The following is an 82,435-nucleotide window of genomic DNA, read 5'->3' as shown; positions in this document are numbered from 1 at the left end:
GCCCGCACGCCCACGGCGTGCGGCGTGCGGGCCGAACCGGTTGGCGGTGGTGGTCAGTTGGGGTTGACCACCACCTGATAGACCACATGGCCGCCCTCGAACTGGGGCACATACCAATTGGGCCCGCAGTTCTGATAGACGATGCCGTTGACGATCACCTGCGAGCAGGTGGCCGGCAGCGAATAGACATACGAGCCGATGGCTGCCGCGGTGATGGCCGCGCCGACCGCCGCGCCCGCCACTGCAGCGCTGCCCCAGCCGCCGGGATAATAGGGGCCGGGCCAATAGCCGGGGTGATAGGGCGGATAGGGGCCGGGGCCTGGCGGATACGGGCGCGGGCCAGGCGGATAGGGGCCGGGACCTGGCGGATACGGGTGCGGGCCGGGCGGATAGGGGCCGGGTCCCGGCGGATACGGGTGCGGTCCCGGCGGATAGGGGCCGGGGCCGGGCGGGTGCGGGCCGGGACCGGGCGGGATCGGATGAGGGCCAGGACCCGGCGGGTAGGGATGCGGACCCGGCGGCGGTATGAAGGCATGACCGGGCGGGATCGGGTGGTTGAAGGCCGGATTGGCGTTGAAATGCGGCGCCGCGTTGAAGCGCGGCCCGGCCATGGCGAAGCCGCCGTGGGCGAAGCCGCCGCCCATGCCGCCATGGAAGCCGACACCGGCGGCGATCGCCGCCGGCTGCATCATCAGGGTTGCCAGAGCGAAGGCGCCGGCGGCCGACACGCGCCGCAGAGTGCGCGGGGCGCGGGGCGCGCGGGAGTTCGACATCGCGCGGCTCATCACTTGCCTCCCTTCGGCGCGTCGGCGGGCGTGCCGGGGGCCGGCTTTTCGGCCGGCTTGGCGAAGGAAATGCGCGCCACGTCCTTGCTGGGGGTGAAGGTGAATATGTCGTCGGGAATGGTGGCGGCGGGCACCCAGGCAAGTTGCGCCGTGAAGCGGGGGCTGCCCGGCGCGCGCCGGTCCACCAGGGCCATCTTCAGGGGCAGGGGGACGTCGCCCTGTTGAATCCAGACCTCAAGATCGAGATCCTTGCCGATGAGGGCGTAATGCTCGGTGGCGGTGCCCTCGATCTTGGCGGTGCCCACATAGAAGCCGCGGTCGAACTGCTTCAGCGGCGTCGTGTCCGTGCCCCAGGCGAACAGGTCGGCCAGCGGCACTTCGATGTTCAGGGTCTGGGCGGCGTAGGCCAGGGTATCGCCGACGGAGCCCTTGGCCTCGGTCTGGGCGAAATAGCCGTTGAGCGGCGCGACCACGGTCAGGGTTTTGCCGTCGAAGAAATACTGGCGCGACACCATGTCGGTCTCGCTGTCGATGCGCACATGGTCGGGCCGTTTCACCCAATAGTGCACAAGGCCGCCGATCTCCACCTGGTGCCCCTCTTTCAGGGCCACCTCGATGGTGGTCTTGGCGGTGAGCTCGAAGCTCTTGAGGCCGGCAATATAGTCGCCCATGCGGGTCAAGGCGGCGGCGGCGCCGGGGTCCATGGTGGCGGCCGCCTTGTCTTCCATCTGGTCGGGGGGCGCCGCCGCGGCAAGCGGAACACCGATGCCCGAGACAAGGCTCGCGACGGCGAATGCCGCTGCGGCTTTCATCAGGCCTTTGGGATGCAGCATGAGCATGCCTTTCCTGCTGGGAGGGGCTGGATCATTTTCCGCGCGCAAACACCCGGCGGCAAGTGGTCCAGCGTGTTGCGCCGACACGTTTTCTTTACGCGATCCGATGGCGGATGCGCTTGAAGACGCCCCCGGAAGACGGGTGCCGATTGCTCCGCCGCTGCGATGGCGTCGCGCGACCCCATCGTGCAACCGGTATGTCCATCGGACATCACGACGCCTCTTCAAATACCACACGATGACACACCGCGTCTCCAGGCTCCGCGGCCGGCAAGCGCGCAGCCTGTGGTTCGCATGATCGATTCGCGCAATCCGTCGATGCCACATTACGCTAGAGGAAATCTCTCCCCTGAATAGTCGGTATATTCCCCGCGCGCCCGCCGGCGCTCAGTCGATGTCGAAAACCACGCCCTGGGCCAGCGGCAGGGCATGGCCGAAGTTGATGGTGTTGGTGGCGCGGCGCATATAGGCCTTCCAGGCGTCGGAACCGGCCTCACGGCCGCCGCCGGTTTCCTTCTCGCCACCGAACGCGCCGCCGATTTCGGCGCCGGACGGCCCGATGTTCACGTTGGCGATGCCGCAGTCGGAGCCGGATAGGAAGCGCTCCGCCTCCCGCAGGTCGCAGGTGAAGATGGACGAGGAGAGGCCCTGGCTGACCCCGTTGTTGAGGGCGATGGCGGCATCGAGGTCGCGGTAGCTGAGCACATAGAGGACAGGGGCGAAGGTTTCGGCCGCCACCGTGTCGGTCTGCTCCGGCATCTCCACCAGGGCCGGGCGCACATAGAAGGCGTCGGGCAGCGCGGTGCCGTCGAGCCGGGCGCCGCCGGTGATGGCGCCTCCGGCGTCGCGCGCGGCCTCCAGCGCCACCTGCATGGTGTCGAAGGCGGCGCCGTCGATCAGTGGTCCGACCAGGGTGTCCGCCGCCAGCGGATCGCCCACCCGCACCGAGCCGAATGCGCGCTTCAGCCGCGCCACCAGCTCCGCCTGGATGTCCGCATGGACGATCAGGCGGCGCAGGCTGGTGCAGCGCTGGCCGGCGGTGCCCATGGCGGCGAACGCCACCGCCCGCACCGTCAGGTCGAGATCGGCGGAGGGGCAGACAATGGCGGCGTTGTTGCCGCCGAGTTCCAGGATACCCCGCGCGAAACGCTGGGCGAGCCGCGGGGCCACGGCCCGGCCCATGGCGGTGGAGCCGGTGGCGGAGACGAGGGGCAGGCGTGGGTCGTCCACCAGTGCCTCGCCCAGCTCCCGCCCACCGGGAACGACGCTCAGCAGGCCGTCGGGCGCATCGCCGAAGCGGGCTGCCGCGCGGGCGAACACGGCTTCCACCGCCAGCGCGGTGAGCGGGGTCTTCTCCGAGGGCTTCCACACCACCGGGTTGCCGCACACCAGCGCCAGCGCCGCATTCCAGGCCCACACCGCCACTGGGAAATTGAAGGCCGAGATGACCCCCACCGGACCCAGGGGATGCCATGTTTCCATCATGCGGTGGTCGGGGCGCTCGGTGGCGATGGTGAGGCCGTGGAGCTGGCGCGACAGGCCGGTGGCGAAGTCGCAGATGTCGATCATCTCCTGAACTTCGCCCGCGCCTTCCGACAGGATCTTGCCGGCCTCGATGGTGACGAGCCGGGCCAGGTCGGCTTTGGCGGCGCGCAATTCCTCGCCGAACAGGCGCACCAGTTCGCCCCGGCGCGGCGCCGGCACGGCGCGCCAGACTTTGAAGGCGGCGTCGGCTCGGGCGAGTGCGTCTTCCATCTGGCTGGGGCCGGCGGCGGACACATCGGCCAGGATCTCGCCGGTCAGAGGCGTGCGCGCGGCCATCGCGCCGTAAAGGCGCGTGGCGGGCACCCCCAGCCGCGCGAGGAGGTCGCGCGCTGCGCGCGGAAGCGTGTTCAGGGGAGGAAGGTGGGCCGCCGACACTGACCGTCTCCTTGTGCCTTTGCCTTCCCATAGCGCCGGACCGACGACGAGGGAATGGCGCCGCGCATCCAGTCGGGAACCGGCGTCCGCGACCGTCGTTATCAGGCCGTGGAGGCTCGCCCGGCCGCGGCGCCGCGTGCGACGGCGGGTCCCTCACATGGAGGATCCCATGAGCAATGCTGCCGAAACCGCAGGAAACAGCGCCCGCTCGGTCCCTGGAATCGATGGATTGTCGCTGACCGAGCGTGACCAGATCCGCCGCCGCGCCCGCGCCATCTGGCGCGAGGAAGGTTGCCCGAATGGGCGGGATCGCGAGCACTGGGCGCTGGCGGAACTGCAAGTGCTGAAATCCGCCTTGCGGCCCTGATCGTCCGTCGGCCCGCTCAATTGATACCATCGGCCTCGGTCTTTGACCGGTGCCAAGTGGGTTCGCTCAGGGGCCGCGCGGGTTTGACCAAAGCCTCGTGAGTCGAGCTCACAGGCCTTTGGTAAGAGAGCCCGCAAGGTCGAGGACGCGGGCGCATGCAGCCTCCTGGCTGCGCGCGCCTGCGTGTTCTCCGTTCACTCCGGCACATATGACCTGTCCCAGGGGGCGCCTGAATGCCATGCGGGTCACAACCAAATACCGCAATTTTTGAGACGCTCCATCCGCCCCGTTATCTTCAAGGCTGAGATGCCATCGCTGCTCAGAATACCACCCGACCGTTGATGAAGTAGTTGCGCCCTGCCTGCGGATAGAGCCACTCGGTCTCATATTCGGTATCGAAGATGTTCTGTACCCCCGCCGAGAAGGTGGTCTGGGGGTTGAACTGGTATTCGGCCGAGAGATTGGCCAGCGCATAGCCGTCGGTGCGCACATAATTGAGGGGTCCGACGGACGGATTGGTCCAGCGCGAGGAAGAGAAGGTGGCGCTGGGAATGAGGGTGATGTTGTCCCAGGCCTTCCACTTGGCATAGATGAAGGCGTATTGCTCGGGCGTGCCGGTAGCCTCGATACCCTCGATGGGCGAGCTCAGGTCGATGTGGATGTAGGTGTAGTTGCCGCCGAGCAGGAGAGTGTCCGTGGTCTGCCACTCGGCTTTCAGGATGAAGCCGGTGTTGTTGGAGGTCCCGACATTCTGGTTCTGGGTGATCCAGGTGTCGTTGCTCACGCTCCATTCATCGGTATCGACGCTCTGGATGAGGTTTGTGACCTGGTTGAAGAAGATCGAAGCGCCCAGCGCCAGAGTCTTGTTGAAGGTGTCGCGCCAAGCCAGCTCGTAATTGGTGGCGCGCTCGGCCTGGAGGTCGGGGTTGGCGATGGCGGAGCCGAAGCGGGAGCTGAAGCGCTCGAACAAGGTGGGAAAGCGCGTGCGGCTCGACACCGAGGCATTGATCTGCCCCTTGTCGCTGTAGCGATAGATGCCGGCGAACTGCCAGTCGATGGTGTCGTCGGTGGTCAATGGGTGGCTGTAGAGCACATCACCATTGCCGTTGACACTGCCATAGTCCTCGGCGAGCAGAAGATCACGATAATTGTAGCTGACGCCCGCGACGAAGTCGAAATTCTTCGTGAAATGGACGGTGTTTTCAACGCCAAACGAGAGCACGGCTTCCGACTGCTTGATGGTCGGGTCCCAAACCGTGGTGCCCAAGCCGGGGTTGTTCTCGTCCTGGGAGGCGTGGCTGTCGCGCCGGTAGGTGAAGACGCCCTTGATGGTGTCCTGGGAATTGATCTCGTGCACCAGCTCCAGGTCGGTGCCGAAGCTCTGGTCGTTGTAGAAAGAGTTGAATCCGCGAATATATTGGGTGTCGAATGCGGTGTTGTCGTAGGCGGCAAGGGTGTTGTCGAACCAGGTGTAATAGAAGCGCGTGTTGAGATAGGTGTCGGTGCCGATGGCGGTCTTGGAGAGGAAATAGGCGGTCTGCCAGTTCCACTCCGGCCAAGTCCAGTTGCGGGTCTGGTTGGCGTCAGCCCAGCCTTTCCAGCCGTCCGGCGTGCGCACATTGTGCCAGATGTCGTAGGGCGTGCCCTTCTCGCCCTGCTGCACCGTGTAGTTCAGGGTGTATTCGTCGGTGTCGTTGGGGGTGAAGCCGACCTTCAGATTGACGCGCCAGTCCTGGGATTCGGAGTGGTCGCGGCGACCGCCGTCCTCGGCCCAGGGGTTGAGCGGCGTGAAGCCGGAGGGCAGGAAGAAGCCGTCGGAATCATTGAAGGCGCCGCTGGCCTGAACATAATACCCCTCCTGCTTGGAGCCGAGGGCGAAGGTGCTGTTGAAGTCGGTATAGGCGCCGGTGTTGCCGAGGCCCACGCCGGCCCGCACCTCGCCTTCCACCGCGCGGGTGGGCTTGCGGGTGACGAGGTTGATGGCGCCGCCCATGCCGCCCGGGCCGTTCAGGATGGAGACGTAGCCTTCCTGCACCTGCACTTCCGACAGGTCGGGCGTGACGAAGCGGCTGATGTCGAGGCGGTTGTCGTAAGGCAGGTAGACGCGCACACCGTCGATCGAGACCGGGACTTGCCACAGGTTAAACCCGCGAACGGAGACCGTGGGCTCGTTGCGCGCGCCGCCTGATGAGACCGCGACGCCCGGCGCCAGCGTCAAGGCATCGTCGAGCCGGTTGCGGTTGAAGGTGAACATCTCCTGATTGCTGATGTTGGTTTCGGAGATGGCCGCGCCTGAGGAGTCCCAATACTCGCTCGCCGCCGGGCTCACCACATTGATCTGTCCCAGCTCGAACACGCCGGCCGCGGTGTCCACCGCCACCGGCGCCGTGGCATCCGACGTGGTGGCCTGTTGAGCCTGTGCGGCGACGACGGCCGTCATCAGCGCGAACGACGACGCCGTCGCGCGAAGTGCAATCTTGCGCATGGAAATCCCGCATCTGAAAGGCCGGGGCCGAGCATGGCGGCCCCGTGGTTCTGGAAGGCAATCGACGGCGAACCCCCTCGAAAGGGTGGCGGAACACGGCACTCAGGTCCGGCACATCGCTATATTTAACCGTATATAACCGGAAGCCGTTCCAGGGCAATCACCTTGCGGCAATAATTGTGTCGGAAATTAATAACTAATTATAAAATAACGATAAAATTTTGTCGAAGTCGTGGTCGCGGTGTCATGGTGACGACTTTTCTCTTTGAATGCGCGCGAATCCAGAGCATCTTCTTGTTGTGCACGGCATATAGCGACCGGCGACGGGCGCGCGGGGGAGGGGAGCGTGGCAGCACGATTTCGGCATGTCGGCGCGGTCCTGCTGGTGCTGCTTCTGGCGGCGTGCGGCTGGCCAGGAGGCTCGAGCTTCGGCTGGCCGGGCTCTGCGGCTCGCGCCGCCGAGGTGCGGGATGCCGCCGGCCGCACGGTCGTGGTGCCGGCCCATGTGGAGCGGGTGTTTCCGGCTGGGCCACCGGCCGGGCTGGTGCTGTTCTCGCTGGTGCCGGAGCGCCTCCTGGGCTGGACTATGAAGCCCTCGGCGCCAGCGCTCGCTTATCTTGGCCCCGGCGCCGACAAACCCGCTCTCGGCTGGGTGGCGGGGCGCGGCGGGGATGCCAATCTTGAGGCGGTGTTGCGGGCGAAGCCCGACCTGATCGTTGATATCGGCATGACGAGCGGCACTTATGTGTCCCTCGCCGAGCGGGTGCAGCAGGCGACCGGCATTCCGGTGCTGCTGCTTGACGGGCGGCTGGTCGCCCTGCCGGCCACCTATCGCGCCCTGGGCCGGGCGCTGGGTGTCGCGGCCGAGGGCGACGAGCGGGCGGCGTGGATCGAGACCCATCTGAGAACCGTCGCGCAGCGCCTCGAAACGGTTCCGGACGCGGACCGACCCAAGGTCTATCTCGCGCGCGGCACCACCGGCCTGGAGAGCGCGCGGGCGGGCGCCATCAATGTGGAGGCGGTGGACGCCGCCGGCGGGCGCAATGTGGTGGGCGAGGCGCTGGGGGCCGGCAGCCTCGTGACGGTGTCCATGGAGCAATTGCTCGCCTTCGATCCGGACGTGATCGTTGCGCTCGACCCCGGCTTTTTCGCCCGCATGAAGGCCGATCCCCTGTGGCGGCAGCTACGGGCGGTGAAGACGGGCAAGGCGGTGCTGGCGCCGCAGCTCCCGTTCCCCTGGGTGGATTATCCGCCATCGGTCAACCGGGTCATCGGCGTGGTCTGGCTGGCGCAACTGCTGCACCCGGCGGTGATGCGGATCAACGTGCGGGCGGCGGCCAAGGACTTCTATCGGCTCTTCTATCACCACGACCTCACCGATGCGCAGCTCGACAGCCTCCTGACGGACGCGTCCTTTCCATGAGCTGGGGCGCGGGGAGGCTCGCCCTGGTCCGCCGGATGCCGCTCGTGGCGGGAACCGTCGGTCTGCTGCTGCTGGCGGCGGGCGCGTTCGCGGTGGGCGCCTATCCGGTGGGGGTGAGCGAACTGTGGGCCTGGGCGGCGTGGCGGCTTGGCTTGGGGGAGGCGCCGCCGCCGGTGGTGGCGGCGGTGATCGAGAACATCCGCGGCCCGCGCATCCTGGCCGCCATGGGGGTGGGCGCGGCGCTCGCGACCGCCGGCGCGGCCTATCAGAGCCTGTTCCGCAACCCTTTGGTCTCGCCCGATATCCTGGGTGTCTCGTCAGGCGCCGCGCTGGGCGCGGTCATCGGCATCTTCCTGTCCCTGCCGATGGCGGGGGTGGAAGCCGCCTCCTTCGTCGGCGGGCTCGCGGCGGTGGCGACGGTGTACGGGGTGGCGCATGTGGTGCGCGGGCACGAGCCGTTGCTGGTGCTGGTGCTGGCGGGCATCGTCATCGGCACCCTGTTTTCGGCCGGCATTTCCATCCTCAAGGTGTTGGCGGACCCTTACAACCAGTTGCCGGCCATCACCTTCTGGCTGCTCGGCTCGCTCGCCGGCGCGGGCCGCAAGGAGCTGGTGCTGCTGGCGCCGGCGCTGGTGGTGGGGCTCACGCCCTTGCTGCTGCTGCGCTGGCGCATCGACATCATGACCTTGGGCGAGGAGGAGGCGCGGGCGCTGGGGGTGGAGGCCGGGCGGGTGCGCTTCATCGTGATCGTGGCGGCCACCCTGCTCACCGCCACCGCCGTGTCGGTGGCCGGCATCATCGGCTGGGTGGGGCTGGTGGTGCCGCATCTGGCGCGCCTCCTGGTGGGGCCGGCCTTTGCCCGCGCGGCGCCGGTGGCGGCGCTGGGGGGCGGCGCGTTCCTGCTGGCGGTGGACACCCTGGCCCGCGGCGTGAGCATGGTGGAAATACCGCTCGGCGTTTTGACCGCAGTGGTGGGCACGCCGGTGTTCCTGTGGCTCCTGTCCACCTCGCGCAAGGGATGGGGCTGAGCGATGGCCCTGCTCGCCGCGCGTGACCTTGCTTTCGGTCATCATGGACGCCGGGTCGGGCAGGGGGTGAGCCTTGCTCTGGAGGCGGGCGAGGTGCTGTGCCTGCTCGGTCCCAATGGCGGCGGCAAGACGACCCTGCTCAAGACGCTGGTGGGCCTCAAGCCGGCGTTGGGGGGCATGGTGGCGCTGGAGGGGGAGCCGCTGGCGGGCGTGAGCGCGGCGCGGCGGGCGCGCCGGATCGGCTTCGTGCCGCAGAGTGCCCCGTCGAGCTTCGCCTTCACGGTACGCGAGATGGTGCTGATGGGGCGGGCCGCCCGTCGTGGCCTGTTCGCCCAGCCCACGACGGCGGACGGGGGGGCGGCCGACGCGGCGCTGGAGCGGGTGGGCGCCGGCTTCCTGGCGGCGCGCGCCTTCACCGCCATCAGCGGCGGCGAGCGGCAGATGGTGCTGATCGCCCGCGCCCTGGCCCAGCAGCCGCGCCTGCTGGTGCTGGATGAGCCCACGGCGAGCCTCGATTTCGCCAATCAGGACAAGGTTTTGATCCTGCTCGCGGAGCTGGCTGCGGAGGGGTTGGCGGTGCTGTTCTCCACCCACCATCCCGACCAGGCGTTCGCCGTGGGCACCCACGTGGCGATGCTGCGCGACGGCACGCTGATGCGTCACGGGCCGGTGGCCGACACGCTCACCGCCGAGAATCTGACCGAGCTCTACGGCCGGGCGGTGGTGGTGGGCGAAGTGGATGGCCGCAAGGTCTGCTTCACGCGCGATGTGGCGGGGGTGGGGCTTTCCGGCTGAACGGCGTGGGGCGCGGTTGCACACCCGGTGGTCCCATTGCGCGTGGCGCCCGGTATGCTGGGCCGATCGCGGGGGCCGTCTTCAGGGGTGTCAGGATGGATCGGGTGGAGTGCATCGTCGTCGGCGCGGGCGTGGTGGGGCTCGCGGTGGCCCGCGCCTTGGCGGATGCCGGCCGTGAGGTGATCGTGCTGGAGGCGGAGGAGGCCATCGGCACCGTCACCAGCGCCCGCAATTCCGAGGTGATCCACGCCGGCATCTATTATGCCCCCGGCAGCCTCAAGGCGCGGCTGTGCGTCGCCGGGCGGCGGGCGCTCTACGCCTATTGCGCGGCCCACGGGGTGGGCGCCGCGCGGCTCGGCAAGCTGATCGTGGCGGGCCATCCGGACGAGGTGGCCTATCTCGAACATCTGAAGGCGACCGGCGAGGCCAATGGCGTCGAGGAGCTGCGGCTGCTGAATGCGGCCGAGGCGCGGGCGCTGGAGCCGGCGCTGTCGGTTCATGCGGCGCTGCTCTCGCCGGTCACCGGCATCGTGGATTCCCATGGCTTCATGCTGGCCCTCAAGGACGACCTGGAAGCGGCGGGCGGCATGGTGGCGCTCGGCGCGCCGCTGGCGCGGGCGGAGGTCACGCCGCAGGGTTTCACGGTGACGGCGGGGGGCGACCATCCGCTCACCCTGGGATGCCGGCTGCTGGTGAACAGCGCCGGCCTCGACGCCACCGTGGTGGCGGCGCGGATCACGGGCCTCGACGCGCGGTTCGTGCCCAAGCCGAAGTTCGCCAAGGGCAATTATTTCACCTCGACCCGCAAGGTGCCGTTTCGCCATCTCATCTATCCAGTGCCGGTGCCGGGCGGCCTCGGCACCCATCTGACCCTGGATCTTGGCGGGCAGGCGCGCTTTGGGCCGGATGTGGAATGGGTGGAAAGTCGTGACTATGCGGTTGATCCGGCGCGGAAGGCGCCATTCCTCGCCTCTATCCGGCGCTATTGGCCGGACGTGCGGGACGACGACCTCGTCCCCGGCTATGCCGGCATCCGCCCCAAGCTCGATGGACCGGCGGGCGTGACACCGGATTTCGTGGTGCAGGGGGCGAAGGATCACGGGGTGCCGGGGCTGGTGAACCTGTTCGGCATCGAATCGCCGGGCCTCACCAGCGCCCTCGCCCTGGGCGACATGGTGGCGGGGCTGCTGAAGGACTGAAGGCCGCGCGCGTCGCCTTCAGCGCAGGGGCGGCGGCCAGTTCAGGCCGGAACGGGCGGCGGGATCCTCCGGGGCGATGGCCTTGTCCATGTCCGCTTCCGGGAAGCCCAGCGCCGTCAGGATGGCCCGCGTCTGGTCGGTCTCGTCGAGCGGGTGGGCGACCGCCGGCGTGCGCGACAGGCGGGGCACGGCTGGCACGCGATGAGGCCCCGCCTCCGGATGCCGGGCGGCGATGTGGGGCTCGTCCCACACTTCGTGCGGCTCCAGCACCGGGGCGACGCAGGCATCCGTTCCCGCGAACAGGGCGGCCCAGGCATCGCGCGGGCGGGCGCGGAAGGTGTCGGTCAAGGTCCGCTCGATCGTCGGCCAGTTGGCGGCGGCCATGTGGTCCGGCGCCTCCCCGAGGTCGAGCGTGCGCCACAGGGTCTCGAAGAAGCCGCGCTCCAGGGCGCCGACGGCGATGAAGCGGCCATCGGCGCAGGCATAGGTGCGATAGAAGGGCTTGTCCCCCGCCAGCAACCCTTCGCCGCGCGCCGGCCAGTGGGGCGTGTGCCACAGGGGCAGGTGCATGGCCATGAGGGAGAGCGCGCCATCCACCATGGCGGCGTCGATCTTCTGGCCCCGGCCGGAGGCACGGGCTTCAAGCACGGCGGCGAGGATGCCGATGGCGGCCATGAGGCTGCCGCCGGCGAAATCGGCCACGAGGTTCAGGGGCGGGACGGGCGGCGCCGCCTTCGGACCGAGGCCGCCGAGCACGCCCGAGAGGGCGAGATAGGTGATGTCGTGGCCCGCCTCCAGGGCGCGCGGCCCATCCTGGCCGAAGCCCGTGACGGAGCAATAGACCAGCTTCGGGTTGAGCGCGGCGAGTTCGTCGTAGCCGGCGCCGATGCGGTCGGCGACGCCGGGGCGGAAGCCTTCCACCAGCACATCGGCGGTCCTCACCAGCGCATGGAGGGCGGCGCGGCCTTCCGGTGCCTTCAGGTCGAGACTGACGAAGCGCTTGCCGCGCGAGAGCTCGGGAATGGGCACGCCGGCGCGCCCGCCGCCCACCACGATCACCTCGGCGCCGAGGTCGGCCAGCAGCATGGTGCAATAAGGGCCGGGCGCCAGGCGGGACAGATCAACGATGCGCAGGCCTTTGAGCGGGCCTTTCGGGGTGTCGGTGGATGGGATTTCGGTCATCTGGCGTTTCCTCGGGGGTCTGTTCGCGGCCCATTGTGGTCCGGGCATTGCGCGAGGGATGATGGCGACGCCACCCCTTCCCGCCGGCTCTGCCCGAGGCCATCTTCCCGTCGGCCGAGCGCGGCGGCGGGCGGTCCTACAGGCTGCGGGCGATGACGATGCGCTGCACGTCGCTGGTGCCCTCATAGATCTGGCACACCCGCACGTCGCGATAGATGCGCTCCACCGGAAAATCGGCGAGATAGCCGTAGCCGCCGTGAATCTGGATCGCGGCCGAGCACACCTGCTCCGCCGTCTCGGAGGCGAACAGCTTGGCCATGGAGGCCTCGGTGAGGCAGGGCCTGCCGGCCTCCCGCAGGCTGGCGGCGTGGAGCACCATCTGCCGGGCCCCCTCGATGCGGGTCGCCATGTCGGCCAAGCGGAAGGCGACCGCCTGATGCTCGAAGATGGGCTTGCCGAAGGTGATGCGTTCCTTGGCATAGGCGCGCGCCGCCTCGAACGCGGCCCGCGCCATGCCCACCGATTGCGCGGCGATGCCGATGCGCCCGCCTTCCAGATTGGCGAGGGCGATCTTCAGCCCCTCGCCCTCGGCGCCGAGCCGCAGGCTTTCGGGGATGCGCATGTCGTTGAAGGCGAGGGCGCAGGTGTCGGAAGCGTGCTGGCCCAGCTTGTCCTCCACCCGAACCACCTCGTAGCCGGGGGTGTCGGTGGGCACGATGAAGGCGGAAATGCCCTTCTTGCCCGCGTCCGGGTCGGTGACAGCGAACACGATGACGACATGGCCGTTCTGGCCCGAGGTGATGAACTGCTTGGCGCCGTTGAGCACATAAGAGTCGCCGTCGCGCCGGGCGCGGGTGCGGATGGCGGCGGCGTCCGAGCCGGTGTGCGGCTCGGTGAGGGCGAAGCCGCCGATCCAGGCGCCGGACGCGAGCTTGGGCAGGAAGCGTTGCTTCTGCTCGGCGGTGCCGAATTTCACGATGGGCCCGCAGCCGACCGACGAATGCACCGAGACGATGGTGGACGAGGCGCCATCCGCCGCCGCGATCTCCTCCAGGGCCAAGGCATAGGAGACAAGGTCAAGGGCGGTGCCGCCATACTCTTCCGGCACCAGCATGCCGAGGAAGCCGAGCGCCCCCATCTCGGCAAGCTCGGCGCGGGGAAAGGCGTGCGCGCGGTCGCGCGCGGCGGCGCCGGGCGCAAGGCGCGCCGCCGCGAAGGCGCGGACCGCGTCGCGGATGTCGGTCTGGGTCTCGGAGAGGATCATAGGCGCTATTCCCGAGCGGCAGGTTCATCTGTTCTTGGTGTTTGGCGTCTTCGACGGGGTGATCCCCCCTCCCAACCCTCCCCCGCGGGCGGGAGAGGGCTTTGCGTTGCTGAAGGCGGCTGGGGGGAGGGCCGCGCCCGTCGCGTCTCAGTTCAGCCGTTCGATGGCGACCGCGGTGGCTTCGCCGCCGCCGATGCACAGGGAGGCGATGCCACGCTTGAGGCCATATTTCTGAAGGGCGGCCAGGAGCGTCACCATCACCCGCGCGCCGGAGGCGCCGATGGGGTGACCCAGCGCGCAGGCGCCGCCGTGCACGTTCACCTTGTCTTCGGGCAGGCCGAGATCCTTGATGGCCACCATGGGCACCACCGCGAACGCCTCGTTGATCTCGTACAGATCCACGTCCTTCAGATCCCACCCGGTCTTCTGCGCCAGCTTCCCGATGGCGCCCACCGGCGCGGTGGTGAACAGGTTCGGTGCCTGGGCGTGGGTGGAATGGCCGACGATGGCGGCGAGCGGGGTCAGCCCGCGCCTTTCCGCCTCCGAGCGGCGCATCAGCACCAGGGCCGCCGCGCCATCGGAGATGGAGGAGGAGTTGGCGGCCGTCACCGTACCGCCGTCGCGGAAGGCGGCCTTGAGGGTGGGGATCTTGTCGAGCTTGGCCTTGGGGGGCTGCTCGTCGCTCGCCACCACCCGCTCGGTCTTGCCGGCCTTCACGGTCACCGGCACCACCTCGGCCGCGAAGGAGCCGTCGGTGATGGCCTTCTGCGCCTTGGTGAGGGAGGCGATGGCGAACGCGTCCTGCGCCTCGCGGGTGAATTGGTAGGCCTGCGCGCAATCCTCCGCGAAGGTGCCCATCAGGCGGCCCTTGTCGTAGGCGTCCTCCAGCCCGTCGAGGAACATGTGGTCCAGCACCCGGCCGTGGCCCATGCGATAGCCGCCGCGGGCGCGGTCGAGCAAATAGGGGGCGTTGGTCATGCTCTCCATGCCGCCGGCCACGGCGACGCTGGCCGAGTCCGCGCGCAGAAGATCGTGGGCGAACATGGCGGCCTTCATGCCCGAGCCGCACATCTTGTTCACCGTGGTCGCGCCCGCCGAGAGCGGCAGGCCGGCGCCAAGGCCCGCCTGCCGGGCCGGGGCCTGGCCCTGGCCGGCGGGCAGCACGCAGCCGAACACGATCTCCTCCACCTGGTCGGGGGCGAGGCCCGCCCGCTCCAGGGCGGCACGGATGGCGGCGGCGCCGAGCGCGGCGGCGGTCACGTCCTTGAAGTCGCCCTGGAAGCCGGCCATGGGGGTGCGGGCGGCGCCGACGATGACGATGGGATCAGAAGCGGTCATGGGTGTCCTCCCGTTTGTGTTCAGCGCGGCGGCATGCGCAGCGCGCCGTCGAGGCGGATGACCTCGCCGTTCAGCATGGTGTTTTCCAGAATGTGCTTGACCAGCGCCGCATATTCCGGCGGGCGGCCGAGCCGGGAGGGGAAGGGCACGCTCTTGCCTAAAGCGTCCTGCACCTCCTGCGGCATGCCGGCCATCATGGGCGTCTCGAAGATGCCGGGCGCGATGGTCACCACCCGCACCCCGAACCGCGCCAGCTCGCGCGCCGCCGGCAAAGTGAGGGCCGCGACCCCGCCCTTGGAGGCGGCATAGGCGCATTGGCCGATCTGCCCGTCGAAGGCGGCGATGGAGGCGGTGTTGATGATGACGCCGCGCTCGCCGTCCGCGCCCGGCTCTTCCTTCACGATGGCATCGGCCGCAAGCCGCAGCATGTTGAAGGTGCCGACAAGATTGATGGCGACGGCGCGGGCGAAGCTCTCCAGCCGGTGCGGGCCGTCGCGGCCCACCACCTTCTCACCCGGAGCGACGCCGGCGCAATTGACGAGGCCATGGACATGGCCGAACGCCTCCTTCGCCAGCGCGATGGCGGCAAGGCCATCCTGTTCGCTGGTCACGTCCGCCTTCTGGAAGCGGAAGGCGTCGCCGAGGTCGGCGGCGATGATTTCCCCCGCCGCCCCGTTGATGTCGAGCCCCACCACCTTGGCGCCTTCGCCCACCAGCAGGCGGGAAACGGCGGCGCCGAGGCCGGAGCCGGCGCCGGTGACGAGAAACACGCGGTCCTTGATCTGCATGGGTCTTCCCCCCGTTTCTTGTGGCGCCGGCGATCAGGCGGCGCCGTCCTTGATCTTGTTGGCTTCCTGGTTGCGCAGCATGAAGCGCTGCAGCTTGCCGCTGGGCGTTTTCGGCAGCTCGGCCATGAATTCGATCTCGCGCGGATAGGCGTGGGCCGAGAGCCGGTGCTTCACATATTGCCGCAGCTCTTCCGCCAGCGCCTCCGAGGGCTCGACCCCCGCGCGCAGGATCACGAACGCCTTCACCAGCTCGGTGCGCTCTGGATCGGGCTTGCCGATCACCGCCGCCTCGATCACCGCCGGATGCTCGATGAGGGCGCTTTCCACATCGAACGGGCCGATGCGGTAGCCCGACGAGGTGATGACATCGTCCGCCCGGCCGACGAAGCTGATGCGCCCGTCTTCCTCGAGCTCGACCGTGTCGCCGGTGCGATAATAGCCGCCGGCCATGGATGGGGTGTCCTGCCGCCAATAGCCGGTGAACCACAGCAGCGGCGAGCGGGCCAGGGCCACGGCGAGCACGCCCGGCACGTTGGGCGGCAGCTCCTCGCCGTCTTCGTTCAGCACCGCCACCCGGTAGCCGGGCATGGCGAAGCCGGCGGAACCGGGATGCACCTCATGCTTCAGCCGGTGATGGTTGTTCACCACCATGCCAAGCTCGGTCTGGCCGTAATGGTCGTGGATGGGGGCGTTCAGATGCGCGTCGAACCAGCGGATGACCTCCGGGTTCAGCGGCTCGCCGGCGCTGGAGACCACGCGCAGCTGACCCTTCACGCTTGAAGCCATCTCCGGGCCGGCGGCGATCAGCAGCCGGTAGGCGGTGGGCGCCCCGGCGAGGTTGGTGATGGCGTGGCGCTTGATGACGTCATAGGTGCCCGCCGCGGTGAACGGGCCGTCGTAGAAGGTGGTGGCGTGGCCGAGCAGAAGCGGGCCGGTGACCGCGTAATAGAGGCCATAGGCCCAGCCGGGATCGGCGATGTTCCAGAATTTGTCCTCGGGCCGCAGATCGACCGCGTCGCGCATGTAGATGATGAAGGCGAGCAGAGCCTTGAGCGGCACCGGCACGCCCTTGGGCAGGCCGGTGGTGCCGGAGGTGGACATCATCAGGAACAGGTCGGAGCCCTTGCGCAGCACCGGCTCGAAGGTGGCGCTCTGCCGCGCGAGCTCGGCGTGGAAGTCGAGGTCGTCCAGGCGTGGCGCCGGCTCGCCGGGGCGGGTGACGAGGGCGACCTTGGGCGCCTTTTCCACCTCGTCGAGCTTGGGGCGATTGTGGGTGTCGGTCACCACCAGTTTCGCGCCCGAGGTCTTCAGCCGGTGCTCGATGGCCTTGGGGCCGAAGGCGGTGAACAGGGGCTGGTAGACCGCGCCCGCCCGCCATGTGCCGAGGATGGTGACGAGCAACTCCGGCGTGCGCGGCAGCAGGCCCGCCACCACATCGCCGGGCTTGATGCCCTGGGCGGTCAGCAGGTTGGCGAACCGGGCCGACAGCTCCTTCATCTGGGCGAAGGTGTAGCTGGCGCGGCGGCCGTCGGCGCTTTCCCAATCAAGGGCTGTGCCGCCCGAGGCCACATGGCGATCGCAGCACTCAATGCAGGCGTTGAGGCCCGTCTCCAGATCGCCGTCGAGGAGGGCGGCGACATCCTGAAGCCGGAAGTCGCGGATGGCGTCCGCATGGGTGGGCGCGGGTTTGGGGGCGTCGGCCATTGTGCTCCTCCATCGGTCCCCGGCTTCGCAATGGGCGGGGACGCATTTTCGATTGGGTCGATCTAGCGACGGATGGAGGTGGCAAGCGATGACCAAAAACGACTAATTTAATGATCGGTTTTGCAAGGTCGGGGCACAGGTGGCGGCATGGAACGGAGCATGATCTCACCCGGCTTCGTGGATGACGCGCTGCAATGCCTGCGGCGGCGGGGCCTCGACGAGACGGTGCTGCTGGCCACGGCCGGGCTGCCGGAAAAGGTGACGGAGCCGGTCTCGGCCGAGCGCTACGGCGCCTTGTGGCTCGCCATCGCGGCGGCCATCGACGACGAATTCTTCGGCGAGGGTGCGCGGCCCATGCGGGCGGGCAGCTTCACCCTGCTGTGCCATGCCATCCGCTCCGCCGCGACCCTGGAGCAGGCCTTGAAGCGCGCCCTGCGTTTCCTGCGGCTCGTCATGGACGATCCCCATGGGGAGCTGGTGGTGGCGGAGGGGCTCGCTCAGATCGTGCTGAAGGACGACGGCGCGCCCCGCTCGGCGTTCGCTTACCGGACCTTCTGGATCGTGGTGCACGGCATCACCTGCTGGCTGGTGGGCCGGCGCATTCCCCTGCGACGGGTGGATTTCCGCTGTGGTCCGCCGGCCCATGGGGCGGATTACCGGCTGTTCTTCGGGGCGCCGGTGCGTTTCGGCCAGCCGGAAAGCGTGCTCGCCTTCGATGCCGCCTTCCTCACCCTGCCGGCCATCCGCGATGAGCGGGCGCTGCGGGAGTTTCTGCGCCGGGCACCGGCCAATATCCTGGTACGCTACCGGCACGACGCGGGTCTGGTCGCGAAGGTGCGCGCCCGCCTGCGCGCCAGTGCCCCGGCCCGGTGGCCGAGCTTCGAGGATCTGGCCGCGCAACTGCGCCTGCCCGAACCCACCCTGCGGCGGCGGCTCCGGCTGGAGGGGCAGACCTATCGCGAGATCAAGGACGAGCTGAGGCGCGCGCTCGCCGTGGCGGCGCTGACCGAGGGGGGCAAGGATGTGGCGGCGATTGCCGCGGATCTGGGCTTTTCAGAGCCCAGCGCCTTCCATCGCGCGTTCCGCAAATGGACCGGCAGGAGTCCCGGCGCCTATCGCAGCGAGGCGGCGCGGGAGGCTTGAGCGGGGAGCAACCCAGGCTCCGCGGCGGGACGGGGAGACGTGGGCGCCCGGCCGGTGTCCGGGCGCCGAAATGGCCTCAACGCGGCAGGGTGGTGGCGCCCATCAGCGCCTTGTCGATGGCGTGCGCGGCCTGGCGACCCTCGCGGATGGCCCACACTACCAGGGATTGGCCGCGCCGCATGTCGCCCGCCGCATAGAGCTTGGGCACCGAGGTTGTATATTCCGCGTCATCGGCGCTGACGTTGCCGCGCTTGTCGAGGGCGACGCCGGTATCGGCCAGCATGCCTTCATGCACCGCATGGGCAAAACCAATGGCCAGGAACACGAGGTCCGCGCGCAGCACGAACTCGGTGCCGGCGATGGGCTGGCGCTTGGCGTCCACGCGCGCGCACTTCACGCCGGTGACGCGGCCGTTGCGACCCTCGATCCCGAGCGTCGCGCATGCGAACTCGCGTTCGGCGCCCTCGGCCTGGGAGGAGGAGGTGCGGAACTTGGTGGGCCAATAGGGCCACACCGACAGCTTGTCCTCCTTCATGGGAGGAACCGGGCGAATGTCGAGCTGGGTCACGGAGAGCGCGCCCTGGCGGAAGGCGGTGCCCACGCAGTCGGAGGCGGTGTCGCCGCCGCCTACCACCACCACATGCTTGCCGGCGGCGAGGATCGGCAGCTCGCGGATCTCCTCCCCGCCCTCGCGGCGGTTGGACTGCACGAGGTAGGGCATGGCGAAATGCACGCCTTCGAATTCCTGGCCCGGCAGCTGCGGATCGCGCGGGGCTTCGGAGCCGCCGGCGAGCAGCACCGCGTCGTGGCGGTCAAGCAACGCGCGAAGCGGGGTGGTGACGCCAACGTTGACGCCGTAATGGAAGGTGACGCCCTCGGCCTCCATCTGCGCCACGCGGCGGTCGATGTGCTTCTTTTCCATCTTGAAGTCGGGGATGCCATAGCGCAGCAGGCCGCCGGCCTTGGGCTCGCGCTCATAGACATGCACGTCATGGCCGGCGCGGGCGAGCTGCTGGGCGGCGGCGAGGCCCGCCGGGCCGGAGCCGATGACGGCCACGGTCTTGCCGGTCTTCACGGCCGCCGGCTCGGGCCGGATCCAGCCCTTCTTCCAGCCCATGTCGGCGATGGACTGCTCCACCGTCTTGATGGTGACGGGCACGTCTTCCAGGTTCAGGGTGCAGGCTTCCTCGCACGGAGCGGGGCAGACGCGGCCGGTGAACTCGGGGAAATTGTTGGTGGAGTGGAGGTTGCGGACCGCCTCTTCCCACTCGCCGCGATAGACGAGGTCGTTCCAGTCCGGGATCTGGTTGTGCACCGGACAGCCGTTGGGGCCGTGGCAGAAGGGCACGCCGCAATCCATGCAGCGCGAGGCCTGGTTCACCACCTCGGATTCGGGCAGCGGCAGAGTGAATTCGCGGAAATGGCGAATGCGGTCGGATGCGGGCTGGTACTTCTGCTCGCGCCGATCAATCTCCAGGAAACCGGTGACCTTGCCCATTGGAACCTCGTTGCGGGAGCTACCGCGCGCGCCGCGTCTGCGCACCGTGCTCCATTACAAGAATTAGAACAGCTTGAGGACTCGGAATTCGCGCGCGCCATCCCGTGGGTGTCGCCACCACGCGGCCGTGTGCCGGTGGGGCAGGCCCGGCCTCGTAAGGGCAGGCTGAAGAGAGGTTGGCACATGCGCCGAGAAAGCGCAGAGCGGGCGCCCGCACAGCGGGGCGGACGCCGCCGGCCCTCCCGCGCGGGGAGGGCCGTGATGCGGCTTACTCCGCCGCCACGAGGCCGCGCCGTTTTTCCATTTCGCGCAAGGCGCGGCGGTATTCCACCGGCATCACCTTCACGAACTTGGAGCGGTAGTCGGCCCAATTGTCGAGGATGGCCTGTGCCCGCGCCGAGCCCGTGTAGTGCAGGTGCTTGGCGATGAGCTGGTGCAGGCGCTCCTCGTCGTGGCGCGACATGTCGGAGTGGACGTCGATGCGGCCCTTGAACTCCAGGTCGCCGCCGTGGTGGTGGAGGCGCTCCAGCAGGTCCTCTTCCTCCTCGACCGGTTCGAGATCGACCATGGAGAGGTTGCAGCGCTTGGCGAAGCTCTTGTCTTCGTCGAGCACATAGGCGACGCCGCCGGACATGCCGGCCGCGAAATTGCGCCCGGTGGGGCCGATCACCACCACCACGCCGCCGGTCATGTACTCGCAGCCGTGGTCGCCGGTGCCTTCCACCACGGCGATGGCGCCGGAGTTGCGCACCGCGAAGCGCTCGCCGGCCACTCCGTGGAAATAGCACTCGCCCTCGGTGGCGCCGTACATCACCGTGTTGCCGACGATGATGGAGTGCTCCGGCACGATGGCCGAATGGGCCGGGGGACGCACGATGATGCGCCCACCCGAAAGACCCTTGCCCACATAGTCGTTGGCTTCGCCGACCAGATCGAAGGTCACGCCCGCGGCCAGGAAGGCGGCGAAGGCCTGGCCCGCGGTGCCGGTGAGCGTCACGTGGATGGTGTCGTCCGGCAGGCCGGCATGGCCGTAGCGCTTGGCCACCGCGCCCGAGAGCATGGCGCCGGCGGACCGGTCCACCGAGCGGATCGGGGTCTCGATTTCCACCCGCTCGCCCTTTTCCAGCGCCTGCGCCGCCTTCGCGATGAGGGTGCGGTCAAGCACCTTCTCGATGGGGTGATGCTGGCGCTCGGTGTGGCGGATGCCCGTGGCGCGCTCCTCCGGCGGCAGCTCGGCCTGGGCGAACAGCTTGGAGAAGTCGAGGCCGTTGGCCTTCCAGTGGTCGATGGCCTTCTGCTGGTCGAGCACGTCGGAGCGGCCCACCATGTCCTCGACCTTGCGGAACCCGAGCTGCGCCATGTACTCGCGCACTTCCTCCGCGACGAAGAAGAAGTAATTGATGACGTGCTCGGGCGTGCCCTTGAAGCGCTTGCGCAGCACCGGGTCCTGGGTGGCGACCCCGACCGGGCAGGTGTTCAGGTGGCACTTGCGCATCATGATGCAGCCGGCGGCGATCAGGGGCGCCGTGGAGAAGGCGAACTCGTCCGCCCCCAGCAGCGCGCCGATGACCACGTCGCGGCCGGTGCGGAAGCCGCCGTCCACCTGTAGCGCGACCCGCGAGCGCAGGCGGTTGGCCACCAGCGTCTGTTGGGTTTCGGCAAGGCCCATCTCCCACGGCGAGCCCGCGTGCTTGATCGAGGTGAGCGGGCTCGCGCCGGTTCCGCCCTCGAAGCCGGAGATGGTGATGTGGTCCGCGCGCGCCTTGGCGACGCCCGCCGCCACCGTGCCCACGCCAACCTCGGACACGAGCTTCACGGACACATCCGCGTCGGGATTCACGTTCTTGAGGTCGTAGATGAGCTGCGCGAGGTCTTCGATGGAATAGATATCGTGGTGCGGGGGCGGGGAGATGAGGCCCACGCCCGGAGTGGAATGGCGCACCTTGGCGATCACCGCGTCCACCTTGTGGCCGGGCAATTGGCCGCCCTCGCCGGGCTTGGCACCCTGCGCGACCTTGATCTGTATCACGTCGGCATTGACCAGATATTCGGCGGTCACGCCGAACCGGCCCGAGGCCACCTGCTTGATGGCCGAGCGCATGCTGTCGCCATTGGGCAGGGGCTTGAAGCGCTCCGGCTCCTCGCCGCCCTCGCCGGTGTTCGACTTGCCGCCGATCCGGTTCATGGCGATGGCGAGGGTGGTATGCGCCTCCCGCGAAATGGAGCCGAACGACATGGCCCCGGTCACGAACCGCTTCACGATCTCGGACGCGGGCTCGACCGCGCTGATGTCCACCGGCTCATGGCCGATTTCCGACGCCTCGCGGATGCGGAACAGCGCCCGCACGGTCAGCAGCTTCTCGTTGTTCGCGTTCACCATGCTGGAGAAGGCGCGGTATTGGTCCTGTGCATTGCCACGCACGGCATGCTGGAGCGTCGCTACCGTCTCCGGCGTCCAGGCATGATCCTCGCCGCGCATGCGGAAGGCATATTCGCCGCCCACGTCGAGGGCGAGGCGGTAGACCGGGGCGTCGGAGAAGGCGAGCTGGTGGCGGCGCACCGTCTCTTCCGCGATCTCGGCCAGGCCCACCCCCTCGATGGTGGTGGCGGTGCCGAAGAAGTACTTGTTGATGAGCTCGGAGTTGAGGCCCACCGCGTCGAAGATCTGCGCGCCGCAATAGGATTGGTAGGTGGAGATGCCCATCTTGGACATCACCTTCAGCAGGCCCTTGTCGATGGACTTGATGAAGCGCTTCACGATTTCCTTGTCGTCCACCTCCTCCGGAATCTCGTCCTTCATGGCGAGCAGGGTCTCGAAGGCGAGATAGGGGTTGATGGCTTCCGCGCCATAGCCGGCGAGGCACGCGAAATGGTGCACCTCGCGGGCTTCGCCGGTCTCGACCACAAGGCCCACCGACGTGCGCAGCCCCTTGCGGATGAGGTGGTGATGCACCGCCGCCGTGGCCAGCAGGGCCGGGATCGGGATGCGATCCGCGCCGGTCATGCGATCCGACAGGATGATGATGTTGTAGCCGCCGTGCACCGCCGCCTCGGCGCGGTCGCACAGGTGCTCCAGCGCGCCTTCCAGGCCCGCCGCGCCCTTGTCGGCGGCATAGGTGATGTCCAGCGTCCGGGTGTCGAACCGCTCCTCCATGAAGCCGATGGAGCGGATCTTCTCCAGATCCTCATTGGTCAGGATGGGCTGGCGCACTTCCAGGCGCTTGCGGCGGGCGTTGCCCTCCAGGTCGAAGATGTTCGGCCGCGGCCCGATGAAGGAGACGAGGCTCATCACCAGCTCCTCGCGGATCGGGTCGATGGGCGGGTTCGTCACCTGGGCGAAGTTCTGCTGGAAGTAGGAGAACAGCGACTTCGACTTGTTGGAGAGCACCGAGATGGGGGTGTCGGTGCCCATGGAGCCCACCGCCTCCTGGCCGGTGATGGCCATGGGCGCCATCAGCAGCTTCAGCTCTTCCTGGGTGTAGCCGAAGGCCTGCTGGCGATCGAGCAGCGACACGTCGGTGCGCACCTCGCGCGCTTCCACCGGGCGCAGGTCTTCGAGCACGAGCTGGGTGTGCTTCAGCCACTCCTTGTAGGGGTGGGCCTTTGCCAGCTCGGACTTGATCTCCTCGTCCGGGACGAGGCGTCCTTCCTCCAGGTCCACCAACAGCATCTTGCCGGGCTGGAGCCGCCACTTGGTGATGATCTTCTCTTCCGGGAGCGTGAGAACCCCCATTTCGGAAGCCAATACGATGGTGTCGTCGGTGGTCACCATGTAGCGGGCGGGGCGCAGGCCGTTGCGGTCCAGGGTCGCGACGATCTGCCGGCCGTCGGTGGCGACAATGGCGGCGGGGCCGTCCCACGGCTCCATAAGCGAGGCGTGGTACTCGTAGAAGGCGCGGCGCTCTTCGTCCATGAGCGGGTTGCCGGCCCAGGCTTCCGGCACCAGCATCATGGCCGCGTGGGGCAGCGCATAGCCACCCTGCACCAGGAATTCGAGCGCATTGTCGAAGCAGGCGGTGTCCGACTGGCCTTCGTAGCTGATGGGCCAGAGTTTGGAGATGTCGGCGCCGAACAGCTCGGAATCCACCGACGCCTGCCGCGCCGCCATCCAGTTGACGTTGCCGCGCAGGGTGTTGATCTCGCCGTTATGGGCCACCATGCGATAGGGGTGGGCCAGTGGCCAGGCCGGGAAGGTGTTGGTGGAAAAGCGCTGGTGCACCAATGCGAGCGCGCTCTCAAAGTCCGGGTCGTGCAGGTCCGGATAATAGGCGCCGAGCTGGTCGGCCAGGAACATGCCCTTGTAGACCAGGGTGCGGCACGACAGCGACACCGAATAATAGCCTGCCGTGCGCGGGTCGCGGGCGTCGTATACGCAGTTGGAGATCACCTTGCGCAGGATGTAGAGACGGCGCTCGAAGGTGTCTTCGTCCGCGATGTCGTCGCCATGGCCGATGAAGACCTGCACATGCTTCGGCTCGGTGGGCAGGACGCTGACGCCGAGCGAGGAATTGTCGGTGGGCACGTCGCGCCAGCCGAGGAGCGCCAGGCCTTCCCCCGGGACCGCGCGCTCGTAGGCCGCGCGCACAATCTCCTGGCCTTCCGCGTCGCGGGGCATGAAGATGTGGCCGACCGCGTACTTGCCGGGTTCGGGCAGGGTGAAGCCGAGGCGGTCCGCCTCCTTGGCAAAGAACTTGTGCGGGATCTGCACCAGCATGCCGGCGCCGTCGCCGGCGCGCGGGTCGGCACCGACCGCGCCGCGGTGCTCGAGGTTCAGCACGATCTTGATGCCGTCCTCGACGATCTTGTGAGACTTGCGCCCCTTGATGTCGGCGATGAAGCCCACGCCGCAGGCGTCCCGCTCCTGGGCCGGATCGAACAGGCCGAAAGGCGCCGGACGACCGACGATCGCCGTGTCTTTCACGGCGGCGGCACGAGACGCCACGCTTCCGCTCAAGCCATCCTTGCGATCAGACCCTGCCATTTTGTCGTCCCTTTTCGTTTGTCGGATCGGAAGACGCTGTGCTTCCGGCCCGGCTGCTCCCATTCCGCAGCGGCGGCGTCGCATGGCCGATCGCGGTGCGATCCGCCATGCGCGGTCAACCGTGCGCGGTTCGCCCCAAACTGCCGTGCCACCGCGCACCGCGCAATGGTCTATCTCTCTCGCCGTGCACTGCAACTTCCACGCCACCGGCTCGAACGCGCCACCGCGCATGCGCGTGCGCTGCGCGGAGTGAACCTTGTGATGTGGGGGATAGGGCAGCACGGTTGCCCTATCCATCGGACGATGCCAGAAAACGGATCATTCCACAAGCGCCCGGAGGGTCTGTGTGCCGGCTTTATGACCAAAAATTGCGCATGGCTCCTCTGCCGCGAAAGAAGGGTGCGGCGCGGCCGTCACAGACGCAACGGCCTTTCGGGCCCGCACCGGCCTTTGGGCCTTTCGGGCGCGGCGCGAAAGCGGACGCGATCCAGTCCCAACGCCGCCGCAATGCGTGGGTCTACTCGGGGCAACCTTTTCATGGCCGTGTCAGGTGACGTCAGATCATGTGTCTTTCCGCCTCCCTTGGGGGTGCCCGCGGTTCGTTCGGCGCCCCCCGCACTTTCAACCGGAATTTTTTGACGCGGGTGCGGGCATCGGTGTTCGGGGCCTGCGGCATGGCCGTGATTGCGATCGCGAGCCCGGTGGCGCCGGCCGCCGCCCAGGATCTGATCTATGAGCGGCCGCCCGCGGCCCTGCGTCCGCCGGTCTATGTGCCGCGGCCGCGGGGGCCTCTGCATTATGTGATGCTGCCCCCGGCGGAAGTGCGTCGCCGCCTGCAGTCCATGGGCTATTGGCAGATCTCCCGCCCCGAATTGAGCGGGCGCGTCTATTCGCTCACCGCCGTGGATGACGAGGGGCCGGTGAACCTGCATATCGACGCCTATTCCGGGGAGGTGCTGGGCGCCCGGCCCCTGGTGGCTCTCCCGCCCGGCGCCGGGCGTCCGCCGCTGGTGCCGCCGGCACCGGTGACCGCGGCGCCGCCTCGGCCCGTGGTGCCGCGCGCGCCCTTGCCACCGGCCCGGCCGGTGGAAGCCGATGTGGCGGTGTCCGCGCCCGTGCCGCCGCCCGCTTCCGCCCCGGCGGCCGCCGGTGTCGTGCCTTCGGGCGTGTCTCCTGGGGCGCCCGCTGGGGCGCTCCCCGCGGTGTCATCGACGCCGGCGGGCGTCGCGCAGCCCTTGTCCACCAGCGGCACGCAGAGTCCGGCGGCGCCGTCCGCCGTGGCGCAGACCGGTGCCTCAGACGCCACGGCTGCTCCGGTCCAGCCGGTCGCCGCCCCGACGAGCTCCGGCGGCGCGACCACCGCCGGCAGCGCGACGCCCGGCGGAAGCTCGGCGGGCTCGGCGTCCGTTCTTTCCAGTCCCTCGGGCACCGACTGACGGGCGCCCCCGAGGGCTCAGATCAGGTAGGCGGCGGCCACGAGGCCGAGCACCACGACCGCCAGCAGGCCGAGGGTGACGAGGCCGAGCCGCTTCTCGATGAACTCCCGCGCCGCCGGTCCGAAATAATGCAGCAGCGCCGCCAGGATGTAGAAGCGGGCGCCGCGGGTGATGATCGACAGCACGATGAACCAGCCGAGATTGTATTCGGCGAAGCCGGACGTGATCGTCACCAGCTTGTAGGGGATGGGCGTCAGTCCCTTTAACAGAATCACCCAATGGCCATAATGGGCGTAGGCGGCACGGAAGGCGTCCACCTTGTTACCGTAGCCGTAGAGGTTGATCAGGAACTTGCCGACGCTTTCATAGAGCAGGGCGCCGATCGCGTATCCCAGGAGCCCGCCCAGCACCGAGGCGATGGTGGCAATCAGCGCGTAGCGCCATGCCCGATCCGGCCGCGCCAGGCTCATGGGCACCAGCAGCACATCGGGCGGGATGGGGAAGATCGAGCTTTCGGCGAACGAAACGAAGGCAAGAGCCCAGGGGGCGGAGGGCTTCGCCGAATAGGCGATCACCCAATCATACATTTTGCGGAGCATCAGGGGGGCAGTTCCTTGCCGAAGGTGGCCTCCGCTTAAGGGGCTGTCGCGGCGGAGTAAAGGCAATGTGCACCTTTGGGCCGCCGGCGCGCGCGCCGTGGGCGTATCATGGAACCGGCTTGCGGGACCGGGCTGCCTCTCCTTTGCCCTGCTCTTGGGCGATTGGCGGTTTGGGCGAAAAAATATGCGCCGGGGCCGGCGTGAAACTTGCCCTTCGGAAATCTTGATGGTTTCATTCCACCGGCTACGCTCTTCCGGTCGTAAGAATGACCGCCATGCCGTTGGGGTATCCCATCCGGTAGATGTGCATTTGCCGGTTCTTTTGGCATGAAACAAGAATGGCGGCAGCGCCCGCGCGGCGGGTGCGCGACGCGACCGGAAGCCGGCACTCCAGGTCGGGCTTCCGGGCCGCGGCTGTAGCCGGGAGCGGGAGAACGGCCTGGGTACGGATCTCGGACGATGAGCGCGGAGGCGGCCGATGGCACGGTTGCTTGAAAGTGTTTTACGTCGCGTGGTTGTGATTGGCGGTCTGGAGGTCATCATGGCCTCGGGCCGGAGGGTGACCATCGGCCAGCCGCGGCCCGATCAGCCCCCGCTGGCGGTGCGTTTCACGACGCCGGCGGCCGAGCGGGGCATTCTGCTCGACCCGGAGCTCAAGCTCGGCCAAGCTTACATGGACGGCACGCTGGTGATGGAGGAGGGGTCGGTCACAGACCTGCTCGCCTTGCTCATGGCGCAGCCGGCGGCCTGCACGTCCACCACCACGGTCTCCGCCAAGCTTCTCTTCTGGGGGCGGAAGCTGCTGCGGCGGATCGACCAGTTCAATCCGCGCGGCCGTTCCCAGCGCAATGTCGCGCACCATTACGACATCGACGGCCGGCTTTATTCCCTCTTCCTCGACGCCGACCGGCAATATTCCTGTGCCTATTTTGAGCATCCGGGCCAGAGCCTGGACGATGCCCAGCTTGCCAAGAAGCGCCACATCGCCGCCAAGCTGATGCTGGAGCGCGAAGATCTCGCGGTGCTCGACATCGGTGCCGGCTGGGGCGGGCTCGGCCTTTATCTCGCGCAGATGGCGAAAGCCAAGGTAACGGGCGTCACCTTGTCCAAGGAGCAGCTGGCGCTCGCCCGCCAGCGGGCCGAGGACGGCGGGCTTGCCGACCGGGTGGCGTTCCGCCTGCAGGATTACCGCGACATTCCCGAGACCTTCGACCGCATCGTGTCGGTGGGCATGTTCGAGCATGTGGGGGTCGATCATTATGGCGAGTTCTTCCGCAAGGTCCGCGCCTTGCTGAAGGAGGACGGGGTGATGGTGTTGCACGCCATCGGCCGTTCGGACCCGCCCGGCGTCACCAACCCCTTCATTGCCAAGTACATCTTCCCCGGCGGCTATATTCCCGCTTTGTCCGAGGTGCTGCCGCATATCGAGCGGGCCGGGCTCGTGGTCACCGACATTGAGCTGCTGCGCCTGCATTATGCGGAAACGCTGAAGGCGTGGCGCGAGCGCTTCCGCGCCCGCTGGGACGAGGCGGTGCGCCTGACCGACGAGCGCTTCTGCCGCATGTGGGAATTTTATCTCGCCGGCAGCGAGATGGGCTTTCGCCACCAGGGCCTGAACGTGTTCCACATCCAGATCGCCCGCAAGCAGGAAGCGGTGCCGCTCACCCGCGGCTATATCGAGGAGGAGGAGGCGCGCCTGCGCCGGGTGGAAGCGCGCCAGAGCTTGCCGCTGCGTCTCGCCGGGGAGTGAGACCGAAGGCCGGCACCGCGTCTCGGCAGAGGCAAGCGCCGGCGCGAATCACCCGGGTCCGATGTGCCTGGCTCCCGTCCCGGTCGCGCCGGGCAGATGGCGTGGTCGCGGCGGGCGGTGCCTCACAGGAAATACAGCACCGTGAGCAGCGCGAAGCAGGGCAGCAGGAAGGTGAGCGACCAGCCCATGTAGCCGAAGAAGCTCGGCATCTTCACCCCCCGATGGCGGGCGATGGAGAGCACCATGAAGTTGGGCGCGTTGCCGATATAGGTCATGGCGCCCATGAACACGGCGCCGGCCGAGATGGCTTCCAGCGTCACCGCCAGCGGCCCCATGAGCTGGTGCGGATTGCCGCCGGCGAGGTTGAAGAACACCAGATAGGTGGGGGCGTTGTCCAGGAAGGCGGAGAGCGCGCCGGTGAGCCAGAAATACCAGACGTTCACCGGCTGGCCGTTGGGGTCCGTCACCAGCTGTACCAGCGGCGCAAAGGCGCCGTCGAGGCCGGCCTTGAGGATGGCGATCACCGGGATGATGGTGAGGAAGATGGCGGCGAACAGCTTCGCCACCTCCAGGATGGGTTCCCAGTCGAAGCCGTTGCGCTCGCGGATGATCTTCGGGGTGATGGACAGGGAAATGAGGGCGACGAGCACGAGCAGCACGTCGCGCACCATCCATTGCAGCTCCACATGGGTGCCATAGACGTCGAAGGTGATGCCGGGCTTCCATAAGGCGGACAGAAGGATGGCGCCGATCACGCCGCCGAGCAGCGGGATGTTCTGCGCGCCGCGCAGGCCGAGGCTTTCGGTGTCGGGGGTGGGGTCCACCTTCAGCTTCCGTCCGCCCTCCTTGGCGTAGAAATAGCGGTCGAGCAGGTAGAAGGCGCCCAGCAGCAGCACCGCGACCACCGCCGTGTCGTGCAGCAGGTGGGTGGCGGTCCAGAAGAAGTTGACCCCCTTCAGGAAGCCCAGGAACAGGGGCGGATCGCCGAGCGGGGTGAGCGAGCCGCCGATGTTCGACACCAGGAAGATGAAGAACACTATCGTGTGCACATTGTAGCGGCGATTGTCGTTGGCGCGCAGCAGCGGGCGGATGAGCACCATGGAGGCGCCGGTGGTGCCGATGAGGCTCGCGATCAGCGTGCCGAAGGCGAGAATGGCGGTGTTCACCGCCGGGCTGCCGTGCAGATTGCCGGTGATGAGGATGCCGCCCGACACCGTGAACAGCGCATACAGAAGGATGATGAAGGGGATGTATTCCAGCAGCGCGGTGTGCACCACTTCATGGGCGGTCAATGCCGGGCCGTACACGGCGGCGAACGGCACGGCGAAGGCGGCCGCCCAGAACAGCGCCACCTTGCCATAGTGGTGATGCCAGAAATGCCCGGCCAGCAGCGGGAACAGGGCGATGGAGAGCAGCATGCCCGCGAATGGAACCGCCCACAGCGGTGAGACCTGGGCCCCGTTCAGCGACGCGGCGCCATCGGCTGCGACGGCGGCGCTCGATGTCGCGAGGATTGCGAGGGTCGCAAGGGTCGCAGTTGCAAGCTGCGGCCGCGTTCCACGGGGCACAAATCCCATCGCCATCCCCTTTTTCCTAGGCCTTTGCTTGATGGACGAACGCGGCGGTTGAGGCAAGTCAAACCGGTCCGGCGGGCGCCACCGGCGGCGGCGTGCGGGCCGCTATGCGATGCGGTGGTTGACCGGCGCGCCGGTTTCTGTCCTAGTCCCGCGGCTTTCGAGATCCCAGTTGCCGATGATGCATGGGCTTGGCTCATGGACCATTGGTTGTGCCCGCGCGGCACCTGAGCGAAACCCTCCCGGCGCCGGTCACCGACCGGAGCCGTTGGCATGAACGGCACGATGACCCAAGATCGCACTCCGGAGCGCGGCTCCGACCGCTACAACGCCCGTGAGGCCGAGCCCCGGTGGCAGAAGACCTGGGCCGAGCGCGGCATTTTCCGCACCCGCAACGATGACCCGCGGCCCAAATTCTATGTGATGGAGATGTTCCCCTATCCGTCGGGGCGCATCCACATCGGCCACGGCCGCAACTATGTCATGGGCGACGTACTGGCCCGCTACAAGCGCATGCAGGGCTTCAACGTGCTGCATCCCATGGGTTGGGATGCGTTCGGCCTGCCGGCGGAGAATGCCGCCATCGAGCGCGGCATCCACCCCAAGAGCTGGACCTACGACAACATCGCCGCCATGCGCGAGCAGCTCCAGTTGCTCGGCCTCTCCCTCGACTGGAGCCGCGAGATCGCCACCTGCGATCCGAGCTATTATGTCGAGCAGCAGCGCATCTTCCTCGATTTCCTGGACAACGGCCTTGCCTACCGCAAGGAGAGCGAAGTCAATTGGGATCCGGTGGATCACACCGTGCTCGCCAACGAGCAGGTGATCGACGGGCGCGGCTGGCGCTCGGGCGCCATCGTGGAGCGGCGCAAGCTGTCCCAATGGTTCCTGCGCATCACCGATTTCGCACAGGAACTGCTGGACGCCATCGATACCCTCGACCGCTGGCCCGAGAAGGTGCGCCTGATGCAGCGCAACTGGATCGGCCGCTCGGAGGGGCTTGAAGTCCTGTTCGAGTTCGCCAAGGGATTTGGGCCTGAAGCGCAGAAGGCGGTGAAGGTCTACACCACCCGGCCCGATACCCTGTTCGGCGCCGCGTTCGTGGCGCTCTCGCCCGACCATCCCCTGACCCAGGCGCTGGCCGCCAAGAGCCCCGCGCTCTCCGCCTTCGTGGCCGAGTGCAAGCGCGGCGGCACCTCCGCCGAGGCCATCGAGACCCAGGAGAAGAAGGGTTTCGACACCGGCCTCAAGGTGGTGCATCCGCTTGATTCCAGCCGCACCGTGCCGGTCTATGTGGCGAACTTCGTGCTCATGGATTACGGCACCGGCGCCATCTTCGGCTGCCCGGCCCACGACCAGCGCGATCTTGACTTCGCCCGCAAGTACCATCTGCCGGTGGTGCCGGTGGTGCTGCCGCCCGACACCGATCCCGGCGCCTTCCGGGTCGAGGAGATCGCCTATGACGGCGAGGGCACGCTGTTCAATTCCGGCTTCCTCGACGGCCTGACCATCGACAAGGCCAAGGAAACGGTGGCTCGCCAGCTCGAACGCTTCCGCGTGGGCGACGTGCCCCAGGGCGTGCGCAAGGTGAACTTCCGCCTGCGCGACTGGGGCATCTCCCGCCAGCGCTATTGGGGCTGCCCGATCCCCATCATCCATTGCGACGCGTGCGGCCCGGTGGGCGTGCCGCGCGAGCAATTGCCGGTGCGGCTACCCGACGACGTGAGCTTCGACAAGCCGGGCAATCCGCTGGATCGCGCCACGGCGTGGCGCGATGTGCCGTGCCCCAAGTGCGGCAAGCCGGCCCGGCGCGAGACCGACACCATGGACACCTTCGTGGATTCGTCCTGGTATTACCTGCGCTATGCCTCCGACAACGTGGACAGGCCGCTGGACAAGGCGGCGGTCGCCCATTGGCTGCCGGTGGACCAATATATCGGCGGCATCGAGCATGCGATCCTGCATCTGCTCTATTCCCGCTTCTTCACCCGCGCCCTGAAGGCCTGCGGCCGGGTGGACGTGAGTGAGCCGTTCGCCGGCCTGTTCACCCAGGGCATGATCGTCCATGAGACCTACAAGGACCAGGACGGCAAGTGGCTGTACCCCGAGGAGGTGAAGCTCCTGGGACCCGGCAAGGCGGAAAAGCTCTCCGACGGCACGCCGGTGACGGTTTCCCCGCCCGAGAAGATGTCCAAGTCGAAGCGCAACGTGGTGGCGCCGGAAGTGGTGGCGGACACCTATGGCGTGGATTGCGCCCGCTGGTTCATGCTCTCCGACACCCCGCCCGAGCGCGACAGCGAGTGGACCCAGGCCGGCATCGAGGGCGCGTGGCGCTTCGTGCAGCGGGTATGGCGCCTGGTGGGCGAGGCCATCGAGCTTGGCGCCGGCCCCGGCGCCGCCAAGCCCGAGACCTTCGGCGCGGTGGCGCTGGGCCTGCGCCGGGCCTCCCATGGCCTCGTGGCCGCGGTGGCGGAAGACATCGAGCGCCTGCGCTTCAACGTGGGCGTCGCCCATGTGCACGAATTCGCCAATGCCTTCGGCAGCGCCGTCGCGGCGGCCCGTGCGATGAAGGACGGCGTGCCGGCGGACCTGGCCTATGCCCTCACCGAGGCGGCCGACATGCTGGTGCCCGTGGTGGCCCCCATGACGCCGCATCTGGCCGAGGAGTGCTGGGCGGCGCTGGGTCATGACGGGCTCGTGGCCGAGGCGCCGTGGCCCGCCACCGAACCGGACCTGTTGAAGCAGGACACCGTCACCCTGCCGATTCAGATCAATGGCAAGAAGCGGGATGACATCGTGGTGCCCCGTGCCGCCACCCCGGCCGAGGTGGAAGCCGCGGTGCTGGCTCTCGAAAGCGTGCAGCGGGCTCTCGACGGCCGCGCGCCGAAGCGTATCATCGTGGTGCCGCAGAGGATCGTGAATGTCGTTGCCTGACACTCCTTCGGCCGGAGCCGCGATGGCGCCCGGCGCTTCCACCCGCCCCCGCGCGCGCCTTCTGGCGCGGCTTGCGGTGGTCGGCCTGCTGTCCGGCGCGCTCGCCGGCTGCTTCCAGCCGCTCTATGCGGACAACGCCACCGTCGGCGGGCCCGGCCTTCAGGAGAAGCTGGCGGACGTGGAGGTCATGCAGATCCAGGGGCGGCTCGGCAACGACCTGCGCAACGAGCTGATCTATCTGCTCGCCGGCGGCGCCGGGAACCCCAAGGGCGCGCCGCTGCAACTCTACATCGCGGTGGACACGACCGCTTCCACGGCCCTGGTGAACTCCTCCTCGGGCCTGCCGGAGAACATGATCATCCGCGTCAGCGCCAATTGGCGGATCGTGCGCTCCGACGACGACAAGAAGAAGCCGGTGGGCGGCGGCACCGCGGTGGGCACCGCCTCCATCGACGTGAGCGACCAGCGCTTCGCCAATTACAGCGCCAAGAACGACGCTGAGACCCGCGCCTCGCGCGAGGTGGCGGAACAGATCAAGGCGCAGCTCGCGGCTTATTTCATCCGCCTCGGCAAGGAGCCGCCGAAGCCGGAGACCACCAAGGCTTCCGGTAGCTGAGCCATGGTGGCCGTTCGCCCCGGCGACGCCGAGGCGGCTCTCGCGCGGCGTGATCCCAAGCGCCATGTGGTGCTCATCTTCGGCCCGGACGTGGGGCTGGTGCGCGAGCGCGCCGAAGGCTTGGTGCGCCGGTCGATTCCCGATGCCCACGACCCCTTCGCCCTGGTGCGGCTCGAGGGGGATGATCTGGCCTCCGACCCCCGGCGCCTGATCGACGAAACATCCACCATCGGCCTGTTCGGCGGCGAGCGGGTGGTGTGGGTGCGGGCCGGCAGCCGCAACATCGTGCCGGCGCTGCAACCGGTGCTGGACCATCCGTCGGGCACGCTGGTGGTGGTGGAGGCGGGCGACCTGAAGCGGGGCGCACCGCTGCGGGCCTTGTGCGAATCCTCTCCCAACGCCCTGGCGGTCGCCTGCTATGCGGACACCGAGCGCGATCTCGCGCGTCTCGTGGACACGATGATGGGGGAAGCAGGCCTCAGCATCGAGCGTGACGCCCGCGAGCTCCTGGTGTCGCTCATCGGCGGCGACCGGCTGGCCTCGCGGGGCGAGATCGCCAAGCTCGCGCTTTATGCCCAGGGGCAGGGGCGGGTGAGCCTGGAGGATGTGCGCCTTATCGTCGGCGACGCGTCGGCCCTCGCCCTCGACGATGTGGTGGATGCCGCCCTGTCGGGCGCTTCCGGGGAGGCGGTCATGGCCCTGTCGAAGGCGTTCGGCGCGGCGACCCGGCCGGATGCGGTGCTGGGCGCCCTGCTGCGCGCGCTGTTGGGCCTGCACCAGATGACGCTGCATGTGGCCGCGGGCCAGAGCCCCGAGCGGGTGATCGAAAGTGCGCGGCCAGCCGTGCACTTCTCGCGCAAGCCCAAGCTGGAACGGGCCTTGCGCGGCTTCGACCCGGCGCGGTGCTTGAAGGCGCTGCTGGCGGTGGATGAAGCGGTGCTGGCCGCGCGCCGCAACGCGGCGCTCGCGCCGGCCATCTGCGAACGCACGGTGCTCCAGGTGGCCCAGCTCGCGGGGCGGCGGCGGGGCGGGTGAGGCGCCAGGATCGCGTCCGCTCTTGCGTTTCCGGCAAAAGCTGATATACGCGCCGCTTCCGTCGCACCCGGCCGGGGGCTGAACGGACGGTCCTTCTTTGCATTCATCAAGCATGCGTGGAAGGGCAGGGCCTGAGCCCGTCGTCCCGTGTCCCCGCCTTCCGTACTTCGCGCCTTTCGGAAAAGGCGAGAAGGGCTCGGCGCCGGTGGACGGAGGAAACGAAAGGCGAAAAGAGCACATGCCGCTTTACGAGCACGTGTTCCTCGCGCGCCAGGATGTGACGGCGCAGCAGGTCGAGGAACTCACCACCCGCTTCAAGGGTGTCATCGAGGCGAACGGCGGCTCGGTCGGAAAGACCGAGTATTGGGGCGTGAAGTCCCTGACCTATCGCATCAACAAGAACCGCAAGGCGCATTTCACGCTCCTCAACATCACCGCCCCGGCGGCGGCGATCCAGGAGCTGGAGCGTCAGCAGCGCATTGATGAGGACGTTCTGCGCATCCTCACCCTGCGCGTCGAGGAGCATGAGGAGGGTCCCTCCGCCATGCTTCAGAAGCGCGACCGCGAGGATCGCGGCGAGCGTGGTGACCGGGGCGAGCGTGGCTTCGGCGGTCGTGAGGACCGTCCGCGTCGTCCGCGTCCGACCGAAGAGACCCAGACCGAGGAGGAGAACTGATGGCTTTCGCTCAGGCCGGTGGTGCCGGCGGCGGCCAGCGCCGTCCCTTCTTCCGTCGTCGCAAGACCTGCCCCTTCTCCGGCCCGAATGCGCCGAAGATCGATTACAAGGACGTGCGGCTGCTTCAGCGCTACATTTCCGAGCGCGGCAAGATCGTGCCCTCGCGCATCACGGCGGTGTCCGCCAAGAAGCAGCGTGAGCTCGCCGCCGCCATCAAGCGCGCCCGTTTCCTGGGCCTGCTCCCGTTCGTGATCCGCTGATCGCGCACGCTGTGTGAGGGGCCGCTCCGGCGGCCCTTCCATTTCCGACACGTCGCGGGGAATGAGCCCCGGGGCGCTGGCTGGGGCCGCTTCGTGCCGCCTCTAACCGCGCGATGCGGGACAGCTCGTCACCATGGGACCGATCCTTCTTATCGCCATCGCCGCGGCTGCGGCGTCCGCCCTTCTTGCCGCCGGTGTCGCGGCGGGATCGGTGCTGGCTGTCCCATTGTTCTATCTCGCGCCCCTGCCGGTGATGATCGCCGGCATCGCCTTTTCCCCCATCGCTGCGGGCTTGGCTGTGGTGCTGGCGGGTGCCGGCCTCGGATTGATGTTTGGCGGCGCCTTCCTACTGGCCTATGTGCTGGGCATCGGCGCGCCGGCCTTCGCTCTTGCCTATGCCGCCATGCTGGCCCGGCCGAATGAGGCCCAGCCGGATGAGCTCGTCTGGTATCCGGTGGGCCATCTGGTGCTGCTAGCCGCCGGGTTCGCGACGCTCAGCGTCGGGGTGGCGGTGTTCAGCATGGCCGGGGACTACGAGACCTATCGGGCCGCGGTCACAGCCACTTTCGACGCCATGCTCGGACCGGCCACCGCCGGTCCTGATGCGGAGGCGGGGCGGGCGTTCATGGCCCATGTGCTGCCCCCCATGGCGGGGCTCCTCACCATGGTGTCGCAGCTGATCTGCCTGTATCTCGCGGGGCGGGCGGCGCGGATCTCGGACCGCATGGGCCGCCCGTGGCCCCAGCTCTCGATGATGCGCCTGCCGCGGATGGCACCCTTCGTCCTGGGCGCCGCGCTGGTGGTGACGATGCTGCCTGGCCTGTTGGGCCTTGTGGGCTCGGTGGCCGCGGCCACCGTCATGCTGGCCTTCTCCCTCGTCGGCTTTGCGGTGGTGCACGCCATCACCATCGGCTACGGCGGCCGCGCCATGATTCTCGCCGCCCTGTGGCTGACCACCGTGGTGCTGGGCTGGCCGGTGCTGGCCATGGCGGTGCTCGGTTTCACCGATGCCCTCTTTGACTTCCGGGCGCGCCTTGCGGGCCGCCCTCTCCCGCCGGCGAAGGATCGCTGACGGGACCTCTTCCGAACACTGAAATAGGACATTCCAGGAGACCAACATGGACGTCATTCTTCTTGAGCGCGTTGCCAAGCTCGGCCAGATGGGCGAAGTGGTGAAGGTGCGCGACGGCTTCGCGCGCAACTTCCTGCTGCCGAACGGCAAGGCGCTGCGCGCCACCAAGGCCAACCGCGACCGCTTCGAGCACATGAAGGTCGAGCTTGAGGCCCGCAACCTTGAGCGTCGCAAGGACGCCGAGGTGGTGGCCGAGAAGCTCAACGGCCAGATCATCCTGACCATCCGTCAGGCGGGCGAGAGCGGCCAGCTCTACGGCTCCGTGTCCACCCGCGACATCGCCGATGGCCTCACCGCCGCCGGCTTCACCGTGGATCGCAGCCAGATCATCCTGAATCACCCGATCAAGACCCTGGGCCTGCATGTGGTCCCGGTGAGCCTGCATCCCGAGGTGCAGGTGACGGTGAGCGTCAACGTCGCGCGCAACGCCGAGGAGGCCGAGCGCCAGGCCCGTGGCGAGGACGTGCGCACCGCCCGCGATGAGGATGCCGAGATCGAGGCGGAACTCGCGGTGGCCCGTGCCGAGGTGGCGGCCGAGCTCGCCGCCGAGGAAGGCGTCGAGGAGTAAGATGAGATCCGGGCGGCCGCGCCTCGGCGGCCGCCCGCTTCCAGGCCGTTCCGGGCCGTCTGCTGCGGCGTCTGTGTCGTTTCTGCAACAGGGTGCCGTGCTTATGGTGCGCCGCGCAGATTTCTGTGCGGCGTTCATCGTCCGTTTGGTTTCGCGGATCTAGAACATGGACCGCGCCGGGATTCGTCGTCGGGGGTCGAGGGGTCAGGCGCGACGTTCTGGGTCGGGGTAGAAGCGATGTTCAAGCGAATTGCGGTGTTCGCCGCTCTGGTGCTCGGCTACGCGCTCACTGGCATGGCGCTGAATGCCAGCCAGACGAGCCGTGCGGGTTCACAGGTCGCGGTTGACGCAAGCATGGTGGAATAAGGGGGCGCCTTCCCGCCGGAAGGGCCGTTTGGGTCAGACTGTTCATTCGCCCGCCGGGACCCCTCGGCGGGCGAATGTCGTTCAGGCGCCAGAGCGCGCGCGGGGTCGAGCGGCGCGGCGTGCACCCCTGAAGCCGGGCGGGCTCCTGGAAAGACCACGTGATATTGAATTGCGATGGTTAAGGAAGTGGAACCAACGGCCGGGCATCGGACGGCATAGGGTCGTGCAGGGCAGGTCCAGAATGGTCTTCCCGGCAGGCATGGTGGCGGCTGCCGCAATCATTCGAAGTGGCGGCCTGTTCACGCGGAATCCGCCCATCTGGCGCGGTTCGCGTGCGCTCATCGGTCCAGGGCCCTGCGGTCAGGCTGCCGACGCTCGGTCCGGCGTCTGATCGCGTGCGTGACGATGGCTGGAGCATGTCCCGTTCGCACCGGCTCGCGTCATCCGCTCCAGGTTATGGCGTTGACGTATTTTCTTCACGCGAACCGGACGCCGCTTCGCGAGAAGCCGCTTCAGGACGACCAGTCGCAGGCGATGCGGCCCGGTTCTCCGTAAGGGATTTCGGCCGAATAGCCGTCCCCCCGGCGCCCGGCGTTCTGGCCGCGGTCGTCGCCGCTTTCCACCGCCTCGCCGAACTCCGACACCACGTCGGCGCGGCTGGCGTTGAAGACGATCATGAAGGCCTTGATGCCGTTCTTGTTGCCGAACCGGAATGTCATCTGGGTGACGGGCAGCCCGCCGAATGTTCCGTTCAGGGGAACGGTCACCTGGGTGTATTCGCCGAAGTTGCTGGGGGTCGGTGAGCCGAAGGCGTCGGCGATATCCGGCGGCAGGTCGAGGGAAATGTCGGTCCGGTCGGCGGCATAGCCCCGGGGATTGCCGGGCTTATTGGCGTAGCGCTGGACCAGGGAATGCACGAAGACCCCGAGCGGGCTGGCGGGCCGGGGCAGGGCGCATTCGTCCACGCCTTCCAGGAAGGCGTCCAGCTCCACGGCCTGGCTCGGCGTGGTGCCAAGCGCGAGGGTGGCGGCAAGGACGGCGCTCAAGAGCGCGGCGCGGCCGATGGAGGCCGACGCCACCGCCGCCAATAGAGAAAAGGCAGCGCCAGCCAAAGCCGGTGCTGCCTGTCGGGCGGTGATCTGACGGGTCGAGATCATCGTCATTCCAGTTCCTCCGCGCTGCCGATGCGAGCACTGTCGTGTCGGCAGGCGCATGGGGCAAGGTCGCGCGGAGATCCGCGCGACAGAAGGTTCAGGCCTTGCGGTGGGCGAGGGCGGCCTGGGCCGCCGCCAGGCGCGCGATCGGCACCCGGAACGGCGAGCAGGATACATAGTCGAGCCCGATGCTGTCGCAGAACTTCACCGAGGCCGGATCGCCGCCGTGCTCGCCGCAGATGCCGAGCTTGAGGTTGGGCCGGGTGGCGCGACCGCGCTCGGCACCGAGCTTCACCAATTGGCCCACGCCGTCCACGTCGATGGAGACGAACGGGTCGGTCTCCACGATGCCCTTCTGCACATAGGTGCCGAGGAAGGTGCCGGCATCGTCACGGGACACGCCGAACGTGGTCTGGGTGAGGTCGTTGGTGCCGAAGGAGAAGAATTCGGCGCTCTCGGCGATCTTGTCCGCCTGGAGGGCGGCGCGCGGCAGCTCGATCATGGTGCCCACCTGGAAGGTGAGCTTGGCGCCGGTCTCCTCCTCGACCGCCGCGGCGGCCTTGCGGATCACGGCGCCGACGATGTCGAGCTCGGCCTTGGTGGCGATCAGCGGGACCATGATCTCGGGAACGACCGTCTCGCCCGTCGTCTTGGCGGCGATGACGGCCGCCTCGAAGATGGCGCGGGCCTGCATCTCGGCGATCTCGGGGAAGGCGATGGCGATGCGGCAGCCGCGGAACCCGAGCATCGGGTTCATCTCGTGCAGCTCCTTGTTGCGCCGCTCGATGCGCTCCACGTCGACGCCCAGGCTCTTGGCCACCTCCAGGGTCTCCGCCTCGGTGTGGGGCAGGAACTCGTGCAGCGGCGGGTCGAGCAGGCGGATGGTGACCGGCAGGCCCTTCATGATCTCGAACAGCTCGACAAAGTCGTCGCGCTGCATGGGCAGCAGCTTGGCCAGCGCGGCGCGGCGGCCGGCCTCGTCGTCGGCGAGGATCATCTCGCGCACGGCGAGGATGCGGCCGGCATCGAAGAACATGTGCTCGGTGCGGCACAGGCCGATGCCCTCGGCGCCGAACGAGCGGGCCATGCGGGCGTCGGCCGGGGTCTCGGCATTGGCGCGCACCTTCAGGCGGCGCACCTTGTCGGCCCAGCCCATGAGGGTGGCGAACTCGCCGGACAGCTCGGGCTGCTGCATCGGCACTTCGCCCTTCAGCACCTGGCCGGTGCCGCCGTCGATGGTGATGAGGTCGCCCTTCTTGAAGGTCTCGCCGGAGACGGTCATGGTCTGGGCGGCATAATCGATGCGCAGGGCGCCCGCCCCGGAGACGCAGGGCTTGCCCATGCCGCGCGCGACCACCGCCGCGTGGGAGGTCATGCCGCCGCGCGAGGTGAGAATGCCCTCGGCCGCGTGCATGCCGTTGATGTCTTCCGGCGAGGTTTCGGCGCGCACCAGGATGACCTTGCGGCCCTTGTCCTTCCAGGCCTCGGCCTCGTCGGCGGAGAACACGATGGCGCCCGAGGCGGCGCCGGGCGAGGCCGGCAGGCCGGTGGTCAGCACCGTGCGCTCGGCCTTGGGGTCGATGGCCGGATGCAGGAGCTGGTCGAGCGAGCCGGGTTCGACGCGGCCGACCGCCTCCTCCTCGGTGATGAGCCCCTCGTTGGCCAGCTCGACGGCGATGCGCAGGGCGGCCTTGCCGGTGCGCTTGCCGGAGCGGGTCTGGAGCATCCAGAGCTTGCCCTTCTCCACCGTGAATTCCATGTCCTGCATGTCACGGTAGTGATTTTCGAGGATGTGCGAGATGCGCTCGAACGCCTTGAAGGCCTCCGGCAGCGCGGCCTCCATGGAGGGCTTGGTGGAGCCGGCGTGGATGCGGGCTCGCTCGGTGAGGTCCTGGGGGGTGCGGATGCCCGCCACCACGTCCTCGCCCTGGGCGTTCACCAGGAACTCGCCATAGAGCGCGTTCTCGCCGGTGGAGGGATTGCGGGTGAAGGCGACGCCGGTGGCCGAGGTCTCGCCCATGTTGCCGAACACCATGGACTGCACGTTCACCGCCGTGCCCCAGCTCTCCGGGATGGCGTGCAGGCGACGGTAGGTGATGGCGCGGTTGTTCATCCAGGAGCCGAACACGGCGCCGATGGCGCCCCAGAGCTGCTCGTGGGGGTCCTGCGGGAACGGCTTGCCCAGCTCGGCCTGATACTTGGCCTTGTACTTGGTGATGAGGAAGGCCCAGTCGTCCGCCGACAGCTCGGTGTCGAGGATGTAGCCCTTCTCGACCTTGTAGTGCTCGAGGATCTCTTCGTAATGGTGGTGCGCGACGCCCATCACCACGTCGGAATACATGGTGATGAAGCGGCGGTAGCTGTCATAGGCGAAGCGGCGGTCGCCGGCGAGCTTGGCCACGGCGTCCACGGTCTCGTCGTTGAGGCCGAGGTTGAGCACCGTGTCCATCATGCCGGGCATGGAGGCGCGGGCGCCGGAGCGCACCGAGACCAGCAGCGGGTTCGCGGCGTCGCCGAACGACTTGCCGGTCAGCTCGCCGACCTGGGCCAGCGCCTTTTCCACATCGCCCTTCAGCTCGGCCGGATAGGTCTCGCCGTGGGCATAATAATAGGTGCACACTTCGGTGGTGATGGTGAAGCCGGGCGGGACGGGCAGGCCGAGGTTGGACATCTCGGCGAGGTTGGCGCCCTTGCCACCGAGCAGGTTCTTCATGTCGGCTTTGCCCTCGGCTTTGCCGTCGCCGAAGGTGTAGACCCATTTCGTCATCTAGAGAGATCCCTTGTGGAGGGGCGCGGGACATGCGGGATGGCGGATGCTTTAGCTTGCACTGCACAAGGCATCAACCGCACCGGCAGGTTCTCAGGCGCTCCTTTCGTCCTTATTTGCACGAAATCTTTAGTGGCCCAGCAGACCCGTGAGCCCGACGATGATCAGGTAGAGCGCCACCAGCACATTGAGCAGGCGCGGAAAAGCGAGGATCAGAACGCCTGCGATCAACGCCACCGCCGGCTGAATGATGACCATGTTGAAATGCATCGTGAACGCTCCAACCCCGGGCGCGCAACGTTCTGCACCTTGGCGCAGGATTTCTCAAGGTGAGATGCGATGCCGGCTCCTGGATTTTCGCATTGCGGCAGACGCGCGCCGGCTCGATCTGGCGCTGCATTGCGCAGGGGACGGCGATGCTGAAGATCAGGGCTTGCCTGTTTCTTGATCTTTCAGGCGCGGCGGCCTTTCCCGAGCGGTAAGCAAGTGATGCTTCCGCCCGGTCTGGCGCCGGTCATTCAGCGCGTCGCGCCGGCGGAGGCTGCTCGCGGGGGACGGCGTGGGCTCAGTGCTTGCTGCTGGACAGCTTGTCGCTCCAGGCCAGCAGCAGGCTCGATCCCACGAACACCACATGGATGATGACGAGCCAGGTCAGGGTGTCCTGGCTGTAGCCCTTGGGCAGGTCCATGAACGCTTTCAGCAGCTGGATGGCCGAGATGGCGACGATGGAGGCGAGCAGCTTCTGCTTGAGGCCGGTGAAGTCCACCCGCGTCATCCAGTCCGGCCAGTCGGGATGGCCGGCGGGATCGATCTTGGAGACGAAGTTCTCATAGCCCGAGAAGATGACGATGAGCACCAGATTGCCGGTGAGGGTGAGGTCCACCAGGGCCAGGATGCCGAGGATGGTGTCGCTCTCCGAGGCGCCCAGGGCATGGGTGACGAAATGCACCACCTCGGAGCCGAACTTGAACAGCAGCACAAATAGCGCGATCACAAGGCCGAGATAGAACGGCGCCATGATCCAGCGGCTGCGAAACAGTATGGACTCGATCACCCGCTCGATCATCACCCGCCCTCTCGACTCGTCTGCATCCTGTCGTTCCGGCGCCGGCGCGAACCCCTGCCGCGGCGGCCAACCGGACCCGTGAACGCAACCGGTGCCATGGCGCGTGTCGCGCGGCAAGCGGGCAAAGCTTCGCAGGGGGGAGATCGCGCGCCTTTTCTGCGATGGGGCCGGGTGGCGGCCCGGTGGCTGTGCGTTAAAGCCTTCGGCAAGTAGTGAAATCGGTTCAATGGCGGTGCTTGAGGTGGGGCGGCGGCGGGCCTACACAGGAGCCCTCTTCATAACCGCGAGCCCGCGCGCATGACCGATCCCGCCAGCCCACGCCCGAGCGTCCTCGTCACCGGACCGGTGCTGGAAGCCGTGGTGGAACGCCAGCTCGGCCCGCGCTTCGCCGTGGTGGCGCTCGCCGATCTCGCCCGCACCGACCCGCGCGCGGTGCGGGCGATCGCCACCCGCGGCGCGGCGCGGGTGGACGCGGCCTTGATGGATCGCCTGCCGGCGCTGGAGGTCATCGCCAATTTCGGCGTCGGCTACGACACGGTGGATGCCGCCGCTGCCGCAGCCCGCGGCGTGGTGGTCACGCACACGCCGGACGTGCTCGACGATGAGGTGGCGGATCTGACCCTCGGCCTGCTGCTGGCGACCGTGCGGCGGCTGCCGGAGGCGGATCGCTTCGTGCGCGCCGGACGCTGGCGCGCGGGCGCCTTCCCCCTGACCGCGACCCTGCGCGGGCGCACCGTGGGCATGGTGGGCATGGGCCGCATCGGCCGCGCCATCGCGCGGCGGCTGGATGCGTTCGGCGTGGGCCTCGTCTACCACAGTCGGCGCAAGGTGGCCGACCTTGGCTATGACCATGTTCCGGACCTGCTGGCCATGGCGCGGGCGGTGGATACGCTGGTGGTGATCGTGCCCGGCGGTCCGGCCACCCGCCACATGGTGAATGCCGAGGTGCTGGCCGCCCTGGGGCCGGATGGCGTGCTGGTGAACGTGGCGCGCGGCTCGGTGGTGGATGAGCCGGCGCTTCTCGCGGCGCTACAGGCGGGTACCATCCTCGCCGCCGGCCTCGACGTGTTCGAGGACGAGCCGCGCGTGCCCGAGGCCTTCTTCAGCCTCGACAATGTGGTGCTGCTGCCCCATGTGGGGTCCGCCACGACCCGCACCCGCACGGCCATGGGGCAATTGGTGGTGGACAATCTGTTCTCCTGGTTCGATGGCAAGGGGCCGTTGACGCCGGTGCCGGAAACTCCCTGGCCGCGCCGCTGAGGCCGGGCCCGCTGGGGTGGGGCCGGCGCTGCGTTTCCGCGCACGCCGTCGCGCCTCGATTTTCACGCGCGCGATGGCGTGCGCTAGAGTGCGGGATCGACGCTTCAGGCGTGCAGGAGGGGGCGATGCCCGTTCGGTCCAGGATTTTCCCGCTGGCGGTGCCGGTTCTGCTGGTGCTTGGAGGCGCCGCTGTGGCCCAGACGGCGCCGGCGGCCTCTCGCGCGGCGGCCGTGTCCGCCCGGCCCGACGAGGCCACCCGGCAGGCCGCCGAGCGGCTGGCGGGCGCTTTCCGCCTCTCCAGCGCCGATGGTGAGCGCCGCTGCGACGTGACGCTCGCGGCCCAGCCGTCCGGTGGCGGGTTCGCGGTGGCGTTCGATGCGGCGACGTGCGCGGCCATCTCCTTCGCCGCCCAGGTGAGCGCCTGGGTGCCCGATGTCTCCGGCTCCATCCGTTTGCTGAACGCGCAGGGGCGCACCGTGGCCGAGTTCACGGAAGCCACCGGCGGCAGCTTCGAGGCGTTGAAGGAGGGCGACGGCGTCTATTTCCTGGGGCCGCCCTCGGCCGCCGACGGTCCGCCCGCGACCCCTGAGGAGGTCATGGGCGAATGGCTGCTGGCTCGCCAGCCGGGGGTCACCGTGTGTCGCTGGACCTTGACCGACACCCCCGGCCCGCGGGGTAGCTACCGGGTGCAGGTGGCGCCGGGTTGCGACGAGCTTTTGACTCGCTTCGGCCCCAACGCGTGGGAGCTGTCGGGGGGCAACATCCTGGTGCGAGGTGTGGCCGATGGGTCGACGATTCGCTTCGCGCGCCAGGAAGACGGTACCTGGACACGCATTCCGGAGCGCAATCGACCCCTCATCATGACACGCCCGTGACGCCTCGAAGGCTTCTTTTGGCGTGGGTTTTCCTCCGAGGAAGATCCTTCAATTCCACTTCCGTTCCGAGCGTTGCGCAAATGCAACATGAAAATCCAGCATTCATGCGGGTTTGCCTAAACACGCGGCAGGCCCTGCCTCAATTTTCGCGTTGGACTTCACTGCCGGATTGATTTTTATCTCCTTAAATCTCTGCGGGGGTAACACATATGAAAAAGATTGCACTGGTCGCCGCTTCCATGCTCATCGCCGGCTCGGCCTCGGCGGCCGATCTGACCATGCCGGTCAAGGCGGCCCCTGCTCCCGAGCCCACCCCCGTGTGGGATCTGGCCTTCGGCGCGAAGCTCACCAGCGACTACATCTTCCGCGGCATGACCCAGACCAATGGCGATCCGGCCATCCAGGGCTATGCCGAGCTGCGCCTGTTCGACTGGGTCTATGGCGGCCTGTTCATGTCGAGCGTGAACTTCCCGTCGGTCATCAATAATTACCAGGTCACCGGCCTGACCGATCCGTCCGCCGAGATGGATATCTATGGCGGCCTGCGTCATACCTGGAGTGGCCTGACCCTCGACGTCGGCTACGTCTACTATTACTATCCCGGTCAGCTCTCCGAGAACTCCTACACGCTTGGTGTTCCCGCCGCGAACATGAACTACTGGGAAGTGTACTTCAAGCCGACCTATGCCATCAACGACATGTTCACCGTTGGCGGCAACCTGTACTATTCCAGCGATTACGTCGGCACGGGCTCGGACGACACCTACCTGTCCGGTACCTTGAAGGTCGATTTCTCGAAGTACAGCGTGGTCAAGGACGTCGGCTTCTACGTGTCGGGTGAGTTCGGCTACCAGTGGCTCGGCTGGACCAACTACGGCAACATCTACGCGGTCAATTACGAGCTGCCCTCCTACGCCAGCTGGAACGTCGGTGTCGCCTTCACCTACAAGGCTGCCACCCTCGATCTGCGTTACTACGGCTCGGAGCTCTCGGAAGGCTACCTGCCCAACGGCACCTTCAACACCTGCGGCCAGGTGTCCGGTCTCTCGAACGCCTGCGGCGATCGCTTCGTGGCGAGCCTCTCGTTCGACACCAGCCTGAACGCGCTGAAGTGATCTCTTCCGTCGCTTGACGGATGAGGAGGGCGTCGCGCACCAGCGCGGCGCCCTTTTTCTTTGCGTCAGTGCTGCCCTGACCATTGGCGATGATGGCGCCGTTCAGGCCTCAACCCGCGCGGCCGGCCCCGGTTCTTGGGAGAAGCCGGCGCCCGCTTGGACCAAGCCCATCCGGCAGACACGCGAACCCGCCTTGCCCCCCCCCCCGGCGCCGGTCAAGGACAGGGCCGAGTCTCCCAAGGCGGGGCGCCGGGGGCGTGCGCTCTGATGCCTACGGCAGCGGCTCCAGCGCGATCCGGGCCATACGTTTCGACCCCCCGGCCGTCCGGCGCGGCGATCGGGTCCGCGGATGGCGCGACGCCTCTGCCGCCCCATGGGCCCTCGGGTGCGCGGGCGCGGATGGAGAGGCGGGGCCGATGTGTGGATGCGGTGTTCCGGGTCGAGCCCTCGGCTGCTGGCCCTCACGCCCCGGCACTTCCGGCGACGCGTGGAGCCGGGGGTATCGGAGCCGGGAGACGAACGGCGTTTCTGCTGATGGCTCAACTGGCGCCCAGGCGTGAGCGCGGGTTTGGGGAGGGCTTCGCGAGCCCCTTCAGCCGCGCCCCCTTCAGGCGCGCCTTTGTCTGGCGCCGGTCGAAGCCGGGCCTGATGCGATAAGATCAGATCAGGCGCAGGCCCTTGAGGCTGGCGTGGCCGTCCTTGCCGACGATGATGTGGTCGTGGACCTCGATGCCGAGCGGCTTGGCCACATCGATGATCTTGCGCGTCATGTCGATGTCGGCGCGCGAGGGCGTGGGGTCGCCCGAGGGGTGGTTGTGGCAGAGGATGAGGGCGGAGGCGGAGACCTCCAGCGCCCGTTTCACCACCTCGCGCGGATAGACCGGCGCATGGTCCACGGTACCGGTCTGGAGCACTTCGTCGGTGATGAGCTGGTTGCGCTTGTCGAGGAACAACACGCGCACCTGCTCGCGCTCGGCATAGGCCATGGCGGTGCGGCAATAGTCGAGCACCGCGCTCCAGGAGGAGAGGGCGGGCCGGCGCTTCACCTGGCCCTTGGCAAGACGCTGGGCGGCGGCCTCGGCGAGCTTCAGCTCGGTGACTATCGCGTCCTTCACGCCCGGCACTTCGGCCAGCAGCGCGGGCGGCGCGGTGATGACCTCCGCGAACGAGCCGAAGCGTTCCACCAGGGCCTTCGCCAGCGGCTTCACATCGCGCCGGGGAATGGCGCGGAACAAGATCAGTTCCAGCAGCTCGTAATCGGCGAGAGCCTGCGCGCCGGCCTCCCGGAAGCGGGCGCGGAGACGGTCGCGATGACCATGGAAGTGCGGGGCCTCGTTCAGGCCGCCATCGGGCTCTTCCGCCATGGTCCCTCTCCCCGTCACTCCAGACATGCGGACGGATCGAATCGATCCGCCCGCATGGTGCTCATTTTCCGGCCCGCGGGCTATGCCGCTTGCGGGCCTTGCCCGTGGTGTCGTCAGGCGACGGCATAGGGCGGCTTGTCATAGCCCTTCGGGCTCAGGGTGAAGATCTCGACGCCGGTCTCGGTGACCCCCACCGCATGTTCGAACTGGGCGGACAGCGAGCGGTCGCGGGTCACGGCGGTCCAGCCGTCGGAGAGCACCTTCACATGGGGCCGGCCGAGATTGATCATCGGCTCGACGGTGAAGATCATGCCCGGCACCAGTTCCGGCCCTTCGCCGCGCCGGCCCACATGCACGATGTTCGGCTCGTCGTGGAACACGCGGCCGACGCCGTGGCCGCAGAAGTCCCGCACCACGCTCATGTGCTGGGGCTCGACGAAGTCCTGGATCGCCGCGCCGATGTCGCCCACATGACCGCCGGGCTTGATGGCGGCGATGCCGAGCATCATGGAGTCATAGGTCACCTCGAGCAGCCGCTCGGCCCGGCGCGGGATGGGGCCGATGGCATACATGCGGCTTGAATCCCCATACCAGCCGTCGAGCACGATGGTCACGTCCACATTGACGATGTCGCCTTCGCGCAGCGGGCGGGAATTGGGCATGCCGTGGCAGACCACATGGTTGATGGAGGTGCACACCGAGTAGCGGTAGCCGCGATACATCAGTGTGGCCGGGTAGGCGCCGTGAGCGACGGCATAGTCATAGACCAGGGTGTCGACGGCGGCGGTGGTGACGCCGGGGCCGATCATCTCGGCGATGGCGTCGAGAATCTCGGCGGCCAGGCGACCGGCCTTGCGCATGCCCTCGAAGCCGTCCGGGCCGTAGAGCTTGATGTGTCCCGTCTTTCTGAGCGGCGCGTCCGCCGCTTCCACATAGGTCATGATGTCGCCTTCTCGCCGGGCGCCGCAGGGGCGCGGACGGAACTCTTCTGATCGGATGCCGTGCCCCAAGATTTATGCCAACACGCCGCCAAAGCAAGCGTTGGCGCACAAATCGTGCGCGCGCGGCCGTCTGCGGCGGGGGTAGCCGGTCACGCTCAAGCTGCCTCGGCGGGGTCAGCCGATCATGGGAATGGCGTCGGTCACGGCAATGCCCTCAAGGCTGATGCGGCAGGTGAGGGCGAACGCCTCCACTCCGGCGGCGCGGGCGGCATCGAAGGCGGCGCCGTAGCCGGGGTCGAGATCGCGGGCGAGGCCGATGGAGCGGGCCGAGCCGATCTGGCTGAGGTAGACCATCACCGCGCGGCGGCCCTCGCGCGCCTGGGCGGCCAGCTCCACCAGATGCTTGGCGCCGCGGGCGGTCACGCAATCGGGAAACTCGGCGGCGCCGGGGACGCGCATCAGGTGCACATTCTTCACCTCCACCAGGCAGGCGGGGCGGTCGTCATCCTCCAGAAGGATGTCGATGCGGCTGTTGACGCCATATTTCACCTCCCGCCGCATGCGGGCATAGCCGGCAAGGCCGGGCACCTGTCCGCCGGCGATGGCGGCCGCCACCAAGGCGTTGGGATGCATCGTGTTGACGCCCACCAGCTCGGGGCCAGCGCCGAAGTCGGCTTCCACCAGTTCCCAGCTCAGGGGCAGCTTGCGCGCCGGGTTGGCGCTGCGCGAGAGCCAGACCCGGCTGTCCGGCGCGTCGAGACCCATCATGGCGCCGGAATTGGCCACATGGGCGGTGGTCTCAGTGCCGTCCGCCAGCACCACATCGGCCAGGAAGCGCTTGTAGCGGCGAATCAGGCGGGCCGGGATCAGGGGCTCGGAAAAGCGCATCAGGCGGCCGCCGGAACGGGCGCGGGAATAGGCGCGGGGGGCGCGAATGAGAGCGTTGCCGTGGGGGACATGGTGGGCGACATGGGAGGACTCGCGGAAAGGGGGGCGACCATAGCCGCTGCCGCCCGGCCTCGCGATCCTTATCGGCGCCGCGCGCCTTCCCTTATGTCACATCGTCGGCCCGTCGTGTCCGCCATTGGGGAGCGGTGCGCGGGACCAGGAGGTTCAGCGCGCCGGGGTCGATGACATAGCGCAGCGGCAGGTTTTCGCGGGTGACCTCGCCGTCGGTGGCGACCCAGGCGCGGCGGCGCCGGGCATGGATGGTCACGCGCCGGGTGGTGAAGAGATGGATGCCCGGATTGTCGCGCCACGCGCCCACCAGCACGTCCGCGCCCGCCCTCAGCCGCGCCAGCGCCCCGCGATCCTCGGCCACCATGACCTCCAGCAGTCCGCCGTCCAGCCTTGAGCGGTGCAGGCCCGGCGCGTCGAAGGCGTTCACGGTGACGAGCGCCGCATAGGCCTCCACCGGGTGCGACACGCCGGCCACCTCCAGTTCCAGGGAGATGCGGCCGGCGCGGAACGCCGCCTTGGCCAGAGCGATGAGCCAGCCCACCGCGCGCGAATGCCGCTCCCGTTCCTGCTCCCGCGCCAGCGCCATCTGACTGAAGAAGCCGACGCCCGAAACCCCGTGAAACGGGCGGCCGTTGAGGGTGCCGAGGTCGATCCGCATGGGCCGGGCGGTGTGGAGCGCGTCAAGCGCACCCTCCAGGTCGCGCGGCAGGCCGATGTCGTAGGCGAGCAGGTTCATGGTGCCGAGCGGCAGCACGCCCAGGACGGTGTCGGTATTGGCATAAAGGGAGGCGGCATAGGAGAGGGTGCCGTCGCCGCCGCCCACCACCACCGTGTCATGGCCGGCCTCGGGCGCCTCGCGGATCAGGCGGCACATCTCGTCACCCTCCGCGACCACCACCTGCACGTCGCGATCGGCGCGGGAAAGGGCGGCCTCCACCTGCCGGCGCACCGGATCGGCCCCGAGATCGAGGAGATGGCCGGCTTTGGCATTGAGTACGACGAGCATTCGCCGCATCGTAGGGCTCCCCCTCTGCCGTCCCGTTGGGGCGGGCGCGATCACACCAAAAGGAAAGGCATCATGTCCAGCCCCTCCACCGGAGCGCAAAAGGCCTCGATCCTCCGCCTGCGGGCCGGGCTGCTGCTGCTGATCGGCTTCGTCCTCTTATGCGCGTCCGGCGGCAGCTTCGTGGCGCGGCAGTTCGGGCTCGGCTGGGGCTGGGCCATCCTGATCGCCATCGTCATCTGGGTGGGGGTGGGCATCGCCCTCGCGCGGGTCGATGCGCGAATCTATTTCGGCATCGCCCTCACCGTGACGGTGCTCCTGGCCTATCTTGTCTACGATTTCTCCGCCTCGGCGCTCGAATGGCCCACCAGCGTCTCCTTGGTGCTGGCGGTTGCCGCAACGGCACTCCTGGCCTTCACATTCTACGATTTCCGCCGCCTCAAGGATGAACTGAGGGTGTGGGTCTACAGGCGTTGACGGAGCGGGCTTGACTCCCGGCATCGAGGGGGTAGAGACCCCAGCTCGGTTGCAACGGGGCGTGCCCGCGCGGGGGCTCCGGCTGACGCGCGCGGCGGGGGAGAGGGGGCCGGCGCCAGGCGCCCATCGGCGGGCGTCGATCACGTCGGGTAGCGGAGACCAGAATGGGCACCGGGGGCCTCTACATCTACACCGGGCCGATCATCGCCTTCTTCTTTTCCGCCCTGTATTTTGGGGTATGGACGCACCGCCGAGAGCGTCTCTATATTCTGCTGCTGTCGCTGTCCTTCTTCTGCTTCATGCTCGCGGCTTTGTCGCAGATGCTGTCCATCCCGCGTGATAGCGGGTTGAACGCCGTCGTCTCGGCGGTGATCTACACGCTGTGCATCTCGCTTCTCGCCAAGGGCGTGGCCTTGAGGTTTCATGAGCCGCGTCGCGACCGGTTGACGGTGATCGTGGCGGTGGCCGTTGTCGTCCTGAGCGCCTATTTCTATTATGTGGACCGCAGCCTGATCTTGCGCATCTATGTGCAGAATTTCGGCTATGGTATCATTGTCATTGCGGTGGCCCTGCGCATGCAGGGGCGGCGCAGGGGGCTGGACCTCGCCTTTTTCTGGGTGCTGCTGCTGTTCGGGCTGCACTTCTTCGTGCGCACCGTCTTGACGGCCCCCATCTTGGGGGATCTTGCCCGCTACGATCATCTGGTGGCGGCCGGCGCCGATCCGGAAGAGCTGCGCCGGGCTTTCGCCGCCTCCCCCTTCTGGCAGGTGATGAATTTCAGCGTGTTCATCAGCGGCCTGCTGATCGCGCTGATGTTGTTCGTGGCGGTGGCGCTGGACGTGATCGAGGATTTCCGTCGCGACAGCGGATCGGACACACTGACCGGCCTTCTCAACCGGCGCGGCTTTCACCTGGAGGCGGAGGCGGTCTGGCGCGATGCCGGGATGCGGCCGGTGAGCATCGCCTATGGTGATCTCGATCACTTCAAGGCCATCAATGACACCTTCGGCCATGCCGCCGGCGACCGGGTGCTCAAGCAGTTCGCCGAAATTCTCTCGGGTGAGCTGCGGCACTGGGACGTGGCCTCGCGCTTCGGCGGCGAGGAATTCGTGCTGCTGCTGCCCCGCGCCTCCGGCGAGGCGGCGCTCGCCATCGTGGAGCGGGTGCGGCGCGCCTTGCGCGATGCGGTGTTCGACGACCTCAGCGACGGCCGCGCGGTCACCGTCAGCTTCGGCATCGCCGAGGCCGGGCCGACGGAAACCCCGGCCGAGGTCATCCACCGCGCCGATGTCATGGTCTATGCGGCCAAGCGCTCCGGCCGCGACCGCTCCGTGCTCGATCCCCAGGTGCCGCAGCCGTGACCCAGACGGAGCCATGACCCGCGCGCGGGCGATGGCGGATCGTGGTCCGCATGATGTGGCGGCATCACGTGAATGGTCCGGCGTGGACGCCGCCGGGATTTGGCCCGCTGTTCGGGTTTTGGCGCGTCAAGGAGCCTATCCTTGATCCGTTTTCGCGCGCCAGGGCCGTTTTTTGCCCCTCCAGGGTCGCTTTCCGCGGGATTTCGGGGCCATGCCGCGTTGCGGGAGGGGCGGCGGCTGCTTTAGGGTCGCGCGCTCCAGACCGCCGGGACATTGCCTGATGCATGACAGAACCGCCCGTTCCATCGATCCGGCGTCCGATGCCGCCATCGCGGCGCGCGTGACGCCGCTGCCCATCGCGGATGTGGCGGCCAAGCTGTCCATTCCCCCCGACGCCATCTTCCGCTATGGCCCCCACAAGGCCAAGCTGTCGCTGGATTTCGTCGCCGATCTCTTCGCCCGGCCGGACCGCGCGCCGACCGGCAAGCTGATCCTGGTCACGGCCATCAGCCCCACGCCGGCGGGCGAGGGCAAGACCACCACCACCATCGGCCTCGGCGACGCCTTGTCGCGGCTCGGCGAGCGGACCGCCGTGTGCCTGCGCGAGCCGTCGCTTGGCCCGGTGTTCGGCGCCAAGGGCGGCGCCACCGGCGGCGGGCAGGCGCAGATCATCCCCATGCAGGACATCAACCTGCACTTCACCGGCGACATCCACGCCATCTCCGCCGCCCACAACCTGCTGTCGGCGCTGATCGACAACCATATCTACTGGGGCAACGGCCTCGATCTCGATGCCCGGCGCATCTCCTGGCGGCGGGTGATGGACCTGAATGACCGGGCGCTGCGGTCGATCACGGTCGGGCTCGGCGGTCCGCCCAACGGCTTCCCGCGCGAGGACGGCTTCGACATCACGGTGGCGAGCGAGGTGATGGCCATCTTCTGCCTCGCCGACGGGCTCGACGACCTGGAGGCGCGCCTGTCGCGCATGGTGGTGGGCCAGACCCGCGGCCGCCGCATGGTGACTGCGGCGGAACTGAATGGCATCGGCTCCATGGCGGCGCTGCTGCGCGATGCCTTCCAGCCGAACCTGGTACAGACCATGGAGGGCACGCCGGCCCTGGTGCATGGCGGCCCCTTCGCCAACATCGCCCACGGCTGCAATTCGGTGATGGCCACCGGCAGCGCCCTGGCGCTTGCCGATTATGTGGTGACGGAGGCCGGCTTCGGCGCCGATCTCGGCGCCGAGAAGTTCCTGGACATCAAGTGCCGGCAGGCGGGGCTCGCGCCCGCGGCTGCGGTGGTGGTGGCCACCATCCGGGCGCTCAAGATGCATGGCGGCGTGCCGGTGAAGGAGCTTGGCCCGGAAAATGTGGCGGCGGTGGTCGAGGGCACCGCCAATCTGAAGCGGCATGTGGCGAATCTCGCCAAGTTTGGCCTGCCAGTGGCGGTGGCGCTCAACCGCTTCACGTCCGACACGCCGGCTGAAGTGGAGGCGGTGCGCGACGCGCTCGGCGCGCTGGGCGTCACGGTCCATGTCTGCTCCCATTGGGCCGAGGGCGGGCGCGGCGCCGAGGATCTGGCGCGCGCGGTGCGGGACCTGGCCGCGCAGCCGTCCGCGTTCCGCTTCCTCTATCCTGACGAGATGCCGCTCAAGGACAAGATCGAGACCGTGGCGCGGGAGATCTATGCCGCCGGCCGGGTGGAGTTTTCCGCCACCGCGCTCAACCGCCTCAAGGAGTTCGAGGCGGCGGGCTTCGGCCGGCTGCCGGTGTGCATGGCCAAGACGCAATATTCCTTCTCGGCCGATCCCGCAGTGCGCAACGCGCCGAGCGGCCACGCCCTGCCCATCCGCGACGTGCGTCTGTCCGCGGGCGCGGGCTTCGTGGTGGCGCTGGCCGGCGACATCATGACCATGCCGGGCCTGCCCTCCCACCCGGCGGCGGAGCATATCTTCGTCACTCCGGACGGGGTCATCGCCGGTTTATCGTGACGGCGCGGCGCGTTCGCGCCCTCACCCTCGGGACAGGCCGCGCGCCTTGAGCGCGTCCAGATAGGCGGTGAAGAGCCCCTCCTGGTCGCGCCCGTAGCGGTAGAGCAGGGCCCAGGGATAGATGCCGGTGGAATGGCCGTCGTCGAAGGTGAGGCGGATGGCATAATTGCCCACGCTCTCCACCGCGCTGATGCGCACGGCGCGCTTGCCCGCCACCGTCACTTTTTCGTGCGGAGCATGGCCCTGCACTTCGGCCGAGGGGCTTTCCACCCGCAGCAGCTCGGCCGGGATGCGGAAGCTTGCGCCGTCGTCGAAGGCGACGTTCAGCGCGCTTTTGTCCTCCGCCAGGCGGATCTCGGTGGGCCACGCGGCGGGCACGGGCGCGGCCGGGGCCTGGGGGGTCTCCTGCTGGGTGATCTCGTCGGTCATGGCGGGGCGGTCCTGTGTCGATCCGGGCGGGTGCGGCTTTGTGCGCCGGCGTCCCTGTTCATGGTCATGTTGCATACGATATAAGGGGAATGCGCCGAAGTCCGCGCGCTGCCGCAGGCGCGCCGGAAAACCTTCAGATCGGCGGTAAGCCGGCGGATGGGTGGCGTGGGACGGATGGCGAGGAGAGCAAGGCGGTGAGTGCCGTGTTGAGGGACCTGATCGACCGGCCCAGCGTCGCCGCGGGCCGAGATGCCGGGCCGCTGGTGGACACCTTCGGGCGTGCCGTGACCTATCTGCGGGTCTCGGTGACGGACCGCTGTGATTTCCGGTGCGTCTACTGCATGTCGGAGCACATGACCTTCCTGCCCAAGCCGGAGCTGCTGAGCCTGGAGGAGCTGGACCGCCTGTGCAGCGCCTTTGTGCTGCGCGGCGTGCGGCGGCTGCGCCTCACCGGCGGCGAGCCCCTGGTGCGGCGGGACGTGATGACCCTGTTCCACAGCCTCTCCCGCCACCTGGAAACCGGCCGCCTCGACGAGGTGACGCTGACCACCAACGGCTCCCTGCTGTCGCGTTACGCGGGCGACCTCGCAGGCTGCGGCGTCAAGCGCATCAACGTTTCCCTCGACACCCTCGACCCGCTCAAGTTTCGTCAGGTGACGCGCTGGGGCGACCTCTCCCGCGTGCTGGACGGCATTCAGGCTGCCGCGTCGGCCGGCATCAAGGTGAAGATCAACACGGTGGCGCTCAAGGGCGTGAATGGGGACGAGATCGGCGACCTCGTGGCCTGGGCCCATGGGGCCGGGTACGACCTCTCCCTCATCGAGGTGATGCCGCTGGGCGAGACCGGCGCGGAGCGGGTGGACCAGTATCTGCCCCTCACCGACGTGCGCGCGCGACTGGAAGAGCGCTTCACCCTGTCCGACATCGCCTATCGCACCGGCGGCCCGGCCCGCTATGTGGAGGTGAAGGAGACCGGTGGCCGGCTCGGCTTCATCACCCCGCTCACCCACAATTTCTGCGAAGGCTGCAACCGGGTGCGGGTGACCTGCACCGGCACCCTCTACATGTGCCTCGGGCAGGAGGATGCGGCCGATCTGCGGGCGCCGCTCCGCGCCTCGGCGTCCGACGCGGCGCTGCACGCCGCCATCGATGCGGCCATCTTCCGCAAGCCGAAGGGCCACGACTTCGTCATCGATCGCGCCCACGGCCCGGCGCTGCACCGCCACATGAGCACGACCGGCGGGTAAGGTTCCGTTTTCCATTGTGGCGCAATGGCGGCGCCGCCATGCGCGCGGAGCAGGGCCGGCGCGCCAGCGGCGGCATTTGCGCACGATGACGACCTCTCCGAATGGGCTAATACCAAAATCCCGTGCGCGTCCGTCACGGACCCGTGGTCACGCCCGTGCGGCGCCTGCGCAGCCCGCTGCACCGGCCAAGGACTGGGGGCCGACGGCGCGACACCATGCCAGACAGCCATGTTCATGGCACGCCCGGCGTGGGGCTTTTGCCGTCAAGAGGTGCCAAGGCACCGGATGGCGCGGCCTCGCCGGCGTATACCGCCCATGGCTTGAAGATGCACGCGCCGGAGGCGGCGCGAAGGATAGACGATGTCGAGTGGGACGAGTCAGCATGGGGCGCCGGCCGGAAACGGCGCGCCGGCCAATGGCAGGTCAGGGACTACCGGCGCGGCGGGCTCGGCGGTGAAAGGGGTGGCGGCCATGGCGTTGGCCATGGCCATGTTCATCACCAACGACACCTGCCTGAAGCTGGCGGTGCGCGAGATTCCCCTCGGCGAAGCGATCTTTCTGCGCTCGTTGCTGTCGGCGCTGATCATTCTGGCGCTGGTGGCGCGCGGCGGCGATCTTTCGGCCCTGCCCATGGCCTTCCGTCCGCGTGTGCTGGCGCGCTCGGGGCTCGATGCGCTCACCACCTTCCTTTATGTGGCGGCGTTGGCGGTGATGCCCATTGCGTCCTCCACCACCATCTACATGGTGGCGCCCTTGATGACCACGGCGCTGGCGGTGCCGCTGCTGGGCGAGAAAGTGAGCTGGCGCAGCTGGTGCGCCATCGTCATTGGCTTCTGCGGCGCGCTGATCGTCACCCGGCCGGACCCCGCGACCTTCTCCGCCATGGCGCTGCTGCCGGCGCTGGCGGCCTTCACCGGCGCCTCGCGGGATGTGATGACGCGGAGCATCGGCATGGAGATTCCAGGCGCGGTGGTGGGCTTCTCCTCGGGCAGCATGCTGGTGGCGAGCGCCGCCATGTTCGCGCTGTGGGAGCCCTGGCACGGGTTGTCACTTCAGGCGGCGGCGGTGGTCGGCGTCGCGTCCGTGGCCTTTGCCGCCGGCACGGTGCTGCTGGTGTTCGCCTTCCGCCATGCGCCGGTCGCCTCGGTCTCGCCGCTGCGCTACCTGATGGTGTTCGGCGCCCTGGTGTCGGGCTATCTGGTGTTTGGCGACCTGCCGGACATCTGGACCTCGGCGGGCATGGTGCTGGTGGTGGGGGCGGGGCTCTACGCTTTGACCTGCGAGCATCGGCGCAGCGTCATCGCGCGCCGGGCGGCCGCGGCCGGATGCGGCACCGCCGCGCTCGGCGCCGCGGTGGCCTGTGCTCCCGCCAAGGATTGAAGTCCACGCCCGTGCGCGGGACGGCGGGTCTTTGGCCGAGCCCGCGAGTTCGCGGCCCCCAGGAGGGGGCGGGACCAGGGGTCAGGATTGGCGGGGCCGGTAGTCGCCGGTCACGGGATCGCGTTCCAGCGGAATGGTCTTGAGCGGGGTGGTCTCGGCGTCGCGGCGGCGGTCCATGCGGTCGTTGGCGCGGCGTGTCTCATTGGCGAGCAGCTTCACCAGGGCGACGGCGCCGATGGCACCCAGGGCGACGACGATGAACGGGGGCACGGGCTTTCTCCTCAAGGTGCCACGGGCGTGGGCTCGGGACGGCGGGAAAGGCTCCCGCGCCGAACGCTTCGCCAAAGGGAGCAAAGGCCCATGGCAAAATCGCGTCACGCGTCCGGCTGATCCCCAGGCCCCTCGTCTCTCCAGGCCCCTCGTCTCTCCAGGCCCCTCGTCTCTCCAGGCCCACGGTCCGGCGGGCGGATCAGCGGTCTTCCTCGGCCAGCCGGTGCTCCAGGACGGTCTTCGCCACCAGCGTCACCAGGGCCAGCAGCGCCAGCAGCGAGGCCACCGCGAACGAGGCCACGAACTGGTATTCGTTATAGAGGATTTCGATGTGCAGCGGCATGGTGTTGGTGAGGCCGCGGATGTGCCCCGACACCACCGACACCGCGCCGAACTCGCCCATGGCGCGGGCGTTGCAGAGCAGCACGCCGTAGAGCAAGGCCCATTTCACATTGGGCAGGGTGACGCGAAAGAAGGTGGCGAAGCCCGATGCGCCGAGGGAGACAGCCGCTTCCTCCTCCGCCGTGCCTTGTTCCTGCATGAGCGGGATCAGCTCACGCGCCACGAACGGGAAGGTGACGAACACGGTCGCGAGCACGATGCCGGGCAGGGCGAAGATGATCTTCACGTCCAGCGCCTGGAGCCAGGGCGCAAGCAGCCCCTGGGCGCCGAACAGCAGCACGAACATGAGGCCGACCACCACCGGCGACACCGAGAACGGCAGATCGATGAGCGAGATCAGCAGGCTCTTGCCGGGAAATTCGAACTTGGCGATGGCCCACGACGCGGCCAGGCCGAACACCAGGTTCGCCGCCACCGAGATGGCCGCCACCACCAGGGTGAGGCGGATGGCCGCCAGCGCATCGGGATCGACGAGGGCGGCGAGATAGGCCGGCACGCCGCGCCGGAACGCTTCCACGAAGACCGCCAATAGCGGCAGGCCGATGAACAGGCCGAGGAACACGAGCGCCACCAGCGTCAGGGCGACGCGCACCACGGCCGGCTCCGTATTCACCGGGCGATGGCCCGGATTCGACCGGGCCCGCCCCTCCACGACGCCGGGGGGCAGACCCTCGCTGGCGCCGTGAAGGGGAGGCGCATCCTGGGCGAGCATGCTCATCGCGACTGTCCTTTGCCCGCGCGCCGGGGTCTGCCACCGGGCGGCGTGTGCGGGCGCCTATTTCCGTATTCCGCCGATCCTGGAGCGCGCTCTATCGTCTTTTCACCGGAAGGGGAACCCCGGCCGGGTGGGCGCGACCGTGTATCGCTGCGGGCGGCCCCGCCGGGGCGATCCGACCAGCGGGGCAGCGCGGAACGGTTCGCCCAAGCGCCGCGCGGGCGTGGGGCTCAGGCTTTCGTCGGCTAGAGCATTTTCTTATCGCAATTTCAGACGCAAAACCGCTGCACACTTTTGCTGAAATTGCTCTAGATGCCTTCGCCCAAGTGGATGCCGCATTCGGTCTTGGCGCGGCCGCGCCAGCGTCCGGCGCGCGGGTCCTCGCCCGGCTTCACCCGGCTGGTGCAGGGCATGCAGCCGATGGACAGGAAGCCGTGCTTCTCGAGGGGGTGGTGGGGCAGGTTGCGACTGTCCATGTAGGCGATGAGATCCTCGCGGCCGAGGGTCGCAAGCGGGTTGAACTTCACCCGCGCGCCGTCGCCCTCCACCACCGGGATGGTGGAGCGGGTTTGCGCCTGGTAGCGCTTGCGGCCGTTGATCCAGGCCCCATAGGGCGCGAGCGCGCGGGCCAGCGGCTCCACCTTGCGCACGGCGCAACAGGCGTCCGGGTCCTCGCTCCATAGCCCGGCCTCCGGGTCGCGGGCGGCGAGCGCCTCCGGGTCGGGGGGGATGGTGAGCACCTGGGTGAGGCCGAGCAGATCGGTGAGCTGGTCGCGATAAGCGAGGGTTTCGGGAAACAGGTGGCCGGTATCCAGGAAGAGGATCGGCGCGGCCTTGCTGACCTGCGCGATCATGTGCAGCAGCACCACCGATTCGGTGCCGAAGGACGACACCGCGGCGATGCGCCCGGGGAACAGGGCCAAGGCGATCTCGATGATCTTCTCCGGTTCGCTCCGGCGCAGCGCCGCATCCAGGGCGAACACGTCGAGGGGCAGGCCGAGCGGACGTTCGACGGCGGTCGTGACGGCGTTCATGGCATTGATCCCTCCGGGGCTCACCCCTCCGCGGCGCGGCGCGCGGCGGCGACCGTGCGGCGCCCATCGCCCGTGGGCTGATAGAAGAGCGAATAGCTTTCGAGCGCCTGCGCGAAGGCCGCGGCATCCGCCGCCTTCTCCACCTCGAACCCATCGAAGCCGGCACGGGCCATCATCAGGAGCTGGTCGCGCAGCACGTTGCCGGTGGCGCGCAGCTCGCCCTTGAAGCCGTAGCGCTCGCGCAGCAGCCGCGCCTGGCTGTAGGCGCGCCCGTCGCGGAACTTGGGGAAGGCCAGCGCCACCAGCGACAGGCGCCCGAGCAGGGGTTGAAGCTCGGCCACGTCGCGCCCGTTGGGCCAGGCGACCCCGATCTCGCCGTTGCGGGCCGCGAGGGTGCCCTGTTCCGCCAGCAGGCGATCGGCGGAAATGATCACCGGCCCATCGGGCAGGGGGGCGCCGTCGGCGACGGCGGTGAAGGGATCGGCCGCGACCGCCCCGGACTTAACGAGGGGCATAGGCGCGCTCCTTGAAGGGTTCGATGCCGAGCCGTTCCACGGCGGCGATGAAGGTTTCGGCCGGTGAGGCGCGCAGCTCCAGATAGGTGTCCACGAGCCGCTCCACCGCATCCACGATTTCGCTCTCGGGGATGGCGGGGCCGATCAGCTCGCCCAGCCGCGCCTTGGAATTGCCCTTGCCGCCCAAGCTGATCTGGAAAAACTCCTCGTCCTTCTTCTCCACCCCGAGAATGCCGATATGGCCGATGTGGTGATGGCCGCAGGCATTGATGCAGCCGGAGATGTTCACATGCAGCCGGCCGATGTCGGCGATGCGCGCGTCATCCGCGAAGCGCTGCGTGAGCTTCTGGGCGATGGGGATGGAGCGGGTGTTGGCGAGCGAGCAATAGTCGAGGCCGGGGCAGGAGATGATGTCGGTCACCAGGCCCACGTTGGGGGTGGCCACCCCGATGGCGTCGAGCGCGCGCCACACGGCCGGCAGATCCTTCTGCCGCACATGGGGCAGAACGAGGTTCTGCTCATGGGCGACCCTGACCTCGCCATAGCCGTAGCGCTCGGCGAGGTCGGCGATGGTGTCCATCTGGTCGGCGGTGCAGTCGCCGGGCGGGCCGCCCACCGGCTTCAGCGAGAGGGTGACGATGGCGTGGCCGCCCACCTTGTGGGGCACGACCGAATTGGCGTGCCAGCGGGCGAAGGCCGGGTTGGCGAGCGCCGTCGCCAGCTCCGCGGGATCGTCGGGCAGCGCCTCGAAATCGGGGGTCAGGAAGCGGTCGGCGATGGTGTCGAGCGCGGCCTGATCGAGCTTCAAGGCGCCGTCCTTGATCTGCCGCCATTCGGCCTCGACCTTTTCGGCAAAGGCCTCGGCGCCCAGCTCGTGCACCTGGATCTTGATGCGCGCCTTGTAGATGTTGTCGCGCCGTCCGCCGAGATTGTAGGTGCGCACGATCGCTTCCAGATAGGAAAGCAGATCCTCCTTCGGCAGGAAGTCGCGGATGGTCTTGCCGATATAGGGGGTGCGGCCGAGCCCGCCGCCCACCATCACCTCGAACCCGGTCTCGCCGTCGCGCCGGTGCAGGCGCAGGCCCACGTCGTGCACGCGGGTGGCGGCGCGGTCGTGCCTGGCCGCCGAGATGGCGATCTTGAACTTGCGCGGCAGATAGGTGAACTCGGGGTGGAGGGTGGACCACTGGCGGATGATCTCTGCATAGAGGCGCGGATCCTCGATCTCGTCGCGGGCGGCGCCGGCGAAGGCGTCGGTGGTGGTGTTGCGGATGCAGTTGCCCGAGGTCTGGATGCCGTGGATGCCCACCTCGGCAAGGTCCGCCATGGCGTCCGGCAGCTCGGCGAGCTTGATCCAGTTGAACTGGATGTTCTGGCGCGTGGTGAAGTGGCCGTAGTCCCGGTCATAGCGCCGCGCCACCCGCGCCAGGGCGCGCAACTGGGTGGCGTTCAACGTGCCGTAGGGGATGCACACGCGCAGCATGTAGGCGTGCAATTGCAGATACACGCCGTTCATCAGCCGCAGCGGCTTGAACTCTTCCTCGTTCAGCTCGCCCGAGAGGCGGCGCGCCACCTGATCGCGGAATTCGGCGACGCGCTCTTGGAGAAAGGTGCGGTCGAACGCGTCATAGACATACATTTCAGGGTCTCTTGGTCGAATCTTTTCGATATCCGCGCTTCGGGCGCGGGTCAGGCGGCGGGGGCGATGGTCGGCCCGTTGACGCGGATGCGCTCGCGCAGATTGGCGGGGGCGGCGCGCCCCTCGGCGGTGACCTCGACGCGGGCGGCATAGGCGCCCACCGCCGTGTTCTCGTCGCCGTGGGCAAGGGTGAGCAGGCGCTGCACCTCCTCGCCGGTGGTGGCGATGGCGGCCTCGGCGATGGCCATGCTCCAGGCGCCACCCGACGTGAGCCACACCACCACGCCATCCGCGAGGCGGTTCGCGGTGATGGCCGTGGGGCCGGAAATCTTCAGCTTGCGTTGCAGGGGCGAGGTCATCCCGTCCGGCTCCGTGACGTCTAAACTTGACAAAATCAGTGTAATTAACACGGCGTAATTTGGTGATTAGATGCTAAAATATCATATCAGCATGTGCAATTTAAAAAAATACACACGTAACTGATGTGAAACATACGCCCGGGTTCCGGCCTGTGCGGTCCTTGGCGTGGCCCTTGCCGGACCGGCCGGCGGCATTGCACGCTGGGCGGCTCATCCCCCACGGGGGGCAAGAGCAACGCCAGGGAGATCCCATGACCGACGCACCCTCTTCTTCCCCGCCCATCCTGCTCGACGTGGCGGATGGCATCGCCCACATCCGGTTCAACCGGCCCGACGTGCTCAATGCCCTGGACGAATCCACCATCCTGGCTTGGAAGGCGGCGGTTGACCAGGTGGCCGATGACGATGGCGTGCGGGTGGTGGTGCTCTCCGGGGAGGGGCGGGCCTTTCTCGCCGGCGGCGACGTGGGCCGTTTTCACGCCGCGGGCGCCGGGGCGCAGCAGGTGGTGGCGGATATCATTGATCCTTTCCACAAGACGATGCTGACGCTGGCCGGCATGGCCGCGCCGGTCATCGCCAGCGTGCATGGCGCGGTGGCCGGTGCCGGGCTTTCGGTCGCGCTGGCGGCGGACCTCGTGGTGGCGGCGGACGATGCCAAATTCACCATGGCCTATACGCGCATCGGCGCCACCCCGGACGGGTCCGGTACCTTCTCGCTGCCGCGGGTGGTGGGTCTGCGCAAGGCGATGGAACTCACCCTGCTGTCTGATGTGGTGGACGCGGCGGAGGCCCTGCGCCTGGGGCTGGTGAACACGGTGGTGGCGGCGGCCGACCGCGCGCGGGAAACCGACCGCCTGGCCCGGCGTCTCGCGGCCGGGCCGACTGCCGCCTATGGCCGGGTCAAGCATCTCTTGCGCGCATCCTTTGCCCATACCCTGGCCGAGCAACTCCATGCGGAGCGCGAGGCCTTTCTCGCCAGCGCCGGCACGCGGGATTTCGCGGAAGGCGTCGCCGCGTTCGTGGAAAAGCGGCCGCCGCGCTTCGAGGGGCGGTAGGGTCGGGCTTTAATTCACGGCATTTTATTGTTTATTGACAAATCCACATGACTTAATCATGTTCATGGAAAATATGGATCTATGAGCATGAGCATGGCACAGCGGCAGCTTGTTCGGGACAGCATCTTCTTCGCGTTGTCCTATGGGGTGATCGTGATCGCGGTGATTTTCGGCTGACTGTGCCGGACCGCCGCTTGCCGGCCACCGGCCGGAAGCGGCGCGGTCACCTCCCGCCGCCCGCAGGGGCGGGGGGTGCGGTGGCCGCGTGCCGGTATTTTTTCGCGTGAAGCGGGCGAGGGCGGGCCGGGGGCACATGCGCCGCGCCACGGCACCGGCCATGGGCTGGCACGCGGGGTGGAGACCGCCCCGAGGCACATCCGCCCCGGCAGGCGCGCGGGCGGGAACCCCATGCCGCAGGCGGCGCGGATGTCATCCGAGTGGTTCGCGGGAGTGATGTCGGGCCTGCGCGGCGCCGGTGGCGAGGCGGGCCTCGGCCACCGGCGCTCTATGCGCGCGCATGCGCTCTTCCCAACATCGATGCCGGGTCCCGATACCCATCGGTCGGCGGCCACGGAAGGGGGTGCCGCCGGGCGCCGTCCCTTGCGTGGCCGGGCCGTGCGTCAATATCAGCGGGTGAGGGCGACCTGTTGGCCGGTGTCGGCCATGACGCCGACGTAGCGATTGGGGCCGGATGGGGCGAGGCGCACGGTGACCTTGCCCTGATGGTTCTGAAGGACGAGATCGGGACCCATGGTGTCCCAGCCCTTGGTCATGAAGATCTCGCTGGGGCAGGAGACGTCTGCCTGGGCCGACATGCCGCTCATGCCGCGGGTGGTGGACAGGGTGACGGGGCAGGTGTTGCGCCCGCTGTCCCAGGAGAAGTTCCAGGCGCCGGACAATTGTTCCTTGGCGGCGGTGGGGGCATAGGCGGCGCCGCCGGGATTGGCCGGCGGCGGCGTGAGCGGCACATTGTTGGCGGTGGTGCGCGGCGCGATGGCATCGGCAGCGGTCTGCACGGGGGCGGCCTGCACCGGTGGAGACTGCACCAGCGCCGGCGCCGGCGAGGATTCAACCGACCCGGTCGGCGCCACCAGGGGTGCGCTCGCGTCGATCTGGTTGCCCGCGACCGCCGACGGCTTGTTGCCAAACCCGTCCAATTCGGTGCTGCAGCCGGCGAGGGCGACAGCCAAACTCCCCGCCGCCAGAGCGTTGCCCGCTCCGGCCCACATCTTGCGCCAACCACACTGCATCAAAGCTCTCCGGACGCGCCCCGCATCCCGAGGCCCTTCGCTACGACACCATCGAGGGCGCCCCCGCAGCTCCAGACCCATTCGACGTTCGGATTTCACTCCACCCCAAGCCTGCGCCGACGATCAGCCAAGTCTCCGAGGAAAAGGAACGCTCCACATTTTCCGCAGAAGATGGCAGCAGCAAGGCTGTGTGACTACTTTTCTACCTCTTTCCTCGACGGATGGACGCAGGGTGTCTGTCGCGTTATCCCACTCACTAGGCCGCTTTTACGCCTTTCGACTCATTCGGACCCGCTCCGATCTCCGCAGGAGGATGCCATGTCCCAGCTTCTCGATCCCCGGACGCTGACTCTTCTGGTCACCGGCGCCACCTCCGGCATCGGTGCCGCCACGGTTCGCCGCTTCGCCGGCGCCGGCGCGCGCGTCATCGCCTTGGGCCGCCGGGCCGAGCGCCTGGAGGAATTGAAGGCGCACTATGGCGATCTCGTCCATACCGCGGTGCTGGACACCCGCGACCTGAAGGCCACCGAGGAGCTGGTGGCGAACCTGCCGGAGCCGTTCCGCGCCTATAATGTGGTGTTCGCCAATGCCGGCCTCGCCCAGGGCCTCGAACCCGCCTACGAGGCGCGGATCGAGGATTGGGACACCATGGTGGACACCAACATTTCCGGCCTGCTCTACACCGTGCGCGCCACCCTGCCGGCCATGGTGGCGCGGGGAGAGGGCCATGTGGTGCTCACCGGCTCCATCGCCGGCGACTACGCCTATCCGGGCGGCAACGTTTATGGCGCCACGAAAGCCTTTGTGAAGCAGTTCGCGCTCAATCTGTGGTCGGACGTGGCCGGAACCGGCGTGCGCGTCACCAATATCGAGCCCGGCCTCACCGAGACCGAGTTCTCGGTGGTCCGCTTCCGCGGCGACCAGGGCCGTGCCGATGGCGTCTATGCGGGCGCGACGCCCATGACCGGGGATGACATCGCCGAGCAGGTGTTTTTCGCCTGCACCCTGCCGCGGCACGTCAACATCACCCGCATCCAGGCGATGGCGTCGCAGCAGACGTTCGGCCCGCTGGTGGTGAAGCGCACCCCGGCCTGAGTGGTGCGGCGGGCCGGGAAGGAGACGGAAACGGAAACGGAAACGGTTCAAGGGGAGGCGGCGGCGTGAGCGTGCCCAATCTCATCACCATTTTCCGCATTCTGCTGGTGCCCACGGTGGTGTGGGCCATCGGCGTGGGCGAGGCGGAACTGGCGTTCTGGCTGTTCCTGACGGCGGGCGTGTCCGATGCGCTGGACGGCTTCATCGCCAAGCGCTTCGGCATGCAGACCGAGCTTGGCGCCTATCTCGACCCGGTCGCCGACAAGGCGCTGCTGGTGTCCATCTATGTGGCGCTGGCGGTGGTTGGGGACATACCGCGCTGGGTGGCCATCGCCGTGGTGTCGCGGGATGTGATGATCGTCGGCGCGGTGGTGCTGTCCCTGGTGATGGCGAAGCCGGTGGCGATCCGCCCGCTGGTGGTCTCGAAGCTGAACACGGCGGCGCAGATCGCGTTCGCGGCATTCGTGCTGGCGAGTTCCGGCTTCGGCCTCGATGTCCCGCAGGTGTTCTCCCTCGGGCTTGTGTTCGTGGGGCTCTTGACGGGGCTTTCGGCCGCTGCCTATCTCGCGGAATGGATGCGCCACATGGCCAGTTGAACGGCGAGCCGGCGGGCAAGGGCGACGGGGTGTTACCCGCGCCATCCCGCGATACCGTCCTCGTGCGGCCCGACGACGGCCGGACACGCCCGGTTTCGCCCCATCTTTCCCGCCGTGGCGACGGCCAGGAAGAAGCGATGCCCATGCGGATTCGGCTGTGGTTCTGGGTCGGGGCCCTGGTGGTCCTGGTGCTGACCCTGTGGCTGCTCAGCGGCATCCTGCTGCCGTTCGTGGCCGGCATCGTGCTCGCCTATTTCCTCAATCCGGTGGTGATCCGCCTGCATCGCGTGGGCATCGGGCGCACTGCCGCCGCGCTGGCGGTGGTGGTGGTGATGCTGCTGGTGGTGGTGCTGTTCTTCCTGGTGGCGCTGCCGATCCTGGCCTCGCAATCGTTCGAGTTCATCCAGCGCCTGCCGGCCTATGTGGCGCGCCTGCAGGGGCTGGTGACGGAAGAAAACCGCGAGTGGCTGAGCCATATCGTGGGCGACCGGCTGCCCGACATGCAGCGCTCCATCTCGGAGCTGATGACCCAGGGCGTCACTTATCTGCTCGGCCTTCTGTCCTCGGTGTGGGCGGGCGGACAGGCGGTCATCTCCATGTTCGCGCTCATGGTCGTGACCCCGGTGGTCATGTTCTACATGCTGTGCGACTGGGACAACATGGTGGAGTTCGTGGACAGCCTGGTCCCGGTCCATCGCCGGGAGGTGGTGCACGATCTGGCCCGCGGCATGGACGCGGCGGTGGCCGGCTTCGTGCGCGGGCAGGCCCTGGTGTGCCTGGCGCTGGGGGCCTATTACGCGGTCGCCCTGTCCATGACCGGGCTCAACTTCGGCCTGCTCATCGGCATCGTCTCGGGGGCGGTGTCGTTCATTCCCTATGTGGGCTCGCTCACCGGGCTGGTGCTGTCCACCGGCGTCGCCATCGTCCAGTTCTTTCCGGACTGGAGCATGATCGGCATCGTGTTCGCCATCTTCGTCGCCGGCCAGACCATCGAGGGCTATGTGCTCTATCCCAAGCTTGTCGGCGACAGCATCGGCGTGCATCCGGTCTGGCTCATGTTCGCGCTGCTGGCATTCGGCTATCTGTTCGGCTTCGTGGGCCTGCTGCTGGCGGTGCCGCTGACCGCGGTGGTGGGCGTGCTGGCGCGTTTCGGCATCAGCAGCTATCTGGCCTCCTCGCTCTATCGCGGGCCGGCCGACGATGCGCCCCCCGCCGAGGGGGAATGAGCCCATGGCCGCCCGCGACCTCACTTCGCGTCAGCTCCCGCTCCAATGGCCGGCCCAGCCGGCCCAGCGGCGGGAGGACTTTATGGCCGCGCCCGGCAATGCCGCCGCCCTCGCCCTTATCGATGCCTTCCCCCGCTGGCCGGCCAAGGTGGTGAGCCTGGTGGGGCCGGAGGGGGCGGGCAAGAGCCACCTCGCCGCCATCTTCGCCGCCCGCGCCGGGGCGCGGGTCGTGGCCGCCGCCGACCTCGATCGCGCAGGGGTGCCGGCGCTGCTGGCCACCGGCGCGCTGGTGGTCGAGGATCTCGATGCCGCTCCGTTCGAGGAGGCGGCCCTGTTCCATCTGTTGAATCTCGCCCGCGAGCAGGGCGCCTTCCTGCTGATGACCACCCGCACGCCGCCGGCGCAGCTGGCGCTCGCCACCGCCGATCTCGCCTCGCGCCTCAGGGCGGTGCCGGTGTTCGAGATCGCGCCGGCGGACGACGGCCTGCTGGCGGCCTTGCTGCTGAAGCTGTTCGCCGACCGTCAGGTCAGCGTGGACGAGGCGACGGTGAGCTATCTGCTGCTGCGCATTCCGCGCGCGGTGGCGGGCGCGCAAAAGGTGGTGGAGGCCATCGACCGGGCGGCGCTGGCCGCCCACCGTCCGGTCACCCGCGCCCTCGCGGCGCAGGTGCTGAAGGCGCATCCCGAGCTTGCCGCGCAGGAGGACGAAGGGGACGACGGGTCCCCCGACGACGAGGACGATGGCGCTGAAGATGCACCGCAAACCGGCCGTGCGCCGGTGTGACATACGGCTCTCACCTGCCCGTCATAGAGTAGTCACCTAACCCAGCCATGGTCCGCGCGGACATGAGGGAGCCGACGATGAGCGCACAAGAAGCCGCAGCCCTGGCGGAAGACGAGACGGTCTTGGAGAACGCCCAGAGCGCGCCCCTTGAGGAGGTCCTTGCGCTGGCGCAGTCGCCGCACCGCTTCATCAATCGCGAAATCTCCTGGCTCCACTTCAATCGCCGGGTGCTGGAGGAGGCGTCCAACCGCAGCCATCCGTTGTTGGAGCAGCTGCGCTTCCTCTCCATCTCGGCGAACAATCTCGACGAGTTCTTCATGGTCCGCGTGGCCGGCCTGAAGGAGCAGATTCGCGAGGGCGTGCAGACCCGCAGCCCCGATGGCCTCACCCCCTCCGGGCAGCTCACCAAGATCATGGCGAGCGCGGCCCAGCTCATCGCCGACCAGCAGGTGCGCTGGCGTGAGCTGCGCGAGGATCTCGCCGGCGCCGGCGTGACGCTGGTGGACGGGGCCGACGCCACCGTCGAAGATCGCGTGGCCCTGGAGCGGCACTTCCTGAACCACGTGTTCCCGGTGCTGACCCCGCTCGCCATCGATCCGGCCCACCCCTTCCCCTTCATCCCCAACCTCGGCTTTTCGCTGGCCCTGCAGCTGGTACGCGAATCCGACGGGCGGGGCATGAACGCGCTCATCCGCGTGCCGGCCAAGGTGGAGCGCTTCATCCGCCTGCCGGATCTCGCCGCCCCCGGCGCGCGCTTCATGACGCTGGAACAGATGATCGGCCTGTTCATCGACAGCCTGTTCCCCGGCTATCGGGTGAAGGGGCAGGGCGTGTTCCGGGTGGTCCGCGACAGTGACCTCGACATCGAGGAAGAGGCGGAAGATCTGGTTCGCCTGTTCGAGACCGCGCTCAAGCAGCGCCGCTATGGCGAGGTGATCCGCATGGAGGCCGACGCCGCCATGCCGGAGGAATTGCGCAACTTCGTCGCCCGCGAGCTTGGCGTGCACGACGACGAGATCTTCGTGGTCAACGGCGTATTGTCGCTGAACGAGTTCTCGCAGCTCGTGTCGGTGGATCGGCCGGACCTGAAATTTCAGGCCTACAATGCCCGATTTCCCGAACGCATTCGCGACCATGGCGGAGACTGCTTTCTGGCCATTCGCGAAAAGGACATTCTTGTTCACCACCCTTATGAATCCTTTGACGTGGTGGTTCAGTTCCTTCGCCAGGCGGCACGAGACCCCAACGTTGTCGCCATCAAGCAGACCCTCTACCGAACCTCCTCCGACAGCCCGATCGTGAAGGCGCTGGCGGAAGCGGCCGAAGCCGGCAAGTCGGTGACGGCGCTGGTGGAGCTGAAGGCCCGCTTCGATGAGGAGGCCAATATCCGCTGGGCCCGCGACCTGGAGCGCGCCGGCGTGCAGGTGGTGTTCGGCTTCATCGAGCTGAAAACCCATGGCAAGCTGTCCATGGCGGTGCGGCGGGAGGGCGGCAACCTCGCCACCTATGTCCATGTGGGCACCGGCAACTATCACCCCATTACCGCGCGCATCTATACCGACCTGTCGTTCTTCACGGCGGACCCGGTGATCGCCCAGGACGTGGCGCGCATCTTCAATTTCATCACCGGCTATGCCGAGCCCGGCGAGCTCGACGCCATGGCGGTCTCGCCGGTGTCGCTGAAGCCGCGCCTGCTCCAGCATATCCGCGAGGAGATCGAGCACGCCCGCGCCGGTCGGCCGGCGGCGATCTGGCTGAAGTGCAACTCGCTGGTGGACCCGGTCATCATCGACGCCCTTTACGAGGCGAGCGGAGCGGGTGTGCAGGTGGATTGCGTGATCCGCGGCATCTGCTGCCTGCGTCCCGGCATTCCGGGGCTGTCCGAGAATATCCGGGTGAAGTCCATCGTCGGGCGCTTCCTGGAACACTCGCGCATCTATTGCTTCGGCGCCGGCCATGGGCTGCCGAGCCCGCAGGCCATCGTCTACATCTCGTCGGCGGACCTGATGCCGCGCAATCTCGACCGCCGGGTCGAGACCCTGTGCCCCATCACCAATCCGACTGTGCACGAGCAGGTGCTCGACCAGATCATGGTTGCGAATCTCATCGACAACCAGCAGAGCTGGCGGGTGTTGCCTGATGGCTCCTCCGAACGCATAGTCCCGACCGCGGGCGAGGAACCTTTCAACGCCCATCAATATTTCATGACCAACCCGAGCTTGTCTGGACGTGGAAAGTCTCTCAAGGATTCTTCGCCGCGCAGTCTTCTCGTCCGCCGCTGAGGCTGTGGACAATCCCCATCGGGCGCCCGGCCGTTTGCCGGTCGGGGCGCCGGTGGCGGTGATCGACATCGGTTCCAACTCCGTGCGCCTCGTGGTGTACGAAGGGATGAATCGCGCGCTTGCTCCCATCTTCAACGAAAAGGCGCTGTGCGGCCTGGGTCGCGAGGTGCTTTCCACCGGCCGGCTTGCGGAAGACGCGGTGCAGCGGGCCTTTTCGGCCCTGCGCCGGTTCCGGGGGCTATGCAACGCCATGGGCGTCGGGGCGGTCTACGCCCTCGCCACCGCCGCCGCCCGCGATGCAGAGAATGGACCAGCCTTCATCGCCGAATGCGAGGCCATCTGCGGCACCGCCATCGAGCTGCTGACCGGCAAGCGCGAGGCGGAGCTGGCCGCCTGCGGCATCCTTGCCGGGGTGCATGATCCGGACGGCGTGGTCGGCGATCTCGGCGGCGGCTCGCTGGAGCTGGTGAATGTGAAGGGCGGCCAGATCGGCACCGGCATCACCCTGCCGCTGGGCGGCCTCGCCTTGCAGGACCGTTCCTCGCGCTCGCCGCGCAAGGCCGAAAAGATCATCAAGGAGACCATGCCCGACGCGAGCGTGCTCGGGGATCTGGCCGGGCGCACCTTCTATGCGGTGGGTGGCACCTGGCGGGCGCTGGCGCGCCTGCACATGTTCCAGAAGGGCTATCCGCTGCATGTGATGCACGGCTATGTGATTCCCGCCCGCGAGGCGCTGGACTTCACCCGCATCGTGCACCGGGCGGACGCCGAAACCCTCGCCCATATCGACGTGATCTCCGATGCCCGCCGGCCGCTGCTGGCCTATGGCGCGCTGGTGCTGGAAAACGTGATGCGCCAGGGGCGCGCCTCGGAAGTGGTGATCTCGGCGCTGGGCGTGCGCGAGGGGCTGCTTTATTCGCTGATGATGCCGGAGGTGCGAGCGGAGGATCCGCTGCTGGTGGCGGCCGCCGAGCTCAACGTGTTGCGCGCGCGTTCGCCCCGCCATGGCGAGGAACTGGTGGAGTGGACCGACGCGTTCTTTGCCTCCTCTCCGGTTCTTGAGGAAGGCGTCGATGAAACCCGCCTGCGCCGGGCGGCGTGCCTGCTCGCGGACATCAGCTGGCGCGCCCATCCGGATTATCGCGGCGAGCAGAGCCTCAACATGATCGCCCATGCCGCCTTCGCGGGGCTCGATCATGCCGGACGGGCCTATATCGCGCTGTCGGTCTATTTCCGTTACGTGGGCATCGGTGCCGACGACGCGGAAACCCGCATCCTGGAGCTGGTGACGACCGGCCAGCTCGACCGTGCCCGCATCCTGGGCGGGGCCATGCGGGTGGCTTATCTGCTGTCGGCCGCCATGCCGGGCACCCTGCCGCGCACGCCGCTCGCGGTGCGGGGCGAGCAACTGGTGCTGAGCGTGCCGCGGGATCTGGCACCGCTGGTGAACGAACGCGTCCAGGCGCGCCTGCGCCAGCTCGCCAAGCTCATCGGCCGCGAGCCCCTGACCGAGGTCGTGGACTGATACCAAAGGCCTGTGAGCTTGTCTCACGGGGCTTTGGTCAAGCCCGCGCGGCGCCGAGCGACCCCACTGGGTGTGCGTTCAAGCATCGCGCGGTTCCGCCAAAGGCCGCTGCGTTCCCCTGGCTTTGGTCTGACGCTGGTCCCAGGATTGATCGACCGCCCCTCGTACCAAACGGTCACGACGCCGGCATCGGCGCGGATGCCCGACGGCACCGGCAAGGTCTCGGGCGTGAGGCTGAGAAACGCGGAAGACGGCGCGGCGGTGCTGCCGGAAGGCCAAGCGGTGATTGATCGCGATCGATCCAGATTTCAAATGACATCGAAACCGGGACGATGCAAAGACGCCGGCCCACCACCGCTCACCGGATCGGCCGGTGGGACGGGACGCCCTCGGCCGGGGCTGTTGCCCGGCCGCCGGCTTCAGGTCGTTGGCGGGGCGTCGCGCTCGACCAACACCACGCGGCCCTTCTCCACCGCGAGGGCGATGCGTCCGGCCTTGAGGGCAAGCGCCCGCTCGCCGAACAATTCGCGACGCCAACCCTTCAGCGCCTGCACGTCCGCGGCGTCATCCACGGCGATGCGTTCCAGGTCGTCGGTGGTGGCGATCACCTTGGCCGCGACCGCGTTTTGCTCCGCCGTCATGCGCAGCAGCACCTTGAGCAGCTCCATGGTGGCGCTGGCGCCGTTGGGCAGGGCCTTCTCGCGCTCGATTCGCGGCAGGCTGCGGGGATCGCGGGCGAGACCGCGCTTCACCGCCTCGATGACCGCCTCCCCATAGCGCGAGCGCTCGAAGCCCTTGGGCAGGGACCGCAGCTCCGCCAGCTTTTCCGGCGTCTGCGGCGTCTGTACGGCGATCTCGCCGATGACGTCGTCCTTGATGATGCGTCCGCGCGGCTGGTCGCGGCTCTGGGCCTCGCGCTCGCGCCATGCGGCCACCTCCACCAGAACCGCCAGCTCGCGCGGCTTGCGCACGCGCGACTTCAGGCGTTCCCAGGCGGTGTCCGGGTTCTGGTCGTAGGTGGCGGGGGAGGTCAGCACATGCATTTCCTCGCCCACCCATTCGGATCGGCCGCGGGCGTCGAGGTCGGCGGTGAGCTTCTGATAGATGTCGCGCAGATGGGTGACATCGGTCACCGCATAGACGAGCTGCGCCGGGCTGAGCGGCCGGCGTGACCAGTCGGTGAAGCGCGACGATTTGTCGATGGCGTGTCCGCACACCCGCTGCACGAGCTGGTCGTAGGAGATGCTGTCGCCATAGCCAAGCACCATGGCCGCCACCTGGGTATCGAACACCGGGTGGGGAATAAGGCGGGCCTGGTGCCAGATGATCTCGATGTCCTGCCGTCCGGCGTGGAACACCTTCATGATCCCGGTGTCGGCCATCAGCTGGTAGAACGGCGTCAGGTCGAGGCCATCGGCCAGCGCGTCCACGACAATGGCCTCCTCCACGGAGGCCAGCTGCACGACGCAGAGCTTGGGCCAGAACGTGGTTTCGCGGAGGAATTCCGTGTCCACGGTGACGAAGGGATGGCGGGCGAGACGCTCGCAAGCCGCTGCAAGAGCGTCGGTCGTGGTGATGGGGTCCATGATGTGACCATAATCGCGTCGAGGCGCGGGCGGAAGGGATTGTGGCGTGAATTTGTCCGGTGGGCGCCTCAGGGCAGCCGGTCGCGGACAAGGCGGCAGGCTTCTTCTTCCGACATGGGCGGCCCCAGAAGGTAGCCCTGCAGATGGGTGCAGCCTTCCCGTTTCAGGAAATCGAGCTGGGCCTCGTTCTCGATGCCTTCGGCGGTGGTCTTCAGCTCCAGCGCTTGGGCCAAGCTCAGGATCGCCTTCACGATGGCCTGGGTATGGCGGTCGTCCACCACATGGCGGATGAAGCTCTGGTCGATCTTGAGACGGCTGATGTTGAGGATCTGGAGGTATCTTAGGGATGAATAGCCGGTGCCGAAGTCGTCGAGGGCCAGGATGATGCCCTCGGCGCGGAACTGGTCGAGCGCCGTGCGTACGGAGGTGTCGGCCTTGAGCAGCAGCGATTCCGTGATCTCGAGTTCGAGCCGCGACGGGACGAGGCCGCTCGCTGCCAGGGCGTCGCCGACCTGCTGATAGGTGTGCCCGCCGCGGAACTGGGCGGGCGAGACGTTGACCGAGATGAACAGGGGATCGGGCCAGGCGGCGGCGGCGCGGCAGGCCTCGTTGAGGATCCAGTTGCCGACCTTGAGGATCAGGCCCGATTCCTCCACCACCGGAATGAAGCGCTCGGGAGGTACTTCGCCGCGGGTGGGATGGTGCCAGCGCAGCAGCGCCTCGAAGCCGGCGAGGCGCCCGCTCGTGGCCTCGAAGATGGGCTGGTAGACGACGCGGAACTGGCGTTGCTCCCAGGCCTCGTGCAGGTGGAGCTCGATGTCGCGACGGGCGCGCGCCGTGGCCCCCATGTCGGCTTCGAACCGGCGGGCGTTGCCGCGGCCGTCGTTCTTGGCTCCGTAGAGCGCGAGATCGGCGCATTTGAGCAAAGTGGCGACGTCGGTGCCGTCCCGTGGCGAGAGCGCGATGCCCACGCTGCACCCGGTGAGCACCTGGTGGTGCTCGAGCAGGAACGGCGCGCGCAGCGCCTCGATGATGGATTGGGCCGCCGCCTCGGGGCCCAGATCGTCATCGGCCTGATGACAGATGATGGCGAACTCGTCGCCACCCAGCCGCGCCACGAAATCGTGGGGTGCGACGGTGTCCAGCAACCGCTCGGAGACCCCCTGCAGCAGCGCGTCGCCGATGTCGTGGCCCAGGGTGTCGTTGACCGTCTTGAAATAGTCGAGGTCGATGAACAGCAGCGCCAGCGGCCGCGCGCCGGGGCGGGCGAGCAGGCTCGCCAGCCGCTCGGAAAAGAACAGGCGGTTGGGCAGGCCGGTGAGCGCATCATAGCGCGCCCGGTGATGCTCCTTTTCGGAATAGGCGCGCTCGCCGTCGAGCTGGCGAATCACGAAGAAGATGATGAGCCCAATGAGGATGCAGACCAGCGCGGCCGCCACCACGACCGGCAGGACGCTCTTCAGGGCCTCCCCGCGCAGCCAGGCCACGCTGTCGCTCATGACCGCCGCAAGGGGGAAGTGCGCAAGCCGATCGACCGCCACCACCCGCTCGTGCTCGTCCAGAATGCCGGCGGCGACCATCTGATCGGAGGCTTGGCGCCCGAACAGGGCCTGCGCGATCTGCGCCCGCGCCGCCGCATCGCGGGGGAAATGCGCGGCGCTGCCGGGAACGCGCGCCAGCAGGGCGCCGTCGTCGCGCACCAGCGCGATCAGGCCGGACGGCTGAAGGTCGATGTTGGCGAAGTTCTGCTCGAACGAGGCTTGCTCCATGGTCCCGAGAAGGACGCCAAGGAAGGTGCCGTCGGCGGAGGTGACGCGTCGGGCGAGGATAATGGTGACGGCGCCCGTGGCGAGATTGGTGACCGGCTCGCTGACGAAGCTCGCGGGTCCCTTCATGCTGCTCAGGACGATGAAATAGTCGCGGTTGGAGACGTCGATGTTCGGCGCCGGCCAGTGACGGGTGAAGCTCACCAGCCTTCCGCTGCTGTCGATGACCGAGAGGGCATCCACATGGGGCAGGCCGGACATCTTCTCCCGCATCAGCCGGTGGAACGCCTTCTGCCCCAGGAGGGCGGCGAATTCCTGCGGCGTGGCGGCGCCGGCGTCGGCGACCCGCTCCGCGAGGCTGCGCTGCACATTGTCGAGACTGAGCAGGGCCCGGTCGGTCTGCTCGGCCAGGCTGATCGCGAGGTTGTGGACCTCGCGGCGATGGTCCGCGAAGCTCTGGCGATAGAGGCGGCTGGAAAGCGCAAGGGTGCCGACGCAGATGATGGCGCAGATGAGGACGCCGAGGCCGATCAGCAGCGCCCTGGGCCGCTGATGCCGCTGCCGTGGCACGAGACCGGGGGACGTGTCTCGGCGGTCATTGCCGGCGGCGTCCTCCAGGCGGGAGGTGGGCGAGGGGGCTCTAAAGGAGAAAAGACCTGAACGCACTCGCAATCCCGTGGTTTTCCGCCGGCCTGTCGCCGGCCGCCCGCCGCCCGTCTCACATGGCAGATCTCATAACACGCTTCCGGGCGTGGGAAACAGGACTGACTCCGCATCGGGGACCCGCCAAAATTAGACCCGACCGTCGCGCGCGCCCGGCGACACGGCTGCGGAACGCTCCGAACGCCCCAAACCCTTGACAAGGGGCGGGGCACATGCACCTTCCCCCGGCTTCAGACGCGGACAGTCCGCGCCGCGGCGCGCGAGCGCACGGGCCGGCGCGGGGTGTGCCTGCTTCGTCTCGCGCGCGCCGGGTCGGCTGCGCGCGGGGCCTCGCGGGAGGGGCAAAACACCCCGTGTCCCACCTGTTCAGCCTTGAAAGGGCAATTCAATGCACCGCTATCGCTCCCACACCTGCGGCGCGCTCACCACCGCCGAGGTCGGCGAGCACGTCCGGCTTTCCGGCTGGTGCCACCGCATCCGCGACCATGGCGGCGTGCTGTTCATCGACCTGCGCGATCATTACGGCCTCACCCAGGTGGTGGTGGACCCCGACAGCCCCGCCTTCGCCGCCGCCGAGAAGGCGCGCTCGGAATGGGTGATCCGCATCGACGGCAAGGTGCGCCTGCGTCCCGAGGGGACCGAGAATCCCGACCTCGCCACCGGTGCCGTGGAGATCTACGCCACCGACCTTGAGGTGCTGGGCGCGGCCGCCGAGCTGCCGCTGCCGGTGTTCGGAGACACGGACTATCCGGAAGAGACCCGCCTCAAGTACCGCTTCCTCGACCTGCGCCGGGAGAAGCTGCACAAGAACATCATGACGCGGGGCGCGATCATCGACGCCATGCGCGCCCGCATGAAGACCCAGGGCTTCTTCGAGTTCCAGACCCCCATCCTCACCGCCTCGTCCCCGGAGGGCGCGCGCGACTTCCTGGTGCCGTCCCGCCTGCATCCGGGCACCTTCTATGCGCTGCCCCAGGCGCCGCAGCAGTATAAACAGCTCATCATGATGAGCGGCTTCGACCGCTACTTCCAGATCGCGCCCTGCTTCCGCGACGAGGACCCCCGCGCGGATCGCCTGCCCGGCGAGTTCTACCAGCTCGACCTGGAAATGAGCTTCGTGGAGCAGGAGGATATTTTCGCGGCGGTGGAGCCGGTCATTCGCGGCGTGTTCGAACAGTTTGCGCAGGGCAAGCCGGTGACCCAGAACTGGCCGCGCATTCCCTATGCGGAATCCCTGCGCAAATACGGCACCGACAAGCCGGACCTGCGCAACCCGCTGGTGATGCAGGACGTGTCCGAACACTTCCGCGGCTCGGGCTTCAAGGTGTTCGCCCGCCTGTTGGAGGTGGAGAAGAACGAGGTGTGGGCCATTCCCGCCCCCAAGGGCGGCAGCAGAGCCTTCTGCGACCGCATGAATGCCTGGGCCCAGGGCGAGGGCCAGCCGGGCCTTGGCTACATCATGTGGCGCGAAGGCAATGAGGGCGCCGGCCCGCTGGCCAAGAACATCGGTCCCGAGCGCACCGAGGCCATCCGCCTGCAGCTCGGCCTGTCCGCCGACGACGCCGCTTTCTTCGTGGCCGGTGATCCCGCCAAGTTCTACAAGTTCGCGGGCAGTGCCCGCACCAAGGTGGGCGAGGACCTGAACCTGATCGACACCGAGCGGTTCGAACTCGCCTGGATCGTCGATTTCCCGTTCTACGAGTGGTCGGAGGACGAGAAGAAGATCGACTTCTCCCACAATCCGTTCTCGATGCCGCAGGGTGGCCTCGAAGCCTTGCAGACGCAGGACCCGCTCACCATCAAGGCGTTCCAGTACGACATCGCCTGCAACGGCTACGAGATCGCCTCGGGCGGCATCCGCAACCACCGCCCCGAGGCGATGGTGAAGGCCTTCGAGCTGGCCGGCTATGACGAGGCCACCGTGATCGAGCGCTTCGGCGGCATGTATCGCGCCTTCCAGTACGGCGCCCCGCCCCATGGCGGCATGGCGGCGGGCGTGGACCGCATCGTGATGCTGCTGTGCGGGGTGAGCAATCTGCGCGAGATCTCGCTGTTCCCCATGAACCAGCAGGCCCTCGATCTGCTCATGGGCGCCCCCAACGCGGCGACCCCCAAGCAGCTGCGCGAGCTCCACATCCGCCCGGTGCCGCCGAGCAAGTGATCGGCTGCCTGTTCGGGTGAATGGAAGGCGCGCATTCATGCCATGCGCGCCTTCCGTCGTCCGACATCAAGCGGGGATGGGAAAAGGAGCCGCGTCCTGGTTCCGTGACGGGCCTGGGCGGGGGATTCCGGCGGGTCGGGGGCGCCGCCTTGCGTGCGGCGTGGCCCTGCGGCATCCTGAATGTGACACTCAAGGGATCTGATCGCCGGTTCCCGCGCGGGTCGGGCGCCGGGTGCGGATCCGCCCGGTTTCGACGCACGATCGCATCCTGACCACGCGGTTGGCCCGCACGCGGTGCTGAAGTGGGAGAAACGCCGTTGACCCGTCCCTTCATCACCTTGGTCGTCGCCGCCGCTCTGATGGGGCCGGCGCTGGCCCATGCCGACGACGTTTCCGATGCCATCGCCGATGCCCAGAAGGCCTATGCCTCCGGCGATATGGCCGGCGCCAAGCAGGCGCTGGACGCCGCCGCGCAGCTTCTGGCGCAGCGCAACGCGGAAGGGCTCGCCAAGTTCCTGCCGCCGGCCCCCGCTGGCTGGACCGCCGGCGCGGTCGAGACGGACGCCGCCGCCGCGGCCATGTTCGGCGGCGGGCTCATCGCCAAGCGGGAGTACACCAAGGACGACGCGCGGGTGAGCGTGCAGATCATCTCCCAATCGCCCATCATCGCCCAGATGGCCGGCTTGTTCGGCAATGCCCAGATGCTGGGCGCCATGGGCAAGGTGTTCCGCCAGCAGGGCCGCATGGCGGTGGTGACGCGCGACGGAGCGGTGCAGATGCTCAGCGGCGGCACTTTCATCACCATCGAGGGCAACGCCAGCGAGGCCGAGAAGAAGGCCTTCCTCTCGGCCCTCGATCTCGCCGGCATCGAGAAATCGGGCGGTTGAGGCCGCCCGACTCTAACCCTGTAAGCCTCAAGTGGCTGGCGCGTCAGGGCTTGTTGGTGGCGGTGAAGCTGAATAATTGCAGCGGCGCCAGGGGATCGTCGGAATTGACGAAGGCGAGGAACGGCACCCGGCCCTTGGGGGTGGCGGTGATTTCCAGCGTCTTCGGATCGCGGATGAAGCGGGCGATGGCTTCACCCACGGCGGCGGCCTCCGGCGCGTTGGGCGCGGCGGCGGCGATGCCCTGGTTCAAGAGGTCGAGCAGGTGGGCGCGATAGTCGTCCAGGCTCTGGCCCTCCGCGTCCGCGAGACGCTGGAGCATCAGGTTGGCGAGGCCGTGGTCGGTGATGGTGAGGCTGGCCGGGCCGATGTTCGCCGCCGCCAGGGCCGCGACGAACTCGCTCTCGGAGGCGAGCGCGCCGGCAGGCAGGTTGTCCAGCCGCGCGGTGAATGTGGTGCGGAAGGCGTCCTTCACTTCCACCTCGGCCGGGCTGAGGCTGAGGCTCTGGGTGCCGGCGTCGTAGACCGTGCGGATGGCGAGCGAGAACGTGGCCTGCTTGAGCCCGGCGGCCGCCAGGGTGTTGAAGGGCTCCCCGTCCTCCGGGTCGATCGGGCCGGTCACGTCGATGAGCTCGAACCGGAAGCGGCCGGGCAGGTCGCCGGTCGCGGTCGAGAAGTCGCCCCAGGTGAGGCCGGCGCGGCCGATGTGCAGGGGCCTGGACGGGGTGTCGTCGGAACCGTCAGTGGGGATCTCGATGTCGCTGGCGGTGAGGCCGGTCAGGGCGCGGAAGCCGCCCAGGGCGACGTCGGGCTGGGTTGGATCCTCCGCATGGGCGAGGGTGAGGAGGCGCGGCACGTCGAGCCCGGTCACCGCGATGCGGCCGAACTTCACCGCCCGTCCGTCGGTGTCGCCGTCCACCCCTTCAACGCGCAGTTCGGACAAGACGCCGTCCCGGAACGTGTCCAGGGCGAACACGGCGGCGCGGCCGCCACCCACCGGCTCAATGGTGCGCATGTCCTTGATCTGGAACGTGGCGAAGGCCATGCCCTTCAGCAGCGCGCCCGCATCCGCCAGCAGCGGCGCCGGGTCCGCGGGCGGGTCGTCCGCCGACAGGGCCTTGAGCGCGGCGAGGCGGGCGGCGGTGATGGCCGCCGGCTTCAGCGCCACCCCGGTGAGGGTGAGGCTGGCGCCCTCGGTGCGGATGTCGTCCGCCTGCTCGATGGTGAAGGCGCCAGCCTCCAGGGCGCCGAGCACCGGTCGCAGGTCATCCCCGCCGGCGGCGAGGAGGGGGGTCAGGTCGATGTCGCGGGCCAGGATGGCGCTGGCGGTCACCCGCGGCAGGCTGGAGCCCTCGTCGGGCTGGGCGTCATCGGGCTGGGCGACGTCGGGCCGGGCGTCGTCGGTGCTGCCTTGGGCCGGGGTGGCGGCCTGTCCGTCGGCCTTCTTGGGCGCCGTCGCCGCGCCGTCGGGCAGCCCCTCGGAGGCGAGGCGCGCCACCGAGAAGCGGGCGATCTTGCCGGTGCGCACATCGGTGACGGCGATGCCGTCCAGGGTCAGCTCCCGCGCCTGGGTGGGCTGCGGGGCGGGCTGCGGGGAGGTCTTGGCGGGGGTTATGCGGGTGACGGCGTGGGGCACGTCGATGCGGGCGGCGTCCACCGCCGCGAGCTGGCGCAGCGCGAGCACCACCGGGCTGGCATTGACGAGGTCCGCCGCATTGCCGGCGGTGGGGGTCACCACCAGCGGGCCGGCATATTTCTCGATGGTCACCTGGGGCAGGGTTTCCACCACCCGCGCGCCATCGGCGCCGTCGGTGCGGGTGAGGGTGACGTTTTCGAGCGTCACGCTGTCGGCGGTGATTCGCCCGTTCTGGGGCGCCCCCACCCCGAGGGCGGAGAGCCGGCCCACGGCGAGGGACACGGAGCCGTCCGCCGACGTCACCGAAAGGTCACCCAGGGTCAGGCCACGAGTCTTCAGCGAGACCGCGCTTGACCCCACGCTCGCCTTCGCGCCGGTGGCGCGCACCTGGGTCAGGGCGTTCTCGATGACCGAATAGGCCTTTTTCTCTGCCCAATACTGGACGCCGGCATAGCCGCCGACGCCGAGCACGAGAACGGCGACGATGCCGATGACAAGCGGTTTCTTCATGGGAAAAGTCCTTGCCGGCGACCTCTGCGGAAAGCACAGGTTTCCTGTGCGTTCGCAGCATTGCTCAATTTGTGCGGTGGACCGTGACATCGGCGAACCGCACCGCTACCTTTCGCCCCCGTTTCAGGGATGACGCAAGAGAGATCGTATCGAGATCGCGCGGGCGTACACACGCGAGCGTGGGTGCGCGGTATCGTAGTAGCGCGGCGGATGGTGAAGGAGCAACGACAGGGATGGCGTCGAATATTTCCGAGGATCTGCGTTCCGGAGCGCTCGTTTACCACCGTCTGCCACGGCCGGGAAAGCTGGAGATCCAGGCCACCAAGCCGCTGGGCAACCAGCGGGACCTGGCTTTGGCCTATTCGCCGGGCGTCGCCGCCGCGTGCGAGGCCATCGCCGCCGATCCGCTGCAGGCGGCCGAGCTGACCATCCGGGCGAACCTCGTGGGCGTGGTGTCCAACGGCACCGCGGTGCTGGGCCTCGGCGCCATCGGTCCCCTCGCCGGCAAGCCGGTGATGGAGGGCAAGGCGGTCCTGTTCAAGAAATTCTCCGGCATCGACGTGTTCGACATCGAGATCGACGCGTTGACGGTGGAGCGCATGGTGGACGTGATCTCCGCCCTCGAGCCCACCTTCGGCGGCATCAACCTTGAGGACATCAAGGCCCCCGAGTGCTTCGAGGTGGAGCGCCAGCTGCGCGAGCGCATGAAGATTCCGGTCTTCCATGACGACCAGCACGGCACCGCCATCATCGTCGGCGCCGCCGTGCGCAACGCGATGGAAGTGGGCAATCGCAAGATCGGCGACCTCAAGATCGTCGCCTCCGGCGCCGGCGCCGCCGCCCTTGCCTCCCTCAACCTTCTGGTGAAGCTCGGCGCCCGCCGGGAAAACATCTGGGTCTGCGACATCGAGGGCGTGGTCTATGAGGGGCGCAATACCCTGATGGACCCCTACAAGGAAAAGTTCGCCCAGAAGACCGACAAGCGCACCCTGGACGAGGTCATCGAAGGCGCGCACATCTTCCTCGGCCTGTCCGCAGGCGGCGTGCTGAAGCCGGAGATGGTGAAGAAGATGGCGGACCATCCGCTCATCCTCGCCCTTGCCAATCCCACCCCCGAGATCATGCCGGAGCTTGCCCGCGAGGCGCGGCCCGATGCCATGATCTGCACCGGCCGTTCGGATTTCCCGAACCAGGTCAACAACGTCCTGTGCTTCCCCTACATCTTCCGCGGGGCGCTGGATGTGGGCGCCACCGATATCAATGACGAGATGAAGATGGCCGCCGTGGAGGCCATCGCCGCGCTTGCCCGAGAGACCCCGTCCGACGTGGTGGCCCGCGCCTATGGCGGCGAGACCCGCATGTTCGGCGCCGATTCGCTCATTCCCTCGCCGTTCGATCCGCGCCTGATCCTGCG

The 82,435-nt window shown here is 68.2% G+C and carries 66 protein-coding genes (1 of these 66 only partly in view); 34 read left to right on the top strand and 32 right to left on the bottom strand.

Translation table 11 applies throughout. The features are described from left to right. Positions 1 to 53: 53 nt before the first annotated feature. From HUW53_RS02350 to amaB, 3 genes are all read right to left on the bottom strand, one after another. Positions 54 to 785, bottom strand: a complete 732-nt coding sequence (locus HUW53_RS02350; protein WP_237344128.1) for a hypothetical protein — start codon at positions 783 to 785, stop codon at positions 54 to 56. Next, positions 785 to 1,618 carry a DUF2092 domain-containing protein gene (locus tag HUW53_RS02345; RefSeq protein WP_237344127.1) on the bottom strand — a complete coding sequence of 278 codons (834 nt, stop codon included), beginning with the start codon at positions 1,616 to 1,618 and terminating at the stop codon, positions 785 to 787. The genes HUW53_RS02350 and HUW53_RS02345 overlap by 1 nt, the downstream gene beginning before the upstream one ends. 387 nt (positions 1,619 to 2,005) lie before the next feature. Then, complete coding sequence (gene amaB, locus HUW53_RS02340) at positions 2,006 to 3,538, bottom strand: L-piperidine-6-carboxylate dehydrogenase (RefSeq protein ID WP_237344126.1); 1,533 nt, start codon at positions 3,536 to 3,538, stop codon at positions 2,006 to 2,008. A gap of 169 nt (positions 3,539 to 3,707) precedes the next feature. On the opposite strand from amaB, the gene HUW53_RS02335 reads away from it, so the two are divergent. After that, complete coding sequence (locus HUW53_RS02335; protein WP_237344125.1) at positions 3,708 to 3,905, top strand: DUF2934 domain-containing protein; 198 nt, start codon at positions 3,708 to 3,710, stop codon at positions 3,903 to 3,905. Positions 3,906 to 4,224: 319 nt separating this feature from the next. Here HUW53_RS02335 and HUW53_RS02330 read toward each other — a convergent pair whose 3' ends face one another. Further along, a complete protein-coding gene (locus HUW53_RS02330) occupies positions 4,225 to 6,390 on the bottom strand; it encodes a TonB-dependent receptor plug domain-containing protein (RefSeq protein WP_237344124.1) in 2,166 nt (721 codons plus the stop codon). Positions 6,391 to 6,736: 346 nt separating this feature from the next. On the opposite strand from HUW53_RS02330, the gene HUW53_RS02325 reads away from it, so the two are divergent. From HUW53_RS02325 to HUW53_RS02310, 4 genes are all read left to right on the top strand, one after another. Then, a complete protein-coding gene (locus tag HUW53_RS02325) occupies positions 6,737 to 7,813 on the top strand; it encodes an ABC transporter substrate-binding protein (RefSeq protein WP_237344123.1) in 1,077 nt (358 codons plus the stop codon). Continuing rightward, complete coding sequence (locus HUW53_RS02320; RefSeq protein WP_237344122.1) at positions 7,810 to 8,841, top strand: FecCD family ABC transporter permease; 1,032 nt, start codon at positions 7,810 to 7,812, stop codon at positions 8,839 to 8,841. The genes HUW53_RS02325 and HUW53_RS02320 overlap by 4 nt, the downstream gene beginning before the upstream one ends. Positions 8,842 to 8,844: 3 nt before the next feature. Continuing rightward, positions 8,845 to 9,636 carry an ABC transporter ATP-binding protein gene (locus HUW53_RS02315; RefSeq protein WP_237344121.1) on the top strand — a complete coding sequence of 264 codons (792 nt, stop codon included), beginning with the start codon at positions 8,845 to 8,847 and terminating at the stop codon, positions 9,634 to 9,636. Positions 9,637 to 9,731: 95 nt separating this feature from the next. After that, positions 9,732 to 10,835 carry an NAD(P)/FAD-dependent oxidoreductase gene (locus tag HUW53_RS02310; protein WP_237344120.1) on the top strand — a complete coding sequence of 368 codons (1,104 nt, stop codon included), beginning with the start codon at positions 9,732 to 9,734 and terminating at the stop codon, positions 10,833 to 10,835. Between the two features lie 18 nt (positions 10,836 to 10,853). Here HUW53_RS02310 and HUW53_RS02305 read toward each other — a convergent pair whose 3' ends face one another. The 5 genes from HUW53_RS02305 to HUW53_RS02285 all read right to left on the bottom strand — a co-directional run bounded on the left by HUW53_RS02305 (position 10,854) and on the right by HUW53_RS02285 (position 17,111). Further along, positions 10,854 to 12,017, bottom strand: a complete 1,164-nt coding sequence (locus HUW53_RS02305; protein WP_237344119.1) for a CaiB/BaiF CoA transferase family protein — start codon at positions 12,015 to 12,017, stop codon at positions 10,854 to 10,856. 136 nt (positions 12,018 to 12,153) lie between these two features. After that, the gene (locus HUW53_RS02300) at positions 12,154 to 13,281 is read right to left on the bottom strand and encodes an acyl-CoA dehydrogenase family protein (protein ID WP_237344118.1); all 1,128 of its coding nucleotides are present in this window, start codon (positions 13,279 to 13,281) and stop codon (positions 12,154 to 12,156) included. 147 nt (positions 13,282 to 13,428) lie between these two features. After that, positions 13,429 to 14,619: an acetyl-CoA C-acyltransferase gene (locus tag HUW53_RS02295; protein WP_237344117.1), complete on the bottom strand. Its 1,191-nt coding sequence runs from the start codon at positions 14,617 to 14,619 to the stop codon at positions 13,429 to 13,431. A gap of 20 nt (positions 14,620 to 14,639) precedes the next feature. Next, positions 14,640 to 15,407, bottom strand: a complete 768-nt coding sequence (locus HUW53_RS02290) for a 3-hydroxyacyl-CoA dehydrogenase (protein WP_237344116.1) — start codon at positions 15,405 to 15,407, stop codon at positions 14,640 to 14,642. Between the two features lie 33 nt (positions 15,408 to 15,440). Then, on the bottom strand, positions 15,441 to 17,111 hold the full coding sequence (locus tag HUW53_RS02285) for an acyl-CoA synthetase (RefSeq protein WP_237344115.1): 1,671 nt from the start codon (positions 17,109 to 17,111) through the stop codon (positions 15,441 to 15,443). A 147-nt stretch (positions 17,112 to 17,258) separates the two neighbouring features. Between HUW53_RS02285 and HUW53_RS02280 the strand changes: the two genes are divergently transcribed. Then, positions 17,259 to 18,254, top strand: coding sequence for an AraC family transcriptional regulator (locus HUW53_RS02280; protein WP_237344114.1), 996 nt, complete (start codon positions 17,259 to 17,261; stop codon positions 18,252 to 18,254). Between the two features lie 76 nt (positions 18,255 to 18,330). Here the strand turns inward: HUW53_RS02280 and HUW53_RS02275 are convergent, their stop codons facing one another. Together HUW53_RS02275 and gltB are read right to left on the bottom strand one after the other, a co-directional pair. Beyond that, a complete protein-coding gene (locus tag HUW53_RS02275) occupies positions 18,331 to 19,752 on the bottom strand; it encodes a glutamate synthase subunit beta (RefSeq protein WP_237344113.1) in 1,422 nt (473 codons plus the stop codon). Between the two features lie 268 nt (positions 19,753 to 20,020). Then, positions 20,021 to 24,733, bottom strand: a complete 4,713-nt coding sequence (gene gltB, locus HUW53_RS02270) for a glutamate synthase large subunit (RefSeq protein ID WP_237344112.1) — start codon at positions 24,731 to 24,733, stop codon at positions 20,021 to 20,023. Positions 24,734 to 25,407: 674 nt separating this feature from the next. Between gltB and HUW53_RS02265 the strand changes: the two genes are divergently transcribed. Then, positions 25,408 to 26,169: a hypothetical protein gene (locus HUW53_RS02265; RefSeq protein WP_237344111.1), complete on the top strand. Its 762-nt coding sequence runs from the start codon at positions 25,408 to 25,410 to the stop codon at positions 26,167 to 26,169. Positions 26,170 to 26,186: 17 nt separating this feature from the next. Here HUW53_RS02265 and HUW53_RS02260 read toward each other — a convergent pair whose 3' ends face one another. Beyond that, positions 26,187 to 26,768, bottom strand: coding sequence for a YqaA family protein (locus tag HUW53_RS02260; RefSeq protein WP_237344110.1), 582 nt, complete (start codon positions 26,766 to 26,768; stop codon positions 26,187 to 26,189). Between the two features lie 478 nt (positions 26,769 to 27,246). On the opposite strand from HUW53_RS02260, the gene HUW53_RS02255 reads away from it, so the two are divergent. Further along, positions 27,247 to 28,518 (top strand): SAM-dependent methyltransferase, encoded by a 1,272-nt coding sequence (locus HUW53_RS02255; RefSeq protein WP_237344109.1) that lies wholly within the window; start codon positions 27,247 to 27,249, stop codon positions 28,516 to 28,518. Between the two features lie 122 nt (positions 28,519 to 28,640). Here the strand turns inward: HUW53_RS02255 and HUW53_RS02250 are convergent, their stop codons facing one another. Continuing rightward, on the bottom strand, positions 28,641 to 30,101 hold the full coding sequence (locus tag HUW53_RS02250; protein ID WP_370877804.1) for a sodium:proton antiporter: 1,461 nt from the start codon (positions 30,099 to 30,101) through the stop codon (positions 28,641 to 28,643). A gap of 276 nt (positions 30,102 to 30,377) precedes the next feature. Between HUW53_RS02250 and leuS the strand changes: the two genes are divergently transcribed. The 8 genes from leuS (at position 30,378) to HUW53_RS21730 (ending at position 37,679) form a co-directional block, all read left to right on the top strand. After that, positions 30,378 to 33,026 carry a leucine--tRNA ligase gene (gene leuS, locus HUW53_RS02245; RefSeq protein WP_237344108.1) on the top strand — a complete coding sequence of 883 codons (2,649 nt, stop codon included), beginning with the start codon at positions 30,378 to 30,380 and terminating at the stop codon, positions 33,024 to 33,026. Next, on the top strand, positions 33,013 to 33,642 hold the full coding sequence (gene lptE, locus HUW53_RS02240) for an LPS assembly lipoprotein LptE (protein ID WP_237344107.1): 630 nt from the start codon (positions 33,013 to 33,015) through the stop codon (positions 33,640 to 33,642). The genes leuS and lptE overlap by 14 nt, the downstream gene beginning before the upstream one ends. A 3-nt stretch (positions 33,643 to 33,645) precedes the next feature. After that, on the top strand, positions 33,646 to 34,677 hold the full coding sequence (gene holA, locus HUW53_RS02235; RefSeq protein ID WP_237344106.1) for a DNA polymerase III subunit delta: 1,032 nt from the start codon (positions 33,646 to 33,648) through the stop codon (positions 34,675 to 34,677). Between the two features lie 238 nt (positions 34,678 to 34,915). After that, on the top strand, positions 34,916 to 35,353 hold the full coding sequence (rpsF, locus tag HUW53_RS02230; RefSeq protein WP_237344105.1) for a 30S ribosomal protein S6: 438 nt from the start codon (positions 34,916 to 34,918) through the stop codon (positions 35,351 to 35,353). After that, on the top strand, positions 35,353 to 35,613 hold the full coding sequence (gene rpsR, locus HUW53_RS02225; protein ID WP_237344104.1) for a 30S ribosomal protein S18: 261 nt from the start codon (positions 35,353 to 35,355) through the stop codon (positions 35,611 to 35,613). Before rpsF ends, rpsR begins: the two co-directional genes overlap by 1 nt. A 133-nt stretch (positions 35,614 to 35,746) precedes the next feature. Then, a complete protein-coding gene (locus HUW53_RS02220) occupies positions 35,747 to 36,685 on the top strand; it encodes a YybS family protein (RefSeq protein WP_237344103.1) in 939 nt (312 codons plus the stop codon). Between the two features lie 46 nt (positions 36,686 to 36,731). Further along, positions 36,732 to 37,313, top strand: a complete 582-nt coding sequence (gene rplI, locus HUW53_RS02215; RefSeq protein ID WP_237344102.1) for a 50S ribosomal protein L9 — start codon at positions 36,732 to 36,734, stop codon at positions 37,311 to 37,313. A gap of 237 nt (positions 37,314 to 37,550) precedes the next feature. After that, complete coding sequence (locus HUW53_RS21730) at positions 37,551 to 37,679, top strand: hypothetical protein (RefSeq protein ID WP_272903708.1); 129 nt, start codon at positions 37,551 to 37,553, stop codon at positions 37,677 to 37,679. Positions 37,680 to 38,191: 512 nt separating this feature from the next. Here HUW53_RS21730 and HUW53_RS02210 read toward each other — a convergent pair. From HUW53_RS02210 to HUW53_RS02195, 4 genes are all read right to left on the bottom strand, one after another. Further along, complete coding sequence (locus tag HUW53_RS02210) at positions 38,192 to 38,842, bottom strand: hypothetical protein (protein ID WP_237344101.1); 651 nt, start codon at positions 38,840 to 38,842, stop codon at positions 38,192 to 38,194. An 88-nt stretch (positions 38,843 to 38,930) separates the two neighbouring features. Continuing rightward, positions 38,931 to 41,600, bottom strand: a complete 2,670-nt coding sequence (gene ppdK / locus HUW53_RS02205; protein ID WP_237344100.1) for a pyruvate, phosphate dikinase — start codon at positions 41,598 to 41,600, stop codon at positions 38,931 to 38,933. 129 nt (positions 41,601 to 41,729) lie between these two features. Further along, entirely contained in the window at positions 41,730 to 41,870 is a 141-nt protein-coding gene (locus HUW53_RS02200; protein WP_237344099.1) for a DUF3096 domain-containing protein, read from the bottom strand. Positions 41,871 to 42,165: 295 nt separating this feature from the next. Then, positions 42,166 to 42,666, bottom strand: a complete 501-nt coding sequence (locus tag HUW53_RS02195) for a TIGR00645 family protein (RefSeq protein ID WP_237344098.1) — start codon at positions 42,664 to 42,666, stop codon at positions 42,166 to 42,168. Between the two features lie 297 nt (positions 42,667 to 42,963). On the opposite strand from HUW53_RS02195, the gene HUW53_RS02190 reads away from it, so the two are divergent. From HUW53_RS02190 to HUW53_RS02180, 3 genes are all read left to right on the top strand, one after another. Beyond that, on the top strand, positions 42,964 to 43,926 hold the full coding sequence (locus HUW53_RS02190; protein ID WP_237344097.1) for a 2-hydroxyacid dehydrogenase: 963 nt from the start codon (positions 42,964 to 42,966) through the stop codon (positions 43,924 to 43,926). Between the two features lie 125 nt (positions 43,927 to 44,051). Continuing rightward, complete coding sequence (locus tag HUW53_RS02185; protein WP_237344096.1) at positions 44,052 to 44,801, top strand: protease inhibitor Inh/omp19 family protein; 750 nt, start codon at positions 44,052 to 44,054, stop codon at positions 44,799 to 44,801. 209 nt (positions 44,802 to 45,010) lie between these two features. Then, complete coding sequence (locus HUW53_RS02180; protein WP_237344095.1) at positions 45,011 to 45,916, top strand: TorF family putative porin; 906 nt, start codon at positions 45,011 to 45,013, stop codon at positions 45,914 to 45,916. 659 nt (positions 45,917 to 46,575) lie between these two features. On the opposite strand, the gene radC is transcribed toward HUW53_RS02180, so the two are convergent. The 4 genes from radC to HUW53_RS02160 form a co-directional block, all read right to left on the bottom strand. Next, a complete protein-coding gene (gene radC, locus HUW53_RS02175) occupies positions 46,576 to 47,280 on the bottom strand; it encodes a RadC family protein (RefSeq protein ID WP_237344094.1) in 705 nt (234 codons plus the stop codon). A gap of 113 nt (positions 47,281 to 47,393) precedes the next feature. Then, positions 47,394 to 48,221 (bottom strand): type I methionyl aminopeptidase, encoded by an 828-nt coding sequence (gene map / locus HUW53_RS02170; protein ID WP_237344093.1) that lies wholly within the window; start codon positions 48,219 to 48,221, stop codon positions 47,394 to 47,396. A gap of 174 nt (positions 48,222 to 48,395) precedes the next feature. Beyond that, entirely contained in the window at positions 48,396 to 49,109 is a 714-nt protein-coding gene (gene sfsA / locus HUW53_RS02165) for a DNA/RNA nuclease SfsA (RefSeq protein ID WP_237344092.1), read from the bottom strand. Positions 49,110 to 49,272: 163 nt separating this feature from the next. Further along, the gene (locus tag HUW53_RS02160; RefSeq protein ID WP_237344091.1) at positions 49,273 to 50,187 is read right to left on the bottom strand and encodes a diacylglycerol/lipid kinase family protein; all 915 of its coding nucleotides are present in this window, start codon (positions 50,185 to 50,187) and stop codon (positions 49,273 to 49,275) included. Between the two features lie 72 nt (positions 50,188 to 50,259). Here HUW53_RS02160 and HUW53_RS02155 point away from each other — a divergent pair, with 72 nt between their 5' ends. The 3 genes from HUW53_RS02155 (at position 50,260) to HUW53_RS02145 (ending at position 54,012) form a co-directional block, all read left to right on the top strand. Then, positions 50,260 to 50,661, top strand: coding sequence for a hypothetical protein (locus HUW53_RS02155; RefSeq protein ID WP_237344090.1), 402 nt, complete (start codon positions 50,260 to 50,262; stop codon positions 50,659 to 50,661). Between the two features lie 164 nt (positions 50,662 to 50,825). Beyond that, positions 50,826 to 52,022 (top strand): GGDEF domain-containing protein, encoded by a 1,197-nt coding sequence (locus tag HUW53_RS02150; protein WP_237344089.1) that lies wholly within the window; start codon positions 50,826 to 50,828, stop codon positions 52,020 to 52,022. A gap of 280 nt (positions 52,023 to 52,302) precedes the next feature. Further along, positions 52,303 to 54,012 carry a formate--tetrahydrofolate ligase gene (locus HUW53_RS02145; RefSeq protein ID WP_237344088.1) on the top strand — a complete coding sequence of 570 codons (1,710 nt, stop codon included), beginning with the start codon at positions 52,303 to 52,305 and terminating at the stop codon, positions 54,010 to 54,012. 21 nt (positions 54,013 to 54,033) lie between these two features. Here HUW53_RS02145 and HUW53_RS02140 read toward each other — a convergent pair whose 3' ends face one another. After that, complete coding sequence (locus HUW53_RS02140; RefSeq protein WP_237344087.1) at positions 54,034 to 54,441, bottom strand: gamma-butyrobetaine hydroxylase family protein; 408 nt, start codon at positions 54,439 to 54,441, stop codon at positions 54,034 to 54,036. A 203-nt stretch (positions 54,442 to 54,644) separates the two neighbouring features. Between HUW53_RS02140 and moaA the strand changes: the two genes are divergently transcribed. Continuing rightward, positions 54,645 to 55,688, top strand: a complete 1,044-nt coding sequence (gene moaA / locus HUW53_RS02135; protein WP_237344142.1) for a GTP 3',8-cyclase MoaA — start codon at positions 54,645 to 54,647, stop codon at positions 55,686 to 55,688. Positions 55,689 to 56,048: 360 nt separating this feature from the next. Then, entirely contained in the window at positions 56,049 to 57,068 is a 1,020-nt protein-coding gene (locus tag HUW53_RS02130) for a DMT family transporter (RefSeq protein WP_237344086.1), read from the top strand. 81 nt (positions 57,069 to 57,149) lie between these two features. Here HUW53_RS02130 and HUW53_RS02125 read toward each other — a convergent pair whose 3' ends face one another. The 6 genes from HUW53_RS02125 to HUW53_RS02100 all read right to left on the bottom strand — a co-directional run bounded on the left by HUW53_RS02125 (position 57,150) and on the right by HUW53_RS02100 (position 62,002). After that, positions 57,150 to 57,338 carry a hypothetical protein gene (locus HUW53_RS02125; protein ID WP_237344085.1) on the bottom strand — a complete coding sequence of 63 codons (189 nt, stop codon included), beginning with the start codon at positions 57,336 to 57,338 and terminating at the stop codon, positions 57,150 to 57,152. A gap of 199 nt (positions 57,339 to 57,537) precedes the next feature. After that, complete coding sequence (gene cysW, locus HUW53_RS02120) at positions 57,538 to 58,452, bottom strand: sulfate ABC transporter permease subunit CysW (RefSeq protein ID WP_370877808.1); 915 nt, start codon at positions 58,450 to 58,452, stop codon at positions 57,538 to 57,540. 311 nt (positions 58,453 to 58,763) lie between these two features. Further along, entirely contained in the window at positions 58,764 to 59,489 is a 726-nt protein-coding gene (locus HUW53_RS02115; RefSeq protein ID WP_237344083.1) for a phosphoadenylyl-sulfate reductase, read from the bottom strand. 20 nt (positions 59,490 to 59,509) lie between these two features. Next, positions 59,510 to 60,004, bottom strand: a complete 495-nt coding sequence (locus HUW53_RS02110) for a DUF934 domain-containing protein (RefSeq protein ID WP_237344082.1) — start codon at positions 60,002 to 60,004, stop codon at positions 59,510 to 59,512. After that, positions 59,991 to 61,643: a nitrite/sulfite reductase gene (locus tag HUW53_RS02105; RefSeq protein ID WP_237344081.1), complete on the bottom strand. Its 1,653-nt coding sequence runs from the start codon at positions 61,641 to 61,643 to the stop codon at positions 59,991 to 59,993. The genes HUW53_RS02110 and HUW53_RS02105 overlap by 14 nt, the downstream gene beginning before the upstream one ends. A 50-nt stretch (positions 61,644 to 61,693) precedes the next feature. Further along, complete coding sequence (locus HUW53_RS02100) at positions 61,694 to 62,002, bottom strand: DUF2849 domain-containing protein (protein ID WP_237344080.1); 309 nt, start codon at positions 62,000 to 62,002, stop codon at positions 61,694 to 61,696. A 251-nt stretch (positions 62,003 to 62,253) separates the two neighbouring features. On the opposite strand from HUW53_RS02100, the gene HUW53_RS02095 reads away from it, so the two are divergent. Continuing rightward, positions 62,254 to 63,057, top strand: a complete 804-nt coding sequence (locus HUW53_RS02095) for an enoyl-CoA hydratase/isomerase family protein (protein ID WP_237344079.1) — start codon at positions 62,254 to 62,256, stop codon at positions 63,055 to 63,057. Positions 63,058 to 63,683: 626 nt separating this feature from the next. Here the strand turns inward: HUW53_RS02095 and HUW53_RS02090 are convergent. Continuing rightward, a complete protein-coding gene (locus tag HUW53_RS02090) occupies positions 63,684 to 64,307 on the bottom strand; it encodes a protease inhibitor Inh/omp19 family protein (RefSeq protein WP_237344078.1) in 624 nt (207 codons plus the stop codon). Positions 64,308 to 64,625: 318 nt separating this feature from the next. Here HUW53_RS02090 and HUW53_RS02085 point away from each other — a divergent pair, with 318 nt between their 5' ends. The 6 genes from HUW53_RS02085 (at position 64,626) to ppx (ending at position 71,815) form a co-directional block, all read left to right on the top strand. Next, complete coding sequence (locus HUW53_RS02085; RefSeq protein ID WP_237344077.1) at positions 64,626 to 65,402, top strand: SDR family NAD(P)-dependent oxidoreductase; 777 nt, start codon at positions 64,626 to 64,628, stop codon at positions 65,400 to 65,402. Between the two features lie 65 nt (positions 65,403 to 65,467). Beyond that, the gene (locus tag HUW53_RS02080; RefSeq protein ID WP_237344076.1) at positions 65,468 to 65,998 is read left to right on the top strand and encodes a CDP-alcohol phosphatidyltransferase family protein; all 531 of its coding nucleotides are present in this window, start codon (positions 65,468 to 65,470) and stop codon (positions 65,996 to 65,998) included. 137 nt (positions 65,999 to 66,135) lie between these two features. Next, positions 66,136 to 67,224, top strand: coding sequence for an AI-2E family transporter (locus HUW53_RS02075; protein ID WP_237344075.1), 1,089 nt, complete (start codon positions 66,136 to 66,138; stop codon positions 67,222 to 67,224). Between the two features lie 4 nt (positions 67,225 to 67,228). Further along, positions 67,229 to 68,008: a P-loop NTPase family protein gene (locus tag HUW53_RS02070; protein WP_237344074.1), complete on the top strand. Its 780-nt coding sequence runs from the start codon at positions 67,229 to 67,231 to the stop codon at positions 68,006 to 68,008. 77 nt (positions 68,009 to 68,085) lie between these two features. Beyond that, positions 68,086 to 70,290 (top strand): RNA degradosome polyphosphate kinase, encoded by a 2,205-nt coding sequence (locus tag HUW53_RS02065; RefSeq protein WP_237344073.1) that lies wholly within the window; start codon positions 68,086 to 68,088, stop codon positions 70,288 to 70,290. 4 nt (positions 70,291 to 70,294) lie between these two features. After that, positions 70,295 to 71,815, top strand: a complete 1,521-nt coding sequence (gene ppx / locus HUW53_RS02060; RefSeq protein WP_237344072.1) for an exopolyphosphatase — start codon at positions 70,295 to 70,297, stop codon at positions 71,813 to 71,815. Between the two features lie 419 nt (positions 71,816 to 72,234). On the opposite strand, the gene rnd is transcribed toward ppx, so the two are convergent. Then, the gene (rnd, locus tag HUW53_RS02055; protein ID WP_237344071.1) at positions 72,235 to 73,401 is read right to left on the bottom strand and encodes a ribonuclease D; all 1,167 of its coding nucleotides are present in this window, start codon (positions 73,399 to 73,401) and stop codon (positions 72,235 to 72,237) included. A gap of 68 nt (positions 73,402 to 73,469) precedes the next feature. Beyond that, positions 73,470 to 75,833, bottom strand: a complete 2,364-nt coding sequence (locus tag HUW53_RS02050; RefSeq protein WP_237344070.1) for a bifunctional diguanylate cyclase/phosphodiesterase — start codon at positions 75,831 to 75,833, stop codon at positions 73,470 to 73,472. A 385-nt stretch (positions 75,834 to 76,218) separates the two neighbouring features. Here HUW53_RS02050 and aspS point away from each other — a divergent pair, with 385 nt between their 5' ends. Beyond that, positions 76,219 to 77,991, top strand: a complete 1,773-nt coding sequence (gene aspS, locus HUW53_RS02045; RefSeq protein WP_237344069.1) for an aspartate--tRNA ligase — start codon at positions 76,219 to 76,221, stop codon at positions 77,989 to 77,991. Positions 77,992 to 78,308: 317 nt separating this feature from the next. Further along, entirely contained in the window at positions 78,309 to 78,878 is a 570-nt protein-coding gene (locus HUW53_RS02040) for a hypothetical protein (protein WP_237344068.1), read from the top strand. 43 nt (positions 78,879 to 78,921) lie between these two features. Here the strand turns inward: HUW53_RS02040 and HUW53_RS02035 are convergent, their stop codons facing one another. Continuing rightward, positions 78,922 to 81,021: a DUF4097 domain-containing protein gene (locus tag HUW53_RS02035; RefSeq protein WP_237344067.1), complete on the bottom strand. Its 2,100-nt coding sequence runs from the start codon at positions 81,019 to 81,021 to the stop codon at positions 78,922 to 78,924. A gap of 233 nt (positions 81,022 to 81,254) precedes the next feature. Between HUW53_RS02035 and HUW53_RS02030 the strand changes: the two genes are divergently transcribed. After that, positions 81,255 to 82,435: the 5' portion of an NADP-dependent malic enzyme gene (locus tag HUW53_RS02030; RefSeq protein ID WP_237344066.1), read on the top strand. Its footprint extends 1,102 nt past the window's final position; only the first 1,181 of its 2,283 coding nucleotides appear in the window; its start codon is at positions 81,255 to 81,257; its stop codon lies off the right edge, out of view.

This window comes from Xanthobacter agilis (genome assembly GCF_021730435.1).
Classification (GTDB): domain Bacteria; phylum Pseudomonadota; class Alphaproteobacteria; order Rhizobiales; family Xanthobacteraceae; genus Xanthobacter; species Xanthobacter agilis.
This window is presented reverse-complemented; position numbering and strand designations above follow the sequence as displayed.

Coding starts and splice junctions, on each gene's coding strand:
- HUW53_RS02350 (WP_237344128.1), bottom strand. CDS start 785: ATGAGCCGCGCGATGTCGAACTCCCGCGCGCCCCGCGCCCCGCGCACT.
- HUW53_RS02345 (WP_237344127.1), bottom strand. CDS start 1,618: ATGCTGCATCCCAAAGGCCTGATGAAAGCCGCAGCGGCATTCGCCGTC.
- HUW53_RS02335 (WP_237344125.1), top strand. CDS start 3,708: ATGAGCAATGCTGCCGAAACCGCAGGAAACAGCGCCCGCTCGGTCCCT.
- HUW53_RS02330 (WP_237344124.1), bottom strand. CDS start 6,390: ATGCGCAAGATTGCACTTCGCGCGACGGCGTCGTCGTTCGCGCTGATG.
- HUW53_RS02320 (WP_237344122.1), top strand. CDS start 7,810: ATGAGCTGGGGCGCGGGGAGGCTCGCCCTGGTCCGCCGGATGCCGCTC.
- HUW53_RS02315 (WP_237344121.1), top strand. CDS start 8,845: ATGGCCCTGCTCGCCGCGCGTGACCTTGCTTTCGGTCATCATGGACGC.
- HUW53_RS02310 (WP_237344120.1), top strand. CDS start 9,732: ATGGATCGGGTGGAGTGCATCGTCGTCGGCGCGGGCGTGGTGGGGCTC.
- HUW53_RS02305 (WP_237344119.1), bottom strand. CDS start 12,017: ATGACCGAAATCCCATCCACCGACACCCCGAAAGGCCCGCTCAAAGGC.
- HUW53_RS02300 (WP_237344118.1), bottom strand. CDS start 13,281: ATGATCCTCTCCGAGACCCAGACCGACATCCGCGACGCGGTCCGCGCC.
- HUW53_RS02295 (WP_237344117.1), bottom strand. CDS start 14,619: ATGACCGCTTCTGATCCCATCGTCATCGTCGGCGCCGCCCGCACCCCC.
- HUW53_RS02290 (WP_237344116.1), bottom strand. CDS start 15,407: ATGCAGATCAAGGACCGCGTGTTTCTCGTCACCGGCGCCGGCTCCGGC.
- HUW53_RS02285 (WP_237344115.1), bottom strand. CDS start 17,111: ATGGCCGACGCCCCCAAACCCGCGCCCACCCATGCGGACGCCATCCGC.
- HUW53_RS02280 (WP_237344114.1), top strand. CDS start 17,259: ATGGAACGGAGCATGATCTCACCCGGCTTCGTGGATGACGCGCTGCAA.
- HUW53_RS02275 (WP_237344113.1), bottom strand. CDS start 19,752: ATGGGCAAGGTCACCGGTTTCCTGGAGATTGATCGGCGCGAGCAGAAG.
- gltB (WP_237344112.1), bottom strand. CDS start 24,733: ATGGCAGGGTCTGATCGCAAGGATGGCTTGAGCGGAAGCGTGGCGTCT.
- HUW53_RS02265 (WP_237344111.1), top strand. CDS start 25,408: ATGGCCGTGATTGCGATCGCGAGCCCGGTGGCGCCGGCCGCCGCCCAG.
- HUW53_RS02260 (WP_237344110.1), bottom strand. CDS start 26,768: ATGCTCCGCAAAATGTATGATTGGGTGATCGCCTATTCGGCGAAGCCC.
- HUW53_RS02255 (WP_237344109.1), top strand. CDS start 27,247: ATGGCACGGTTGCTTGAAAGTGTTTTACGTCGCGTGGTTGTGATTGGC.
- HUW53_RS02250 (WP_370877804.1), bottom strand. CDS start 30,101: ATGGCGATGGGATTTGTGCCCCGTGGAACGCGGCCGCAGCTTGCAACT.
- leuS (WP_237344108.1), top strand. CDS start 30,378: ATGACCCAAGATCGCACTCCGGAGCGCGGCTCCGACCGCTACAACGCC.
- lptE (WP_237344107.1), top strand. CDS start 33,013: ATGTCGTTGCCTGACACTCCTTCGGCCGGAGCCGCGATGGCGCCCGGC.
- holA (WP_237344106.1), top strand. CDS start 33,646: ATGGTGGCCGTTCGCCCCGGCGACGCCGAGGCGGCTCTCGCGCGGCGT.
- rpsF (WP_237344105.1), top strand. CDS start 34,916: ATGCCGCTTTACGAGCACGTGTTCCTCGCGCGCCAGGATGTGACGGCG.
- rpsR (WP_237344104.1), top strand. CDS start 35,353: ATGGCTTTCGCTCAGGCCGGTGGTGCCGGCGGCGGCCAGCGCCGTCCC.
- HUW53_RS02220 (WP_237344103.1), top strand. CDS start 35,747: ATGGGACCGATCCTTCTTATCGCCATCGCCGCGGCTGCGGCGTCCGCC.
- rplI (WP_237344102.1), top strand. CDS start 36,732: ATGGACGTCATTCTTCTTGAGCGCGTTGCCAAGCTCGGCCAGATGGGC.
- HUW53_RS21730 (WP_272903708.1), top strand. CDS start 37,551: ATGTTCAAGCGAATTGCGGTGTTCGCCGCTCTGGTGCTCGGCTACGCG.
- HUW53_RS02210 (WP_237344101.1), bottom strand. CDS start 38,842: ATGACGATGATCTCGACCCGTCAGATCACCGCCCGACAGGCAGCACCG.
- ppdK (WP_237344100.1), bottom strand. CDS start 41,600: ATGACGAAATGGGTCTACACCTTCGGCGACGGCAAAGCCGAGGGCAAA.
- HUW53_RS02200 (WP_237344099.1), bottom strand. CDS start 41,870: ATGCATTTCAACATGGTCATCATTCAGCCGGCGGTGGCGTTGATCGCA.
- HUW53_RS02195 (WP_237344098.1), bottom strand. CDS start 42,666: ATGATCGAGCGGGTGATCGAGTCCATACTGTTTCGCAGCCGCTGGATC.
- HUW53_RS02190 (WP_237344097.1), top strand. CDS start 42,964: ATGACCGATCCCGCCAGCCCACGCCCGAGCGTCCTCGTCACCGGACCG.
- HUW53_RS02185 (WP_237344096.1), top strand. CDS start 44,052: ATGCCCGTTCGGTCCAGGATTTTCCCGCTGGCGGTGCCGGTTCTGCTG.
- HUW53_RS02180 (WP_237344095.1), top strand. CDS start 45,011: ATGAAAAAGATTGCACTGGTCGCCGCTTCCATGCTCATCGCCGGCTCG.
- radC (WP_237344094.1), bottom strand. CDS start 47,280: ATGGCGGAAGAGCCCGATGGCGGCCTGAACGAGGCCCCGCACTTCCAT.
- map (WP_237344093.1), bottom strand. CDS start 48,221: ATGACCTATGTGGAAGCGGCGGACGCGCCGCTCAGAAAGACGGGACAC.
- sfsA (WP_237344092.1), bottom strand. CDS start 49,109: ATGCGCTTTTCCGAGCCCCTGATCCCGGCCCGCCTGATTCGCCGCTAC.
- HUW53_RS02160 (WP_237344091.1), bottom strand. CDS start 50,187: ATGCTCGTCGTACTCAATGCCAAAGCCGGCCATCTCCTCGATCTCGGG.
- HUW53_RS02155 (WP_237344090.1), top strand. CDS start 50,260: ATGTCCAGCCCCTCCACCGGAGCGCAAAAGGCCTCGATCCTCCGCCTG.
- HUW53_RS02150 (WP_237344089.1), top strand. CDS start 50,826: ATGGGCACCGGGGGCCTCTACATCTACACCGGGCCGATCATCGCCTTC.
- HUW53_RS02145 (WP_237344088.1), top strand. CDS start 52,303: ATGCATGACAGAACCGCCCGTTCCATCGATCCGGCGTCCGATGCCGCC.
- HUW53_RS02140 (WP_237344087.1), bottom strand. CDS start 54,441: ATGACCGACGAGATCACCCAGCAGGAGACCCCCCAGGCCCCGGCCGCG.
- HUW53_RS02130 (WP_237344086.1), top strand. CDS start 56,049: ATGTCGAGTGGGACGAGTCAGCATGGGGCGCCGGCCGGAAACGGCGCG.
- cysW (WP_370877808.1), bottom strand. CDS start 58,452: ATGCTCGCCCAGGATGCGCCTCCCCTTCACGGCGCCAGCGAGGGTCTG.
- HUW53_RS02115 (WP_237344083.1), bottom strand. CDS start 59,489: ATGAACGCCGTCACGACCGCCGTCGAACGTCCGCTCGGCCTGCCCCTC.
- HUW53_RS02110 (WP_237344082.1), bottom strand. CDS start 60,004: ATGCCCCTCGTTAAGTCCGGGGCGGTCGCGGCCGATCCCTTCACCGCC.
- HUW53_RS02105 (WP_237344081.1), bottom strand. CDS start 61,643: ATGTATGTCTATGACGCGTTCGACCGCACCTTTCTCCAAGAGCGCGTC.
- HUW53_RS02100 (WP_237344080.1), bottom strand. CDS start 62,002: ATGACCTCGCCCCTGCAACGCAAGCTGAAGATTTCCGGCCCCACGGCC.
- HUW53_RS02095 (WP_237344079.1), top strand. CDS start 62,254: ATGACCGACGCACCCTCTTCTTCCCCGCCCATCCTGCTCGACGTGGCG.
- HUW53_RS02090 (WP_237344078.1), bottom strand. CDS start 64,307: ATGCAGTGTGGTTGGCGCAAGATGTGGGCCGGAGCGGGCAACGCTCTG.
- HUW53_RS02085 (WP_237344077.1), top strand. CDS start 64,626: ATGTCCCAGCTTCTCGATCCCCGGACGCTGACTCTTCTGGTCACCGGC.
- HUW53_RS02075 (WP_237344075.1), top strand. CDS start 66,136: ATGCCCATGCGGATTCGGCTGTGGTTCTGGGTCGGGGCCCTGGTGGTC.
- HUW53_RS02070 (WP_237344074.1), top strand. CDS start 67,229: ATGGCCGCCCGCGACCTCACTTCGCGTCAGCTCCCGCTCCAATGGCCG.
- HUW53_RS02065 (WP_237344073.1), top strand. CDS start 68,086: ATGAGCGCACAAGAAGCCGCAGCCCTGGCGGAAGACGAGACGGTCTTG.
- rnd (WP_237344071.1), bottom strand. CDS start 73,401: ATGGACCCCATCACCACGACCGACGCTCTTGCAGCGGCTTGCGAGCGT.
- aspS (WP_237344069.1), top strand. CDS start 76,219: ATGCACCGCTATCGCTCCCACACCTGCGGCGCGCTCACCACCGCCGAG.
- HUW53_RS02035 (WP_237344067.1), bottom strand. CDS start 81,021: ATGAAGAAACCGCTTGTCATCGGCATCGTCGCCGTTCTCGTGCTCGGC.